The organism is Pedobacter sp. GW822-FHT03F06 (assembly GCF_058801365.1).
Map to the genome: position 1 here is coordinate 20,952 of NZ_JBXANE010000001.1, position 115,343 is coordinate 136,294.

General features: G+C 39.1%; 73 protein-coding genes, 1 tRNA gene and 1 riboswitch (1 of these 75 only partly in view). Of the genes, 17 read left to right on the top strand and 57 right to left on the bottom strand.

The genetic code is table 11. From position 1 onward, the window contains the following. Positions 1–321: 321 nt before the first annotated feature. Genes AC1RJ8_RS00075 through AC1RJ8_RS00085 form a run of 3 tightly spaced genes read right to left on the bottom strand, consistent with a single transcriptional unit; the run spans position 322 to position 6,828 of the window. Positions 322–2,958 carry a glycoside hydrolase family 2 TIM barrel-domain containing protein gene (locus tag AC1RJ8_RS00075; protein ID WP_492952363.1) on the bottom strand — a complete coding sequence of 879 codons (2,637 nt, stop codon included), beginning with the start codon at positions 2,956–2,958 and terminating at the stop codon, positions 322–324. Between the two features lies 1 nt (position 2,959). Then, positions 2,960–4,072 carry a glycoside hydrolase family protein gene (locus AC1RJ8_RS00080; RefSeq protein WP_492952362.1) on the bottom strand — a complete coding sequence of 371 codons (1,113 nt, stop codon included), beginning with the start codon at positions 4,070–4,072 and terminating at the stop codon, positions 2,960–2,962. Next, positions 4,069–6,828, bottom strand: a complete 2,760-nt coding sequence (locus tag AC1RJ8_RS00085; RefSeq protein WP_492952361.1) for a family 78 glycoside hydrolase catalytic domain — start codon at positions 6,826–6,828, stop codon at positions 4,069–4,071. The genes AC1RJ8_RS00080 and AC1RJ8_RS00085 overlap by 4 nt, the downstream gene beginning before the upstream one ends. A 276-nt stretch (positions 6,829–7,104) precedes the next feature. On the opposite strand from AC1RJ8_RS00085, the gene AC1RJ8_RS00090 reads away from it, so the two are divergent. Next, positions 7,105–7,878 (top strand): IclR family transcriptional regulator, encoded by a 774-nt coding sequence (locus tag AC1RJ8_RS00090; protein ID WP_492952360.1) that lies wholly within the window; start codon positions 7,105–7,107, stop codon positions 7,876–7,878. A gap of 322 nt (positions 7,879–8,200) precedes the next feature. Here the strand turns inward: AC1RJ8_RS00090 and AC1RJ8_RS00095 are convergent, their stop codons facing one another. The 24 genes from AC1RJ8_RS00095 to AC1RJ8_RS00210 form a co-directional block, all read right to left on the bottom strand. Then, the gene (locus AC1RJ8_RS00095; RefSeq protein ID WP_492952359.1) at positions 8,201–10,366 is read right to left on the bottom strand and encodes an alpha-L-rhamnosidase-related protein; all 2,166 of its coding nucleotides are present in this window, start codon (positions 10,364–10,366) and stop codon (positions 8,201–8,203) included. Between the two features lie 142 nt (positions 10,367–10,508). Further along, entirely contained in the window at positions 10,509–12,098 is a 1,590-nt protein-coding gene (locus tag AC1RJ8_RS00100; RefSeq protein ID WP_492952358.1) for a sodium:solute symporter family transporter, read from the bottom strand. 158 nt (positions 12,099–12,256) lie between these two features. Further along, positions 12,257–13,342, bottom strand: coding sequence for a Gfo/Idh/MocA family protein (locus AC1RJ8_RS00105; protein WP_492952357.1), 1,086 nt, complete (start codon positions 13,340–13,342; stop codon positions 12,257–12,259). Positions 13,343–13,410: 68 nt separating this feature from the next. Then, on the bottom strand, positions 13,411–16,029 hold the full coding sequence (locus AC1RJ8_RS00110) for an L-rhamnose mutarotase (protein WP_492952356.1): 2,619 nt from the start codon (positions 16,027–16,029) through the stop codon (positions 13,411–13,413). Between the two features lie 10 nt (positions 16,030–16,039). Then, positions 16,040–16,936, bottom strand: a complete 897-nt coding sequence (locus AC1RJ8_RS00115) for a sugar phosphate isomerase/epimerase family protein (RefSeq protein WP_492952355.1) — start codon at positions 16,934–16,936, stop codon at positions 16,040–16,042. A 5-nt stretch (positions 16,937–16,941) separates the two neighbouring features. Continuing rightward, positions 16,942–18,402: an acetylxylan esterase gene (locus AC1RJ8_RS00120; RefSeq protein ID WP_492952354.1), complete on the bottom strand. Its 1,461-nt coding sequence runs from the start codon at positions 18,400–18,402 to the stop codon at positions 16,942–16,944. A 166-nt stretch (positions 18,403–18,568) separates the two neighbouring features. Then, complete coding sequence (locus AC1RJ8_RS00125) at positions 18,569–19,705, bottom strand: sialidase family protein (protein WP_492952353.1); 1,137 nt, start codon at positions 19,703–19,705, stop codon at positions 18,569–18,571. Positions 19,706–19,798: 93 nt separating this feature from the next. Then, positions 19,799–20,464: a DUF3826 domain-containing protein gene (locus AC1RJ8_RS00130; protein ID WP_492952352.1), complete on the bottom strand. Its 666-nt coding sequence runs from the start codon at positions 20,462–20,464 to the stop codon at positions 19,799–19,801. 101 nt (positions 20,465–20,565) lie between these two features. Beyond that, a complete protein-coding gene (locus tag AC1RJ8_RS00135; RefSeq protein ID WP_492952351.1) occupies positions 20,566–23,304 on the bottom strand; it encodes an alpha-L-rhamnosidase in 2,739 nt (912 codons plus the stop codon). Between the two features lie 96 nt (positions 23,305–23,400). Further along, entirely contained in the window at positions 23,401–26,214 is a 2,814-nt protein-coding gene (locus AC1RJ8_RS00140) for a glycoside hydrolase family 2 protein (RefSeq protein ID WP_492952350.1), read from the bottom strand. Further along, positions 26,214–27,632 carry a sialate O-acetylesterase gene (locus AC1RJ8_RS00145; protein WP_493008018.1) on the bottom strand — a complete coding sequence of 473 codons (1,419 nt, stop codon included), beginning with the start codon at positions 27,630–27,632 and terminating at the stop codon, positions 26,214–26,216. Before AC1RJ8_RS00145 ends, AC1RJ8_RS00140 begins: the two co-directional genes overlap by 1 nt. A gap of 173 nt (positions 27,633–27,805) precedes the next feature. Then, positions 27,806–29,638: a six-hairpin glycosidase gene (locus tag AC1RJ8_RS00150; RefSeq protein WP_492952348.1), complete on the bottom strand. Its 1,833-nt coding sequence runs from the start codon at positions 29,636–29,638 to the stop codon at positions 27,806–27,808. 128 nt (positions 29,639–29,766) lie between these two features. Continuing rightward, the gene (locus AC1RJ8_RS00155) at positions 29,767–30,693 is read right to left on the bottom strand and encodes a glycoside hydrolase family 43 protein (protein ID WP_492952347.1); all 927 of its coding nucleotides are present in this window, start codon (positions 30,691–30,693) and stop codon (positions 29,767–29,769) included. A gap of 210 nt (positions 30,694–30,903) precedes the next feature. Further along, positions 30,904–32,304, bottom strand: a complete 1,401-nt coding sequence (locus AC1RJ8_RS00160; protein WP_492952346.1) for a glycoside hydrolase family 140 protein — start codon at positions 32,302–32,304, stop codon at positions 30,904–30,906. 2 nt (positions 32,305–32,306) lie between these two features. After that, positions 32,307–35,468: a DUF6298 domain-containing protein gene (locus AC1RJ8_RS00165; RefSeq protein WP_492952345.1), complete on the bottom strand. Its 3,162-nt coding sequence runs from the start codon at positions 35,466–35,468 to the stop codon at positions 32,307–32,309. 148 nt (positions 35,469–35,616) lie between these two features. Continuing rightward, the gene (locus tag AC1RJ8_RS00170; RefSeq protein WP_492952344.1) at positions 35,617–37,257 is read right to left on the bottom strand and encodes a pectate lyase family protein; all 1,641 of its coding nucleotides are present in this window, start codon (positions 37,255–37,257) and stop codon (positions 35,617–35,619) included. A 1-nt stretch (position 37,258) separates the two neighbouring features. Then, positions 37,259–38,914, bottom strand: a complete 1,656-nt coding sequence (locus AC1RJ8_RS00175; protein ID WP_492952343.1) for a pectate lyase family protein — start codon at positions 38,912–38,914, stop codon at positions 37,259–37,261. A gap of 392 nt (positions 38,915–39,306) precedes the next feature. Next, positions 39,307–41,130 (bottom strand): RagB/SusD family nutrient uptake outer membrane protein, encoded by a 1,824-nt coding sequence (locus AC1RJ8_RS00180; RefSeq protein ID WP_492952342.1) that lies wholly within the window; start codon positions 41,128–41,130, stop codon positions 39,307–39,309. Between the two features lie 11 nt (positions 41,131–41,141). Beyond that, positions 41,142–44,390 carry a SusC/RagA family TonB-linked outer membrane protein gene (locus AC1RJ8_RS00185; RefSeq protein ID WP_492952341.1) on the bottom strand — a complete coding sequence of 1,083 codons (3,249 nt, stop codon included), beginning with the start codon at positions 44,388–44,390 and terminating at the stop codon, positions 41,142–41,144. Positions 44,391–45,088: 698 nt separating this feature from the next. After that, positions 45,089–46,078 (bottom strand): hypothetical protein, encoded by a 990-nt coding sequence (locus AC1RJ8_RS00190; protein ID WP_492952340.1) that lies wholly within the window; start codon positions 46,076–46,078, stop codon positions 45,089–45,091. A 47-nt stretch (positions 46,079–46,125) separates the two neighbouring features. Further along, a complete protein-coding gene (locus AC1RJ8_RS00195) occupies positions 46,126–48,021 on the bottom strand; it encodes a RagB/SusD family nutrient uptake outer membrane protein (RefSeq protein WP_492952339.1) in 1,896 nt (631 codons plus the stop codon). An 11-nt stretch (positions 48,022–48,032) separates the two neighbouring features. Then, on the bottom strand, positions 48,033–51,194 hold the full coding sequence (locus AC1RJ8_RS00200) for a SusC/RagA family TonB-linked outer membrane protein (RefSeq protein WP_492952338.1): 3,162 nt from the start codon (positions 51,192–51,194) through the stop codon (positions 48,033–48,035). A gap of 501 nt (positions 51,195–51,695) precedes the next feature. Beyond that, positions 51,696–52,364: a DUF3826 domain-containing protein gene (locus tag AC1RJ8_RS00205; RefSeq protein ID WP_492952337.1), complete on the bottom strand. Its 669-nt coding sequence runs from the start codon at positions 52,362–52,364 to the stop codon at positions 51,696–51,698. A gap of 10 nt (positions 52,365–52,374) precedes the next feature. Continuing rightward, entirely contained in the window at positions 52,375–54,009 is a 1,635-nt protein-coding gene (locus AC1RJ8_RS00210) for a fucose isomerase (RefSeq protein WP_492952336.1), read from the bottom strand. Between the two features lie 223 nt (positions 54,010–54,232). Between AC1RJ8_RS00210 and AC1RJ8_RS00215 the strand changes: the two genes are divergently transcribed. Then, positions 54,233–55,102 carry an AraC family transcriptional regulator gene (locus tag AC1RJ8_RS00215; protein ID WP_492952335.1) on the top strand — a complete coding sequence of 290 codons (870 nt, stop codon included), beginning with the start codon at positions 54,233–54,235 and terminating at the stop codon, positions 55,100–55,102. Positions 55,103–55,315: 213 nt separating this feature from the next. Here the strand turns inward: AC1RJ8_RS00215 and AC1RJ8_RS00220 are convergent, their stop codons facing one another. The 7 genes from AC1RJ8_RS00220 to AC1RJ8_RS00250 form a co-directional block, all read right to left on the bottom strand. After that, positions 55,316–56,248 (bottom strand): dihydrodipicolinate synthase family protein, encoded by a 933-nt coding sequence (locus AC1RJ8_RS00220; protein WP_492952334.1) that lies wholly within the window; start codon positions 56,246–56,248, stop codon positions 55,316–55,318. A gap of 57 nt (positions 56,249–56,305) precedes the next feature. Next, the gene (locus tag AC1RJ8_RS00225; protein WP_492952333.1) at positions 56,306–57,874 is read right to left on the bottom strand and encodes a sodium:solute symporter family protein; all 1,569 of its coding nucleotides are present in this window, start codon (positions 57,872–57,874) and stop codon (positions 56,306–56,308) included. Positions 57,875–57,972: 98 nt separating this feature from the next. Beyond that, the gene (locus AC1RJ8_RS00230) at positions 57,973–61,446 is read right to left on the bottom strand and encodes a malectin domain-containing carbohydrate-binding protein (RefSeq protein WP_493008019.1); all 3,474 of its coding nucleotides are present in this window, start codon (positions 61,444–61,446) and stop codon (positions 57,973–57,975) included. Between the two features lie 150 nt (positions 61,447–61,596). After that, entirely contained in the window at positions 61,597–64,413 is a 2,817-nt protein-coding gene (locus AC1RJ8_RS00235; RefSeq protein WP_492952331.1) for a glycoside hydrolase family 95 protein, read from the bottom strand. 1 nt (position 64,414) lies between these two features. Beyond that, on the bottom strand, positions 64,415–66,001 hold the full coding sequence (locus AC1RJ8_RS00240) for a glycoside hydrolase family 28 protein (RefSeq protein WP_492952330.1): 1,587 nt from the start codon (positions 65,999–66,001) through the stop codon (positions 64,415–64,417). Between the two features lie 234 nt (positions 66,002–66,235). Then, entirely contained in the window at positions 66,236–67,789 is a 1,554-nt protein-coding gene (locus AC1RJ8_RS00245) for an MGH1-like glycoside hydrolase domain-containing protein (RefSeq protein ID WP_492952329.1), read from the bottom strand. Then, positions 67,789–70,524: an alpha-d-galacturonidase gene (locus AC1RJ8_RS00250; RefSeq protein ID WP_492952328.1), complete on the bottom strand. Its 2,736-nt coding sequence runs from the start codon at positions 70,522–70,524 to the stop codon at positions 67,789–67,791. The genes AC1RJ8_RS00245 and AC1RJ8_RS00250 overlap by 1 nt, the downstream gene beginning before the upstream one ends. Positions 70,525–70,793: 269 nt before the next feature. Between AC1RJ8_RS00250 and AC1RJ8_RS00255 the strand changes: the two genes are divergently transcribed. The 5 genes from AC1RJ8_RS00255 to AC1RJ8_RS00275 all read left to right on the top strand — a co-directional run bounded on the left by AC1RJ8_RS00255 (position 70,794) and on the right by AC1RJ8_RS00275 (position 75,170). Further along, complete coding sequence (locus tag AC1RJ8_RS00255) at positions 70,794–71,558, top strand: SDR family NAD(P)-dependent oxidoreductase (RefSeq protein ID WP_492952327.1); 765 nt, start codon at positions 70,794–70,796, stop codon at positions 71,556–71,558. A gap of 33 nt (positions 71,559–71,591) precedes the next feature. Then, on the top strand, positions 71,592–72,446 hold the full coding sequence (locus tag AC1RJ8_RS00260; RefSeq protein WP_492952326.1) for a fumarylacetoacetate hydrolase family protein: 855 nt from the start codon (positions 71,592–71,594) through the stop codon (positions 72,444–72,446). 1 nt (position 72,447) lies between these two features. Beyond that, positions 72,448–72,777, top strand: a complete 330-nt coding sequence (locus AC1RJ8_RS00265; protein ID WP_492952325.1) for an L-rhamnose mutarotase — start codon at positions 72,448–72,450, stop codon at positions 72,775–72,777. Between the two features lie 9 nt (positions 72,778–72,786). Continuing rightward, complete coding sequence (locus AC1RJ8_RS00270) at positions 72,787–73,608, top strand: amidohydrolase family protein (RefSeq protein WP_492952324.1); 822 nt, start codon at positions 72,787–72,789, stop codon at positions 73,606–73,608. 392 nt (positions 73,609–74,000) lie between these two features. Beyond that, positions 74,001–75,170, top strand: coding sequence for an alpha-hydroxy acid oxidase (locus AC1RJ8_RS00275; protein ID WP_492952323.1), 1,170 nt, complete (start codon positions 74,001–74,003; stop codon positions 75,168–75,170). Between the two features lie 100 nt (positions 75,171–75,270). Here the strand turns inward: AC1RJ8_RS00275 and AC1RJ8_RS00280 are convergent, their stop codons facing one another. After that, on the bottom strand, positions 75,271–76,422 hold the full coding sequence (locus AC1RJ8_RS00280; RefSeq protein WP_492952322.1) for an aldose epimerase family protein: 1,152 nt from the start codon (positions 76,420–76,422) through the stop codon (positions 75,271–75,273). A 191-nt stretch (positions 76,423–76,613) separates the two neighbouring features. On the opposite strand from AC1RJ8_RS00280, the gene AC1RJ8_RS00285 reads away from it, so the two are divergent. The 3 genes from AC1RJ8_RS00285 (at position 76,614) to AC1RJ8_RS00295 (ending at position 78,249) form a co-directional block, all read left to right on the top strand. Beyond that, positions 76,614–77,285: an HAD family hydrolase gene (locus AC1RJ8_RS00285; RefSeq protein WP_492952321.1), complete on the top strand. Its 672-nt coding sequence runs from the start codon at positions 76,614–76,616 to the stop codon at positions 77,283–77,285. 1 nt (position 77,286) lies between these two features. After that, positions 77,287–77,985 carry an NUDIX hydrolase gene (locus AC1RJ8_RS00290; protein ID WP_477584590.1) on the top strand — a complete coding sequence of 233 codons (699 nt, stop codon included), beginning with the start codon at positions 77,287–77,289 and terminating at the stop codon, positions 77,983–77,985. 191 nt (positions 77,986–78,176) lie between these two features. After that, positions 78,177–78,249: transfer RNA gene (locus tag AC1RJ8_RS00295), tRNA-Lys, on the top strand. Between the two features lie 33 nt (positions 78,250–78,282). Here AC1RJ8_RS00295 and AC1RJ8_RS00300 read toward each other — a convergent pair. The 8 genes from AC1RJ8_RS00300 to AC1RJ8_RS00335 form a co-directional block, all read right to left on the bottom strand. Continuing rightward, positions 78,283–78,528: a hypothetical protein gene (locus tag AC1RJ8_RS00300; protein WP_492952320.1), complete on the bottom strand. Its 246-nt coding sequence runs from the start codon at positions 78,526–78,528 to the stop codon at positions 78,283–78,285. Positions 78,529–78,715: 187 nt separating this feature from the next. Continuing rightward, complete coding sequence (locus AC1RJ8_RS00305) at positions 78,716–79,252, bottom strand: DUF3347 domain-containing protein (protein WP_492952319.1); 537 nt, start codon at positions 79,250–79,252, stop codon at positions 78,716–78,718. A gap of 3 nt (positions 79,253–79,255) precedes the next feature. Then, positions 79,256–81,706, bottom strand: coding sequence for a zinc-dependent metalloprotease (locus AC1RJ8_RS00310; protein ID WP_492952318.1), 2,451 nt, complete (start codon positions 81,704–81,706; stop codon positions 79,256–79,258). Position 81,707: 1 nt separating this feature from the next. Next, on the bottom strand, positions 81,708–83,135 hold the full coding sequence (locus AC1RJ8_RS00315) for a RagB/SusD family nutrient uptake outer membrane protein (protein ID WP_492952317.1): 1,428 nt from the start codon (positions 83,133–83,135) through the stop codon (positions 81,708–81,710). A gap of 4 nt (positions 83,136–83,139) precedes the next feature. Beyond that, positions 83,140–86,757: a SusC/RagA family TonB-linked outer membrane protein gene (locus tag AC1RJ8_RS00320; RefSeq protein WP_492952316.1), complete on the bottom strand. Its 3,618-nt coding sequence runs from the start codon at positions 86,755–86,757 to the stop codon at positions 83,140–83,142. A 43-nt stretch (positions 86,758–86,800) separates the two neighbouring features. After that, positions 86,801–87,946, bottom strand: a complete 1,146-nt coding sequence (locus AC1RJ8_RS00325) for a FecR family protein (RefSeq protein WP_492952315.1) — start codon at positions 87,944–87,946, stop codon at positions 86,801–86,803. Between the two features lie 74 nt (positions 87,947–88,020). Beyond that, positions 88,021–88,623, bottom strand: a complete 603-nt coding sequence (locus AC1RJ8_RS00330; protein ID WP_492952314.1) for an RNA polymerase sigma factor — start codon at positions 88,621–88,623, stop codon at positions 88,021–88,023. A 665-nt stretch (positions 88,624–89,288) separates the two neighbouring features. After that, positions 89,289–91,442, bottom strand: a complete 2,154-nt coding sequence (locus tag AC1RJ8_RS00335; RefSeq protein ID WP_492952313.1) for a GH92 family glycosyl hydrolase — start codon at positions 91,440–91,442, stop codon at positions 89,289–89,291. 222 nt (positions 91,443–91,664) lie between these two features. On the opposite strand from AC1RJ8_RS00335, the gene AC1RJ8_RS00340 reads away from it, so the two are divergent. Both AC1RJ8_RS00340 and AC1RJ8_RS00345 read left to right on the top strand, forming a co-directional pair. Next, the gene (locus AC1RJ8_RS00340) at positions 91,665–93,932 is read left to right on the top strand and encodes a glycoside hydrolase family 95 protein (protein WP_492952312.1); all 2,268 of its coding nucleotides are present in this window, start codon (positions 91,665–91,667) and stop codon (positions 93,930–93,932) included. A gap of 146 nt (positions 93,933–94,078) precedes the next feature. Then, a complete protein-coding gene (locus AC1RJ8_RS00345; protein ID WP_492952311.1) occupies positions 94,079–94,432 on the top strand; it encodes a nuclear transport factor 2 family protein in 354 nt (117 codons plus the stop codon). Positions 94,433–94,709: 277 nt separating this feature from the next. Here AC1RJ8_RS00345 and AC1RJ8_RS00350 read toward each other — a convergent pair whose 3' ends face one another. From AC1RJ8_RS00350 to AC1RJ8_RS00360, 3 genes are all read right to left on the bottom strand, one after another. Continuing rightward, positions 94,710–94,904 carry a hypothetical protein gene (locus AC1RJ8_RS00350; RefSeq protein WP_492952310.1) on the bottom strand — a complete coding sequence of 65 codons (195 nt, stop codon included), beginning with the start codon at positions 94,902–94,904 and terminating at the stop codon, positions 94,710–94,712. After that, entirely contained in the window at positions 94,905–96,086 is a 1,182-nt protein-coding gene (locus AC1RJ8_RS00355) for a GAF domain-containing sensor histidine kinase (protein WP_492952309.1), read from the bottom strand. A 286-nt stretch (positions 96,087–96,372) separates the two neighbouring features. Beyond that, the gene (locus AC1RJ8_RS00360) at positions 96,373–97,797 is read right to left on the bottom strand and encodes a glycoside hydrolase family 125 protein (RefSeq protein WP_492952308.1); all 1,425 of its coding nucleotides are present in this window, start codon (positions 97,795–97,797) and stop codon (positions 96,373–96,375) included. Between the two features lie 286 nt (positions 97,798–98,083). Between AC1RJ8_RS00360 and AC1RJ8_RS00365 the strand changes: the two genes are divergently transcribed. Beyond that, the gene (locus AC1RJ8_RS00365) at positions 98,084–99,271 is read left to right on the top strand and encodes an acetyltransferase domain-containing protein (RefSeq protein WP_492952307.1); all 1,188 of its coding nucleotides are present in this window, start codon (positions 98,084–98,086) and stop codon (positions 99,269–99,271) included. Between the two features lie 365 nt (positions 99,272–99,636). Here AC1RJ8_RS00365 and AC1RJ8_RS00370 read toward each other — a convergent pair whose 3' ends face one another. From AC1RJ8_RS00370 to AC1RJ8_RS00390, 5 genes are all read right to left on the bottom strand, one after another. Then, positions 99,637–100,242 carry a thioredoxin family protein gene (locus tag AC1RJ8_RS00370; protein ID WP_492952306.1) on the bottom strand — a complete coding sequence of 202 codons (606 nt, stop codon included), beginning with the start codon at positions 100,240–100,242 and terminating at the stop codon, positions 99,637–99,639. A 6-nt stretch (positions 100,243–100,248) separates the two neighbouring features. After that, on the bottom strand, positions 100,249–100,716 hold the full coding sequence (locus AC1RJ8_RS00375; RefSeq protein ID WP_492952305.1) for a TlpA family protein disulfide reductase: 468 nt from the start codon (positions 100,714–100,716) through the stop codon (positions 100,249–100,251). 317 nt (positions 100,717–101,033) lie between these two features. Further along, a complete protein-coding gene (locus AC1RJ8_RS00380) occupies positions 101,034–101,561 on the bottom strand; it encodes a C40 family peptidase (protein WP_492952304.1) in 528 nt (175 codons plus the stop codon). Between the two features lie 72 nt (positions 101,562–101,633). Beyond that, on the bottom strand, positions 101,634–104,246 hold the full coding sequence (gene mutS, locus AC1RJ8_RS00385) for a DNA mismatch repair protein MutS (RefSeq protein WP_036669212.1): 2,613 nt from the start codon (positions 104,244–104,246) through the stop codon (positions 101,634–101,636). Positions 104,247–104,586: 340 nt separating this feature from the next. Continuing rightward, positions 104,587–104,709: a hypothetical protein gene (locus AC1RJ8_RS00390; protein WP_493008020.1), complete on the bottom strand. Its 123-nt coding sequence runs from the start codon at positions 104,707–104,709 to the stop codon at positions 104,587–104,589. A 682-nt stretch (positions 104,710–105,391) separates the two neighbouring features. On the opposite strand from AC1RJ8_RS00390, the gene AC1RJ8_RS00395 reads away from it, so the two are divergent. Continuing rightward, the gene (locus tag AC1RJ8_RS00395; RefSeq protein ID WP_492952303.1) at positions 105,392–105,706 is read left to right on the top strand and encodes an HPF/RaiA family ribosome-associated protein; all 315 of its coding nucleotides are present in this window, start codon (positions 105,392–105,394) and stop codon (positions 105,704–105,706) included. 160 nt (positions 105,707–105,866) lie between these two features. Here the strand turns inward: AC1RJ8_RS00395 and AC1RJ8_RS00400 are convergent, their stop codons facing one another. From AC1RJ8_RS00400 to AC1RJ8_RS00420, 5 genes are all read right to left on the bottom strand, one after another. Further along, entirely contained in the window at positions 105,867–106,430 is a 564-nt protein-coding gene (locus AC1RJ8_RS00400; RefSeq protein WP_492952302.1) for a hypothetical protein, read from the bottom strand. 14 nt (positions 106,431–106,444) lie between these two features. After that, positions 106,445–107,173: a menaquinone biosynthetic enzyme MqnA/MqnD family protein gene (locus AC1RJ8_RS00405; protein ID WP_492952301.1), complete on the bottom strand. Its 729-nt coding sequence runs from the start codon at positions 107,171–107,173 to the stop codon at positions 106,445–106,447. A 137-nt stretch (positions 107,174–107,310) separates the two neighbouring features. Beyond that, positions 107,311–107,937 (bottom strand): histidine phosphatase family protein, encoded by a 627-nt coding sequence (locus AC1RJ8_RS00410; RefSeq protein ID WP_492952300.1) that lies wholly within the window; start codon positions 107,935–107,937, stop codon positions 107,311–107,313. 97 nt (positions 107,938–108,034) lie between these two features. Further along, entirely contained in the window at positions 108,035–109,228 is a 1,194-nt protein-coding gene (gene mqnE / locus AC1RJ8_RS00415; protein WP_492952299.1) for an aminofutalosine synthase MqnE, read from the bottom strand. Between the two features lie 439 nt (positions 109,229–109,667). Continuing rightward, positions 109,668–110,162, bottom strand: coding sequence for a hypothetical protein (locus AC1RJ8_RS00420; protein ID WP_276904671.1), 495 nt, complete (start codon positions 110,160–110,162; stop codon positions 109,668–109,670). A gap of 122 nt (positions 110,163–110,284) precedes the next feature. Between AC1RJ8_RS00420 and AC1RJ8_RS00425 the strand changes: the two genes are divergently transcribed. Next, a complete protein-coding gene (locus AC1RJ8_RS00425) occupies positions 110,285–111,400 on the top strand; it encodes a trans-sulfuration enzyme family protein (RefSeq protein ID WP_492952298.1) in 1,116 nt (371 codons plus the stop codon). A 139-nt stretch (positions 111,401–111,539) separates the two neighbouring features. On the opposite strand, the gene AC1RJ8_RS00430 is transcribed toward AC1RJ8_RS00425, so the two are convergent. Then, the gene (locus AC1RJ8_RS00430) at positions 111,540–112,553 is read right to left on the bottom strand and encodes a hypothetical protein (protein WP_492952297.1); all 1,014 of its coding nucleotides are present in this window, start codon (positions 112,551–112,553) and stop codon (positions 111,540–111,542) included. A 213-nt stretch (positions 112,554–112,766) separates the two neighbouring features. Further along, positions 112,767–112,877: riboswitch (SAM riboswitch) on the top strand. 267 nt (positions 112,878–113,144) lie between these two features. Here AC1RJ8_RS00430 and AC1RJ8_RS00435 point away from each other — a divergent pair. Both AC1RJ8_RS00435 and AC1RJ8_RS00440 read left to right on the top strand, forming a co-directional pair. Further along, the gene (locus AC1RJ8_RS00435; RefSeq protein WP_492952296.1) at positions 113,145–114,476 is read left to right on the top strand and encodes an O-acetylhomoserine aminocarboxypropyltransferase/cysteine synthase family protein; all 1,332 of its coding nucleotides are present in this window, start codon (positions 113,145–113,147) and stop codon (positions 114,474–114,476) included. A gap of 49 nt (positions 114,477–114,525) precedes the next feature. Further along, positions 114,526–115,343, top strand: partial view of a homoserine O-acetyltransferase family protein gene (locus tag AC1RJ8_RS00440; protein ID WP_492952295.1) — the 5' portion only. The gene runs 280 nt beyond the window's last position; the window shows 818 of its 1,098 coding nt (coding positions 1–818); the start codon lies at positions 114,526–114,528; its stop codon lies beyond the right edge, outside the window.

The following is a 115,343-nucleotide window of genomic DNA, read 5'->3' on the forward strand; positions in this document are numbered from 1 at the left end:
GAACTATGGTTTCAGGTTATTCCTTTTAAATTAATTATCTTCTCCACTTTATTTTTATCTAATGGTTGGTGTCTCCACCGACCATGTTATTGTTTTAATTTTTTCTGTTGGTGAGACACCAACCGTTAAGTTTTAAATTTGTGGTTCGTGGTGACACGAACCACGGCCAAGCGAAAGAACTATGGTTTCAGGTTATTCCTTTTAAATTAATTATCTTCTCCACTTTATTTTTATCTAATGGTTGGTGTCTCCACAGACCATGTTCTTATTTTACTTATTTCGGTTGGTGAGACACCAACCGATAGATTCATTTCTGTTATTTTATTTACCTGTTTTTATAATTATTGATGAGGATGTTAAACCTGCTGATGCAGCTGTTAATTTTATGGTTCCGGATTTTTCTGTTGATTGAAGAATGGCTAAACATAAACCATGGAAAGCTTTGCGGTAATTGGCCTTGAAAGGCTCCAGGCTGGCCTGAAACCCATTATCAACACCAGCAATAAAACCAGCACCTTCAACTTTAAAATCAACCAGATTATCCGCATCAGGCACTACGTTACCAGCAGCGTCTAAAACGCAAACGGTTATAAATGATAAATCCTTACCATCCGATTTAATATTTTTTCTATCCGCGATTAATTCAATTTTTGCCGGATCTCCCGCGGTTTTCACTTCACGTGCTAAAACATCTTTGCCGTTTTTGCGGGATACTGCTTTTAAAGTTCCAGGCTCAAAAGGCACATTCCAGTGCACATGTAAATCATCGCCTTGTTTTGATTTTTTTCCTAGTGATTTTCCGTTCAGGTACAATTCTACCTCATCGGCATTGTTGTAATAAGCCCAGACTTCAACCGATTTTCCTTGTTTCCAGTTCCAATGAGGCAGAAGGTGTAACACAGGTTTGTCTGTCCACTCGCTTTGGTACATGTAATATGAATCTTTCGGGAAACCTGCCAAATCGACGATACCGAAATATGAACTTCTTGCTGGCCATGGGTATGGTAGTGGCTCACCCAGGTAATCGAAACCTGTCCACACAAATAAGCCAGACACATGGTCGTATTTTTTAGCTGCTGCCCAGGTTTCTTCGTGTGTAGAACCCCAATAGGCTGAAACATTGTCGTAAGCGGATGCCGACCATTCGCTGTTACCTTCGGTAAACTTTGTTTTTCCGTCTTTAGGCCAACGGCGGATGGTATCGGCTGTATCGTAAAAACCTCTGGTTTCTAGCGCAGAAGTAGTTTCTGTTGCTAAAAATTTGACTCCAGGGTAGTTTGTAGGGAAATCTTTATACAGTTTGTGGTTGTAGTTTAATCCATAAATATCAAGCGCATTGGCCTGGTAGATAAAATTCTTTTCGGCTTTTGTTTCCGTTAAAGCTGAGATTACCAGCCGGGTTTTATCTAAGTTTTTAACGATACCAACCAATTCTTTTGTAATCGCGATGCCCGTACTATCAAACTGTTCGCGGATTTCGTTACCGATACTCCATAGAATTATGGATGGGTGGTTACGGTCGCGTTTAATCATATCTTCCAGATCTTTTTTATGCCACGCTGGAAAATCGAGGTGGTAATCGTTTTTGGTTTTCTTTTTCACCCACATATCGAAAGCCTCATCCATAACCAGAAAACCCATTTTATCGCATAAATCTAAAAACTCAGGCGCAGGTGGATTATGCGCTGTACGGATAGCGTTCACCCCCATTGCTTTCATTATTTCCAGCTGGCGTTCCATAGCCCTCACATTTACGGCAGCACCCAGGGCACCTAAATCGTGATGCAAACAAACACCTAAAATTTTCATTGGTTTTCCGTTTAACGAAAAGCCTTTAACTGCATCGAAATTGAACTCACGAAGCCCAAAAGGTGTAGTATATTGATCAATAATCTTCCCATCAGCTTGTGCAATTTCTACCACCAACCTGTACATTATAGGATGATCAACAGACCACAGTTTAGGATTAGCTATTCCAAGACCATTAATCATTATTGTTGTAGAAGTTTCACTTGTATTGAGCGGCCATTCCTTTTTTTGCAGTTGGATATTTTTATCGTCCAAAATGGTCGTTAGTATTTTATAAGCACCTTTTGTGTTGAATTTATTTTCAATTTCGATTTCAGCATTTACGGATGCGATACTTTCACCGGGTTTCAATTTTCTGCTTTCATTGCTTTGACCTTTATCGCCGCTGATTAGGAAAGCTTTCACAAAAGTGCCATTGCGTTTAACTGAAACAGCAGCAGCTGATGTTAACCATACATTTCTATAAATCCCAGAACCCGAATACCAGCGCGAATCGGGCTGTGCTGAATTATCCACTTTAACCGCAATGCTATTTTTTCCAGCTTTTAAGCATTTGCTGATCTCATAAGAAAAAGAGCTGTAACCGTAAGGCCTTTTGCCCAAGTATTGGCCATTGATCCAGACTTCACTATTTTTATATACGCCATCGAATTCGATAGTGATTAATCTATCTTTAAAATTGGCAGGGGCAATAAACTCTTTTCTGTACCAGCCAATACCTGTGGGTAAGCCACCGCCCTCAGGTTTGGCAGGGGTTTTCTCGTCGAATTTGCCTTCGATGCTCCAATCGTGCGGTAAAGTGAGTTTTCTCCACTTCAGATCATTGTAGGTTGGAGATTTCGCATTTGGCTCGTCCCCTAAAAAGAATTTCCAATCTTTGTTAAAACTGGTTCTGGTGCGCGATTGTGCGAATGCAGTTCCACTTAATAAGATCAATGCCAATATTAATCTGAAAATGAAATTGACTTTGAGGTTCGTGGAGACACGAACCTTGGCAGTTGAAGCAATTTTACTACTATGGGTTGGCCGTTCTTTCGCATTAGGATTGCTTTCCCGAAAAGTCGGGACAGGCAGTGCCTCGTAATCACGGGATGCCCACAAACCGAATGTCGGAAAAATTACAACTTTAAAATTATGTAGCCTCTTCATGTTAATTCTTTGTTTCGCTTACAAAATTCAATTTACTCTTACCTAAATCTTTCGATGTAGCCACGGCAATTCCACGCTGATCCTGTTTGTTAACCGCACAATAAAAATGGTACACCGTGCCTTTGTATTTCAGTACGAAAGATTTATGCGCGTATAATTCATCGTATTTTTCTGACGACTCAATCAGGTTATCTCCAGTCCAATCTGTCCAGTTTACCAGGTCGTTTGAGGCAGCAAAGCGGTTAAATGAACCTTTTCTTTCTTGCCAGAAAGCACCGAAGTAAAACATTACCCAGGTTCCATTAATGTTTTGAATTACAGCATCTCCTGTAATGCCAACAGGATGATGAACAACAGGGTTTTTATTAAAGCGCTGCCAATGAACCATATCATCAGAAACCGCCATGCCGATCCGTTCGTACCAGCGTGTTTTTTTATTGTTTGCCAAAGAATCGCCTACAGCATTGTAGTACATTACAAACCGATGTCCCGTTAATTTTTGTTTATCTTCAATTACCGTACTTTTAAAAAGTTTGTTCCGGTTTTCCCACCAACGCACATCTGCATCGCCCGAAGTCAAAACAGGTTTATCTAACCTATTCCATTCTTGCACAATAGATGGATGTTTTATGGTGTATGCTATGCCAATTGATAAAGGCTCCACTTCGTAACCTTTTTCCTTACCACCGAAATACGACATCCAATATTTGCCATCAAATTGATTTAAAGTATAGCTTCCGCCCCATTTGGTATCCAATAAAGCATTATAACCTGCCTTTTGGTTATCGTCCCAATGGCCGGCATCTCCAAACGACATCAGTTTGCCCTGATTTTCCCAGTGCAATAAATCTTTACTTTTGGCCAGCCAGGTTTCATAACCACGACCACTAAAAATCAGATAGGTCATATACCAAAACTTTCCCTTGCGGAAAACTGTTGGGCAATCCATTTTATGGTCTTTATCCCCAGGAACCATTACCAGGCCGTATTTATAAGGAGTTTTCACTTCCTGATAAATCTTTTCCATGCTTTCTGCTGAAACAGGATTAGCGCTTTGGGCATTCAATTTAAATGCACTAACAAAAAGAAACAATGCGAGGATTATCTTTTTCATTTGTACATTAAATTAAATTTATAATAACCTGACCCTACGGTAACCTTGGTTTTGCCATTTTCTGTTCCTGTATCTGTAAACTTCGAATTGTATGCTTCGGAGATTTCATATTTCGGCAAAACCGGAAAGTAAATTGTCGCTTTTGTATTTACCGGAATATTCACCTCCAGTGTAAAAGTTCGGTCTGTTTTTGCCCATTTGCAAGAAATTTTACCATAAGGAGAATTGTAATGCACATCAGCCGATGTTAAATCGCCAACCACTTCTGGCTCGATTTTAATATGCTTAAAGGCAACAGAATTTTCTTCCTGTCGAATACCGCCAATGCCACTGTACAGCCATTCCATTAAGTGCCCCAGCATAAAATGATTGTTGGATACCGTTGGCAAGGCCGCCCACGATTCGGTTAAGGCTGTTGCGCCTTTGGCCAGCTGCATCCCGTATCCTGGAACATCTGAGCGACTGTTCATATCAAAAATCACATCTGATTTACCGGCGTCTTCTAAAACACGTAACACATAGCGATAACCAATATCGCCTGCTGTTAAACTATTTTTACGATCTCTGATATCTTTGACTAAATTCGCGATCACAGCATTTTTATCCTTTTCTTCAACCAGTTCCATATAAACTGCCATTGCATTTGCAGTTTGCGATCCTGTTGCATACTGTTTACTTTTTGCATCAAAGAATTTATGGTTGAAAGCATTTTTCACTTCAATGGCAAGTTTCGCATAGGCTATTGCATCAGCCTTTTTGCCCAGCAGCGTAGCCATTTTTTCTAAGATTTTTAAATCATAATAATAAATGGCTGTGCCCGTAACGCCCATTGGGGTTAACTGAGAAACGCCGGGCGGTTTTGGACCCAAATCATACCAATCGCCTAAACCCTGCGATAAAATGTGGTTGTTTGCTTTGGTGCCCAAATAAGTGATGTAATGCTGCATCATCGGGTAATAATCAACCATAGCTTGTTTATCGCCATACCACTGATATAAATACCATGGTATTAAAATGCCACTGCTGCCCCACTCTGGAGAATCGCGGAACATATCGCCACCCCATTCAAATTTTACATACTCAGGCGCAATTTCAGGGATCAAGCCACTTGCCAATTGCGAGTTTCTCATGTCTTGCAGGGCTTTTTTAAACAAAGGTGCAGCATTGTAATTATACCGTACAGAACTACCCATTAAATGCAATTCCTCTAACCAACCCAATTTTTCACGGTGTGGACAATCGGTAAAAACACTTACCATGTTACTTTTAATCGCCCAATCGATCAGGCTGAAAGTTTTATTGAACAACTCGTTCGAGGATGAAAACTTACCTACCTGCTCAGCGCTATTTCGGATATGCAAAGCTTTTAAAGCTTCTACCACTGATTTGTTAGATGGATTTTCTTTACCGCCTGGAACAGTTCCTTTAACCTGCAGGTAACGGAAGCCTGTATAAAAGAATTTAGGACGCCAGGTTTCCAAACCATCGCCTTTTAAAATGTAGGTAAAATAAGATGGACTGCCGATATTTTTTTGTGTTACCGAACCATCAGCTTTTAATAATTCGGCTGGGGTAATACGGATAGTATCTCCTTTTTTTCCTCGGACTTTCAATTCGATAATTGCAGAAGCATTCTGCCCCATATCATAAACCCATTCGCCATTGGCAAGCGGATTAATATTTTGAGGTGAAAAGTTTTCGAAAATCTTTACAGGTTCTTCTTGCTGCGCATGTAACTCCGGACCATTAACCAATAACGATGATTTCCATTTGCTATCATTAAAACCCGCTAAATCCCAACCTTTTTGCTCGAGGTTGGCATTGTAATCTTCTCCACCGTAAATGCTTGAAAAAGTTATGGGCGATGGCGCGGTTTTCCAACTTTGGTTGCTGATGACATTAGCCGAAGTTCCATCTGTATATTCAATCAACAACCTGCAGATCATTTTCGGATAACCATAGGCTACTTTTAATTTTCTATACCGTTCTTTAACAGGAGGAATATAATAAAAACCATTGCCCAGCATCACTCCGATTGCATTTTCACCTTTCCTTAACTGTTTGGTTAAATCATATGTCAGGTACAAAGCCGCTTTATCATACTTCGTCCAACCGGGTGCTAAAAAGTCATCACCAACTTTCGCGCCGTTTAAACTCATTTCAAAATGGCCTAAACCAGAAATAAAAGCCGTTGCTTTTTTTACTGTTTTCGTTATTGTAAAACCTTTACGGAACATCGGCAAGATATTATTGCCGATGTATTTGTCTTTTTTACCATCCGTTGGCAGACTATTTACGTTAGAATCAGCCAGTTTTTCGTAGGCAATCCATTTTGCACCTTTCCAATCAGCTGTGCTGAGCAAACCCATTTGCCAAAAGGCCGGAGCGCTCCATGCGGATTCATGTCCGGAATTGTCCCAAACACGGACTTTCCAATAATAGGTTTTGCTTGATAATAACTGTTTACCTTTATATTTAATCTGTAACGATTGGCCAGACTTTACTTTTTTAGTGTCCCAAACGTCTCCAATATTTTTATTTAAATTGCTTAAACTGCTGGAAACTACGATTTGATAACCTGTTTGCATGATATTGTGCCTAGCTGACTGCAGTTTCCAGCTCAAATGTGGCGAAAGAACATCGATGCCGATAGGATTGTTCCGATACGTACAATCCAATTGAGCAACCTTAATATCTTGCGCAAAAAGCGGAATGCCTAACAGATAAAGCCAAGAAAATATTACAAGTTTGCTCATTCACTATTGCACACCGTTTCGGATGTTTTGGTTAGGTTTATAAATGGTCATCAGGGATAAAATCTGTTCAGAAATAAATTCTAAATTCTTTTGAATTAAGCTTTATAAATTTCTTAACTTTAAAATACTATCCCTAATTCAAATATAAATGTTTTTTTTAAATATGAAAACATATATTCGTATTTAAATTATACAAAATCTTCTCTTGGATAAATAAGAAAGCATTTTGTATGTTTGAAATTGTAAAAAATACGATACAGCCAAATTTAAACCCGTATGAACGAAAAAGAATCAAAGTACCAAGCCCCTGCTTTGGATAAAGGACTTGATATATTGGAGTATTTATCAGCACAATCTATCCCATTGTCTCAAACTGAAATTGCTATTGGTATTGAGAAAACGCCCAACGAAATTTACAGGATGTTGATGAGTTTGGAAAGTCGTGGCTATATTTTACGTGATGAAGTTTCGGGCAAGTATAGGCTGTCGTTAAAGCTTTTTTACCTCTCGCACAGGCACTCACCTATTGATGAACTGCGTAAAGCTGCTCAGTTTCCATTAGAAGAACTGGCGAACAGTATCCGTCAATCTTGCCACTTGAGTATTTTGTATATGAACCAGGTAATGGTGATTATTCATGCCAAAAGCCCGGGACCAATTGCGCTTTCTATTGAAGAAGGAAATTTGTTTCCTTTGCCACTAACCGCATCGGGTAAGGTTTTATTGGCTTATATGCCCGAGGCAGAGCGCATAACGACATTAAAAAATAATGCAATTTTTAAGAAATATGCCAAACCACAGCAAGAGGATTTTTTAAGTTCTTTAACTGATATTCAGCAAACAGGTTCTTATTTTAAAAATAGTGATGCTGTTTCTGGAGTAACCGATATTTCTTTACCTATCGGTATCGAAAATAACAACGGCATTATCGCCTGTTTAACCATTTCGATGTTAAATGCACTAAATGTAGATCAAACTATCGCAAATGATGTAATCCTCGCTGAGGCATACAAATGTGTTAAAAAGATAGAGCAGCGGATTGGGGTTTAACCCCCAACCCCCTAGAGGGGGCTTTGACTTTCTGATAGTTAATATAACATCAAACTGCAATTGCCAACTGATTTGGGCGTTACCCTAATCCCGATGAATCGGGAAAGGGCCGGCTCCGCCTCGCTCTGTTGCTTGCGCTCGTTTCCCAACGAGTGCATAAATAGATAAACGAATTTATCGTTTGTAAACGACAAACTCTTCAACGCTTATAAGCTCATCGTCATTGCGAGGAAGAATGACGAAGCAATCTTAAAGCGGTCGCTATAACCCATAGTAGTAAGATTGCTTCGTCGGCTGAAAAAGCCTTCTCGCAATGACGAAACTAACCAGAATACTTCACGCTATAATCCCTGCCACTTTCAATTATAATTTCATACAAACCTTTCGATACTTCTTTCACTTCAGCACCTTTTATAACTGGTTTGATTTTGCTTTTTACCTTTAGTTTTCCTATGCCTGTTGGAGAAGAAACTTTGATTTCTTTTTTGCTGCAATACACTGATATATCGCCATTGGCTGTTGGTACTTTACCTTCCATCCATTCCAAACCACCTAAATTGGGTTCAATGGTGTAAGTTTCATAACCTGGTGTGGTAGGTTGTACGCCTAAATAATATTTTCCCAATAAATAAATCGGGCTGGCTCCCCAGGCGTGGCAAAGGCTTTTTCCAAAGGGCCTGCCGTACATAGCCAAATGTTCGGTTCCTTTTTTATCCGGGTTGTATTCCTCCCAAAAAGAGGTTGCGCCTAATTTTAACATGCCGCCCCAATAATTTTTCATTTCCTTTAATACATATGGTTGTTCGCCCATGGCACATAATGCTTCAAGCTCATAAAAACGCATATAAGGAGTAGTAATTTTGGCTACTTTATCGTTTAAGAGTACATTTTCTTTAACGGCTAATTTTTGTTCCGGGCTAAAATAATCGAAGAAAATGCCGAACATGTTGGCATAGCGTGTTACATTATCTGTTTGTTTATCATCAATTCTGCTATGCACCAATGCCTTTTTTTGCTGATTCCAGTAAAGTTCAAAAATCTTAGCTTTTAGTACTTTTGCTTGCTGATCATATTTTACAGCACCCGCTGTATCATTGGCTAATTTGGCACATAAAGCCATTGTTTCTAAACTTCTGGCATATAACAACTGTTCGAAACTTACTTCACCATCTTTACTCAGTTTATCTGCCCAATCGATAAAAATCCAGTCGCCAGGCATCCATTCCAATAATCCATTTTTATTCTTTCTTCCATCAATATAAGTCATTAACGACTGCATTCGCGGGTAAATATCCTGTACAAACTTCTGGTCGCCGGTAAATTTATAGTAATCATAAATGCCTAAAAACCAATAAAAAGAGTAATCCATAATGGTATTGATGTGCGCCGTTACGGGATCTTTGCCACGTTGAGCAAGCAATGTCCGTTTTACGGTGGACGCATCAAAAAACGAATAGTAGTTCATCAAATAACTTTGATAAGCATCGCCACTCCACACCCAGCGATCGCGTTTTATGCCATCGATAAAGAACTCGCGGGTATTTAAATGGAAGGTATATTTGGCTACATCGTAGATTTTGTTTAGTTCTGAGTCTGATGATTTAAAACTTCCACGTTCCGTTACAGGAGCATATTCGTATAACATGGAAACAGAATCAGCAGATACCGAACCTTCAGATTGATAATTAACATACCTGAAGGCTTTTGAAAGCGGCATAATGGAATCTTTTTTTTGCAACAGGTTAATATCGAGATAATCTAAGGTTTCACATTTATCGGTTGATAAGGCCTCTTCTTTCGATTCTCCATAATAAATACTCAGCCTTCCTTTTCCTTTTAAACCGTGTACTTTTATAAAACCAAAAGTTTCTTTTCCGAAATCGGAAACGGCACCATTGTTTACTTTTTCTGTTTTAACAGCTGATTGTGCTACAACGGGCAATTTAAACTGTGATGGCAATTTAGTTGGATCGGTTAAATTCCATGAGCCTGCAGAAACAAAGGTAGTTCCCGATTTATCGGAGGTTTTTCCACTCGCATCGATCCATTCTTTATCTTCGAAAGTAGTCAGCCAGGTTTCATCAGAAACTACCGTTTTACCCTGAACAAAAATTGTTGGAACATTAGCCTGGTTGTACACCTTCAAACTTAATTTGTGTTTTCCTGCTGGAATTCGAATGCTTTTTGGAAAGCCTGCAATGGCCTGACCATCGATTTTAACGTTGTAAGTACCTTCTACAAACAACTTAACCTCTTCAGATTGAGCAAGGTTAAATTCTTTGTGAAAATCGACCAGAACATAATGACTGTCCATTTTCCAGAATACAGGAAAAAAGGAGCCTCTTTCGGTTCTGCGGTTTTGCATTACATTGCTCATGTAAATATCTAAATCGCCCGGGTACCAGATCCAGGATGCCTTTTGCGCGAAAAGTTGTGCCGCCGAGCAGGTGAAAATGGTGAGGAGGATAAGTTTTTTTAAGTTTTTCATATTGCTTAGTTTTTGTATTTATCGTCATTTCGACTGTAGTGTTCCCAAGGAACTCCTTCGAAGGAGAAATCTTTTAAGAATTATAACTTCATAGATTTCTCCATTCCGTTACACTTCAGTCGAAATGACGATCTTTCTAATTTTAATGCCCGTTAAAGAAAAGGTAAAGTGTAACCATTACGATTGCAAGCGCTATCCACGAAATCCAAACTGCTCTTGCTGGCTTTTCTATATTGGCCTCGTGTTCTTCATTAACCTTGTAAATACTTGGCGATCTATCCAGTAAAGAAATCAAAATCGCGATGATCATTAATCCTGCGAAAATGAAAAATGAGAGCATCAGATAATGTGGCCAGAAAGTGTATTTATCTGACGGCAAAATCCAGAGATAAGTAACCCCAACACCCAAGCTTAAAATTGAGCCGATTGAAAGTGTAAAATTCACTGCTTTCCTTGTGGTTCTTTTCCAGAAAACAGTAAGTAAAAACACGACTGATAACGGCGGCGCAATAAAGCCCAAAACCGATTGAAAAACATCGAATAAATTCAATCCTTTGATGTTATCGATGGCCAAAACCACTATAACCGCAAAAATACATCCTGCAACAACTGCCCATCGGCCAATGCGGATGATCTGTTTATTACTCGCCTGTGGGTTAATTTTCTTTACATAAATATCCATCGTAAAAACGGTACTTAATGAGTTTAAAGAAGATCCGATGGTACCCACCAAAACCGCAATCAGTACAACGATTACCAGGCCATTCATACCAGGAGGGAATAAATTGGTTACCATGGTCATATACGCTTCGTTCGGATCTTTTAAACCAGGAAAAAGCACATAACATAATATTCCTGTTCCAATAAATAATGGTAGGGAAAGGATTTTTAACCAGCCAATAAAACTCACCCCCAACTGCCCTTGTTTTAAGTTCTTAGCACCTAAAACCGATTGAACCATCGATTGATCGGTACAGAAAAAGGCTACAGCTGCAACCGGATAACCCAATAAAATGGCATACCATGGATATTTTGGATCGCTGGCAGGTTGGATTAAATTCCAGAAATGATGTGGTGTTTTTTGATATAAAGCAGAAAGCCCACCAACTTTATTCAGTCCCAAAAGCATGAGCGATAATGAAACGGCAATCAATAAGATCATCTGGAAAACATTTACTTTGGCAATGGCTTTTAAACCGCCGAAAAAGGTAAACAGTCCAGCAAAAGCAACCAATACAGTAACCGATTGCCACATGGGGATGCCTAAAATCTGGCGGACCAAAAAACCTCCTGCAAATAAACCGAGCGATAACCACGAAATTAAAATCTTAACCAGCGCATACCAGGCAAGGATGTTTTGTGTAGAATCGCCATAACGGTTGCCCATAAACTCGGGCATGGTACTCACTTTGGCAGCAAGGTATTTCGGGGCGAAAACAATGGCCAGTAAGAATAAAAAGATAAAGGCATACCAATCGAAATTAACGGCTACGATACCAGTACTATAGCCAATACTTGCAAAAGCCAATAACATCGACGGACCAACATTGGTGCCCCACATGTTGAAACCGATGCTGCTCCAGTTTAATGATTTATTGGCCAGGAATAGGGTTTCATCTTTGCTTTTCTTTTTCGAAAAACTGGCCCGATAACCAATGATGACCAGGATAATGAGGTATGCGATGACAATGATGTAATCTAAATTAGTTAAACGTTCTACAATGTTTCCCATTGGTTTATTTGGTTAGTTTGGCTGTATTATTTAACAGTTTTTAGCCACAGATGAACACGGATAAATACAGATTTTCATGATTTTGTCACTAGTGGTTCGTGGAGACACGAACCATGGCGCATTATGTTCCGTGTTTTCTGTGTCTCCGTGGCAAACAATTACAATCCTATCGATTCTCTTGTAATGTGATTAGCTTTCAAAATTTCATCAACTTTTACCGGCAATCCAGTTTCCAGAGATTGATCCATCGCCTGCAATAATGCAACGGTTCCGATGCCTTCTTTTAAATCAGGGTATGCGGTAAAATTATTGTTGATGCTATCAGCAAAATATTCCAAATAATTCTGGTATTCTCCGGCGTGATGGCTTTGTCCTTCAAAACGGAAATAGTGCTTTAAAGTAGAATCGCCCCAGGTAATAATCTTTTCTTCGCCGGTTTTGGTTGTAACCGAATAACGCAGTTCGTGGTAATCGGCCTGACTTGCGCCTTCTGTTCCACGGAGAATACAAGTCATACCACTATCGCGACTTGCGGGTTGTGTTGGGCCGGTATAAGCACCGCTAACCCTCGCAATTCTGCCGTCCTTAGCCTTGAAAATAAAATGCATGGTATCCTGATTTTTCAGTCCGGCTTTTAAACCATTGCTGCTCAACATACCATAACCCATAACTTCTTCAATATCGGGCATGTACCACCTGATAAAATCAACAGGATGGCTTAAGCCGCCATACAGCCATTTAAATGATTGTTTTAACGACCATCCCTTTTCCAAAAACCAGCGATGATCGGCATGGTAGTGACTTTCGATAGTGATCAGTTCACCGATTAAACCTGCATCAAAATCTTTCTTCTGACGCATTGCCGGCTCAAAAAAACGAGAACTTTGCCCTACAAAAATCTTTTTTCTTGATTTCCTGGACAGTTCCAGCAACTCATTGGCCTGAGCTAAATCATCAATAAATGGTTTGGTACACACCACATGTTTACCATGTTCAAGCGCCAATTTAATGTGCTCAAAATGTAGATGATCCGGTGTGTAAATCGCGATCATATCGATTTTATCACTGGTCAACATATCTTCGTAATTGGTTGTCCAGTTTTGAAAATCAAATTCTAAAGCCCGTTCTTCGCAAAGTTTTTTGTTGGCATCGCAAATCTGAATCAGTTTAAATTTTCTACTTGCCAATGATGCAGAAATGGTGCTTCTGCCCTCTCCTAAACCTAAAATCCCTAATCTTAACATGATATTATTTTTATAAGCGTTATTGTTTTCCTCCCCCTGCCCCCCTCCAAAGGGGGACAATAAGTCCTCTATTCTATTGGTTTAAAAAATACCCAAACTTCTTCGGGTTTTGTTCCTTCAATTCCCTCCTGGTATTTTTTCATTATTGCATTCCATTCGTCCACTTTTGGATTGTTCTCAGTGGTTTTTGGATTCAATTCATCTAAACTTTTTCCTTTTGGAATACTAATGATCAGCATTAACTGTCTATCGTTTTTAAAGATGGCCAATCGCTGAAACTCGGCTTTACAGAACCCTTTCGATATTTCCGGCCATTTTTCGAACTGTGTTTTGTGGTAAGCCAGGTATTCTTTCTGGCGTTTTTCATCCTTCACCAAATTGGCTGATAAAATGATATTGTCCCATTCTGCTACGGCTTTATCGCCACAATTCTTTTCTCTGTTGAAGTCGTAAAACAGATTGTCGTACAGTTTAATTTCTGCCGCATCTAAACGTTTTAAAGTTTGTTGCAAACTTTCTACTTTTAAACTTGAAGTATAAATAACCAATCGATTTTTCCATTTATAAATTGAACCTGGCACGAGGTTATTTTCTTTTGCAAAAGTTTTTAAGGCATTGTTGCCCGGCAGATTACCCGTCTTAAAAACCAATTCGAATACAACAGATTGATCAACAGCCTGATTGATGCCTCTTTTCGAATAATTGGCTTTTTCTTTTAATAAATATTGAAAAGGCTTTTCTAAACCTGCACTTTGTTTGATATGATCGGAAACTTTTGGTCCGTTGCTTTCCCATAAATTGTTTGGTCCGTTGGCATTTTGAAGGTACTTTTCAGTTGGGGTCCAGTTGTTTTTGATGGTAAAATACGAAGAACCTTCATCTGTATAGAGATAAAACCAATGATCAGGCAGGTGCGAATATGGTGCTTTATAAATGCTATCGACTACATTGTTGGTAATGAATGATCCCGGCTGAGCAGATAAGGTATAAATTCCAGCCACATCATACATATGTTTTCCGTAGTGATGGATCTTATTGCCACTGATGGTATTGTTTTCCATCGCGTTTTTCGCTTTTGTCCAGCCCCAACCCACGCTGATGCCCGAATAAGACACCTCGCTAATTTCATTATGCAGAATTTTAATCCCTTTAACATAACCTGCACCTATACCCACTGCGCCCCAATCTTCATTGGTTACATCGCTAATGAGGTTGTTTTCGATGGTGTCGTTGGTCGAAATCTCCCTTTGATCTGTGGGATTATATGGTAGGTGTACTTCGGTCGCTTCATCAGAGAAAGTTCCGATTAAAATAGCTGAACCACCAATATCCTTAAATAAATTGCCTTTAATTTCGTTCTCAGCAGTCCCTTTTTTATAATCCAGCCCTGTTGATGCCAGGTGCTCGAACCGGCAAGATTCGAAAGCTGTGTGATTGGCATAACTTACTTCAATTGCAGCCGCGGGGCGGCCCACCCAAGCCTGATTTTCTAGCGTAGGTTTGTCTGGTGTCCCTGCTTTTTCAAGTTTATAGGCATCAAGCATGTACATGCCCGCCTGATGGGGTACATGGCCTTGTTTTGATGGCCTTAACCATGTAGAATGCTCAAATGAAATATTCTTGAAACTCACATAGGAAACCGGTTGATCAATTGTTCCCTCTATTTTAACCAGGTTTTCTAAAGCCGGAGCAATCACTTCAGCATTTAGCATATTTTCTGATGTTTTTGGCCAATAATAAAGCTTGTGGTTCTGTAAATCTTCAAACCATTCTCCAGGTTCGTTCAGGAATTGAATGGCATTTGTAAGGTAAAAAGCAGAATTCCCTGTTTTGTCTGAAATCCATGGTGCCGGCCATGGATGCTCGGATTGGATCCTGCTTTCGGGCTGCATAAAAGAAAGTTCTGCAGCATTACCTACAATTTTAACAGATTTTACACGAAGATTTGCAATGGCCCACCATTGATGAATCAGCATTTCTATTCCTTTAATATTGGCTAAATTGATGTTTTTTTGAAGTGGAATTTTACAGGTTTGTTTTTCGCTATCCCATGATAAAATCCTCTCCATTTCATCACCATTGTAGTTTTTTGCACGAACGGCCTTATTGCCATTTACCCATAACTGCCTGAAATGCAGATTTCTTCCGTCTAGATTTGGAATATCAGCTACCCAAACCTTGCCGATAGATTCTTTTGGCAGACCAGCAATTGTTTGATTTAACTTTTTCCAGTTTTTGATTTGAACGCCTCCACTTAAAATAACTTTTTCATTAAGTGCGGAAATAATTGTTGTCGGACTATCTTTTGTACCAGAATCTTCAGGTCGAAGAACTACGGCTTCGTGCAATTGATAAAAACCTTTGCTGATAATAATCCTGATTCCGCCTTTAACTGAAATATCATTTAAACGCCTCAATTCGCGGGCTTTTCTGATGGCTGAGTGCAGCGTGGCTAATGGTTTTTCCTTTGTGCCTAAATTAGCATCAGAACCATTTATAGATATGTAAATATCTGCTGCATTAACTTTATAACACAATAATGATAAAAAAATCAGCAGACTAATGAATGGTTTAATTTGTTTGGTTCGTGGAGACACGAACCAAGGCATGGGGACATCGTCACAGTACGTGTCTCCACGTACCAATAGATTGTAAAAACCATAAAATTTTATCAAAAAGTATTTCATTGTATTTATACTATTTCGGTTGAAAAACAGATTTTAGGTAGCTGGTATTGGCGCTGAAATTATATTTTACATTCGTTGGCTGTTTGGCATCCCGGCTTCTTTCTACAACCAGCCAGCCACTCCAGCCCATATCATCTAAAGTTTCTTTAACTCTATTCAAATCAATTTTAGGATCGTTCTGTAACCAAACGCCATCCTCGTTTGTGGCATGGATTTGAACAATATTCTTTTTGCCTAAAATTCTCAGCTCTTCATGTAAATCTCTTCCATTTTTGATGGCATTCGAGAAATTGAAGTAACTTTTAACATGCTTGCAATCAATATCTTTTAAGAGTTGTAATTCGCCTTTTGCATCTAAAGCACTTTCAATTCCGATGGTAATTCCCGCTTTTGAGGCCATTTTTCCGGCAATTTTTAATCTTTCTACAATAGGTTCGCGCAGTTCGGGGTTTTTAACTAAATCGCCCTGAATACCCAATGGCAGAAATATCACTTTAATATGCATCGCTTTAGCAGTATCTAAACAATCCCGGATCATTTTCTGATAAGTGGGTCGCTTGGCAAATGATTGCGCATAAAACCCGGTCATGGCCAATGAGCAGAACTCCAAATTCAGTTCTTTTGCTTTATCCAAATATTCCTGCCTGATTTTTGGGTCTGCTAGTTTATTTTCAAATGTTTCCCGATCGCCCAAACCACCCATGTCTATTTCCAGTCCGTCAGCACCAATTTCCTTCGCGAGTGGCAAAGCACTGATTTTCTGACGTTTTAAGATCATTAAATCAATCACGGCAATCTTATACCTATTCTTTTTCTCTGCTGCCAAAAGCAATTGATTGGGAATCATTAAAGCACCTGTTAACAATGCCACATGACCAATAAAAGACCTTCTGTTCTGATATTCCATATCTATTATTTGCTTGTGCTTAAGGGAAATAATTTTTCCAGATTTTCAAATCCCATCATTGCATTTTTAGGTAATCTTTCGCCTTTATCGCCAAAAACATAGAGGGCGTTTTCCTTTTCGATGGTTACTTTACTCTCGTCGTATTTACCTGTTTTGGCTTTAACTGCAGTATCATTTAGTTTGAAGTTTTTGATCAGGAAATCGTAAAGTGCAATACGTTTATTAATGCCAAAATCATGTTTTTCATCAGGAAGGTGAACATTTTCGACCTTATCTTTCACACCATAATAACTGTACATTTTTTGGAGATAAGGAAAATCGTGTTCGGGTGTGTGTGCCGTCCAGTCGCTACCATCTGACACCAATAACTGGGGACGAGGTGCTGCCATTGCAGCCAGTTCTACATTATCAGTTCCGCCGCCACATTGATGGATTGGCATTCCGCTTTCGCAAGGACATCCACCATAAAAGTAAGATGACATCGCTACTACTGGCGCACTTAGCTTAATCCTGTCATCCATGGCGGTCATTAAAATGGAATGACTTCCTGCACCCGAACCTCCACTGATGCCAATTCTGGCTGTGTCGGTTTCTTTTAACGCACTGAAGTAGTCTAAAATCCTGATTCCTCCCAAAGCCTGAACGGTTTGCGCCAAGCTTTTACGGTGATCTTCATATTTAAACTGGAGCATCGATTCGCCCCAGGCAAATAAGTCGTAGCTAAAAGCCATGGCACCCATTCTGGCAATCATTGCACAGCGGATCTGGCAATCAGGTCGGTAACGCTGCTTTTCCCAGTGCCCGTCTGGACTTAAAACCAATGGGATTTTTCCTTTAAAATTTAAGGGTTTATATAGTGAGCCATTAATCCAAACCCCAGGTAAAATTTCCAATGCAATGTTTTCTACCGAATAACCATCAAAAATTCTTTTCGCCGTGATAATCGGTTTTGAATTTGGTTTGGGGGGCAATGGCGATAACAATAAGGCTTGGTATAACTCGGGCTTTATTTGTGCCTTACGTTTTTCCCAACTGGCCTGATCGTGGTATTTTGTTGCCAAGCTATCCAGATAGGCCCACCCATCCTCAACTTCCCAACGGTAATATTCGTATTCTTTCAATTTGTAAACACCTGGTTTTTCTTTGTTTACTTTCATATCCAAAGGGGCAAGCACATTCGCAATTGTTTCATCAATGTTTGCACGGAAACGCCATTCTGCATAGTTTACCCATTTATCTTTTACCTGTGGTTCGGAGTATTTGATTTGAACTTTAAAGCGTGTTTGAATCTCTTTAAGCACATCTACCAATGGCTTTTTATAGAAGTTATCGGTGTTTTGGATTTGGGCGGATGTGGCTAAAGAAATGGAGAAAAGCAGCATTAATGCTAAACTTATCTTTCTTCCAATCGATCGGTCGTCACCCTGAACTTGTTTCAGGGTCTTAATAGCAAGGCGGCTTAACATGAAAGATGCTGAAATAAATTCAGCATGATGAGCGCAAAATCCATGACAAATAAATAGTTCATCGGCCGAAGCAATCTTTCTTGACAGGATAGATTGCCCCGCCGTGCCTCCTCGCAATGACGATTGCCAAAATCTCGAAATGACGTATCTAGTTAAATCTATCATCTTAACCCTCCTCATTTTTAGTTTCGCCAATTACCGGAGCTGTATAACCTTTCAGTTTCGGCCAAATACCATTTTTGATTTTCTTCAATTTTAGCTTCGAAGGATCAACCACAACATGTTTAATTTTCTCTCTTCTCCATGTATAAATGAAATGTAACATGCCATCAGAAGTTTGAATCACCGCGGGGTAAGAATACTGGCTGATGGGCGAATCTTCCAGAATCAATGCGGCTGACCATTTCTTTCCGTCTTTTGAAACCGAAACATTTAATGGGGTACGTGGTCCTTTGGCTAAATCGCCCGGAGGCAAAACATGATTGTAAACCAATACATGGCGGCCATCTTTCATGGTTACTGCATCTGTACCGGAGTTGTTATTGGGTAATGATGTTTTGGTTAATGCCGACCAGGTTTCGCCGTTATCTTCAGACCAGGATGTTACAATGGCTCGATTTGCTGTTCTGGCCAAAAGCTGCAATTTTCCATTTTCATGTTGTAAAATGCTTGGTTGAATGGCTTTGATTCCGTTTTCTGCCAATGGGCCTACGGTTCTCCAGGTTTTACCATTATCTTTGGTCACCTCGAAGTGAATTTTCCAACCGTCGCCTTCTTTGCTTGATGGTGCAAAAAGGTTTCCATTGCTTAACAAAACAGGTTTATTTTTTACAGGACCAATATAACCATCGGGCAACTTTGTAGCATCCGACCAGGTTTTACCGCCATCTTTTGAGGTTCTCATCATGCCCCACCATTCTGATGGTTTTGGCCCGATTTTATAAAACAACAGTAAATCTCCACCAGGAACCTGATATAAAACGGGATTCCATGTAGGTAATCTTTTACCATCAGGTTGGATACCGTTAGCAGCCGAAACCGGTGCCAGCCATTTGCCATCCACAAAACGACTGATGTAGATTTCTACATCGGGATTCCGTTCTTTTGTGCCACCAAAAAATGAAGCGACTAAACCCGTTGGCGTTTCTGCGATTGTTGCAGAGTGGCAAGATGGGAATGGAGCTTTATCGTAAAGAAATTCTTGCTTTACGATTCCCGTTTGCCATTTTTCTACCTGGGCCTGAGCAGTAATTGCTACCGCGAAAACAAGTCCTATTGTGAAGTATATTTTTTTTGATATCATAATTCTTTCTCTTCGAGGTTGATTACACAGATGATTTGATTTCACCGATTTGATTTTTACATCCAAAACTGAAAACTTCAAACGGTGAACTGCCTACTGCTTTTGTTTTGCTGCTTTCTCTTCTTTTATTTTTTTGGTATACGCACTATAAAGCGCTCTCCAGCTGCGACCGTTATTATTCAGCATCTGCTCTGATTTCGTTTTGTAAATTTCGAAAATGGCCGAAATCTGTTTCATGTTTTTATAATTAACAGCCTGTTCCCTGGCCTGTTTCAAAAAAGCTAAAATCTTCAATTCCTCGTCAGCAGTTAAATCCGGAACAATTGCTTTGTAACCTTTCATCGTGAATTCAACCTTTCCGATGGTGTATTTGTCTAAAATGGTTTCTACCTGCTCTGGTGTTAAGTTCTTTTTTAACCCATCCATAAGCGATTGATGAACCGTTGGCGGCATAGCAGAATCAGCAATAATCTGTTTGTCTAAATCACTTAGTTTATTGCCGGTAACCGGGTTTATTCCATCAGGAACGGTTGATGATGGATGATCGTTATGCCAATCTTTAATGGTAGTTAAATGAACTGCAATTACATTTTCGACAGCAGACTTTTTTGCTGCGTCGGTTAAATTTAGTGCTGAGGTCCATTCTTTGGCCTTTGTCAGGATTTCTTCTGCTACAACAATATCTTTGGTTTGACCGAATGCATTTACTGAAGTGATCAGTAAGGTTATCAGCATAAATGTTTTAAAAAACTTTCTCATAATTGTATTTTAATTATTGTTTCGGTTCGTGAAGACACAAACCGAGGCTTATATACAGTAATCCTTTCTCGCCATGGTTCGTGTCACCACGAACCATGATTTTATTTCCGCTCCACTACAAAAGCATAATCGCCAGAACCCAGCTCATAAACGGCACTGTTATGCTCCATTTTAATAAATTTTATATCTTTTATTGATTTCAATTTTTCTGCAACTTCATTTTTATTATTTGCAGGAATGTAAACCAACGCCGTTGTATTTGCTGGTATGGTAATGTTCCAGTTAAATTGATTAGCTGTTTTGCTATAGTTGCTTTTGATTAATCCATAAACCGAATTGTAACTGGCATTTACCGAGTTTAAAGTATTGATCATTTCGGGTTTCATAATGATTTTTTTAAAAGCAGCCGCTTCAGATTTTATACCAGCCAGATTCTCATAATACCAGATAAGCAGATCGCCGAGCATCATCACATGGTTCTGCGAATTCATTTTCGGATCGGCCGTATTGCCATTCCACAGTTCCCATATCGTTGTTGCACCATTATCAACCATATAACCCCAGCTCGGATAAGTTTTTTGCGTAGCCACCGTATAAGCTAAATCTGGTCGGCCATAATCGTTTAAACAGCGCATTAACCACTGAATACCCACTAAACCATTGCTTAAATGGCCTTTATTGGTCACTTCAACAGTATAAGTAATATTCTTGAAAACCTGATCTATTTTGTTCTGTGGAACCATTCCGAAATAAAGTGGAATAATGTTATCAGTTAGTGCATTAGAGGCATAATAACCTTTATCGTTATAATATTTCTGATCAAAAGCTTCCTTGATTTTATTTCCCAAAAGCTCATATGCTTTTACATCTTCATCGCTGCCACTTACCTTAGCAAATTGTATCATCAACTGTGTAAAGTGATAATAATAAGCCGTTGAGATTAATTCAGAAGGATACTTTTTGTCCGCACTTTTACCACGGCCAAACTCGATGGTAATGGGCGGCATACACCAATCGCCGTAACTATCTTTAGTTAAAATATAATCTTTCATATAGCGGTCTTGCATATAAGCCAACCACTTTTTCATTGCGGGATAATTATCCCGAACGGCAGAAACATCGCCAGTTTGTTTGTACAGCATTTCGGTCACCAAAAGCATTGCCCCCGGCCAGGTCATGTTATCGCTGTAGTACCGCCAAAAGGCAGGTGCCACATCAGGAATAGCGCCATCCTCTTTCTGCGAATTTCTGATGTCCTGCAACCATTTGGTATAAAAGCGTCCGTTATCAAAAAGAAAACTTTCTCCGTAAGCCACAGCGCCCCTATCTCCTAACCATGGCATCCGCTCGTTGCGTTGAGGGCAATCAACCGGAATCCCCTTGTAACTTCCGGCAATCCCCCACCAGGCATTTTTGAAGAGCTGATTGGTTAAAGCATCTGAAGTTTCGAACGTTCCGACCGTTTTAATGTTATCGTAGATCATTTTGCCAACAAAATCATTCACTGATGGTTGGTAAGTATACCCTGAAAGTTCTACATACCTAAATCCGCGGTAAGCAAAAGTGGGTTCCCATGTTTCTAATTCGCCTCCTTTTAATGTGTATAAATCGGTACATTTCGCATTGCGAAGGTTAGCCGTAAAAAGTTCACCATTATTTTGAAGTGATTCTGCAAAACGCATTTTGATTTGTTTGCCCTTTACACCTTTTACCTTGATCTGCAGCCAACCCACCATGTTTTGACCCATATCTAAAATATACCGGCCACCCGAAAGTTTAGTGATTGAAACGGGTTTAAGCGTATTCATCACCTTCATGTTTTCATTCATCTGGGCTTCAATGGTTCCTGTTGGTTCTTGTACAAATTCCGCTTTTGTCCACTTGCTATCGTCAAAACCTACCTTATTCCAGCCTGCTGATTCCTTTGTTGCATCGTATTCTTCGCCATCATATTCGTTATTGGTTCTGATAGGCCCATCTGCTGTGCCTTTCCAGCTATCGTCGGTATCAATATTTGCTGTTGTTCCATCGGCGTAAACGATGTTGATGTTCATCAGCATTTTCGGAAAACCAAACGTTTTAATTTTATAAGGTTTTTCATTTTGGCGCATGGCGAAGAAACGCCCGTTTCCGAGTATCGTGCCAACCGCATTTTTACCATGCTGAAGGTAACTGGTTACATCGTAAGTGTTAGATTTTACGTTTTTAGTATAATCTGTTGGTGATGGAGATAAAACATCATTTCCAACTTTTTTTCCGTTGATAAACAACTCGTATAAACCTAAACCAACGATTGATGCCGTAGCAGATTTGATTTCTTTCGTACTTTGAAACTCTTTTCTGAAATACCTGGCTGATAAACGCGAATCGGTTTTGATATTGTCCCATGCAAATGCCCTGTCGAAACCTATCCAGCCTTTTGGCCAATCTTTGTAGTACAGCAAACCCATAGAAAAATAGTTGTTAGCCGACCATTCGCTTTGACCCACATTAGTCCACACTTTTACTTTCCAATAGGCTTTCATCCGGCTTTTAAGCCCTTTTCCGTTGTAGGCTATATGAATAGATTCTGGTGAGTTAATCTTTCCTGAATCCCATAAATCGCCCTCATTAGCATTCAATTGCTCAGGCGAAGAAGACACCAAAATCTGGTAAGCCGTTTGCATTACATTTCTTTCACCTGAGCTGATACGCCATGCCAATCGCGGTTTCAAAACATCAATACCCAAAGGATTCTCGAGCATTTCGCAGGTGGTATTTTGCAACGATACCTGTGCTATCACTTTTGAAAAGGATAGAAACCAAATGCTGATGATCGCGATGTAGATTTTAATGTTCATTATATTTTCTTTAAAGATCAATTCGTCATTGCGAAGCTGGACTTGCGCGAGCTGAAGCAATCTTTTTTGCTAAGGTTATTGTTCTCTATAATTCCTTTATTGAGATTGCTTCGTCGTGCCTCCTCGCAATGACGATGTATTGGTTGAAAAATCAAAATACAAGGTCATATTTAATGCCCTGCTTGGGGCTTTATCAAAATCGTAATAAATATTCTTCATTCCCATTGGTCCTGTTGTTTCTGGTTTTTGGGTTTTGGTGCCAATTGCCGAAATTGCATTCATAAATGAAATTTCACCATTAGGAAATGTCGGACTCATGTTGTCATATTCTGTATCTTTCGATTTTTTCGGTGTAAATAGTCTTAAAAACACATCTTCTCTATCTGTAACTACCTTAAACGATTGCTGTTTGCCAAGAAACTCGCACCAATACATGTTTGAATAATAACCTTTAAATTCAGGGTATTGCCAGGGCGCCTCTCCTGTTGCCGAATTGTTATAATCCTTTTTCCAAATGCCAAATTGGGTACCTTTCATCCTGTTTTTCCAAATGCGGTATGGTCCGTTGCCTTTATATTCAACTGCTTTAATTTCTGATTCAGGATAGGAAAAGTTCAATCCAACGAAAGTGGTAAAGTAATCTGATGGAAAATATTCCACTTCCATTTTTAGCCAGCCTGAAGGATAAATTGTCCATTGTAAAGTATTCCAGCTTTCTTTTTTATCAAATTTTGATGAAATAATTAAATTCTCTCCATCCATTTTTTGAGTAAAACCCTTAAAGTTATTTACACCCTCTTGCAAAATCGGACCGTTCGAAAACGGAATGATACCTTTGGCATTTTTTGCCTGCTGCAACAAACCTGATGTTTTATCGAAAGTTAAATTTATGCCATTAGCAGATACCTGATAAACTTTCGCATCTTCTTTAATATTTACCTTTGAAGAACCTCTTTTTACAACAATTTTCTCTGCATCCTCTTTAGGCAGTGTTATCGGGAAACTCCAGGTAAACAATTCCTTACCATCAGGTGCATTTGCAGTAAGGTAAAGTGCATCAAAGCTCCTCCAGTCGCCTGGAAGACTGATCTTTAACTTTCCTTTTTCGAAAGGTTTAATATTTGGAGCGTCTGCTTTACCCGATTTGAATGTTGCATCCGTTCCCACCTTTAATTTCTTCAATTTCCAATTGAAAGTACATTGATTGAGATTGGTAAATGCATAACGGTTTTCTAGCAAGAATGAACCATCAAAACCACTTGTCATTTCTCTTTTCTCAACAAAAACAGGGCTCCAGACTTCTTTAATGGTGAAGAAACTACCTTCTTTTTCGTGATAAGGTCCGACAATTCCGTCAGGGCCATGATTTCCATCGGTATCTAATTCGCCGTTTCTATCTGTACGCACCACAGCCTGATCGGCAAAATCCCAAAGGAAACCACCAGCCGAAAGCGGATTGTTCCACATCACATTCCAATAATCTTCGATGCCTGCACCGTGACCGCCATCCCACATGCCATGAAGAAATTCAGTTGGCATTAGAATATTGTGTCCGTGATCGTAATTGCCGATTCCATAATTAAATTCGCGGTAATGGGTGGTTTCGAAACCTCCAAAAACCTCCCAAGGATGGATTAACGGGCGTTTTTGTATATCTTCTTCAGCAAAAAGATGATCAAGTTCGCGGTTATGTCCGCCTTCATTACCATTTGCCCAAAATATAATCGATGGATGATTTTCATCATTCAACATCATTTCTTTCATCAATTTTGTTCCCGTAGGCTTATCATATGTGCCATGCCAGCCGGCCAGTTCATCCATAACGAATAAGCCGAGCGAATCGCAAACATCAAGAAAATGGCCGTCTGGTGGATAATGCGACATCCGAACGGCATTCATGTTCATTTCTTTCATTAACAGCACATCGGCAATGCTGATTTTTTTACTGGTAGTACGGCCTGATGATGGATAAAAAGAGTGACGATTTACACCTTTGAATTTCATTTTCACTCCGTTTACATATACACCATCACGTTCTTTTACTTCAATTGTCCTAAAACCAATCTTTTTAGAAAGCTGATGGATCTCTTTACCATTTTTAACTAAAGTGAATGTTGCAGTGTAAAGATTTGGAAATTCTGAAGACCATAATGCTGGATTGGAAAACTGATGGTGCATCTGTATGCTTTTACTTCCTTTTTTTATTGAAGTCGTAAATCTTTCACCGAATCTTTTTCCATCCTTTCCTAAAAGTTCCACTTCAAGCTTATCCGCATCACCTGTATAATTCAATTGAGTATTTAAATGGCCATCAGCTTTAGCATCTATCTGAATTCGATCGATATGAGTTAAAGGCAAAGATTCAAGATAAACTGGTCTGAAAATACCACCAAAAATCCAGAAATCGGCATTCCGTTCAGCCTCGTTAACAGATTGATTAGCTGAATGTTTAGATACCTTTACTTCAAGCAAATTATCGCTACCAAGTTTTACCAATTTAGAAATGTCGTATCTAAATACATAAAATGAACCCTTATGTGTTTCTCCGGCCAATTTGCCATTGATTTTAACTTCAGTATCAGTCATTGAGCCTTCAAAAACAATATTGATCTTTCGGTCTTTCCAATCTGCAGGAACCTTAAAAGTATATTTATAAAGTCCTTGTTCTTTCCCTTTGTTTTCCTCTTTGTTGAAACCGTAATTATATTTCCCAAAGCCTTGTAATTCCCAATTAGACGGCACCGGAATAGTTGTCCATTTGCCCGAATTTGCGCCAGCTGTACAGAAGAAATCCCAGTTAACAGTATCGTCGTTCCCAGTTCCCGACAGGTATAATTTCTCCGTTTGCTGTGCTCTTAGGGAGCAAAACGTGGTTATTAAACACAAGAAAAGTATAAATCTGCGTTTCATTAATTGGTTTTAAATGATTTGATTAATGGATTATCGGTTCTAAAAGGCAATGCTGGCAAACCGTAACAGTTAAAATTTCCTGTTGGATTTTCTGTCCAGTTATAGCGAACCACAGTTGGTTCGGCAATTTCGTTTGAAGAAACCACCACTTTATCGTCTTTTACAATAGCTTCAGCATTTACGAATTTACCGTCTTTCCCCGCGATTGCAAATCCTAAAATAGGTTTATTGTTTAATTCCAGGTATGTAAAATGGAGCAATGCTTTTCCTTTTTTAAAGGATGCAGACTGGTAAATCGGCCCAGAAAAAGGTATATCTTTGTTGTATGTTTTTGCTAGTGCCAAAAGCGATAATCTTCTACCTACTTCCCACTTATAAGTTGGATGTAAATCTCCCCCATTATCGTTCAAATCTGATGTAGAAATCATCCCCGTATTGGGCAAACGCAATAGCTGTTGTTGCGCCTCCCAAAAAGTTGGTTCCGTTTCGGCAGTTAATACAACCTTATCGCTTTTTTGTTTACTATAATCGAATGGTGCAATCTGAACATAATAAAACGGCAGATCCTTTTCTTTCCAGGCTTTTCTCCAGCTATTGATCAATACTTTCATTTTATAAGCGTAGCTGATTTTCTCGTTCAAAAAACAGTTTGTTTCGCCCTGATACCAAAGAAAACCGCGGATTTTAAATTGAGTTAAAGGTTCGATCATGGTCGGATAAAATTTACCCGGATCGTTACCCACTTTTTGGTTTTTGAAGTAATCCTCTTCTGCAAATGCATTTTCTGAAATCCACGGTTCAATGGCGCTGCCCGGAATGGCCGAAGAGATCATGCCGACAGGAATACCTAATTTTTCCTGAATTTCTTTTGCAAAGAAATAACCTACTGCCGAGAAAGCACGTAAAGCGGAATCTTGTGCTACAGACCAGCTTTTATGGATCGAATCGGCTTTGATCAAAGTTTTGCGGTTAACCAGGAAAATTCTGATCTGATTATTGTGTGCTTTTGCAACCTCATCAGATGGAAAACCCAAGTTTTCATTTTTCGGTTTCGGAATTTTGGCCAGTTTGCGCATCGCATATTCCATATTCGATTGACCTGAACATACCCAAACCTCGCCTACCAGGATATTGGTAAGTTCGATTTTATTTGAGCCATTAATAGACATCGTTTGGGGCTTTGAAGATGTTTTGAGTGGAGCTAAAACAATAAGCCAGTTTCCATTTTTATCGGTTATTGTTTGTTTTCTCTGACCTGCAAACGTTACTTCAACTTTTTCACCAACTGAAGCAAAGCCCCAAATATTGATGGGTTTATCCCGTTGCAAAACCATATTGCTCGATAAGATTTGAGGCAAAAGGATTTTTGCATTGGCGGAGAAGGAACATAACGATAAGAAAATAATTACTATCGTCATTTCGAGCGAAGTGCAGCGCAGTCGAGAAATCTGTTTAACTTGGCTCAAAGATTCCTCCACTGCGGTCGGAATGACGCACAGGAAAGATTGCTTCGTCGTGCCTCCTCGCAATGATGCCATAAAAGGAAACGAGGGAAAAACTGAAAACTTCAAACTGAAAACTGCCAACTGTCTCAAAATCCCTCCGTTTTTAAATACTTAATCGAATAAACCGCTTCCTTTTTCTCTGATTCTCCAGCATTTTTTAGATCATAGGTTTGATCGGCAGGTGTATCTACATCAGGAAAACGGCGCACATCGCCGGTGCGGAAAACAATTCTGGAAACATCGGCAACCGGTTGAAAGGCCAAACTGGTTAATGCATCTTTTCCGTTGACAGTAATGGTGTAAAATCGGGTAAATGCATCTAATTTTAGTTTGATGTCGTAATTTTTCCCTGCCTCATATTTCATGAAGTTTTTATACCGTGCACCAGCTTTTGCACTTAATGTACCAGCGGTATCAAAAGTTAACCGAACGGTAGCAGCTCCTTTAGCATCCTGCAATTCGATTTCCAGTAAACCAAAATCACTTTGCTTTGGCGTAACCGAAAACGAAGTAATGATTTTTCTGGATGCCGGAAACAATCTTTCGGCTTTCGCATAGTCGAATGGATCTTTATCTTTCAATACCAAAGTTCCATTGTTAACCGTTACTGGCGCCCAAAGCGGACTATAGATATTCCACATTTCGAGTGCCTTATCAGTCGGCATTTTACTAAAATCGTCATTTACATGTTGGGTTGCTTTATCATTAACGGGTACCGGAACCGAAGAAACCCAGATGTCTTCTTTATTCATGCTGTAGGTTACCCATAATTTTCCGTCGGCAGGTTTTCCGTTCCCTTCTTCAATACCACGAACATACTGCGGACCGTAAGATTTGTAATTGCCTCCGTAACGCATTGGTGTAATTTCTCCATTTACCAATAAAAGATTGGTATAATCTAGTCCGTTTTTGCTTGTTGAAATGGCTAAAGGCCAGCGGTATTCAGATGGATTATAAACCGTCGCGTAGTTACCGTCAGCAGTTTTTTGACCCCATATTTTGGCATTGCTGTTTACAAAACCTGGTGCACGCGACGCGTTTTCAGGCCAACTTTTACCGTTATCATTGCTGATTGCTGTTAAGGCATTTTTCCATAAACCCACTACTCTTCCATCAGGCAAGTGATAATAACTGAAGGCTTTATACTGTTTCTGTAAAGTAATCAAAGGATCCTTTCTATCTGCCTCTTCATTCCATTGTTGCGTCATTAATTTATTAGTTAATAACTCATTACAGGCTTCAATAAAAGCTTTACTTTTGCTTCTGGTGTACAAAGGATATTTGGTGTTTTTCTCCGAGTAACCTGGATTGTAATGGATGAAATAAATTGGACCGTATTTTCCATCTGTCTGAATTTCTCTTACAGCCCTGCCAATTCCATGGCCATCGTTCGGATCATCTTTAGCGTCAAAACTGATCGCGTAAAAACCCAAAACCAGGAATACATTCTTAGTGGAAACATAAAAGCCCATGCGTTGATGCATTACTGCGTCTAAATCTTTGGCAACATCGGTTCTACCCTCTTTTGTGGTTCCATCAGGAATGCGGTAGATTGGAAATACCACTTCTGGTTTCGTCCAGTTGTAGCCATCTTTTGAAGACTGTAATAATGTTTGCCCTGGCGGGATGCTCTCGCCCACTTTATCGCTTAAATATTCGATATAAAATTTATTGTTCCAATAAGCCAGCATCGGCGCATGGTTGTAAGTCCAGCCAAAGTTTTCGGCCAGTTCAGGGTGTTCCCTGTTCGCACGAAAAGTTTGGATACTGTGTACACCCATCACTGGCGAAAGCTGCCCATGATGATAATCTGCGTTAACTAAGGTTTTACCGGTATAGCGCACTGTATCCTGCGCCTGCGAGCTTTGTACTGCAAGTGCTAATGTTAGGCTTAAACAAAGTATTTTAAATATTTTCATGTTTTTAGTTCATTTCGTCATTGCGAGTTTCCGATTTTTCATCGGAACGAAGCAATCTTTTTTGCTTGATAGATTGCTTCACGCTCTTGCTTGTTCCCTTGCTTAAGTTCGCAATGACGGCTCATTTATTATTTCAATAAATTCTTAATCACTCTTCTTTTCACTTTTATAATTGTTCCGTGTTTATGTCCTTCAGGGATTGAAACTTCAGCAGTTACATCTTTAAAAGTCTTAAAATCGGCTGTATTATAAGCCGAATAAATCTTTTGTCCATAAGCATCAAAATAAATCAACCAATTCTTTCCAACTTTTACAACCGTTGGTCCTTCCGTTAATTTCGGACTAAAAGTCTCCGAAACATTTTCATAGGGGCCTAAAGCATCTTTTGCAAAAGCAACTTTTAAATTCCTGTTCGGGCGGGTATTATCTTTTAAAACCAGCACATAATCTTTGGTCGTCCGTTTCACAATAACCGCATCGATTACACTAAAACCAGGATCGAGAAATAGTTTTGGTTTTGAGAAACTCTCAAAATCTTTGGTTGTAATACTATACATCCGGTGGTTATTCTCCTCTTCTTCTATTCCTTTAGCAAAGCGATATGGTATGGTTGAGGCCCAGATGATTACATATTCTTTTTTCTCGTTATCGTAAAAGATTTCCGGTGCCCACACATTTACGGTTTTTGGCTCACTTTCCATTACCGGAAGAAACTTTTGCTCACTCCAGTTAATCAGGTTTTTAGAACTTGCGTAACCGAAACCCCTATCGCCTTTCCAGCTACAGGTCCAAACCAAATGGAAGGTTCCATCCGGGCCTTGAACGATTGATGGATCGCGTAAAACCTTCTGCGTTCCAACCTCAGGCTTCAAGAAGGTTTTATTCAAATCCGTCCAATGGTAAGCATCATAACTGTACAAAAGCCTCAATCCTTCATTTGCAGGCTCATGGAAGGAGGTAAATAAATAGGCTTGTTTTGAACAGGAACTTAATCCGCACAGCAGCAGGCCAATTATAGCTAAGCGAAATGATGATATGGAATTGGGTTTAAACACAGTTATCTTTAATTATTTCTTTTTTTGCAATTGTCAGTCTGAGTGTAGTCGAAGACCCAAGTTGTATTACCTAAAAAGATTGCCCTTCGACTACGCTCAGGATGACATCTTTTTAACTCTCGCAATAGATTTCTCCATTCCGTTGCACTCCAGTCGAAATGACGATCTTGTGCAGGCTCAACGCCATGCGCCTTTCGCTAATCGTTTCTACTATAGCTCATCCAGCACTAACACCCAATCATTACCATTTGCAGGCTCACCTGGTGGGTTAAACTCTTTTATTCCTTTATTTTCAAATTCTCCAATTGGGATGATTTTCCCTGTTCTTGGATCAAACCATGATGCTTTTACTTTGTCGCCGTCAATTTTACCTAGCTGCACACTGAAATTGCGCCCTGTATAAGTGTAAAGCAGTGCAAATTCTTCACCTCTTGTGGCAAGAATCCGCTCGTATTTTTCGCCGTTTTTACCTGCTACCAAAGTCTGATCAGGCACACGATCGAAATAAGAATGAGAAAGCATTAAATCTTTCAAATACTGCATCTGTTTAGCGCCTGGGGCATTAATTGCAGTGATCCACTGGTCTCTCGGACCATAAGCAGGTTTTAAATCTGTTTTTTTGTACATCTGCATCACCGAATTATGGCCATAGGTATAGCCAAAAGCACCAGCGAAAACCGACCAGTAACCATATCTCCTCACATCACTGTCTGTCCAGCGTGGTTGAGTGGTATCGTGTAAACCCTGAGGAATATCTTCGTACGAAGGCTCACCATCAATGGTTGGTTTGGTAGGTTTTAATTTATAATCGGCCTCGATATATTTCCAGTTATCCTCGCCATAATGCAATTTTTCATTTTTAGAGGTATCCTGATCATAACGGCGATGGCCAGATTGAACCATATCAAAATCGCACCATTTTGCATTTTGAAACCATTGTGAAGAAGCTGTTCTTCCCCTGGGGTGGAAAGTAATTAAATGATTCGGATCGTTTGCCCTTAAAGTTTCGCCAATGGTCTTCCAAACATCGGCACCATCACTACCTTTAATATCACCACCGTTGAGCCAAATGATGTTCCACTTATCTTTATAACGTTTTGCCAGGAACTCAGTATAAGCCTTTGCTTGCGTTTTGTTCACTTTTTTATTTTTGACATTGGTACCCCAAACCGGAACCAGGGCCATATAGAGGCCTTTTTCTGCTGCCTGATCAACGATATAATCTACGTGGTCCCAATAATCATAAGCCAAAGAATCTTTTGAGTTATTGCCTGGCGTAAGCATCGGCTTTGATACATCTGCATGTACAACTGAGGAATCGAGATATACATTTCTCGATGGCACATCATGTAATAACATCACCTGAATTACATTAAAACCCTTCTGTTTGCGGTCTTCGAGGTAAGTATTTGCTTCTTCTCTTGTTAACCTGCCAAACAACAACCAGCCGGTATCGCCAAGCCAGAAAAATGGTTTACCATCGCCGGTGGTTAAATATCTGCCATTCTCAGAAACCAGGAGACTTTTATCGCCAAAATATGGTTTTTTCTTACAGCCAAAAGCTGCGCAAGAAAGCATAACAAGCAGAAATATTTTAGATTTAATATTCATGTTTAAATTTTATTGATGATGATGACTTCGTCGCCTGATCCGACCTTCTCTAATGTAGCAACAGCGCCGGCATTAATTTTCTCTTCTTTAAGTAGTTTCCCTGTTCTCGTGTTCAGCACTTTTACGTTGAATTTTCCAGATACTTTGCTCAGATCAAGATTGATGGCATTTGCAGAAGCGTTATACAAAATATAAGCTTTGCCCGGGTTTACTAAACCATATTGTTTTGCAGATTTATCTGCAGGTAAAAAGGGTTTCATCGAAGATGCCGCGGTTAAAATTGAAGCATCAATTCCATCGACATTGGAGAGCGAACCGCCTGCCATTAAAATTGCCCAACCGAAACTGTCAAAGCTATCGCCCGAATAAATCACCGCTTTTTCAGGGAATTTGTTTTTATACTCAGATACCGCGTGGTAAACTTCTTCGAAAGAGGTTTTTTTAGGTTTTAGCAAACGTGCATGCTGACGGGGAGCCAAACTTAATCCTCCTTGCGGTGCATAAGCGCTCCCATCGGCCTGGTAATGCCAATAACGGATGTCGATCAGGTCAACCACTCCGGCGCGCTTTGGATCAGCCAAAATTGAATCCTGAACATCTTTAGTTACACTTAAGCCGATAATTGGGTGTTTACCTGTTTCTTTTTTCCATTCGTTAATGGTATCGATCCAGAACTGAACAAAGTGTAATGGGCCAGTAAATTCGGCCCCAATTAATTGGATAACGCCTGTGTTTCCATCAAAATTCTCTAAACATTTTCTGATGTAAGCTTTATGGATCGCCCTGCGGTGCTCGTTGCTGATATCGTAAAACTGCTCGGCCATAAAAATGCGTTTGTCACCAGCATATGGTACAGGTTCAGGGAAACCCGTGTTGTTGATATTGTTTGCGGTACGCCAGGGGAAATCGGCATAATGTGCACCGGCTTCAATAATGTTATGTTGAAAATAGTTCTCGTGGATTAAAACCAGGCCTTTCTGATCAGCCAGATTAGCAAATTGCTTTAACCTGTCCCAATACCAAAGGTTGTATTTGGTAATATCATATTTGCTCAAACCGTCCCAGGCTTTATCCTGTCCGCTACGGGCAAAAGGCAATTCGTAAAAAGGTGCCCAAACCTCGCCATCCATACGGCGGATGCGCTCGTGGTCGTCTCTTCTTCTATCGTACCAAAGGCCGTAATTATGATCGAGCACTTTAACAGCGCCGTTTTTCATCGCATCTGTGATTGAATCTAAATCATCTGTTAAACCATTTCCTGAACGTCCGGGTACGAAACGCGTAATATGAAACTTGGTGTTTTTTAATCCATAAGGACGGGCGCTTCCGTTCCACCAAGGCACATCCTGACGATCGCCCAGAACGATTTCGCTGCCACGGACCAACCAGCCATTTTTGATGCCCATCGCACCCGCAAGAACAGGTTGAATAACTTGATCTAAGCCAATTTTATCTATGCTCTTTGCCGAACCGGCATCCGTCGGGATTTTATTCCTGTCAGGTGCTGCATCAATATATTCTGAAACGGTTAAAGCAGGTTTGTAGGCCAATTTTGTTAATTTTAATGCCACATCTACAGGTGGACTGCTTGATGCTTCTGTTTCAACAGGTAGCACAAAATTCCTGCTATCCGCCTCACTTCCCAATCTATCTTTTAGTTGGGCATAATATAAACTTCGCGGCTGGATCTGTTCGTTCGACATATCCCAATAGCCATTTCCGGCAAATTGAGACCAGGTTCCAAAAGCCCAGTTTTGAGCTGTTGGCGGCTGAAAATTATCAACTCTTGCAGCACTACACTGCCAAAAAACACTATTTGCAGCACTCCAGCCAGCTCCTTGCCCATCCTGTCCACGGTTTAAATAACTTAAAGCTTGTCCGTCGATGTTAACGATATCGAATAAAACGCCCGATGCCCAGCTATCAATCGCGCCGCTAAAACTGAAAGGCAAATAAGACTGACACTGTACAAAAACATTGGGGCCTGGAGCGCAAAAGCCAACCGCAAAATCATGGTAACCATATTCTGAGTATAACCTTTGGAAAAGCGTTTGCTGACCAGTAGTTAAAAAGGTAAAACGGCGCTCACCACCGATCTCGGAAATTGGCGCTAACGATTTACAATCTTCAACAGTAATCCTTTTTGAAGTTTCCAAAACATTTACTGCAGAACCTGCAAAATGCTCAAAAACCACCTGACGGACCCAGGCATCTTGTACATTTTCTAAACAGATTGCTGTCCAACGGTGGTATTCGTCTTTACTATTTTCTTTATGATAATCGGATTCAATTTTCAGGTTTTCAATCCCTGTTTGTGCAATTCTTCCCTCCCATTTATATTTTGAAATTGTTGCGCCACCATATTTAGCGTCTAAAGCTGTTGTAATTGGGGCATCGAAAGTTATGGTATTGCCGTTTATGGCGATAATTTTTCTATCCCAATGAATATCCCTACTTCCTGGTTTCCAGCCTAAAGCACTTTCGCCACCACCAAATTCAACCGTTTTGAGGGTTTCGATCCATTCTTTGGTTGAAGGTCTGTTAATGATGATCTGATCACCTACTTTAAATCCGCTGGCATTAGACAGCGTAATTTTATTTGCATTAACGGGTACATAAGTATCAGTAACCACAATTGCCTGTTCTTCTATCCTGTTTTTTTGACCTAAAATCCTGATTACACCGATCCGGTCTAAGCCAGTTGCAAAAATCTTTGTGCCGTTTTCGCCCATTCCACTTCCACGGAGCACCACTCCAGATGCCGACAACCTTAATGTTCCGGCAACTTCGTAAGTTCCCTTTTCTAATAAAACGGCGCCACGTAATCCATCTTTACCCATCGGTAATTTCGAAACATAATTAATGGCAGATTGAATTCTTAAAGTAGCATCGCCTTTTGAAACAGGAACTATTACCTTTATTGGTGCATTAGGAATGGCTTTTTCGCCTGCCATGTAACCAGCGTAAGAAAAATCGGGAATCCGGTTTTCATCAATATCCGGTGTATAAGCCATTTTACCATCCTTCCCTTTAAAGATAGGTTTTGGTGGCTCCACCGGCTTTATTTTTTGGGCAAATGAAAAGTTTGTCGCCAAAAGCGCCATTACCAAAATCGATAAGGTTTTTAGTTGTATAACTTTTAATATGTGGTTAGTTTTTGGCATTAATGTTATTTTCTTTGTCAACAATCTATGAACGGTCGTCACCCTGAATTCATTTCAGGGTCCTTATAGCATGAAAGATGCTGAAATAAATTCAGCATGACGATTTTGGATAGAAGATACTCAGTCTTTCAACTTTAGTCTTTTTTCTTTAACCTTTAGCAGGTCTCACTTTAATGATATCTACCAAACTATTCAAATAAACTTCGATATTGGCATAACCTGATTTCGCAATTTTTGATGCATCCTTAGCGTCTTTCGGGTTTAGTCCGTTTTTGGTTTCCCAACTATCAGGGATTCCATCATGATCGGTGTCTACATAAGGTTTTCCTTTATATTCAGGATAACCGCCTACTTGTGCGATATCTGAAATAATTCCTTTTTTATAAGAATCGGCAGGTAAACGGCGTTTTACATAACTTTGTTGAGCTGGTAATTTCCCATCTTCAACATGATCAATTTTACCAGTTGAAACCTGTTTAATGATACGTTGGTCTACCGCATCGCGAACGGGTAAAGATGCACCAGCATTGGCCAAAACATAATCATAAGCTTTTTTGGTATCGATGATTGAAATTTTAGCCATTGGCAAAGGTTTATCTACTTTCATCGAATCTAATAGTTTTTGTTTATCTCTTTTGCTTTCAGGCTGAACACCACCATCCCAATTATTTTTGGTTACCTTTTCGTTTCCTTCTATAATATTTCCGGTTACATAAGCCCTACCAAATTCGCTCGAGAACTTTTTATCCCTACCCGATTCAGGTTTTAAGATACGATAAGAAATCGGTTCGCCCGCAGGTGTAATGGGGCCTGGTTTATAATAATTGTTGATGAAACTATAAAATGAAGCATTATCGCCACCATCGGCACTCCTGTTCCACCAGTTAAAGATCACATTATTGGCAAAACCAAAATCGCCATACATCCCAACAGATGGATTCCTGCTGATATTTGATGCCCAAAGGTTACGCATAAAAGTACTGTTCAAACCACCAATTGTACTTCCGAAAGCATGGTTATAGGTATCTAAAGCCTCAGAAAAGATCGAATTCTGAATGGTAACGTTTACTGTAGGTAATTTTACAGGTTTAGAACCATCTTTTGGATCGTAAACATGGCGGTAAATCGACATATTTTCATCCAGTCCCCAACTTGCTGAAACGTGATCGATAATAATGTTTCCGACAGGATTTCCGCCAATGGCATCATCTCTACGGGTAACATCGGTTGCGCCACGACGGAAACGCATATAACGGATCACCACATCATGGGTATTAATCCAAACCGATTCGCCAGCTACACAGATTCCATCACCAGGCGCACTTTGACCGGCAATGGTAATATAAGGTGCACGGATAATCAGTGGTGTTTTTAATTTGATGATACCCGAAACGTTAAAAACAATGATTCGGGCACCGCCTTGCTCACAAGCCTCGCGTAAAGTTCCGCTGCCCGAATCTTCAAGACTGGTTACGACGTAAACTTTTCCTCCGCGGCCGCCAAAAGAATAAGCACCACCACCTTCAGCACCAGGAAAGGCCACTGTTTTAGCTTGCGGTAAATCGCCTGGTTTTGCTGCCCATGGAATATAAGGTTTACCATGTTTTGCTTCTTCATCTACAATGTGTTTTACTTTTAAAAATTGCAGTTCAGATTTTTCTTCAATGCTTTTTAAAAGCGAATCGGCTTTCTTTTCCATAGCCTCTGGGATTACCGGATATTGTGCAAAAGCTACATTTCCAATGCCACAAAGCACTATTATGCTAAAAATTGAATTCCAGGTACGCATATTAGTTAGGCTTAACAATAGAAAGTGGAACCACACTATTTAAATATACTTCGATGTTTGCATAACCACTTTTAGTGATTTTTGAAGCATCAGATGCATCCTTGGGGTTTAAGCCATTTTTAAGCTCGTAAGCATCAGGCATGCCATCATCATCACTGTCTTTATATGGTGTACCTTTATATGCAGGATAACCGCCAACCTGTGAAACTTCGGTAATGATGCCTTGCTTGTAAGAATCGCCAGGTAATCTGCGGTGTTCGAATTGAAATGCAGATGGTTTCGCATCAGGGTGAACTTCAATTTTACCTGTGGCAACCTGTTTAATTACTCGGGTATCAACCGGATCTCTCTTTGGTAAAGTTGCACCAGCATTTGCCAGTACATATTCTTTGGCTTTTAAAGTAGGGATAATGCTAATCTTAGGCATTGGAAAGGGATTCTTAGCTTTCATTGCAGCGAAATATTTACTTGCTTCTTCGAAAGACATTAAATTTCCTTTTTTATCTTCTAATTGAACCCCTCCATCCCAGTTATTTTTGGTTACTTTCTCATTACCGTCGATGATATTTCCAGCTACATAAGCCCTACCAAAAACAACATAGGGTAATTTACTACGTCCAGATTCTGGTTTTAAAATGCGGTAACTGATTGGGTCTTTTAGTTCGGTAACCGGACCTGGTTTATAAAAGTTATTGATGATATTGTATTGAGCAGTATAATCTCCTCCATCTGTAGAGCGGTTGTTCCAGTTAAAAACCACGTTGTTGGCGAAGTTAAATATGCCGTTCCAGCCAATTGATGGGTTACGAGCGCCATTATCTGCCCAAAGGTTACGAACAAAAGCACAGTTTTCTCCACCTAAGGTGCTGCCAAAAGCATGGTTCCAATAATCTAATGCCTCTGAGAAAATAGAGTTTTGTATCGTGATGTTAACCGTTCCCAATTTTTCTTCTGTTTTACCTGTACTGTCGTTGTACATGTGGCGGTACATCGACATGTTTTCATCTAATCCCCAGCTTGCCGAAACGTGATCGATCATAATGTTGCCTACCGGATTACCTCCAATGGCATCATCTCTGCGGCCCACAAAGGTTTCTCCCCTTCTAAAACGCATAAAACGTATAATCACATCATGTGTATTTAACCAAACCGATTCGCCTGCCACGCATACACCATCACCAGGTGCGGTTTGACCAGCAATAGTGATATAAGGTGCACGGATAATAAGTGGTGTTTTTAATCTGATAATTCCTGAAACATTGAATACCACGATCCTCGCACCACCCTGCTCACAGGCATCACGCAAAGAACCCGGACCGCTATCGTTTAAGTTTTTAACTACAATAACTCTACCGCCATGACCACCAAAACTATAGGCGCCACCACCTTCTGCACCTGGAAAAGCCAATAAATCTGATTGTGGCAAATCATTTGGTCTACCTGCCCAAGGAATATATGGTTTGCCCTGAGCTGCCTCTTTTGCAATAATAGGCTTTGCTTTCTCCCAGGCAATATCAGATTGATGATAGGCTTCTTTCATCATCGAATCAGATGATTTTTTAATATTGGCAGGAATATTTGGATATTGGGCAAACGTATAATTTGCGGAGAGTATTAATGCTGTTGTTAGCAACAGATTTAAAATGTTCTTTTTCATTTGTGTTGTTCGTTGGGAAGAGAAAGAAATTACGATTTTTTTAATTAACAGAAAAAATCTAATCGCTGATATCGAAAATCGTGGCTCATTTCTTGGTCTATCCTTGTAAGTAATTTTGGTTAGAAAGTATATTATCTTTCAAATTTGCATGCAAAAAGCAGCTGTTTAATGTATAATTTTGGCTATCTATTGTATAATCTTATCAATTGGCAAAAATGCCTGTAACAAATTAAATTCATTCTCGCAGCCATGTTACAAGATAGGAATAAAATTCATATATAAATGTAACATTCTTAAATAAAAAAAAGGAAACAAATTAATGTTCCCTTTTTTCAAAACCAAATATAAAAAAACCAGGGCGGTGAGCAAACCGCCCCAAGATCTTAGCCCATTTATTTTAATGGATCGAACGCTCCACCCCAAGTGTTATTTTGGACAAGATTAATATTGTTATTTAATGACACTGTCGGAATACCAAAAAAGTAAACTCCAGGCTGATAAGCAATATTATAAGTATCAAGCTGCTTGGTTGTTACGGTAAAACTATTTGCATATAGTGCATCCAGATTGGTATTGGCAGAAACATCTCTTGTTCCTAGAATATAATCTGTTTTTGTGCCCGTATTTTTAAGCGTTATGGTAACACCTAATCTTCTCTTTCCGTTTAAAGTGCTTTCTAATAGTTTTCTGCGTCTTAAATCCCAAAAGCGCTTACCTTCAAATGCAAGCTCAATTTGTCTTTCTTTCATTATCGCTGCAACTAACTGGTTTCCGCTCAAACCAGCTGTTAAACCATACAATCCATCGGCTCCTGCTTCTATGCCAGCCCTTTTTCTAATATTAATTAAATTGTTATAAGCTTCCTGACTTTGGCCGGTTTCGGCCGCACATTCTGCCAGATTTAACATTACTTCAGCATATCTGATCTCTATCCAATCGGTACCGGCATTTTGAAAAGTAGCCAATGTTAAAGATGGGTCTATTCCTTTTCTTAAATATAAGCCCGAAGAAGTGGCGCCCGACGGCTCAGTAGTGGCCAGAACATTTTTATCATTTGTATAATAATAAGTCCACAATCTATAAGATGAATTCCCCGATAGAGGCCAATTACATCCGTTATAGGCAATTGTTTGATCAAATCTTGGATCCCTGTCTTTATAAAACGTGCCCAGACTATAAGTATATTTTGATGCGCCTATATCCTTTCCATCTTTCATCGGAAAAGCCAAAGCCATATCCCAGGTGGGTAAATTAGAGCCGCCGGTACTACCAATATATTTCGGAACTGTTGCATTGGGATAGGTATTATTATTCTGTCCGATATCGGTTGTTCCTGTATTATAAAGTGTTGCAAACACGGCTTCCGGATTGCGCGGTGTGCTTCCTCCTGCACTTCCTTCGGTTGTCCACATGCTTGCGTCAAATTTAGTGTACAGGCCAAAACCATTGGTAGATAGGGTTGCTATTGCCTGTGTATTTGCCGTGTAAGCATCCTGCCATCTTGAAGAAAGATTACTTGGATTAAATTCGGGAGAGGCAAAAGTTAATAGTACACGCCCTTTAAAGGCTTGAGCAGCACCTTTAGTAATCCGGCCATAATCATCATTTTTAGGCCATTTCACCGGAATATATTTAATACAAGAATCCAAATCCCTAACAATTTGAGCAAAAGTTTCGGAAGTAGTGTTACGAGGTAAAAGTGCTGCTTTTTTAGCATCTTCGCCTACCGCATCCAGTGGTACCAATACCACGGGTACGCCACCGTATAGTTTTACAAGTTCAAAATACCTGAAAGCTCTCCAAAAATAAGCCTGTGCATTAAATCTCTTTTTCATTGCCGGATCTAATGTACCTGCATTAACATCTCTGATGAACATGTTGATGGTTCTAATCTTCACGTAGTTTCCAGCAGTATTCGTATTGCCTAAATCGGTTACAGACTCAATAGTCGCTGTACCTTTAACAAAAACATTATCTCCATATTGCTCTTCTGAAAGCGAACTAACTGAAGCACTTAAGCCGCCAACGTTGCCAAACCAGGCCGGTTGATTCTGGCTATAGATATAATCGATGCTTAATTTTGTTGTGGTAGAATCGTTATAAACCTGATCGGCAGTAAAACTACCTAAATCCTGTTTTTCGAGCACTTTTTTACAACTGCTAAACATTAATGATGTAGTACAAGCTGCTAAAATTATGATATAAATCTTTTTCATGATAATTAAAATTAAAGGCCCACGTTTAAACCGAACGAATAAGTTTTAAGCGATGGGTATGTACCTACTGGACTCGCGAAATCTCTATAATTCCCTGGGAATGGGTTTATAAACTGAACTGGGTTTGTAGCCTGGGCGAACACCCTTAAACTTGATATGCCTACTTTTTCTATCCATTTTGTTGGGACAGCATAACTTAAATTTGCATTTGTAATGGCAAATTGGGTTGCTGGTACCAACCAAAAATCGGTACTTTCATAAATGCTTGAAAAATATGGGTTAGGATAAGCGGCGTTCGTATTTGTTGGCGTCCAGTGATCTGCCCAGTATGATGCCCTGTTAGCATATACTGATGGACTTGTACCACTAGGTTTTAATCCGCCGATACTGGTGTAACCACCCCAAGAAATCCCCATTACTACATTTAAGCTTAAACCACTATAGCCAGCACTAAAGTTTAGCCCCAAGTTATTATGGTTATTCTGTCTTTTGGTAACAAATTGTCTGTCTTTGGTATCAATAACACCATCACCGTTTACATCTTCAAAGTTGATCATACCAGGCTGCAGAATATCGTTTAAGATTTTAACCTTTTTTGGATCGTTTTGCACTGCCGATCCATTGATTCTTTGTGCAATAATTGCATCAGCTTCTGCCTGTGTTCTGATAATACCAAGAGATTTATAACCGATATATCCTCTATCGCTAGAATAGCCCGTATTATCGTCAATGGTACCCAATTGTGCACTAGAAACATCGTATTTGATATTTTTGTTATCGAACCAGGTATAAAATGGAGTAAAACTATAGTTAAATTTACCAACCTGGTCTTTATAGCCTACGCTAATCTCGTAGCCGAACATATTGGCTTCAGCAAAATTTTCGGTAGGTACCGCTGCACCAATGGTTGCAGGTACTGAAGATGTTAATGTAGATAAAAGATTGTATCCACGTGTCCAGAAATATTCTCCGGAGATGGATAATTTATTCTTAAGCAGGCCCATATCAAAACCATAATTCGTTTTTAAGTAACTGTCCCACACTACATCTCCATTTGGGATGGCAATATTGGTTTTGATCGCGATACTTCGATCAATTTCGTTAAACACGGCGCCACCACTGCTTCCTGTGCCTAAATTGTACGACGCCAGGTATTGATAAGCTTTTGTTGCATCTGTTCCAGTTAAACCCACCGATGCCCGCAATTTGAACAGGTTTATGGCCGGAAATTTATCTTTAAAGAATTTTTCTTGAGAAACTACCCATCCAACAGATGCCGCTGGAAAACCGCCCCAGTTTTTGCCAGGAGCAAATCTTGAACTACCATCTCTACGATATACCAACTGTAATAGGTATTTATTATCGTAATCGTAATTAATGCGGGAAATTAAAGACTGAAATCCTGTTTCACTCACCTGTCCGGATTGATTGGAAGTTTGTGTTCCAACGGTAAAGTTTTGATAAGGAAGTCCGCCTGCCACAATTCCTTCGGCCTGTGCTGCAACGCCTTCTGACGAAAGTTCCCTTTGCTCTACGAGTGCAATGGCTGATATATTGTGTTTACCAAAAGATCTGTTGTAATTAAAGCCAGCATTTAATTGGTAGCTATCGGCAAATACGGGATTAAGCCTAATCCTATCACCGTTCTTTATTGGGAAAACGCCTTGGAGTACTCCACCGGGAATATGATTGTTGGCACCTGTACCTAAATATTTATAATAGTTGAATGTAGTTCCGTACTGTTTACCATTAGAACTGTTGATGTTCTTATTTATTGTAGCAGTAGCGGTTAATCCTTTAACACCAGGAATTTCGTAAGTAACCTTACCAAGCATATTCATCACATACGATTTTGAACTGGTAAAATTATCTGAATTTTGTACCAAGAAAAAGTTGATGTTTTCTAAACCACCAGTATTACTTGCACCTAAAATTACAGGATTTCCGTTGATAAAATATTCAGACCAGGGATTAACATTCTGTAAAGTTGCTACGTCATTATCCAAACTTTCGGAAGTGCTATTAAGCTTGTAATAGTAACTCCGTGATGATGAAACATCGGTGCTGATTGAAGCCGAAACGTTTAACCTTTTCGAAAGTTTGGCATCAATACTTGCCCTTAAACCATATTTACTGGAATTAACCCCTTTAAAATTAGAGTTTTGAGTGATGTAATCTCCACCTAAAAAATAAGTTACCTTATCGCTACCACCACTAATATTTAAGGCCTGGCGGTAAATGTTAGAGGTTTGAAAGGCTTCTGCTAACCAGTTATGGTTGTTTGCAGAGAAATAATCCAATTCATCGGGAGTATAATAAAGTGGCTGGCGGGTAGTTTCTGCTACATTGTTTACTACTTTAAAACCATCAGCATTGATAAAGTTATTTACTACCGTTCCTGCAGATGTTTGCTGGTAAACCTGAGCGTTCAGATAATCGTTAACAAAATTACCTAACTGTATACCCGACATCATGTTGGGTAGTTTTGTTGCATCGTTAAAACCTACTGAACTGCTGAAATTGATTCGCGGAGCACCTGCCCTACCTTTTTTGGTACGAACAATTACAACACCATTAGCGCCAGAAACACCATAAATCGCGGCTTCTGCATCTTTCAAAATCGATACACTCTCCACCACATTTTGATCCAATAAATCAAAGTCGGCCTGGGTTCTAATCACATCATCAATTACGAATATCGGATTAGTGCCTTGCTGGCTATCTTTAGAGTATACAACAGGGTTACGCACAGTTATGGTAGTGCCCTGTCCTGGTCTTTGTGCACCGCCGGAAACAGCGAAACCAGGTGCAGAACCACGCAATGAAGCACTTAAAGATAACGCAGGGACATCTTCAATACTTTTCATATTAACGGTAGAAACTGCTCCTGTTAACGTAACTTTCTTTTGTGTACCGTAGCCCACTACCACAACATCATCTAAATTTTGGTTATCAGAAACCAGTTTTACGTTGATTGTTGTTTGTGTGCCTACAGGTATGGTTTGTCGGGTATAGCCGATGTACGAAAAAACCAGTACATCACTGTTTGATTTTACCTGGATGGTGTAAACACCATCAGCATTGGTACTCACATTACTTGGAATACCTTTTAAACTTACGTTTACCCCCGGGATTCCCTGCCCATCTGCCTGATCGACAACTTTACCCGTAATCTTTCGCTCCTGTGCAAAAAGAATTGTACTTGCCAGTAGCATCATTAGCAAGGACAAAGAAATTTTGCGTAAAAATTTTAAGTTCATCTTATTATTTGGTTAGTTTTTAATTCTATCTAAGCAGTGTTATAACTGCTTTTTTAACAATATAATTTATTCTATACTTAAAGATCTGCACATCCCTAATCAAAGGTTTTATGGTGCTAAATTTTTAACTTTATAAGTGGAGCGGGTTAATGAGTTAGATTTTTTATCGCTGAATATTATTTCTTTTGGAACGATAAATTGGAATAGGCCTTGTAACCTATCCTTGAAAAAAATGAAAATAATTTTATGTGATTTGGCTCATTCTTTATTTTGATCTCGATAATTATTTTGGTTAGAAAGTATATTATATTCCAAAATTGCACGCAAAAAACTACTATTTTATGTATAATTTTCTCCAGCTATTGTAGAATATTGTCATTTAGCAAAAATCCATGTAACAAATTAAATTGATTAATGTAAACTGAGATACAAGGTAAGAATAAATTTCATATATAAATTTAGTATTTAAATAAAAATATAATAAATATCGATTCGGATATATTTTAAACTTAAAAACGTTGATTAGACGATTATTTTAAAGCTTTGGTAAGAAAATATTTACAAAAGAAAATAGGGCATTTATAACACATCTGAATTTAATCCAAAAAAAATCTTAAAAAAAAAGAGAGCAATCGCTGCTCTCCTTTTCAAACCAAATATATAAAATTGTGGCGGTGCTAAACCACCGAGAAAGGCATTTATCGTTGTACTTTTATGCTGACATTAATAAAAGGCCTTTTCTGCAAGTCGGAAGTAACGACATTAACATATAACATACCATATTTACCCTCTGGAGTAAGGAAAAACACAGCATTACCTGGTGCTAAACCATTAGCCGGAAGCACTTGAGTAGTTTCGTTAAAAGTAATTGCCCTTGCTTTAGCCAAAGTTTCTATAGCAGAGCCGGAAATTGCGGTAGTCAGAAATGCATTAGCTTGTCCGGTAACAGGCTGACTAAATTTAGTCGTTCTTTTTGGACTAAAGCCACTAATATCGTAAACGGTTAATGGATTAGTAGCCACACTTAGTGAATACAAATTAACTACCCAGGTAGGCGTCTGAACTGTAGAATTTGAACCTGGTTTTCTATATATACCAAAATCTATCTTTCCGGCATTAGCTGATGCATTGGTATAACTAAAACCTGTAGCATCATTAAGTGATAAAAAGCTTGGTAAAGATTTCGCAACCGTATCTGGTAAATAAATATCTCTGTTGGCGTAAATCATAAAACTTGGATTTACATCAACTGTTACTTTTTTGTATCCGTCGCCAATATATACGCCCTTTTCATTTAACGCGCAAATACGAAAACTTTGTTTACCATCACGAAGTGCAGCAGCAGGAAAGAGTGTATTATTTGGAAGTTTAATAACGGCTGAAAAACTTCTGCGTTTGGTAGGATCGGTAATGGCAACCGTATAACGTGTAGCCTGAACCGTACCTGAAGAAACTTCAAACACGTAGGAATACATATCCTCTTTAGCCGAGTTTATAGTAAAATCAATCCATACCTCTTCTTTGTCGTTAATTACTTTGTAATCGGTCACGCAACGAGGGTCGCTATTGTTGAAAGTTACGGTAACATCATCGAACATGTTAAAGATGTTCGCCGATTCCTTTTTACAAGAAGCGAAAAGAATCAAGCATAACCCGATGAGTAACTTATTAATATATCTAGTTTTCATTATTTTAATTTTTAGTCAGATCAACTGAAACATTTATGCTTTAAATACTAATCAAGTGGGTCAAAAGTACCACCAGCCCATCCGATGGTTGGAAGAATTTTATTACCGAAACTCACAAAATCGTTATGGAAGGTGTAGAAGTAATGAAATTCAGGTACATTATACGGCAAATACGTTGTATTTGTGATGACAACATTTTTAAAATACTTGGTATAAGTTGCTTTATCATTAATGTTTAAAGTTTCTCTAAATGCGGTTGTACCTCCGGGAACTGTTGGATCTTCTAATACTTTTTTATCTTTCTGGTCCGATCCTGATGGAGGATTCACTAACTGGACTTCCAATTTAGACATGTTCCCGGTTAACAGATGCATGGTGCGGGATCTTCTCAAATCTGAATTACGTTTGTTCTCGAAAGCGAATTCAATCTGTCTTTCGTTAAGAATTAAGTTACGCAATTGAGGCGTACTTCCGGCCAATGCAAGTCCGTAATCAGAATCACCTGCCACTACTCCTGCTCTTATACGAATTTGTCTCACTAAATCTTTTGCACCTGCGGTATTTCCGGTTTCATTTAAACAATCGGCATAATTCAACATTACCTCTGCAAACCTAAGCTCAATCCAATCCATACCACTTCCGCCACCAACAGAACTATTGTAAGCAGAAGCACTTGCAGTTAAACCAGGTGTAGAGAAACGCTTTACATATACCGCAACTCCACTGCTCTCCCCAACGGCAAGGTTGTAAGTCCACTGTTTTCTATTCGCGTTTCCGCTTAAAGGATATACCGATCCGTTTGTAGCAAAGGTGGCTTCAAATCTCGGATCTCTATTTTGCCAGAACATGGTTGCATCATAAGGAAAAGCTGTTGAGGTATTTAATGGTTTTCCATCTTTCATTGGGTAGGCATCCAACATTTTTGTAGTCGGCATAAAATAAGTATTTGGAAAGCCGGTACTTCCACCTTCAGATGTTGGTCTAACCCGCTGTTCAGTTCCATTCCCCCTGTTAGGTACCGTATTTGAATAAGTTCTAACGAGAATGGCTTCAGTGTTGGCTGTACCTTCTACACGGAAAATATCTAAATAATTTGGCATTAATTTTTTTCCTGCCGAAACGCACATATCATAAGCTTCTTTATTAGCAGCTAAAGCATCAGTCCATCTCGATGCCTGATAAGGATGTTTTGCATCATTTAGCGGATTAAATTGAGGACTAGCCCAATAGAATAACACTTTTGCTTTTAAACAGGTGGCAATCAGTTTAGTGATTTTACCTCTTCCGTCAGCGTCGCCTGGCGCAAAACCATCTAACAGGATAATGGCATTATTTAGATCGCTTAGTATTGCCGCAAAACACTCTTTAGCCGGCCTTCTACCTTCATCATAAATGCTGTCAGCTCCCTGTGGTGTTAATGGAAGTGGAACGCCACCATAAACTTTAACCAATTCGAAATAGGTTATCGCTCTTAGCGCATAATATTGCCCAAGCAATTCATTTTTCTTTTGGGTTAGCATTGTACTGTTCGGAAGATTGGCAATGGCATCATTACATCTCGCAATATCCCAATATTTATTCTGGCCTGGGTTACCGCCATAGTTGTTACCAGAATACCTTACGTCGTTATTGCCCAGGATACCCTGTAGGCCAAGCGCCATTTTTGCATTAGCATCTCCATCAGGGAAATAGTTCTCATCACTGGCATAGTGAACACCATAACGATCTGGAGTGAGTTGCAAGGGAAATTGATACATGGCTACATCATACACCCTGTTAAGATGTAGTTGTACAGAACCCTCATTATCCCATATGGCCTGATCGATACCGCCTGTATCTGGTAATAAGAAAAACTCATCTTTATTTACACAAGCGGGCAAAAGTGCAGCTAAAGTTAAAATAGCTACTGCTTTTTTTATATTGTTTTTTATCTGATTAATCATTGCTCAAAAAATTATAGGTTAACACTTAATCCTAAAGATATAGTCCTCAACATTGGATAATCCCATGCACTTGAAGTGTATGGATCTTTATAAGGCAGCGGATTTACAATGGTCCAAAGATTATTTCCGGTTAGTAGAATACGGGCTCCACCGATCCCTAATTTATTTGCAAAAGCAGTAGGTGCTTTATAACTCAAAGTCATGGTATTGATCCGGATCATCGTTCCATCAACTGCCCAAAAATCAGAGTTTATTCCTAACGAAGGATCGTCAAATCTAGGGTATTTACCTTCCATTGGATTTTCTAATGTCCAGCGATCTGTCCAGATAGACAAGGTATTTCTAGTTTTTGACGGTGCTGTTCTTGCCCTGCTATCATAGAAAATTTTACCACCAAATCGGGCATTTATATTCGTGTTTAAACTGAAGTTTTTGTAGGTCAGGTTTAGCGAGATACCAGAAGAAAAGAATGCATTAGTATTGTTATACAAAGGCGCTAAATCGCTGTCGGAGATTACACCATCAGCATTGGTATCTTCATAATACAACCAGCCGGCCTGTGGGATTTTATCGTAAATCCTATAATTAGGGTATTTCGCCATCCAGGCATCAACTTCTCCCTGAGTTCTGAACATGCCCAGGTTGGTTAAACCATAATTGCTGGTATTGTACTTGCGTGGGTCTGTACCGAACAATTGTAAGTTAGGAAAAGTATTGTTGATTAAGTTACCTGGCGTATAGAGGATCCTGTCTGTAACCGAGTTACCATAAGAGAAGTTCATGCTCGCACTAAGATTCCAGTCTGTTGCAAGTTTTGCTTTATAGCCAATGCTAAATTCAGAACCCCAGTTATAAAGCTGTCTGTAGTTTAATACTGGAGCCTGTGTACCAAAATATTGTGGATATTGATTATTTGCACCCAGTTCGAAACCGTCATAAGTATAGTTTTGGAAGGCTTCAATACTAATATCTAATTTATTGTTAAACATTGAAGTTTCTAAGCCAACGTTAATGGTTCTTTTCTTCTCCCAGGTAATTTCGGGATTAGCCAAACGGGAACGGTTCAAACTATTCCCATTTGAAGTTCCATAGATATATCCATTGGTTACGTCAATCTGGAATCTATCCTGCCATAAACGAATGCCAACCCTGTCATCACCCGTAATACCAACATTTGCTTTTAATTTCAGAAAATTAATGAAGCTAAGTGCACTACTGTTTTTAAAGAACTTTTCCTGACTCACTACCCATCCAATTCCAATATTTGGCGATACGCCCCAACGATTCCCTAAAGCGAAGTTAGATGATGCATCAATACGGGCAATACCCTCAATCAGGTATCTCTTATCAAAATCATAACTAAAGCGCGCAAAACCAGAACGTTTGGAAACCGCTGTTTGATCTAAGTTTGATGCAACTAAAGTATTGATATCGTAAGCAAAAAATTGATCTACACCCGGTATTAACTGATTGGTATAACGAACGGTTGAATTTTGTGTATTACCCTCACTTTGCTCGGCACCAGCTAAGACACTAAAAGTGTGTTTCGCAATGGTTTTGTTGTATTGCAGTGTTAGAAAAAACTGATAGCTATTGTTATCAGTCAAACCAGGTGTGAAAGTAGAATTTGCTGCACTTGTTGGTTGAAAAGTAGGTGAAGTAGCAGTAGTTAATTGATTGGTGAACAATTCCTGGTTATTACCTCTTTTTACAAAATTGTACAGCGTGAACGGTGGTACATATTGTGTATTTTTCGAAGATCCACTTGATTGCGAAACCTGCCCGCGAATAACAAGTCCTTTCAGGAAGGTTGGTTCGTAAGTTAATGAGGCGTTAATACGGTATGACTTATTTGAACCATTATTATAATAACCAGATTCAGAAATGGCTAACGGATTTATATTGGCAGAATTTACGCCGTTAACATTATAGTTAACAAATTTTCCGTCGATACTAATTGGAACCCATCTTGGAACGGTTATCAGTCGTTCAAAAAAGGCGGCATCATTATCCTGGGCATTATGGTGCAGTTCTTTCGTGCCATAATCAACGTTAAAATTCACATCTGCTTTTAAGCCGTTCGCCAAGGTGGCAACCACACCACTTCTGAATGAATATTTGTTAAATTTCATTCCAGCATAATTTCCATTTTCCCCCTGGTAACTTCCTCCTGCGAAAAAGGTAATTTTATCACTGCCACCAGAAATACCGATATTATGTCTTTGTGTGGTAGCAGCCTGCCATACTTCATCGTACCAGCTTTTATAATCCAGCGTTTTGATATACTCTAAATCTTCCGGAGCGAAGTAATCTGATGCAGGAGCACCCTGAGAACGGAAGGTATCATTTAATAATAATGCATGCTCATATCCAGATAACATTTTTGGCACCTTAATCGCATCTGAAATACCCAGATAACCATTATAGGTGATGCTTGGCTTGCCGATTCTACCTTTTTTTGTTGTAACCAGAATAACCCCTTTAGCACCGGCAGCACCATAAATTGCAGCAGAAGCATCCTTTAAGAAGGTTAAATTCTCAATCATAGAAGCATCTATATTATCGAAAGCTTCTCTTGTTACCGTAATATTATCTACAACATAAAGCGGTTCATCTGTGGTACCCGCCGCGGCAGTGGTCGTGGTAGAATTTCTAATGTTTAAAGTAATTGGCGAACCTGGTCGACCTGATGATTGACTCACACCAACACCAGCTACCCTATTCCGCAATGCACCTGCTAAGTTAGGTGCAGGAACATCCTGAATTTCAGCCCCACTAATGGTTGCTACCGCACCAAGGATTTCTGATTTTTTCTTGGTTCCATAACCGATAACAACAACCGCTTCGTTATCTAAACTTTGACTGTCTTCGACAAAGCTTACAGTTAAAGTTGTTTTGCCCGCTAGCGGAATGACTTGTCTAACATAGCCAACATAAGAAAAAACCAAAGCATCACTTGCAGGATCAGCTATCAGCGCAAATTCTCCTTTGTCGTTGGTGCTTACATTATTGGTTTTGCCACGTATCCCAACAGTTACACCGGGAACGGGCTGCCCATCTTTTTTGTCGACCACTTTACCGGTAATTTGCTTTTGTTGGGCAAAGGCAGCGGTACATGTGATTAGCATGAGCACTAAAACCCATGAGGTTTTTCGTAAAAATTTTGAGTTCATATTCGTTATTTGGTTAGTTTTTTACTAATACAGCTAATCTGATATCAATCAGGCCTTGTGCACGATTAATTTCATTTAGCATATATAAGCTGTAATGGCAATTGCTTTATACAGTTTATTGTTTCCGGTTAAGGATGGGTTTGTTTTTTTGTCTGCTTTTTACAGCTTGCTAGTTAGGCAAAAGAATTAGATAGCGTTAACTTAAAAATCTATCTCACCTTAATTGTCTTTGTGGCGACTCATATTTCTTTTTTTTGGTTAAAAATTATTGGTTAGAAAGTACATTTTAACTTTGCAATAGTGAAATAAAATCCATTTTTTAAGCTAAATTCAAACAGTTATTGTATAATCTTATCAAGATAAAAATAACCTTCTCGGTATAAGCTATTTAGTAATTTTATTCATACTACAATATAAGTATAAATTCATATATAAATGAAATATTCTTGAATAAAAAAATAAAAAAAATAATGAAGCATTACAAGGGCTCCATTAATTGTTCTAATTTGTTTGTGCTTTTGCTTTTCTGCGCTTCTCCCACTCTACTCCTTCTTTCTTCAGATCGTACCCGGCAGCTGATAAATAATTGTTAATACGACCCTTATATTTACCAAACCAGGCATGTTTTTTATCTGATGACTCTGCATCCATCGCATGTTCACGTGCTTCTGTAAGCCAAGCCAAAATTTGTTTTTTCTGCTCATCTGTCAACGTTAAAATCTGTTCTTGATAGGCCTTATAAGTAATTGGCAATACATTATAAGTCATACCGTTTTTAACCAGTTCAACCTGCTCATTAGTTAGTTGCGCAGAAAGTTTGCTGATGTATTTTTTATGGAGTTTAGCCAATGACGCTTCTACCACACGGCTATCTTTAGCAAGAGCCGAATCGCGTTCCGCTTTATTGTCTTTGTTTTTTTCTTTAATTGCCTTAACACGAATGTCGCGTGCTGCATAGATATCGTTTAAATTACTATATTGATCTCTGATGATCGCCGTTACTTTTTCTGTTTTTTTTGCCTCGGTAATTCCAAGATTAGCAACAATTTTAGCCGAACGCTCGGTAATCATTTTCACATAGGCTTCTTTATCGTTCACAGGATTGTTCTGGGCAAAAATTGCTGTAATGCTCGAGAAGGTTAACAATAAGGCTAAAACTGATGATTTCATTTCTTTATATTTAAATTGTATTTATTTTTTTTAGGTTCACATCTCCGCAAAAATGCACTTTTAAGCCGAGTTCATCCATTGCAGCTGCTTTAATGCGGCAAGCTTCGTGCGCCCCAGCTTCATAATTGGTATAAACCACCTGAATATGGTTGGCTTTATGCCTGGCCATGAGCTGATCGCGGCTTACACCTTTTAAAATGGCATGCATAATTGGCCATTCGGGTGTTGTTCCATTCCAGCGTCTTTTGGTTTCTTCCTCAGGCAAAGCTACTACTTCCCCAACGCCTAAATCGCAATGTAATTCATTATCCATTACATAAACACGGCTCCAAACAATGAAACCTGGCTTACTGATACCTTTTAACGATCCACCGCCTAAGCGGAAATACATAGCGGGCTGCCTATCGCTGCTTGCCCCGGCATAGCCGCCAATAAAATGTGCAGGTGGTGCTGCTCCAGAGATCAAAAACAGCCAAACAAAACCGTCTACGCTATCATTTTTGTAATATTCGCCCCAACGGATATCGTGAAGGGTGTTTTCTCCCGTCATTCCTAATTCTTTCCAAAGATTGTAGGTTACCAGGGCATCTAAACCGGCACATTCATCTACCTCGTTAAAATGTGGTAAAGCACGTTTTGGGTAAAGTTCTCTACCATCTACAGAAAATACTGGCGGACGGTCTTCATTATTTAATAAACCCTCTACTAAATCGCTGGCGACAGTTAAATCTTTTAATCCCTGCTGATATTGGATCCCGATGGTATCGCAACTAAAATTATCAGCTATCCTTAAGGCCGCAATATACATTTTACATTGTTCAAGGGTTTGTTCTTTTGTTAGCTGGGTTTCCTCATCAGTTCCCCAGTTAAAGCTCATTCCTTTTTGTAAAAGCCAGTTTAAAACAGCCTCAGCTTCGGCTTGCTTAACCTGTAGCATACCTGCATATAATGCCGATTGACTTAGGCGCTCTTTAAAGAAACCGGTTTTGTGTAACAGTTCGTCGGGAATGATAGCATTGTACATACCCATGCAGCCCTCATCAAACACACCCATGATCACTTTTCGCTCTTTTAAACTTTTGGCAAAAATTCTTCCTTTCTTGTCGTCGCTTAAGGGGATCTTACTCAAGGCAAAACTTTTAACATGACTTTGGTCGTAACTGATCTTGCCGGTTGATAACCATTCTTGCAGGCCATCGGTAAAAAACTCATCCGTAAAATTTTCGCTCCATAAACTGCTATATGTAATTGCCGCTTTGGTTAAGCAACCGTTCAAATTTAACATGCCTACCAAACCAGGCCATTGTCCGCTCCAGTTGGCTACGGTTAGTATTGGTCCGCGATGTGTGGTGAGCCCTGCAAGTACATGATGTGAGTATTGCCAAACACTTTCTGCAACGATTATGGGTTGGTTGGGATCGATATTTCTAAAGATATCCATACCCATTCTTTGCGAATCGATAAAGCCGTGTTTTTTTGTAGAATTGTAAGGATGGGCACGTTTTACTTTCCAGCCAAATTGTTCGATGGTTAAAGTTAGTTTTCGCTCCATTTCAACTTGGGCAGCCCAGCAATTTTGATTTGCTGAAAGCCGTAAATCGCCACTTGAAACCAGTAGAATTTCGCCTTGTTTACCTTGTCTCATAATTTATTAATGAACAAATAATTTATATAAAAATAATTTGTCTGCTTATATTTGGGTTATGCCTTTACGGCTATATACAAAACTCAACAATGAAAAACACTATTTTCTGATAGTTTTTATCAAATTAATATAGGATGTTATCATTAAACTCGTTAACTTTAGACCGCTGTGGCATAATTTGTTGAATATTGTAATGCAGTCCTAACCAAATATTTATTTTTACATGAAACCTCATTTTCATAAAGTTCCAATTACCTTACAAAGTTCATTTAGCATCCGTCATGATATCAAACCTGATTTTGGAAATATCTGGCATTACCATCCTGAACTGGAATTACATTATGTAATCAAAGGAGAAGGCGTTCGTTTTATTGGCGACAACATCAGTAATTTTGCACCAGATGAGATGGTGCTTTTAGGCGAAAACCTGCCGCATACCTGGCGTTGTAAAGATGAATATTTTCAGAACAATCCAGATCTTACCACTGAAGCCATGGTAATTCATTTCCTGCCCGATTGTTTGGGTAAATATATGCTTACTTTACCTGAAGCTTACCTGATTCCCAAATTATTCGAAAAAGCAAAAAGCGGAATGGTAATTAAGGGGAAAGCTAAAGATAAACTGGTTGATTTAATGCGGGCTGCCGTTGATGCGACCAATTTGGACCGAATTATTATCCTCTTATCTATCTTAAAAACTTTGGCCGAGACGGATGAATTTTCAACGATTGTAACGAGCAAAAACACATTTTATCAAAGTAACGAGTCTGAAACACTCCGCATCAATAAAATATGTAATTATACTCTGAGTAATTATAAAAAGGATATTACATTGGAAGAGGTAGCTTCATTAAGTAATTTAAGCGTAACTTCTTTCTGCAGGTATTTTAAACTGATGACGAAGAAGACCTTTTATGATTTTCTGATCGAAATAAGGGTGAGCCACGCCTGCCGTTTTTTAATTGAAAACAAGCTACCTACCGAAATGATCTGTTTTGATTGTGGTTTTAATAATGTATCTAATTTCTACCGGCACTTTAAAAAGGTTACGGGGATGACTCCTTTAGACTATAAAAGGAAGTATTTGAATTAGATTTTCATAGTGATCGTCATGCTGAATTTATTTCAGCATCTATACTGCAATACATTATCAGATCCTCAAAAATTACTGGCAAAATAGATCCTGAAACAAGTTCAGGATGACGAAATGAACATAATTTATCGTCATCTCGACTGTAGCGCAGCGAAATGGAGAGATCTATTTACAAAGATTTCTCCACTTCGGTCGAAATGACGATTACGCCACTTATATAAATACCTTAATATTTAAATTATTGCGCAGCGAAGTATAATCATCAAACAATGTTTCTACTTCTTTTACTATACTTGGCGTAAATGAGCCAACATTTCTGCGGGTAAAAGTCGAGATATTAAGCCCTCGCTTTTGCAGGAAGTATTTCGACACCACTGGATAAACGTTATGCATTACGTCCATGTTATCGATTAAAAACTGTTGTACCACCTGTACTTCATCTTTAAAAGCGCCATCATTGTAATGGTCGCAGAGCCATACAATCAATTCTGGAAAATAGTTCCCTTGAATGCACGATAAGCCTGAAGCCCCGGCTTTTAGCGACTCCACCGCATGTACAATATATGCATCGTATAATCCAAAAGTCTTGCCTGCTGTCAGTTTCAGTTTTTCTTTAATCTGACCAAGGTCCAGGCAGGTATCTTTATGGTAAATTACTCTTCCGGTTGATACAAAATCGGCCAATTGTTGCGGTTTCAATACTCTTTTATAAGGTACAGGGCATTCGTAAAAACCTAAGGGAATTTTATCTGTTTGGTCTAAAAGATCGAATACCCGATCGTTAAAAACCTCGTCTGGTTCATTTTCGCCAGCTAACAAACTGGTAATGGCAATCACTGCCTCTACCCCAGTATCGCTCACTTCTTTTACAAAATCGGCCTGTTCGGCAATAGCGCCACCAAAAGTTCCTGTAGCTACCACTGGTACGGCGCCGTTAACAACTTTAATCACATGTTTTATTGCCTGAATTCGCTCCTTGCCACTCAATTCGAACATTTCGCTCGATAAGCAGTTGGCAAATAAACCTGATGATCCGGCCTGTAAATAAATCTCAGTAAGCTGTGTAAGTGCCGGATAATCTATATTTCCATTGCTTAAAAAAGGTGTGAGCATTACCGGGATGAACCCTTTTTGTGAGTTTTCCATTATATTCTGATATGGTAAATTGTTCTATATAATTGCCTGATAAAACCAGAATGGTTTTTAATTGGCTGTTTTAGTTTTTCTATTTTTAATTTTCGTCAGGAAAAGCCCTGCTAAAAAAATGGTCAAAGTACCGATTACGATAATCATGTTTTTATGCAAAGGATTTCTAAAAACTTCATATTCTGGAGGAAGAAGTGAAGAAAATGTCATCCATATGATTACGGCAATGCCGATTATTGTTGCTGTTATGGCTTCATGGTTTTTAGTTTGCCTACTGATAATACCCAAAAGGAATAGCCCGAGCATTCCTGCCGCAAAAATCCCTGATAGTTCCCACCAAACATCTAAAATACTTTTTACGCCAATCATGGCAATGCCGGCAATCATGCCCAATAAGCCAAAGCCAATGGTAGCCAAATGTAATAGTGATAAATTTTGTTTCTCCGTTACATCAGGTTTAAAATATCGCTTATAAATATCAACTGAAAACACTGTTGCTGAGGCATTCATGCCAGAGCTTATGGTGCTCATTGCTGCCGATAAAATGGCCGATACAATTAAACCAACCAAACCTATGGGGATTTTAGTCACCATAAAATGTGGCATAATTTTATCACCATAATCAGATGGCAGTAATGCATGCTGTACCTTCAACACCTCTGCTGCCGAAGCACCTAAGGGTAAACGCTCTATGGCTACCTGGTGTTTTATCGACTGCACCAATTCTGGATTGATTTCATAATACGCATACAAGCAAGATCCTATAATAAAAAAGAGTAATGATGCCGGGATATACAACCAAACACATAACCATATCGATTTCGAAGCTGCTTTACTTGACGATGCCGTATGATAACGCTGGATGTAATTTTGGTCCATTCCGAAGTTATTCAGATTGATAAAAAAACCATACAGCAGTACCACCCAGAACGACGAACCAATAAAATCAGGCTTAAAACTGCCCAAACTAAATTTATTGGCCGATTGTCCGATCTCTACAATCTTCGAAACCCCTCCTGGCATATTCGAAATGATTAAATACAGAATAAGCAAAGCGCCAAAAGTCTTCACCACTGCTTGTACCACTTCTGTCCATATTACTGCCTCAATTCCTCCTAAAACAGTATAAACAATGATACAAATGCCCATTACGATCATAATCATCTGCATGGAATAACCAGTAAGTGCCTGTAGGCTCAGTGCAATCCCGAAAAATATCGATCCCATTCTGGCCAACTGGGTCAATAGGAAACAAACTACTGCGTATACCCTTGCCCATGCGCCAAAACGTTTTTCCAAATGGGTATAGGCCGATATTTCGCCAGTATTCCTATAAAACGGAACAAAGTATTTTGAAGCGATCCAAGCGGCCAAGGGCATCGAAATACTGAATACAAATGCGTTCCAATTGCTCCCGAAAGCCTTACCAGGTACGCCTAAAAAAGTATTGCTACTTAAAAATGTTGCATAAATAGATAAACCTATCGCCCATCCGGGGATCAGGCCCGAAGCTTTTGTAAATTGCTCGGAGTTTTTATTTTTCCTCGAAAAATAAACCCCAACTAATATCATTCCAACAAGATAAATGAAGATGATTGCAAGATCGACTAAAGGAAGTCCTTTCATTATTTGTTGGCTCGTTTATTAATTTGGTTAAAACAAATATGCATGACTAAATATCAGTATTAATATAAGATTTTGGCCACATATTGTACCATCTTATCTTATTGAACATCTAAAGCATCAACTGCCAGTCCTTTGCTTTCTGTGGCAATCAATTTGAGTTTATAAGTGCCGGCATTAATCATGCTCCCGGTGTTAGTGCTCAGGTAATTCCATTTACCTGCTTTGGTTGGTGCAAATTCAACCGTTTCTGTTTTCATTAATGTTCCATCTGCCGATAAAAATTCCAGCTTGGCTTTCAAAAGCTGCTCTGATGGATTATGGTATTTTAGGGTTAAGGAGTAGGTATCGGCAACACCAACTGATAACTGCCAGGTTAAGCTCCCTTGACTCGCCGCATTAAAAATTACACGCTGTTTATCCATTAAAATTGCTTTCACAACATCTTTACCTTCTAAAATACCATCAGTAGCTTTATAAGTGGTAGTGGTTTTTAAATCGTAAGCGGGTTGTAAATGCGTAATGGGCAATACAAAAATAGTTGCCACCCTATTATCAAAAATGATTCTTTCGTTGGGAATAAGTCTTTTGCGATAAAGATCAAACGTTTCATTATTGCTGTTGCTCAGGGTGGTTCTAGTATTTTCAAATCCCTGCGGAATACTACTGTTTTTATTTAGTGCAATAAAGGTATCAACACTATCAGTAGCCGTAAATTCGATACTTTCCTGTCCTCGTGAAGCTTTTAACCATTCTGCACCATATAAATTTGAAGGTAAATGGGTAAATGCTGATTTCTCTCCTTTAAACTGTTCTTGTCCAATATCCAGCCAGCTGTTTAATTCAGCATTTTTTATTTTTGTTAAAAGTGAATTGCTTACTGGCGCGGGTTTAATCTTTTGATTTAAACTGGCTATGGCAATGCCCGAAATCACGGCCTGCCCCACTTTCACCACAGGGAAGTTAATGTCTAAAAAGCCTCCTTTGATTGAAGTTTTAACTGTTTTTTTCAATAAAGTATTACTACCCGCCTCTTTCCAGATATCTAAATCTTTAATAACCGTTTTTCGATTAAATGCCACGTCAAATAAACGCATGGCCTTGGCATCAAAACCTCCGCCAATACCCAGCCATGGTTCTATAAAATAAAGTTCGACCAGATATTCGCCGTCAGGTAGTGGAAAATGATATTTCAATTGATCTCTGCCAAATCTGAAAGTCTGAAAAAGCTTCCAATCTTTAGTACCTTCAATGGGTTGAAAGGTACGGCGTTGACTGGCAAAAAAGGCTGGAATACCCGTAAAACCAGCCGTCCAGGAGGTTGAACCAAAACTATTCAACGAAGTTAAGTTCCGATCAGCAGACCATTTACTCCCGTTAGTATCTGTATAATCGCCACCACCGCAGTTTACACGGTACACATAATTATAATCCTGAGATGGTACTGTTAATTTTTCGTCCTTAATTAAAATGTTGAAATTTGGGCTTTGAGGCAGATTTTGCAATACCACTTGATCTTTAGCTACAGCTTTTCCGTTCACATAGCCCACTGCATATAATACATTATACCGGATATCAGTCTTGTTCCATTGGAAATGTGTGCCTATTGTACCACGTTTCCTTTTGCCTAAAGATTGGCTGTTTACATCGTTAAACAGTTCTACTTCATCGCAGTTAGAATAAACCACAATACTGTCTTTTATCCCTGGTTTGTTCCAGCGGTTTGGCCAGGTATGCGAAACAATATATACCATAGGCTCAGTTTGATTTGGGGCATAATTTGCCCTGAACATGTAAAAAACATCCGTGGGTTCTTCCCAAGGCGTAAACATGCCTTTATAGTTTACCGGGCCAACCCGATCTAAATCTCTTAATCCTTCGCCACCTTGTACCCTGCCTGGGTTATCGTGTGAGCTGTAGAGCCAGAAAAAATGACCAGCGGTTTTATCTTTCACCGATTCGGCCAGGCGAACTTTTGTTTCCATCAGATCGGTCATTTTATTTTCGGTATAACCTTTACCATTGTCATCTGTATCATGAAGATCAATAGTTCGCCAGGCACCGTATTCGCCAACCAAAACCTGCCTTTGAAGATCTTCTCCATAAGTTAACGGATTACCACCATAAGTGCCAGTCCAGTTTTGAGGAACATCCCAATCAGTGCCTTTCCCACCGTTGCAGGTGGTTACCTTTCTTTGTGATGAAGCTGTAGGATCTAATTTCCGAATCAGCTCAGTACATTCCTTCGCGAAATCTTCTGGTAAAGTACTTTCGTTTTCCAATCCCCATAAAACAACTGCCGGACTGTTCCTGCGTTCTTTTACCCAGTCTGTTAAGAGGTCTTTAAAATTTTTCCTGAATTCTGGTGTGTCATACCAGATGTGAGCGGCCATTTGTGTCCAGCATAAAATCCCTTCTTTATCCCAATAATCTGAGTACAATAAATTGTGTGGTTGATGTGCATCACGGAAGGCATTAAAACCTGCAGCTTTAATTTGTCGAACCCTAGAGCTGATCTGCTCGTTGCTAAAAGCATGGCTCTGCCCAATTAAATGCTCATATTCTGCAATTCCATTAATAAAAACCGGTTTACCATTCAATAAAAACTGTTTCTGGTTCGCTTGTTCACCAATAGGCCAACTGATCCAACGGATGCCATAGGGCGTTTTCAGTTCATCTACAATTTTTCCGTTTTCGATGATGGTGGTTTGTAAAGTATAGCGATATGGATTTTCTAAAGACCAAAGTTTAGGGTTAATGATTTTATCGGTCTGCTGATCAATCTGAATTTCTTTACCACCGGGAAGAATTATTGTTTTCGTTAATTCTTTAACCTGCTTTCCATTTTGATCTAGTAATCTGTTGATTATGGATATCTTTTTAGGCTTTAAACTATAGTTTTTAACTGTAGTACTCAGATTCAGAATAGCCGCCTTTTCTGAGATTTTATTGTCGTTCCAGATGTGGATACCAAACGGTTCAACACGGATATCATTAGTCACAATTAAATGTACCGGACGGAAAATGCCCATGGGCTGTGAACCTTCTGAAAAACCACGTTCGGTAGAGCAGCCACCATCAACCCAGGGTAAATCCTGGATATTTGCAGGATGATCGGCTCTTACCGCCAGCACATTGTCCTCGTTATTTAGTTTGATGGCTGAGGTCACATCCAAAGTAAACGTTGTTCGCCCACCAGCGTGGTACCCCACTTTTTTACCGTTTAACCAAACTGTTGCATACGAACCCACACCTTCGAAATACAGAAAAAACCGTTTTCCAGCCTTAATCGCGTTGGTTTTAAATGTTTTGCGGTACCAGGCATAACCATGTTTATTGCCATGAAGTTTGCGTTGATAGCCTTCGTACTGATCCCAGTTATGTGGAACATTTACATTTTTCCAATTTAAGGTTTTGTAGCTGGCTAACTGAAAACCATCAAAAGCATTTTTGTTTTTTTCGTCGGCAATACTGAGCCAATTGGAATTTAATAAAATGTCTTTCCTGGTTTGGTTTTGTGCATAGAGTGAACTCGCTCCATAAAAATTGATGAAGAATAACAGCAGTAAAAGCAACTGTTTAAATTGAATTTTTTTTGGTTCTTGGGGAAACGAACCAAGGCTCATGCAGCAAAAAACATTAAAAAAATCAACTTTAAATAAGTCTCTTCTAAGGGAGATTGCTTCGTCGTTCCTCCTCGCAATGACGATTTTGTTGTTCATATTTTACTGCGATTTCAGGTCTCCATTTAAATTATAGCTTTCACCAGCTTTAGTTTCGAACGTAACGTTGTTGTTTTTGTAACGGATTTTACATGGCCCACCTGTTTTGGATTTTATGGTAATTGAGGTCAATAAACCCTTATTCCATGTTAAATCCAGTTCAAATCCACCACGTGCCTGTAAACCTTTAATTTCTCCGTTCGGAATAGCTGCTGGCAAAGCCGGTAAGATATCCAGATAGCCCTGATGACTTTGCACAATCATTTCGGCGATTCCGGCTGCACCTCCAAAGTTTCCGTCTATTTGGAAAGGCGGATGTGCATCGAAAAGGTTCACATAAGAACCTGCACCATTATTGGCTGGCTTCATTAGCATTTTAACCAGTTTCATGGCATGATCGCCATCTTTAAACCTTGCCCAGAAATTAATCTTCCAGGCTAAACTCCAGCCTGTAGCGTCATCTCCACGGTACAATAAAGATTGTTTTGCTGCTTGCATCATCTTCTCGTTACCATCCCAGGTAATATCATTTCCAGGATATACACCCCATAAATGAGAAACATGGCGATGTTTATTGGTCGTATCATCCTTATCTTCCAGCCATTCCTGGAGTTGCCCGTACTTCCCAATTTGATTTGGCGCAATCTGTGCGATCTTCTCTGTTAGGGATTTCCTAAAATTTTCATCTATATTCAATACCTCGGCAGCGGCGATACAGTTCCTGAACAGCGATCTGATAATCTGGTGATCCATTGTTGGGCCAGCAACTAAACCGCCATTTTCGGGCGAATTGGAAGGTGTGCTAATTAACCAGCCTGTTTTAGGATCCTTAATTAAAAAATCTTCATAAAATAAAGCAGCTTGTTTCATTAGAGGGTAAGCCTCACTTTCCAGGAATTTGCGGTCTTTACTGAATTTATAATGCGCCCATAAATGCTCACTTAACCAAGCACCTCCACTTACCCAAATACCATGGTTGGAGGCATTAATCGGTGCTGTACCGTTCCATAAATCGGTATTGTGGTGTAAAACCCAACCACGGGCATTGTAATATGCTTTTGCTGTTTCGGCTCCGGTTTTCGCCAGTCCTTTGATTTTGTTGAAAAGCGGCTCGTTTAAGGCTGATAAATTAAGAATTTCAGTCGGCCAGTAGTTCATTTCGAGGTTAATATTGGTGGTGTACTTGCTTCCCCATGGTGGCGTAAGCAAATCGTTCCAAATCCCTTGAAGATTGGCTGGCTGAGTACCAGGTCTGGAGCTGGAAATCAATAAATATCTTCCATACTGCATATATAAAGCCGCAAAAGCAGGATCATTTGCAGTTGCAAACTTCGATAATCTTTCATCTGTGGGAAGGTGCTCATTATCCGATCGCCCAAAATCAACACTAAAATTGTTGTAATAGCTTTGATATTCTTTAATGTGCTGCTGTTTGATTTCGGTATACGTTTTACCTTTTAAACTATTTAGTGCTTTAATGTTGGCCGCTGCCGCATTCCCGGAAACATCCTGCGCATTGATAAAATTGGTTCCGCCTGTCAAATAAAGTGTCACCTCGTCTGCCTGACTGATGCTGATTTTACCATTAATCACTTTCACAGACCCGTTTTTGATTAAAGCTGTTAATCGGCTTTCTCCCTTAATCGCACCATCTTTTACCTGAATGGATAAAGCAATTACATTATTCGCTAAAGCTTTTATGGATGATTTTCGGTGAGGGCTTGAAAGCGCCGCATCAAAGGTAATGGATGCTTTTTTATCGGCCGTTAAATGGATTACAATGGCCTGGTTTGGCTGACTTGCAAAATACTCACGCTGATAATTTACACCGTTTAGCGTATAAGTTGTTTTTGCAACGGCGGTACTGATGTCTAAAGACCGTTTATAATTAGAAACCATAGATTTGGTCTGCTTGAAATATAGATTCAAATCACCAAAAGGTTGATAACTGCCCTGGTATTGCGGAATAGCTGGCGGATCTTCATCCTGGATCTTATATTTCCACTCCTTAACCAGCGAAATGCCATGTTCCATGCTTTCGCCAACAGGATAAATGCCAATCTTTTTTGTGGTGTCTTTATAACCAGCCAATCCGCCTTTATCGAAGTAATTGAGTACCTGAATGGCAATTACATTTTTACCTTTTTTAATCAGCTTTGCAGGAATAGTATATTTTCTTGGCTCCGCATTATCGGTGCTGCCAACCAATTGACCGTTTATATAAGTGAAATCCTGATCGCGGATGCGGTTAAGATCGAGAACAAGATCTTTTCCTACCCAATTTTCGGGCACGTCAAAAGTGGTTCTGAACCAAACCGCGCCATCCAGATTGGCCAATCCTACAGCTTCCCAACCCTCGTAGGAAGGTACTTTAATCATTTTCCAATGCTGATCATCAAAATTTGCGAATGCAGGATTACCTTGAATGCCCTTGCCAGCTTTCATTTCATTTACCCAAATTCTTCTGTCGCCCGAACTACTTTGCAAGCCCATAAAATGTTCCTGTGCTAAAGCTTCAGCGGCTGCCTGCTTTCCTTCAAAAAGTAATTTCCTGATCTCGGGCAGATATTGGTAAGCGCCTTTTCGGTTATAATCTCTTGGTTTGCCCGTCCAAACGCTTTCTTCATTAAACTGGATATGATCTACAGCCGTTCCAGCGAAAATCATGGCACCCAATCTGCCGTTTCCGATTGGCAAGGCATCAGTCCACTTTTCGGCAGCCTTATTGTACCATAAAGTATGGTTGTTTTCTTGTGCAAAGCTGCTAAAATGAGCTGTCAATATTAAAAATGATGTACTTAATAAAAGTTTAAACCTCATATTATTGTCCTTTATCGCCCGAAATAATTTCGATGTTACTGTTTACTTCTTTTTCTTTTTTAACTGCTTCTTTCACTCGTCTAAAATTATTATTTCCTAAGAATATATTTTTAGTCTCGGCCCCGTTTAATTTCAAATAAGTAACAGTTTCTTTCGTTGGGAAAGCATTATACAGGAACAGATCAGATACATTAGTGACATCGATTACTGCCGCATTGGCATGAGGTTTATTACTTTTTAAACAATCAACGATTAAATTATTCACCTTTAATGCCTTTATCGATGCGCCTAATTCTGTATTCACCGTTACATTATGAAACTCAATATTACTGGAATTTTGAATAGAAAAGCCAGTTTTGGCATCCATATTAATATCATTGAAAGTAATATTATCGATAGGCATTTCTTCTAACCCATTTAAATAAGCCGCCTGGTTAACCTGGCCTGTGATATTACTGAAATGAATATTCCTAAAAATCGGTGTTCGATCAGAAACGGGTTCTACATTCGTCTTCGCATATTGCATATCAAGTACAATCGCCTGATCTTTAATGTTTTTCATGATGATGTTGCTCACCCTAATGTCTTCAACCACACCGCCCCTGCCACGGGCTGTTTTAATGCGGATCCCCCTATCTGTTCCGTCGAAGACACAGTTCGAGATGGCTATTTTACGTACATCGCCCGACATTTCACTGCCGATTACCACGCCTCCATGACCTGATAACATGGTACAATTGGTAATCACATAATTTTCTGCCGGAACGGCCATTTTTCGTCCAGGGGCATCTTTCCCCGATTTGATGGTAATACAGTCATCTCCCACACTAATGTGGCAATCTGAAATGTGCACATTTTTACAAGATTCAGGATTAATGCCGTCTGTATTTGGCGAATGGGGATTATTGATGGTAACGGCATGAACCTTAACATTTTCACAGAACTCGGGATTTACGGTCCAAAAAGGCGAATTGCGGATAGTTATCCCATCGATCAGTACATTTTTACAGAACATCGGTTGTATAAATGGCGGGCGAAGAAAACCGCGTTTCATCTGCTTAGGATCATCTGGCAAAATAATATCCTGGTTTAAACCGTCAAAAGTAGTTTGCCATTTAGAACGTGCTTGCCCCTCTTTGTAACCTTCTACAAAATCCCACCATTTTTTGCCGTGTCCATCAATAATTCCCCTACCAATAATCGAAATATTTTCTACTTTATAAGCATAAAACAAAGGTGAAAAACTGGTTACATCTACCCCTTCGTAACGGCTTTTTACCATCGGTAAATAATCGTCAAAATTATCGCTAAAATGTAATTCGGCACCGGCATCAATTAATATGGTGATATTGCTTTTTAAATGGATAGCGCCGGTTAGGTATTTTCCGGCGGGGAAATAAACTGTTCCGCCACCAGCTTTTGATGCCGCTTCTATCGCATTTTTTATTGCTGTTGTGGCCAGTTTACTGCTGTCGTTTTTTGCACCGTATTTAATTACGTTGTAATAAGACTGGGCTTTTGCAGTTAAACCGATACCAAAGGCAAGAATAAAAATTAAAGCTTTAATAATATTGATGGAATGTTTCATTTGGTTATATTTTATTGTTTTTTCGTCATTGCGAGGCACGAAGCAATCTTACTACTATCGCTAGGCACAATACTAACGCTTTAGGATTGCTTCGTGCCTCGCAACGAGGATCAGTTTAGTCCATTTTAAGCCCACATCGTCCTCGTTTGTAACGAGGATGCGTGAGAATGGCGATTTCATCGCCTCTTGATCAATTTTATTTCGGTTTGTGAAGACACAGACCAAAGTATTTCATTAATTCATCTGTACCTTTAAAGGCTTTAAATCCTTCCCTTTGTAAATTTCTTTACCATCTGCAAACACCAACAATCCTTTGCCTTTATTATATTTTTTTCCGGTTTTATCCCACAAAATAGTCAATGTTTTATGGTGATACGAAACTTGATCTAATATGAACCAATCCCACTGATTTTTAGGTATTAATGGAAATATCTCAAGCACATTATCCTGACGTGGCTTTATGCCAACCAGATCATTGATGATAAGATCATTAAAGGTAGAATGATTGTAAAAACTGCTTCTTGGATTGTCGCCTTTTAACCATTCCCCTGTTTTCTCATCCTGATACTCACCGATGTAAGGTTTACCGTTTTTAGTATGAGAAGCAGCATATTGATGCAACTCCCGGTAAAAGACTTTGGCATTCATTTTACCGTGTTTTTTATAATTGGTTAACAGATTGGCCAATCCTTTTAAAGTTTGCGAGCTGGCAAAAGGCCAAAGCGCTCCATCCCATTCACAGCTATGTCCGGTTCCCCTTGTTCTAAATGTTGGGTTTCTTCTTTCGGCTGTTGTTAAGCCCCAAGGGGCTTTAAATCCCGCAGTATCGAGTAACTGATCCCAGGCTTTTGCATAATTTGACTGATCATCTGGCAGGTTAAATTCCCATGGAGTAAAACCGATGGCCTCTCTAACATCAGATGAGCCTCCTTTGGCCTTTCTTGTTTCGAAAAATGAAGAAGAAACATTCCACAAACTATCCTGAACTAGTTTTTTGAGTACAATTGCTTTGTTTTTATACTTACTCACAAGTGCTCCATCGCCTAAAAGTGTGGCGATTTTATCCAAAGCCATGGCATTGCCATACATATAACTATTTATGGTTGGGCGTTGGTTCTGGTCTTTACGTGAACCACTGATCGATTCTTCCATGCCATCTTTAACATCATGTTGCCAGAAAAGACCGTTTTTAAGCTGCCTTTCGGCTTCCCACTTGCCATAATCTTTATCCAACGCAGGCAGAATTTCTTTCAAAAATCCCTGATCGGGCTGAACCAGGTAATTCTGATAAACTGCATCATCTACCCAACTGCTAAATTGATGGAAACGTTGTTTCGTTTGGCCAACATCGGCATGGTAAAGCCAAAATTTGATATAATCTTTTAAGTAGCTATTGTCTTTTAACCACCTGCCTTCGTAAATATGATGACCTAATGCACAGCTAATAGAATTATACTTCCCAGCATGTTTAACTGGTTCGATAAATTCGGTAAAAATGAATCCTTCAGGAGTTTTAACCAAATGTTTGCGGTAAGTCCACCAGCGGTAATAATAGTTTTGTTCCAATACCGAATCGGGGCATTCGAATAATGGCGCCTGTTCAGCTAACCACGTAAAGGCTTCGGCATTGGGCACATAGTTTTTCACGGCTTCTGTGTCGATCGAATTGAAATAGGTAACATATTTTTTCAATTTTTCAGTTCCCAGGATTGATTTCTGCTGCGCAAAGCCAGTAATTGTCAATACCGACAATGCTACTGTTGCAATTAAATTTCTTGTATTCATCATTATTCAAATAACCAATCGATGTCTTTTCCTCTGCCATCCAAACCTGCATTAAAAATCCGCAGTTCCTGTTTATCATCAATAAACCCTAAAACCAGGCAGACTCCTTTGCCTAAGTTTAATGCGTGCGTACCTGCTGGGAAAGAATAAGCATGAACATTTACGGGTGGAAAACCATAAGGCACTAACGCATTCGATATCTTGATTTCAGACTGACCATAGTTATTGGCACTCGCATCTGTTTCCAGTTGAGGAGGAGCAAGATATTGAGGATCTTTCTGATTAAAAAAGCCTATCAGTAATTTTACAGGTGCTTTGGTGCTGAATTTAATTTCGGTTCCAATTTTAATCTGCTTTTCTTTTGCCAGTTTAATTCCCTTTAAACCCACCAACTGCGCGGCAACTTCTTTAATCTTAATTGCAGTATCTGCAAAAAGCGGTGCATCTTTGGCTATCACATAACTTTCTGTTTCGTTTAAAACTTTAACATCAGCAGCTTTATAAGGCACTATTGCAGCAACTGTTCCCTGTTTTATTGATTTCAGAGAATCGATACTTCTTTTAAAATGATCAAGTTCTTTATTAAAAACCAGCAACATTTCTTTCCAGTGAATAAAAGTTTTATCTACGCCACGCATCGGGATTTTGCGCTGCTTGGTTTGCATGCTATTGGCGTACAGGTAACTGTGCTCAGTCAATTTAACCAGTCTAGCATAATGATCTACGCTTTTTTGGAGAAAAGGTAATGCCTGTTCCAAGTCAGCTACCTGGTTTGAATTTTTATATCGCAGTATCCACAGGGCTGCCTTAACTTTTTCAGCATAAAAATTAGCCATTTCATCATAACAATAGATATCATTTCTAAGTCGCTTAAACTCTGCAGTATCTTTTGTTATGCCGGGTGCAGCTTCATTAATAGATTGAATGGCTTTTTTACCATGTTCAACCACTTCGCTTGCCACCTGAACCGGGGTTTCTCCAATGTGACCTTGTTTCTTCCACTCTTTTTCTGCGTATTCGATAATCATTTCGCCTTCTGGCGCTTCCGATTCGTACATTAAGGTAAACAAGCCATAACGGAACGGATTAATGAGTTGAGTCATCAACATGCCCAGCGTTAAGGTTTGTCGGTTACCATCCGTAATGCCGTATCTACGCAAAAGTTTGGGTGATATCTCACCCGATTCTTCGTAAGCATTCAGAATGGCTTTACCTGCGCTTAAAGTAGCACCATATTTATCGGCTAATTCTTTGCCCCAATAGTTAATTTCTCCACTACGGTCTCTTTGCGAATTCCACGAATATCTTGCCCATTCTTTGTACCAGATCCAATCACGGTCTACCTCCAGTAGTCTGCCTTTTACCTCATCGGCTGAATAAGGCCAATCCCAATAACTCGCTTGAGGATATAAATGCAAACCTTTTGCACCATAAATCTTGTTCATCGCCTGAACTGATTTCTGGATAAAGTCTGCCGAACCGTAACGAAACGGCTCTAGATTAGCTAAAATATGGACATTTGAAATGTTAATGGTACCAGTAGCGGCTAATTTCCTGTTTAAATCGGCCCAGGCGCCACGTGGCGTATAAGTAGTTAAAGCCTCGCCATTAAACTTATTTTCGGTATACAGGTTTTTATAAAAGGGCAGCGCTGCTTTCATCACACTTGGTGCGTCAGTATCATGTGCACGCAATACAATCGGAGGTTCGTCCTTAATGCCCGCGGCTTTTAATCCATCTTTAACACCTGGGATAATCGTTTTGGTAAACCAATCAATGTCATCCTGCCCCACACCTTCCATTGCTTCGCCCAAAGCCACCATTAAGCCTACATTGGGATATTTTTCTACAAATGAGGCGATCGATTTACGGGTATAATCAGCAATTAAAGGAATAATCGGACGGTTTCTGTCTTGTGTTTTTAAGCCGTGTTTATCGGCAAATGGTTTTGGAATAATAATATTGTAAAACATCTGGATTACCCAGATGCCGCGTTTATCAGCTTCCTTAGTCAAAAACTGGAAGATTTCTTCATTCTTTTTTAAAGTCGCATCATCCACCTCTACTGCATAAGGATAATCTTTTAAGCGCAGCAGCGATGAAAAAGGATGTCCGTTCCATAAATAAAGTGAATTATAGCGGTTTTCGACCATCATATCCAGGTATTTGATCCATAATGCCTTATCGTAAAGCCAGGGAAAAGTTTCCGGGGTGTAAGGATACTCATAAACATCGTGGCCAGGCAGATAATCTGGTTTTTGCAGACCAATACAAGTACCTCTTAATACCATTTCAGGCTGGTCGGAAAGCGCAAGCTGGGCAGGTAATTTACCACTACCCTTGATTTGATCTGCGAGTTCTATGCAGCCATATAAGGCACCCGATGCATCGTTGCCGATTATATAAAGCGCCCCGTTTTTTCCGGTATAAATATGAAAGCCCTCTTTTTGGGTCGTTGAAATCTTATTTTTAATCGCTACTGGAAGATTATTGATAAAAAGTTTATCCGAAAATACACCAATCGCAATTGCGTTATAAGTAGTGCTAAGTTTGTCTTTTTGTTCAATTTTTGTTGAGTAATTCAGCTTAGCTAAGGCTTTTGATAACTTTTCGGCACCAAAACGCACACGAACATGATTTTCCGTAGAAATTACAATTGTTTTCGGCACCCGAACACTGGCCTTAGAAAATGATATCGATAGAAAATAACAGGAAATAAAAATCAGAAAATTTCTCATTCAAATTGGCTCTAATAACAAAACCTATTTTCTAGGTTTTTGTGTAATATTTGGTTAATATTTATTTTTAAATATAAATGTAATATTCAAATATAAGTAATAATACCGAATGGCTTTGTAAAATTTATGCAAGGTAAGGCCATTGGAATATCCAGAATGGCGTATGACAATATCTGTTAATATTTAGACAAGAAGATAAAATTTTTAATCAACAATATTTATTTTATTTGTATTCGTATTCTAATCAATTATAATTTATAATCATATACATGTTTTCACTAAAAAACAAAAAAGCCGTAGTTACAGGCGGGGGAAGCGGCATAGGAAAAGCTATTGCTACCATTTTAGCTAAACAGGGTGCTGAGGTACACATCATCGAATTGGGAACAGAACACGCCCAGGATACTTTAGATGAAATTAAAACAAATGGTGGATCAGCATTCAGTTATGGATGTGACGTTTCAGACCATAAAGCGGTTCACGAAGTTTTTAAACAGATCGGAAATATCAATATCCTGATCAATAACGCGGGCATTGCACATATTGGCAAAGCCGATACTACAGATGAAGCTGATTTTGACCGTGTAATGCGCGTAAACGTGAAAGGCGTTTATAACTGTTTGCATGCAGCTATCCCACAGATCCGTTTATCTGGTGGTGGCGTGATTATTAATATGGCCTCAATTGCGGCGCTAATTGGTCTTCCAGATCGTTTCGTTTATAGTGCTGCAAAAGGTGCTGTAAAAGCAATCACCATGAGTGTAGCGAAAGATTATATTGGCGAAAACATCAGGTGTAATTCAATTTCGCCAGCAAGGGTTCATACCCCATTTGTTGATGGCTTTTTAGAGAAAAACTATCCGGATAATATCCCAGAAATGTTCGAAAAACTTTCTAAAACACAACCAATTGGCAGAATGGCCAAACCAGAAGAAGTTGGTGCCCTGGCTTTATACCTATGTAGCGATGAAGCTTCATTTATTACAGGTTGCGATTACCCAATTGACGGTGGATTTACTACCTTAAACAATTAATAAATATTTTCAAATACAATAAAGAATTTTATAATGAAATTAATACGATTTGGCGAAGCCGGAGCTGAAAAACCTGGGGTAATTATAAACGATAATTATTTTGATGTTTCTGCATTGGTTAAAGATTATAATGAAGAATTTTTTGGTGGCGATGGCTTAAAGAAATTAAAGGCTGCAATTGCATCGGCTGATTTGCCACAGGTTGATAAAAGTGTACGCCTTGGTCCTGCCCTGGCCCGTCCTTCTAAAATTATCTGTGTGGGCCTAAACTATAAAGACCATGCTGCAGAAACCAACGCGCCTATCCCATCAGAGCCAATTTTGTTTTTCAAAGCTACTTCCGCTATTGTTGGACCAAACGATGACCTGATCATTCCAAAAAACAGTAAAAAAACCGACTGGGAAGTGGAATTGGCGATTGTGATCGGCAAAAAAGCAAGTTATGTTGCTGAAGAAAATGCTTTGGACCATATCGCTGGTTATGTTTTGCATAACGATTATAGTGAGCGCGAGTTCCAGATCGAAAGAAACGGACAATGGGTAAAAGGAAAAAGCTGCGATACCTTCGCACCTATCGGGCCATTTATCGCTACTCAGGATGAAATTGCCGATGTGCACAATCTTCGTCTTTGGTTAACGGTGAACGGAAAAACCTTGCAGGATGGCAATACCTCAAATCTGATTTTTAATGTTCCGTTTATGATTTCATACATCAGCCAGTTTATGACACTTTTACCAGGCGATGTAATTACAACTGGAACACCTGCTGGCGTAGGCTTAGGTCAAAAACCTGAACCTTGGTATTTAAAAGCTGGTGATGTGGTAGAATTGGGTATCGATGGCTTAGGCTCGAGCAAACAAACGGTTAAAGCCTACAGTGGGAACTAATATGAAAAGATACTGCTTGACACTCGATCTTGTAAATGATGAAAAGCTGATAGAAGCGTATAAGCAGTATCATCAGTCGGTTTGGCCTGAAATTAAAGAAAGTATTACTTCTTCTGGAATTGATAATCTGGAAATCTATTTATTAGGAAACAGGCTGTTTATGATTATGGAAGTGAATGACAGCTTTTCTTTTGAGGAAAAATCGAAAGCCGATTTAGCCAATCCAAAAGTGCAGGAATGGGAAAATTTGATGTGGAAATTCCAGCAGGCACTACCCGGTTCTAAACCTGGAGAAAAATGGATGCTAATGGATCAGATTTTTAAACTTTAAATGCTTTTTATGATTGATACACACGTACATTTTTGGAATTTCGATCCGGTTAGAGATAGCTGGATAAATGAAGATATGTTTGCCATCCGTAATGATTTTTCTCCGAAAGATCTTAAAGCGGTTTATCACGATCTTCAAATTACAGGATGTATTGCTGTACAGGCCAGCCAATCGGAAGAAGAAAACCAGTTTTTGTTATCGCTGGCAGAACAAAATGAAATTGTAAAGGGTATTGTAGGATGGGTAGATTTACTCGATCCAAATTTAGACGAACGTTTAACTTACTGGAGCAATTTCAAGAAGATTAAGGGCTGGCGACATGTTTTACAAGCTGAAAACAGTGATTTCATCCTGAACAAAAAGTTTATTGCCGGTATTAATCTTCTAAAAAAATACAGTTACACTTACGATTTATTGTGCTATCACAATCAATTAACTGATATTATCAAAATGGTTGATCAAATCCCTGATCAACCATTTGTATTGGACCATTGTGGCAAACCAGATGTAAAAAGCAAGGATTTGAAATCATGGGCGGCAAATATTAAAACCTTGGCTTCAAACCCAAATGTAAGCTGCAAAGTTTCTGGCTTATTGGCTGAAGCAGACTGGAAAAACTGGACAGAAAAAGAACTTTTTAATTGCTTCGATGTCGTATTTGAACATTTTGGTGCTGAAAGAGTGATGTATGGCAGCGATTGGCCGGTAATGCTGCTCAGCAGACCTTATCAGGATTGGTTTGATTTAGTTGCAAAGTACACAGAGCGATTCTCTGCAGAAGAACGTAAACTGATTTTTAGCGATAATGCTAAGATTTTTTATGGAGTTTAGTTTTATGAAACGGCCGTCATCTCGACTGGAACGCAGTGGAATGGAGAGATCTATTATGCATGAAAGATTCTGAAATAATTCAGGCTGATGATGTGCTGGAATGATCATCTCGACTCGACCATAACAAAATGGCGAAATCTTTGAATCTGTCATGTCAGTTTAAACAGATTTCTCGACTTTGCTGCACTCCGCTCGAAATGACGGATTAAGTTTATAGCTAACGCTCGTTTAAAACGATCATGTAATAGCATCTCGTATTTTACAATATAATTGTAAGTATACCTAACATAAAACGATAATTACAAAACAGCAGATAGAGCAGGATGGAAAATATAATATAAAATATTAGTTTTCGCTTTCTAAAATAGATCTGACCATTACAATATTTAAATATGAGTAAAAAGATTACATTTCCTTATAATTCTCAATTCCCTTCTGTAGCCGACTTAAGAAAAAAGGCAAAATCAAGGATTCCTAAATTTGCTTTTGACTACCTGGAGGGCGGTTGTAATGAGGGGCTTAATTTATCGCGAAACGAGAGCGATTTCGACAATATTTACCTTAAACCGAATTATTTACGTGTTGGTGGAGACATCGACATGTCGGTTGAATTATTTGGCCGTCGTTACAGTGCTCCGTTTGGGGTATCTCCGATTGGTTTGCAAGGTTTGATGTGGCCTAATGCACCCGAAATTTTAGCCAGGGCTGCCGCCAAAGCCGATATTCCTTATACATTAAGTACCGTATCCACCAGTAGTATCGAACGAATTGCCGAAGTATCTGAAGGAAAAGCATGGTTTCAATTGTACCACCCTACCGAGAATAGCCTGAGAGATGATATCTTAAAGCGCTTAAAAGCAGTCGAATGCCAGGTATTAGTGGTTCTGGTAGATGTGCCTGCATTTGGTTTGCGATATAAAGAAATTAAGAGTGGATTATCTATCCCTCCAAAAATGTCAATCAATAATATCTTGCAGGCTTTTGCCCGTCCGCTATGGGGAATTAAAACCCTACAGCATGGAATTCCATCATTTGCTACCTTAAAGCCTTATATGGAAAAAGGAATGGACATGTCGCAACTGGGACAGTTCATGAACAAAACATTTACCGGTAAGGTTGATATTGAAAAGGTTGCTGCCATTCGTGATCTTTGGAAAGGACCTTTAGTACTGAAGGGAATCGCAACTGATGAAGATATGCAGGCTGCTATCCAGATCGGTGCCGATGGTGTGATTGTTTCCAATCATGGCGGCAGACAAATTGACGCAGGCGAATCCTCAATCAATTCACTGATCAAATTGGCGAACAATCCACTATACAAATCGAAATTGAAGATCATGTTAGATGGTGGTATCCGTTCTGGCGTCGATTTAGCAAGAGCACATGCCGTTGGCTCTGAATTCAACTTTATGGGCCGGCCTTTTATGTATGGAGTTGGCGCTTTAGGTAATGAAGGAGGTGATCATACCATCAATATGTTCAAAACTCATTTATACCAGATCATGCAACAATTAACCATTGAGAAAATTACACAATTTCCCGATAGGTTATTAAACCCTTAAAGCCGAATTTGCAGGTAAAACAAACAAAAAAGCAAGACTTTTAGTCTTGCTTTTTTGTTTGAAATTTGATCATGATCTTAGTCAATTTTCTGAAGTATTGTTATTTCAAAAACTTGTATGTTGTACTTGTTTTATAAGTTTCACCTGGTTTAAGCACTGTCGAAGCAAAATTTGCATGGTTCGGCGCATCAGGAAAATGTTGTGTTTCTAAACAAAAAGCTGAACGGTGAGGATATGATTTTCCACGCTTACCGTCTTTATCAGCACCTGTTAAGAAGTTGCCGCTATAAAACTGCAGGCCTGGTTCAACCGTATAAACTTCCATCGTTATTCCTGTAACTACACTTTTAACGGTTGCAATAGCTGTTTTGCCATCATGATGGGTCAATACAAAATTATGATCGTAACCTTTGCCGAACTTTAACTGCTGATCATTTTCTTCAATCGATTTTCCGATGGTTTTCGCTTTGTTGAAATCGAAAGCTGTTCCAGCTACAGGCTGCAATTTACCTGTCGGGATAAGCGTAGAATCTACTGGTGTGTAGGCATTTGCATCAATCGTCAGTTCATGATCCAAAATCGTATTGTTTCCCTCACCATTTAGGTTAAAATATGCATGATTGGTTAAATTTACAACAGTAGTTTTATCAGTAGTAGCTAAATACTCAATCTGTAAAGCATTGTCATCAGTTAAAGTATAAGTTACCTTCACATCTAATTTCCCTGGATAACCTGCTTCACCATCATTTGAAACATAATTCAGCTCCAATTTTTGGCTATCTAATTGTTTAGCATCCCAAACTTTCGAGAAAAAGCCATCCGTACCACCATGTAAGGTATTAACGCCATCGTTAAGCTGTAAGGCATATTCTTTCCCATCCAGGGTAAATTTACCTTTACCAATGCGGTTTCCATATCTTCCAATTAAGGCACCAAAAAACGGCTCGCCTTTTTTGCGGTACGCACCTACGCTATCATAACCTAAAACCACATCAGTTAACTTATTATTTTTATCGGGTACCAAAAGCGATACTACCCTACCCCCGTAATTGGTAATAGAAACCGAAGCACCTTGTTTGTTTTTTAAAGTATAGAGCTTCACACTTTTCCCATCTATGGTAGTAGTATATTTTAATGAATCAGTTTGCTCAGTTGTTTGCGTTCCTTTATCTGATTTTTGGTTACAAGAAGTAAAAGCAACAGCTAAACACAATGTAGCGAAGGGCAAAGCCTTAAGAAATATTTTTTTCATGGATTAAAAATTTGAGGAAGCAGACCTGTAATTGCATGCAAAATCAGACACGGCTTCATATGATTTATTTTTGGTTAAGGCTAATGTAGGAAAAAATTATTAACGTCAAAGTAACGATTATACTTATTATTTTTTCATAATATCGGTGCGGATTCTCAACAGTAAAAAAAATCACATAATTTAGCAGCCATATGCATAATTTAAATTTCAAGCCAAAGGCTTTTCTTTTTGATTTGAACGGCACGATGATTAACGATATGGAATACCATACCTTAGCCTGGTACAGCATCATCACAGAAGATTTGGGTGCCAAACTTGATTATGAAAACGTAAAAAAGGAAATGTATGGCAAAAACCACGAAGTTTTAGAACGCATTTTCGGAAAAGATAAATTTAACACTGAAGAAATAGAACGCCTTTCTATTGATAAAGAAAAGCGTTATCAGGAAGGTTACATGCCGCATTTAGCGCTGATTGAAGGATTGGATCATTTTTTGGAACGCACAAAAGAGGCTAACATTCCAATGGCGATCGGATCTGCTGCAATACCTTTTAATATAGATTTTGTAGTAGATGGATTGAATATCCGTCGCTATTTGGATGCAATAGTTAGTGCAGATGATGTAAAAACAAGCAAGCCGGATCCCGAAACTTTTCTAAAGGCAGCGGCAGCATTAAATGTTACACCGGCAGATTGCCTGGTTTTCGAAGATGCACCAAAGGGTGTAGAATCGGCTTTAAATGCAGGTATGTCTTGCATTGTACTAACCACAACACATACTATCGAAGAATTTGAAGGTTATCCGAATATCTTGGGTTATATTACAGATTATAACGATGCTAAATTAAATACGCTATTTTAACATGGGAAAATATTTAAATCAAAAACCTGTTCTTGTTGCAGTAGACTGCATTATTTTTGGTTATGACGGCGATCAGCTAAAACTTTTGGTAATAAAAAGGGCAATAGAGCCTGTAAAAGATAAGTGGAGTTTGATGGGTGGTTTTATCGGTGAACATGAAGATCTTGATGGTGCCGCCAAAAGAATTTTATTGGAATTAACAGGATTGCACGATGTTTACCTGGAGCAACTCCATGCTTATGGTAGTCCGGATCGGGATCCCATCGAACGTACGGTTTCGGTAGTCTACTTTGCACTGATCGATATCAATAAATACAGTAAACAGATTAATGACCAGTACCATGCCGAGTGGTTTAAGCTAAAAGAAGTTCCGGAATTAATTTTCGACCACGATATAATGGTTAAGGCCGCTATGGATAAAATCCGTTATCAGGCAGCCCTCCATCCTATTTTATTTGAGCTTTTACCAAAACGGTTTACTATACCGCAATTGCAGGCTTTATATGAGCAGGTTTACGATTCGCCTATAGATAACCGGAACTTTATCCGTAAGATTACAGCCAGTGGATTGTTAATTAAACAAGCCGACAAGGACAAATCAAGTTCGCGCCGTGGGGCCTTTTATTTTAAACTGGATAAAAACAAACACAAGGCACAGTTTCAGTCTTTTCTTAATTTTATCCCAAAAGCGAGTGAATAGGCAAAGGTTTGAGAAAATGTTACCCATTTAAAAATAAATTTTAAAATTCTTTTTGGGCTTACAAAATTTAAAATCAACCAGTTAGAAGCGCCAATTTTCATGAACTAAAAAAACAATAAAAACATTTTCGAAAAATGTTTGCAAGAAAAGGATAAATCCCTATATTTGCACCTCCTTAAACAAAAGGAAATGATTCCGTAGCTCAGCTGGTAGAGCATTACACTTTTAATGTAGTGGTCCTGGGTTCGAATCCCAGCGGGATCACAGAAAGCCTCACAGAAATGTGAGGCTTTTTTGTTATAATACTACCGAAGCCTGGTTTGAAATTCTATTGAAAGAAATTTGTATAGGCTTGAGAAAGGGAAATCCCAATCGGATTACACTTTCAAAAATTTCTTTCGCTAATGTATGAGCTGCAAGCCTTTCGCTAAAGTAATCAGGCACCTCAATTGTTTTTGATTTTTCACTTACTACCTTTGCTTTTTTTATTCCATTTTTATTTAAAACCATTGCCTCCTGTATATAGACAATCAGTATTTTCATAAATCAAAATTTACGTAAACAATGAAACGTTTAAAGTATGATTTTTTCTTTTACAAATTAAAAATTCGATCAATCTTTATCGTTAATGCTTATATAATTTGATGTTAAACACAAAAAGCGGTTTCTATCCAGATAACCGCCTTTTGTTCATTAACTATAACTATTTATTCACGGGTGTGTAGCCATTTTAAATACCGGCTTTAACTTCGCCACAGGTAAGCATGTTTTTAGGATAATATGGATTCTCGATCGCTTTATCGTTACTGATCCATGTAGTTCCCGTCATTGGGCATACCTGTTTATAAAGTGTAGTTTTTTCTGGTTTAAACCTTTCAATAATCGACCACATCTTAACCGATAATTTATCCATTTCTTTTCGTTGCATATTGATAGATTTGGTACCAGCAATTTCTAAAGCGAGTTTTTTAATTTCTTCCCTCGTTGTAGTTGCTTCATTCATCTGCGCTAACGAAAGCTTTTTAAACTTAAACTGGTCCATTAGCGACGCAAATGCTGTGGCATACTTTATAGCCTGAACCGAGTCAGATTTAATTAGGCTATTTTTTACCCCTAAATAATTGAAGATGATGGCTTCTTTTAGTGCTTCTCTTTTCTCTGCCAGCTGGGCTGTACCTACTTCTTGCAGCGATGTTTTTATCTGGGCACTTAAATTAAAACTTAAGGTATTTAAAGCCAATAAGGCGGTCAATATATAATTCTTCATTGTTTATGGATTTAAGGTGGTTTTTTTAAGGATTTTATCGATTTCGGTTCTGATATCTTTTAAGTGCAGTGCATTGATACCGCTGGTTTGGGGAAGGATTTCGTCAACTTTTTTTCTTATCGCCTGTATATGCGCAATAGCTTCCAGTCTCACATCACTGCGTTGAGCACTATTCATCGCTTTCCCATCGGCCATATCTTTTGGATTGATTAACATACTTACTTTCTCCAGGTAAGAACGCTGTAAACTTCTCAGGTAAGCGTCTTTTAAGGGATCAAGCGAGGGTTTCTTCCACACAGTAGGTAAAACATCGTTTAAGAACTCACTCACCGGATATGGATCAGTAGAACTTAAAGCTTTTTGACTCAGGTTGAACAGCAAGCCCGGACTTAAAAACATATTCAAAATCTGCGTTTGCTGATCAGAAATTTCGTCCATGGGTTTTACATCAATATACTGCGAAATTTCTTTCGGATAAATCCATAGCGGCGCATCAAAAAGCTGACGCTCAACATAGCCAACCACACTTTTAACCTTTTGTTTAGGAATTTCGGCATAAACTACTCCTTTTTCTTCTACACTGCGCTTGGTAACATACCTATTGCCAATATTTTTCATTACATGGTATAGGTATCTGCTATATTGTCTAACTACAGCTTTATGCAATTGCGACAGATTATCATATTGGTCGCCGGGTTCGTTTGTCCATGTAACAAGGTTGGCCACTACCCTTTTCAGATTTTTAATTCCATAGTCGCTGGCTACAGCAGCATCGTCTCCTAAATCTTCTGCCTGGCTTCTTGGATCTTCGTCTTTACCTTCTCCACCGAACCACAATCGAGGATTTTTGGTCAAGGTATCGGTAGTCATTTTATTTAAGATCTTTTCTTCCGCATATTCATCTTTTTCTCCATCGAAATAACGGTACCCCCAGTTAATGGCCCATTCATCATAGGCGCCAATCCGTGCGTAAATTCCTTTAGGAGAAATATGATCTTCTGGTTGGGCCACATAATTAAAACGCGCATAATCCATAATCGAAATGGTATGTCCGTTTTTCTCTACCCAGGCTTTATCCCTTAATTTTTCAACCGGTGTTTGGCTGCTTGCACCCATATTATGCTTTAAACCAAGTGTATGCCCCAGCTCATGTGAAGAAACAAAACGGATCAGCTGTCCCATTAATTCATCATCAAATTGCATTTTGCGTGCCTTTGGATCTAGCGGGCCGGCTTGCACCATATACCAATCATGCACTAGTTTCATTACATTATGGTACCAGCCTACGTGGCTTTCCATAATTTCGCCACTACGTGGGTCGCTGATGCGAGGGCCATAAGCATTTGGCGTTTCAGAGGCATAATATCTGATCACCGAGAAACGGGCATCTTCAAGGCTCATGGTGGTATCTGCTTCAGGCCATTCTTTACCCATGATTGCATTTTTGAAACCTGCCTGCTCAAAGGCTTTTTGCCAATCGTTTATTCCCTGAATAAGATATGAACGCCATTTTTTTGGTGTGGCCGGGTCGATATAATACACAATCTGTTTTTTCGGCTCAACCAATATCCCTCTTTTGTATTTCGCTAAATCTTCTTTTTTAGGCTCTAAACGGTAACGCTGTATCAAATATTTGGTTTGCGTTCTTTGCTGACCTTCATCAAATAAGATATACTTGTTATTAAAATAGCCTACCCTTTCATCAGCAATGCGCTTTCTCATCGGCACTTTTGGCAATAAGAGCAATGAGGTATTTAGTCTCAAAGTTATTGCACCAGTTAAAGCTCCTGCCGGAACACCTAAACCAGAACTCGAATAGGTTTTGGTTGTTTTAACTTCAACATTAAGCGGGTAACAGTTTATTCTTTCGATAAATGAACGATCATCAGCCAGGCTGCCCAGTTTTTTTTCGCTTTTTTCTTCTGATGCAATTGAAACAACCGGAACATCTTTTTTAAAGAAATCGGTTACCTCAATTACGTAGCTTCCCGTAATCGGGTTACGAGCTTTAATGTCGAAACTCGCAATAATCGGGCTTTCCTGCGATTGCATTACGGCCTGATAGATGGCTTCTGAAGCATTTTTAGTTTCCTGGCGATAAACAACCCCTTTTAAAAAGAGGTTGTTATTATTTCCTTTTTGAAAATAAAGGGTCTGTTCGTTCACCTTTTCGCCACCAAAGCTTCCAAATCCTTGTGGTGTGGCTACATAACGCGTAACTGCAAGTAGGTAACGCCCAAGTAAACTGTCAGGTACCTCGAAAAACCATTTCTGATCTACCTGCCTGAGGTTAAAAAGTCCATTCTGACCAATTGCATTCGTGGGAATGATTTTTTGATAATCAAATGGTCCCTTCTTAGCTGCACTATCAGCTTTAACTATTGGCGTTTTTTGTCCGAAAGCGGTTAAAGAGAAGATGAGCGCCACTGGAAATATAATATGTTTAATATTCATGTTAAAACGGTAGCTTTTCGTCGGTATTTAAAGTAAGGTTAGGGTTTTTCTTAAGTACGTTAAGCGGAAACGGGATAATATATAACCTCGAAGTTGGCAAAAGCGTATAGGTTTGCTGTGGAACGGTTTTGTTTACGACCGGGTATTTACGAACTACTGTTTTTGCGTATTCCGGCTCAGTATTTAATCGCTTTAAATCCATAAACCTGTTAAAACCAAGGAACAATTCTTTTCTGCGTTCATTGATGATAACATCCATGGTTTCCTTTCTGGTTACCGGAACCGGAAGTGTGATTGTACCCGAAATGATGCGTTTTTCTCGGAGTTTGTTTACTACCGCCATTGCACCTGCTAAATCACCTTCCCTGGCCAAACACTCCGCCTGCATTAAGTATACTTCTGTTGTTTTTAAACCTACAGTAGGATAAAAAAACTTGGTATAGGGAACATTATAGTAAGCCGCATTCGAACCAATATCCAAAAAACTCGCACTGGTGGTATTAAAGAACATGTTAAAACGGGCATCATTATTACCGAACAATTCCCGTAGCTCTGGACTAATTAACCAGGTATAACCAAAATTGGTTTCATTATACCCTTGTACATACATATAACTTAATACTTCAGGGTTGTTAGGTGCAATGATAGGAAGTACGTTCGGCCCGCCCTGCACAGTAGTGTAGTTTACTAAGTCAAAGATCTTGTTATTATAGGAAAGTGATTTTTCGCAAGCTTGTTTAGCCTGCGTTATTTCCTTTTTAAACAAATGTACCTTCGCTTTTAACGCCCATGCAAATGCCAGTGAAGGATGATAAGGATCAGCTGGTTTCTCCTGCAGAAATGGAAGTGCCTCATCTAAATCTTTTTGAATAAAATCATAAACCTGGGCCACAGTCGATTTTACAGGCTGTGCCTCCAGATCATATTTATCCATAATGCAGATTCCGCCATCTGTAGCTGCTGTAGCTGCATTATAGGCCTTGGCATATACATTTACCAAAAGGAAATGATCAAAGGCTCTTAGAACCTTAGCTTCTGCCTTAGCCAGCGCTTTTACATTGTCATCACCCTTACTGCCATCAACCAAAGAAATAATGGTGTTCCAGCGGTTAATGTATACATAAGCGCGCTCGTAAAAATTAGAGCTGGTAATCATTGAAACACGGTCTATGTTTTCGTTAAAACTAAAATGCACCGTATTGATGTTCGGCGTTACGCCAATGAAGTTCGATTCTTTAATCCACATATCATCAACCAGATATTGAAAATTGGTCATGATGTATGCCCTGTTTGGATAGGAAACCAGTTCGTAATAATCTTGTGCATTTTCAACAAGGAGCGAACCTGTTGGCGTTAGATCGGTATATTTCTTACATCCCCCTAATAAAATAAGGGCAAAGAATGCTATAAATATGATATTTCTTTTCATTTTGTTAAAAAGTTAGGTTTAGGCCAAATACAAAAGATTTAGGATTTTCTATGGTTCTGGTACCTGTAATCCCTGAATATGATTCAGGATCGATATCATCTCCGGCGGCACTGGCATACCACAGATTGTTTACCTGTGCGGTAAATCTGGCAGATGGAAGTTTAAATTTACCGATCATGCCTTTAGGCAGATTGTAGGATAAAGAAACATTCCTCAATTTGATATAATCGCCCTTAACTACATTTACATCTGCAGCTTGCCACATCGTATTAATGGTACTTGCACTGTTGATTAATGCCTCTGGATAATCGACCAATAAACGCGGTACATCAGGTACATTTCCATTTTTGAAACGCTGACTAATGTTCTCGTCGGTTACATCATATACGCTGATATTTGTTACATCTCTTCTGATCACGTTTCCACCAGAAAACACCAATAGCGCACCTAGTTCGAAGTTTTTATAAGTAATCCTTTGAGAAAATGATCCTGTATAGGTTGGAGTTAAACTACCCATATTTACCAAACTAGCAAAATTATTAAAGCTTTTGATGCTTGATAAGATAGGGTTTCCGCTGGCATCAAAATCGATACTTGCCTTACGGTTCTCATCTAAAAAGTACGGATAACCATTTACCATGCCCCCGTAACGGTAAGCATATAAAGTATTGTATGCAGAACCTTCTATATAATAAAATGATGGCGACGATACATAGTTAGCAGCAGTAGAAAGTGCACTATTTACCTTTCCAATCCGGTTTCTGTTAAAGCCAAGTATAAAGGTCGAGCTTAAAGTTAAGTCGCCTGATCTCAACCAATCGCCACCTAAGGTAAATTCGATACCACGGTTAATCAATGTGCCGTTATTGATCATTCTCGAAGCCACACCAACAGTAGGATCTAATTCGGCAGTCACAATTAAATCAGTACTCTTTTTATAGTACACATCAATACTTCCCCGTAAACGGTTTGAAAGAAAGGCGTAATCTAGGCCACCATTATACGTTTCTGTTTTTTCCCATCGCAATTTCGGATTGGGCAAAGCGATTACATCAATATACTGTAATGATGGAAACAGGTTATCGCTTCTTCTCCTGGCCGTTAAATATTTAGAACTTTCCGAATTTTGGTTTCCATTTACACCATAAGTGGCACGCAGCTTCAATAAGCTGATCCATTTTTGTTCCTGGATAAATTCCTCGTTACTGGCATTCCAACTAGCGCCCACAGACCAAAGTGGTCGGTTTTTATACTCTGGATCTACACCAAAAAAATCAGCCTGGTCTACCCTCACACTACCTGTAACATTATATTTATTTAAATAAGTATAGCCTGCATTAGCGTAAGTAGAAAGATTTCGGTGTTTAACTTCGGTCTGTGTTCTGCCTAAAACTGATAATGTTCTGGTACCACCATAGATATAGCTCGGCAAACCCGTTTGACTGATGGATTGGGTATTGATCAATGTAGAGGTGAGTGTAATCGGATCATAACCGTATCTCAGGTCTTCGATGCCTCTGGGCGAAAAAGTTTGGCGCATCTCAAAACCAGCAATGGCTGATATGGCATGTTTTCCCTTATCAAAGGAACGGTCGAAACTCAATTGGTTTCTGAAAGTATAACTATTGCTACCACGCTCAGATTGGCCATATCTACCTCCGGCAGGAAGCCCATAAGTATATACATTAGATGCAGGTGTGTAGCCAATAAGCGAGTTATAGGCAGCGCGCATTTTATATGAATTTACATCATAGTATTGATCTGATTTGATCGACGTGTTTTCGAACTGAAGCTGACTGGAAAGGTTAAGTCCTTCCATTAGTTTTGCCTGAATATTTGCAAAACCCCTTAACGCAATATTGGTAGAATTTATCTGCCCTTCATCCAACGACTCTAAAATATTAAAGCGGTAAGAGCGGAACTGTGCGTTATTTTTCAAAGCCGCAACCATCGCACCATTAACATTTCCACCAGCAATGCCATCCGGCAAATTCACATAATCGGCATATACCAGACTTCCATCTGGGTTAACAATGGAAGCATAGCGGGGCTGGATACCTTGATAGGCATCATAAGAGGCATCAGTAGTAACTGACTTGGTATAAGTGCCATTAAAACCAAATGTTGTGGTTAGCCATTTACTTACATTGTAAGTGTTTTTAAAATAAATGTTCAGCTTTTGATCATGATTATTAATTACCTTTTGGGCCGAATTATCGATGTTTACAGATGCATATGTATTTGATTTTGCGCTGGCAGAACTCAAAGAAAGATTATAACGCTGGCGGAATGCATTTTGCCAAACATGATCACGATACTGCGCGTAATAATCAGCATTTCTCCAGTTGGCCAGCTGTTCGTTAACTTGATCTACTGTTACTTTGCCTGCATCGCGATCGCGGTACAATTGGTAAAGTGGACTATAGTACTTCGGCGTTCCATTTGCAACGGTACCATAAGCAGCGAACATTGATTCGGTTGTGGTATAACGGGCACGCTCTTTATTGTACACATCAATTTCTAAATCTAAAATATCAGCTGTAGATGCATAATGCATGGAGTTAAAACTAGGCTTCGCATCCAGGAAGAAATCGGTATTTAAAGAGATTTTAACCGGGCTATTTCCTTTTTTCGTGGTTAATATGATTACGCCATTGGCCGATCTGGAACCATAAATAGAAGAAGCCGCTGCATCTTTTAAAACTGTTACCGATTCAATATCATAGGGATTTATATTTTCTAAAGGGGTTTCAGAAGGTAATCCGTCAATCACAATTAAAGGGTCTGTTCTAACGCCGGTTTGTGTAATCGAAAATGTACCTCTTCCACGTATAATCTGTTTATCTGCACCCAAACCATAGGGATTCTTATCGTACGCCAAACCAGCTACACGGCCTTCTAAAGCACCTAAGATATCCGAATTAATTTGCTCATTCAGCTTTCTACCATCAACCACAGCAAATGCACCTGTACTTCTTTCGAGTGGTAGCGACTGAAAACCATTTACCACAACCTCTGCCAGTAAAGATGCATTGGCACTTAACTTAACGGTTACCACCTTTAAAGCCGCACGCCGATCAAACCGTTGCGTAGCAGAAAGATAACCTACATAATTGACCTCTAACGTATTGTGCTGATCGCTTAAATTAAGGTTAAAATGGCCGTTACCGTCTGAGAGCACATATTTATTGGTATTTTTGATCTTGACCGATGCACCGGGCAATGGCGAACCCAAGCTATCCGTAACCATACCATGCAGGATATATTCATCCTCAATATTATCTTTTATTTCTTTTATGATGATGGTGCGGTTATTACTAATTTCGTAGCTAAATACCTGTCCTTTAACCACCGCATCCATAATTGTTTTAATATCAGCAGTGTTTAGTGTAAAGTTAATGGGTATAGCTTTTTTAACCAGTGCTGCATCGTACACAAATTCGTATTTAGTTTTTGCAGAAATCTGCGAGATAACGGTATTTAAGGGCGCTTGTGTAAAGGTATACTGGTTATTTTGTGCTTTTGACTCTATTGATAACAGTACGAGCAGGCAAAAAACGCTTGGCCAGTTCAGTAAATACCTACATCCAGATCGGACGAGGCGAAAGTAATGGTTTGTCATAAAAATTTAGTTGGTTGGTTAATTGATCGACGACGGAACAAACTTATTCTTTAAGCATGATTTTATTCTCTTTGATTTTGAACCTGTAATCGGTGGCCATAGAAATCGCATCAAGTACCTCATCAATATCCGCCTTCCGGGATATTTTCAGGTACAGGTTTTTTTGCGGAATAGATTTCACATCTACTTCCACATTGTACCACCTGGCCAGTTTTTGCATCACGATTGATAAGGGCATATCATTAAATAAAAACGCTCCTTTTGTCCAGGTGTTAAAATCCTCTGCAGAAACAGCTTGGAGATCTAACTTACCCTGATGCGCATTAACCTGCTGATTAGGTTTTAACATCACCCGATCGCCGTTCGCATTCGAAAACTGGATACTTCCCTCTAACAGTGTGGTTTGCGTACCTTCATCTTCAGGATAACTACTCACATTAAACTGCGTACCCAATACCTTGATCTCATTGCCGGCTACATTTACAATAAATGGTTTCAATGGATTTTTGGCAACCTTAAAGAAAGCCTCTCCCTCCACATACACTTTTCTTTCTGATCCGCGGAAATCAGTTGGAAAGCTAAGTTTCGATCCGGCATTTAACATTACCATAGAGCCGTCGCTCAAAATAACCCGATACTCGCCGCCATTTGGAGTAGAAACCACATTTAGTTTCGAGGCCTCAGCAGAATCGGCATTAATGGCCATAAAAACCATTGTTCCGTCTGTCTTGGTACGCACCGTAACACCAGTACTCCGATAAATGACCCTGGCCATTTTTCCATCTAATGCAGTTCTTTTTCCGTTCAAGGTGAGTACCGCCTGAGCTGAGCCTGGAACAACCTTATTGCCATTATTCAAAAACCTCGCAATAAGCAATGTAACGGAAACCACCACCAATAATGTAGCGGCTATTCTCCTAAAATTGCTTGATTTTACGAATTTTAAAATCCGGTTTTCGGGTTTTAAAAACAGTTTAGCTGATAAGGCAGCATGGATAATGGCCAACCGGTCTTCATCAGCATCATTAAAAACATCAGTATGATGCTCAAACTCAGATTGGATTAAATTTTCCAGTTCCTGTTGGTCTACATCTCCTAGATACCCAAACAACTGTTCAAGCTCTGCGGCGTTGCTTTTGTTGGCAATAAATCTTTCGAATAATTCTGGGCTTAAAGGTTTTTTTTCCATCGTTGTCAATCTATAATATGCACGAGATGGACAAACACACTATCGCACTTTAATTTTTTTTTGAAAATATTTTTTCAGCCTTTCAAATAGGCTGCAATGCAGAAAACAATAAACTCTTGAGCGTGAAAAAAGACGTAACGTTTGATGTATTTTGTAGCACTAACCAATTGGTTGCTTACTGTAGAAGGACTCAACGATAATATTTCGGCTGCTTCCTGATAGGTTTTTCCCTCTATTTTGCAAAGCCTGAAAATTTCTTTTCGCTGCGCTGGAAGTTTTTCAATGGCCTCGTTAAGTAATTCTACTCTTTCCTTATTGAATATATAATCTTCGGTCTGATCGTAAAACTCAGCAAAAGTTTCTAACAAATGCCGCTGCATCTTAACATCTAGTGCAAGTTTGCGGAAATAGCCGTAAACGGTATTTTGAGCAACTTTGAATATCCAGCCTTTAAATGATTTTTGCAGATCTATTTCAGCGCGGTTGATCCAAACTTTCAGAAAAACATCCTGTAAAAGTTCATCAACAACTTCGTTAAGCTTAACCATCCGTTGCAATTTCGGCAAAAGCATTTTGCTATACCTGGCATAAATAAAATCAAAAGCATATTGATGGCCATCTTTTAGGGCTTCCAAATACTTTAACTCTTCTTTATCTTGCAGATTATCAGGGAACATTTCCTCAAATCTACAAAATAGAGCTTAGTAATGATCAATTCGCTAATAATTTTAACATTATATAATGAATTATATTATTAATAAGACAGGAAAACATATGTTTTAATAATCTTTTTCGCGTACACTGCTATAAAATGCATTTTTTGCACTCTATTCAATATAGCGTTGCCCGTATAAAGGGAAAAGTCTAGCGAAAGCTTTAAGATTAGCTACACTGATCAACTATTGCCTCAACCTGCATGGGAATAACGATTGATCTTAATTGAAATAATGCGAATGACTTCTCTGCTTCCTGCTATCCGGTATTATAGATTTTCTCACGTTTTTGCAAGAAAGGGTGAAAGTTCGCATTGGCAGTAATTAGCCTGTACCAATTTTACATCGATAGCCGGGCAAACTCAGAAATAATGTCATTAAGTTAAGCCTGGTTACTGACAAACATAATTAACCACAGATAAAAAGGATGCAAACAGATATAAATATCTGTGTTTATCTATGTCCATCTGTGGTTAAAAACTCTTAACTTAATAACATGGAGCTCAAGCAAGGCAAAATATCTGCAAAAAAGCGGAACTCAGCAGATCTTTTAAGCTTCCTGTTTGTGCGCGCTATAGAATATGTATCAACCTACGAGGAAGTCAAGTTTTAAACTGGACTTCCTTAAATTATTTCGTTACAATCTCCACTTTACCCCCATTTATAAATAAATTGTGAGAAATAAAATATCCATTATTTGCTTTCCCGTTAACTTTAATGTCGGTAATGCCCCTTCCCTTTCCAGGTTTGCTTATCGTTAACAATTTCCCTGTACTGGTTTTCCATTTAACCTCATCAAAAAGCGGAGCAGTAACCAAGTATTCGGCATCCGTGGCCGAGAATGGATACAGACCTAAAGCGCTGAACACATACCAGGCCGACATTTCACCAGCATCATCCATTCCCGAAAGTGCCAAACCATCGGCCCCAATACCATAGAGCTCGTTTAAGATTTTATCAATAATTTTCTGTGATTTTTCTGGTTTCCCGATAAAGGTATAAGCAAAAGGCGCTTCATGATCGGGCTGGTTACCCTGGCAGTATTGACCAATCATGGTTTCTACATTCCTTGCAATATATTTTGGGTTCCAGGGCAGAGTAAATAAAGAATCTAACTTGGATTCGAACCCTTTTGCGCCGCCGTACAGTTCGATTAAACCTTTCATGTCGTGTGGGGCGTAAAACGAAACCTGCCAGGCATTGGCCTCTCTGTACATATATTCGTAATAAGGGTATTGTGGATTAAACGGTTTGATCCAATCGCCATTCTCTAATCTGCCCCTCATAAAACGCGTGCCCGGATCGAACATGTTTTTATAGTTTTTCGATCTGGCCATTAAGGTGCGGTAATTGCTGCTATCGCCCAGTTTTTTGGCGATCTGGGCCAGCGAATAATCATCGTAAGCGTATTCCAATGTTTTGGAAACCCCTGCCTTAGCTTTGGTTTCGACATGTGGGTTTTTAACATCTGGATCTGAGATATAGCCCTTCTCGATATATTCTTTCACAAATGGGCGGGCACCACCATCTACATTGGCATTACGCAATAAAATCTGATAAGTACCCTTAATATCGAAATCATCAATTCCCCTCAAGTAAGCGCCTGCAATAGAAGATGCGCCATGGTCGCCATGAAAAAACGTCGGGATGAAACCGGTTTTGTCGCCAACCTCTTTCATCGATTTAATTACATCCAGGGTAACTTTAGGTGTAATTAAGCCAAGCAGTACATCCTTATTGCGATAAGTATCCCAAAGGGAAGGTTCGGTATAATAATTGAAATTACCCTTTATTACAGTGTGCTTAGCATCTTTAAATTCCCCGTTTACATCACTCCGCAAAGCCGGCCATAAAAAAGAACGGTACAAACAAGAATATAACATTTGCTTCTGTTTTTCGGTACCACCCTTTACCTGGATGGCAGATAAAAGCGTTTCCCATTTTGCTGTCGCTTCATTGCGGATCTCCTGAAAAGTCTTGTTGCCAATCTCTTTTTCCAGGTTTTCTTTGGCATTGGCCGTACTTACAAACGATAAGCCGATTTTAAGTTCTACAGGCGCTGTACCACCATCAGCCAAGTGCACAATCGCATAACCTGAGCGTTTACCTACATCAGTCTGATCCAATTTTTCTATCTTGCCATTTACCGTTGCGTAGAAATATACATTTTCACCACCTTGGAAGCCCTGTATGGCAGACATTCCAACCTGTTCGATATTCCAGGTAGAAACCCTGCTATTGGCCTTTCCCATGTCGAAAAGAATCTGCCTGTTACTGCCATTTTTATATTCATATTGATGAAATCCACACCTCAAGGTTGAAGTAAGCTTTACATTTATCTTATAATCATTAAGATAAACCTGGTAAAAACCTGGTGCCGAACTTTCATTTTTGTGCGAAAATTTCGATCCGAATTTACCCTTAGCATCAGATAACGGTAAAATAGGAATGTTGCACAGGTTCCAGTGCCCTTTATTGGTGTGTGCAAAGCCATAAATAGTATCATCTTCATATTCGTAACCAGCACCAGATCCAAATTCGGTAATCGGACTTAACTGCACCATCGCATTCGGCAACGCGCTGCCTGGAAAAGTTAAACCCGCCCACGATCGCCAGCCCTGTGGCAACTCGTAACCTAAAATTTTAGGATCGGTTAATGGCGCTGTGCCGATAAAAGTATTTACATATCTGGTAAAAGATGTTTTGGGTTGACTTTGAGCAGTAGATATGCGCGTAAGGCTTAAAAACAAGATTAAAGTTAGCAATTTGGTTAGCGATTTCATTTTAGATAAAACGTTTTAGTATGTCATATCAAATATATAAAATCTATTAAAATCAAATCTAAAATATCATAATAGTTACCAGCTAAAATTTCGCTAATGCAAATATCAGATGCTTAAATAACTGAATAGTATGCCAATAATCGATATGTATTCATTAACGAGCAGGCCATACAATAGTTTGATAATCTATATATTTGAATACACACTAATCAAATAACCAACATGTTTTTTAACTGCAAGCAAGCTATTCTCTGCACGCTAATCTCATTTTTAGCCTTTAGTTTTTACACACCTGTTTTCGCTCAAAAGAAAGAAAAACCATCTTTATTGCTTTGGGACGATAAACCTGCAAAAAACTGGATGACAGAAGCCTACCCTATTGGTAATGGTCGCATTGGTGGTATGATTTTCGGTGGTGTTAATCAGGAACATATTCAGTTTAACGATAATACACTCTGGACAGGCGATGAAAATGATCGGGGCATGTACCAGGCTTTTGGCGATATATTTATTGATTTCGATAATAAAGAACAAAATTTCAGCAATTATACACGGAAATTAAATTTAACGGATGCTGTCCATTCCATCAATTACACTCAAAATGGGACCAGCTATAAACGTGAATATTTTTGCAGTTTTCCGGATAAAGTAATGGTTTTAAGGTTAACTGCTGATCAGAAAAAATCATATTCGGGTACGGTTAGACTTAAAAACGCACATCAGGGCAATATCACGGTAAACGGAAATACCATCCAGTTTGCAGGTAAATTACCTAACGGAATGCCTTATCAGGCTACTGCTTTCGTTAAAATCGAAAATGGGAGCAGTCACGCAGTTAAAGACGATGATGGTGAAAAATTAAAAATCGATAATGCCGATGCCATAACCATCCTTTTTACCGCTGCTACTAATTACAGTAATAAACGCAGTGAAAACTGGAAGGGAGAAGAACCTGCTTCCAAGATAGACCGCATACTGAAACAAGCAAGTACAAAATCATATTCAAGTCTTTTAAAAGCACACGTTCAGGATTACCAGCAATTATTTAACCGTTTGGCAATTAATTTAGGTCAGAATGATATTAAAAACAACAGTTTACCAACTTATCAAAGACTTATCAATTATAAAAAAACTTCTGACCATGGATTAGAAGCCTTAATTTTTCAATACGGAAGATACCTGTTGATCAGTTCATCACGACCAGGAGGTTTACCGGCCAACCTGCAAGGCCTCTGGAATGAAAGTAATACTCCGCCCTGGGGAAGCGATTATCACTCCAACATCAATATCCAGATGAATTATTGGCTGGCTGAGCCGACTAATCTTTCTGAATGCCAGATCCCATACCTGGATTACATTAACAGCATGCGCGAAGTGAGCGCCATAGCCACCCATAAACAATATCCGAATACCCGCGGCTGGACCGTAAAAACAGAAAATAATATTTTCGGGGGAATGAGTTTTTTGTGGAACACGCCTGGAAGTGCCTGGTATGCACAAGCACTATGGGAGCACTATGCTTTTACAAAAGACAAAGATTATCTAAAGAATTTTGCTTACCCGATTATCAAAGAAATCTCTGAATTTTGGGATGACCACTTAAAAAGAAGACCAGATGGTACCTTGGTATCGCCGTTGGGCTGGTCGCCGGAGCATGGGCCAACTGAAGATGGCGTAACGCACGATCAGCAAATTGTAAACGATCTATTTACCAATTATATAGAAGCAGCCGAAATTTTAGGCATTGATGGTGATTACAAAAAACACATTGCTGATCTTAAAGCACACTTATTAAAACCTAAAATTGGCAAATGGGGCCAATTACAAGAATGGGAAACCGACCGGGATGACCCTAAAGATCAACATAGACACATTTCTCATCTGTTTGGCCTGCATCCAGGGAGAGAAATCAGTACCATTAAAACACCAGAACTTGCCAAAGCCGCAAGGGTAACTTTAACTGCCCGTGGCGATGAATCAACAGGATGGTCTATGGCTTGGAAGATTAACTTTTGGGCCAGACTACAGGATGGCAATCATGCCTACAAGATATTACAGAACTTCATTACGCCAGTAGGTGGCTCGGGTACCGATTACAATAAAGGTGGCGGGATTTACACCAATCTTTTCTGTGCACATCCACCCTTCCAGATTGATGGGAATTTTGGTTATACAGCCGGCGTTTCAGAAATGCTTTTGCAGAGCCAGGCTGGTGAATTGCAGTTTTTACCTGCCCTGCCCGATCAATGGTCAACAGGTAGTATCCAGGGTTTAAGAGCCCGGGGCAACTTCGAAATTACCGATCTGCAATGGAAAGATGGTAAAGTTATAAGACTGTCGATCAAATCGTTATCGGGCGAAGATTGTACGGTGAGATCTCCTAATGCGTTAAAACCTAAGCTTAAAGGTATCGATGAAGAAAAATCAGGAAATGACTTTAAATACCGTTTTAAAACGCAGGTTGGGAAAATATATAGTTTTGAAAGCTAGTATGGTCGTCATTGCGAGAAGGCTTTTTCAGCCGACTAAGCAATGACGATCCTTTTTATTTAAATCTTTCATTTATTCCTCATCAAGTCATTCCTTTTTCAAACATTTCACCGCTAACGTTCGTTTAATCGTAAATAGATTTTGTTATGAGCACCTCCGATAAACTACTAACCGAACATAACGCTAAAGTTGTTGTACTTGATTTTATCAATGCCTTAAACACCGAAAATTTTGAAATGGCCAGAGCACAACTGCATGATGATATGACTTTTAAAGGTGTTATGGGCGAGAGAAACGGAGCCGATGTTTATATCGACGACATGAAGAAAATGAAATTCAAATATGATGTTATAAAGGTATTTGTAGATAATCAGGATGTTTGTTTGTGGTATGATATAAACATGGGTGAAAAAACAATCTTTTCAAGCGGATGGTACAAGCTGGAAGACGAGAAGATTGAGTCGTTTCAGGTTATATTCGATCCGAGGCCTATTTTATAAGATTAACTTATCTATATATCTGTAATCCAGAGGGATATTTATTTTATAAAATCAATATGACCGTATCGTCATTTCTACCGCAGTGGAGAACCTGAAAGCGCTGCGAAGCTAAATCTGTTTAGGTAGATCTCTCCATTTCACTGCGTTTCAGTCGAGATGACGATCATTCTCTTAGCATATGTTAATAGTAGCTGAGCCTCAGGATTTTTAACGGTTTTAATTTTCTATTATGTTTCATCTAATAACAATCGATCAAAATGACCGATTGTTATAAGCATTAGCAAACCTGTTTGAGTTTTTTAATGATAATGTGGCTACCTTCCAACTGAAAAAGAAACATTAAAAATTCATCGGTTTCACTGATCTCGATATTTTTTATGGTACCAGATTGGGTATTCCCGTCTGTAATCTCATCTCCTACTTTTAATTCTAAAAGTGTAGACGTTGGCAGGTCATTACTGATTATTTTCATTTATAAAGGTAAATGTAGGGTGAAATATGTTTTTACGGGTGTAGAAGAAACCTTAAGTGTGCCGCTATGGGCATTGGCAATTTCTGATGCTATATATAAACCCAGCCCCAGGCCTTTTTGATTGGGTTCTACCTCACCTCTGGAAAAAGGCTGAAACAACCGATCCATTGCGGCAGCCGGAATTTGCTTACCTTCATTGGCTACACAAAGATTAAACTCTTTTTCGGTACTGAAACCAGCGATTTCAACGGTAGAATCTGATGGAGAATAATTTAAAGCATTTGCCAATAAATTAGAAAAAAGCTGTGCCAGTCGCTTCCCGTCTGCATGAACAGGGTAATCAAAATTAAAACTCACCTTAATATCTCTTAATGGCCAAATGGCCTGCAATTCTTCTACCACCTGGAGCAGCAACTTCTCCAAATTTTCGTCTGCTGTTCTGTTGAGTTTAATTCCCCCGCCTAAACTACCGCTGGCAAAATCGAGCATATTTTCAATTAAACCATTCATTCTAAATGACGAGTCTTTAATGATTTTAGTAATACGGCCACTGCGTTCATCTAAATTCAAACGCGATAGAAGCTGTGCACTATTAGAAATTGCATTTAGTGGATTTCGTAAATCGTGACCCAGAATAGCAATAAACTGATCTCTTAAAACAGCTATTTCCTGTTCTTTTTTTAACTCCTGCTCCTTTTTAGCGAGTTCTTCCAGTGCATCTAAATGAAAGGCTATTAAATCGGCAAACATGGTAAACATACCTGTTACTGTTGGATTTTTCAGCTTGGCAGGTTTAGGATCAATGGCGCAAAGCGTACCGAAAAACTCACCATTTTTTAACGTAATGGGCACTGAAATATAACTCTGAAAACCATACATTAACGGTGTATGGTGCTGTACAAAATCGGGATCTTCAGCCACATGATCAATGATAACAGCCTGTTTATGCTGCCTAATCTCGTTACAGATGGTTGTTTCCAGTTTAAGTTCACCACCCACAGCTAATCCGAAATTTATCTCATCATGAATAGCACAGGCAGTCCATGTATCTGATGTTACCCTGGCCACTGCCGAAAACCCCATACCTGTGGTTCTGCAAACAATTTCCAAGATATGCGCAACAGCAGGAATCTGATTTATGGATTCAATATCTTCAAGGATGGTTTTACTAAAATTTTGCAATGCTAAAGGGAATAATTTGAAGCAATTTACAAATATTTATATAGGCAAAGGATAGTATTTAAAGTTCTAACATAGCTTTTACACACATTGATCAATTTATTCCTGAATTGCGTATAAATCCCCGGTAATTACCATCAAATTGTGCAAGATAACGTAAACAGGTAGCGCGCAGCAAAATCGCGGTACGCCTTATCCGGAGATGAAAGATAAAACACAACCGTATTGATTGAGAATTGAACTGAGGTCAAAATCAGTCAGGAAAACCCAATCAATACGGCCGTTTATATTAAGCTTTTAATAAAGCTGGTTTTTCGTGGTAGGTTCTCCAAAGTAATTCACCAAATAAGGTGTTAGACCAAGCAAACCAGGCCCTTGTAAAGTTTGCAGGGTTATCTTTATTGAAAGACTCGTGCATAAAACCTTTACCAGCATGTGTTTTGCGCAACATTTCGATACAGGCTTTAATCTCGGCGTCATCTTTTGATGTTAAAGCACGCATGGTAATACTCATTGGCCAGATCATATCCTGACCAGCGTGCGGCCCACCGATTCCCTCAGCAGCTGTACCTTTAAAGAAATAGGGATTATCTTTAGAAAGCGCGAATTTTCTTGTGTTCTGATAAATCGGATCTTCAATTTTCATTGCACCTAAATAAGGTAAGCCCAACAAACTTGGCACATTAGAATCGTCCATCAGATACGAACTTCCAAAACCATCTACCTCAAAGGCATAAATTTTGCCATATTTTGGATGATTAACGATAGCGTGTTTTTGTAGCGCTGCACTCACTTCATCAGCCAGGTTTAACAAACTGCTTTCCAAAGCCTGGTCGTGCTGTAAAGCTTTAATCATTTCTGCTGCCTGCTTTAAACTCGATACCGCAAAAAAGTTAGAAGGAACCAGGAATGGGAAAATGGTGGCATCATCACTCGGGCGGAATGCAGAACAGATTAATCCAACCGGATTTACCGGAAAACCATAACCTGCCATCGGTAAAGAATCGGTAGGTTGGGTAGTTTCGCGCTGAAAATGATATGGTCCTTTATCCGTTTTTCGCTGTTGTTCTTTAAATGTTTTTAAAGTAGCTTCAATTCCTTTTTTCCAATCGGCATCAAAAGGTGTTTTATCGCCTGTTTTTTTCCAGTAATGGTAAGCCAGGCGGATTGGATAACATAAAGAATCTATTTCCCATTTACGCTCGTGTACACCAGGCTGCATGGCAGTTTTATCGGTTTTCCATTCCCCTACCTTAGTGGCATCGCCATAAAAAGCATTTGCATAAGGATCTTTTAAAACACATTTTGTTTGATGGATAATTACGCCCGCTATTAATTTTTTAAGTGGTTCATCTTCGTTTACGAACTGAAGATATGGCCAAACCTGTGCTGAGCTATCGCGCAACCACATCGCATCAATATCACCGGTAATTACATAAGTATCTGGTCTACCATCTTTTTCTGAATGATAAACCGTAGTATCTAAAGTATTGGGGAAACAGTTTTCGAACAGCCAGGCCAATTCGGGGTTTTTAACGTTTGCCTGGAAAGTTTTAATTGCAGCATCTACCGCTTTACTTTGAAAGTGTCTTTTTGCGGCGGCTACACGTACAACAGGGAATTCAGGTGCAAGATTGGCGGCAAAAGAAAATTTCGATGCGACAACTCCTGCCCCTAACAGGCCTGTGTTTTGTATAAATGTTCTTCTTTTCATTATGATGTATTATGATATTTTGGTTTAATTTCTACTAAACGAAATCTATACATTATCGATTATGATAAATAGTAGTGGTAAGATTTTATTCGGTTAGCGCTTAACAAATATTATTATAATTTTTCGAACATCAAAATCATTATAGTCAATTAAACTATTCCTAAATCGATTTTCTTATACATCATATTGAAATAGATTCAGATAACATCTTGAGGGACTAAAGGTAATAATTATGTCTGTAAAAATAATTTTGAATGAGTATATTTAAATAACCAAACCTATGCTTATGAATGCAGATAACATTACCTTATCTAAACGCATTTTATCTATTGATATACTTCGCGGGTTAGTGATGATCATTATGGCGCTGGACCATACGAGAGATTTCTTTCATATTGGTGCCATGACCAGCGATCCGCTGAATCCGGAAACCACTACAGGAATGTTATTTTTTACCCGTTGGATTACGCATTTCTGTGCACCAACCTTTGTTTTCTTATCAGGATTATCGGCTTATTTATCGGCACAGAACAAAACAGCAGCTCAGGCGAGTTCGTTTTTGTTAAAACGGGGTTTATGGTTAATACTGATAGAAATTGTGGTGATCACATTCGGGTTAACCTTTAATCCAACCTATAATTTCATTATTCTTCAAGTGATCTGGGCTATAGGAACCAGTATGATATTCCTCGGATTGGCCAGTCGCATTTCTTATAAAACTGTGCTCATAATTGGCCTGATATTGGTTTTTGGGCATAACCTTTTCAATTTATTTCCTGCTCCGGCCGATTCAAATGGTGGCTTGATCTTGAAAATATTCTTCACCGCATCAGGAACCGTTGTGCCGCTTTCCGCCAATCATTTTGTCGGAGTATTTTATGCCATCCTCCCTTGGACGGGTGTGATGTTTGTGGGCTATGGCGTTGGCGCCTGGTATAAAAAAGGCTACGCTGCCGAGCGCCGACAGCGCAATTTATTAATTGTGGGTTTGCTCACTATTTTTGTCTTTATCTCCCTAAGGTTGGTCAATATATATGGCGATCCCCTTCCGCGAAAAGAATATCACGATTTCTTTAAAAACGTGCTTACTTTTTTTAATGTAAACAAATATCCACCATCTTTACAGTATATCGCGATGACTTTAGGACCGGCCATGTTATTTTTGGCTTTTACTGAAAACCTGAGCAACCGGTTTACCTGGATAACTTCTGTATATGGTGCTGTGCCTTTCTTTTATTATGTACTGCACTTTTATCTGTTGCACACCCTGTTAATTGTGGTGTTTTTTGCCACAGGGCATAATACCAAAGAAATTGTACAGGTTCCATTTTTATTCAGACCTGCCGCCTTTGGCTTTGGCTTACCAATAGTGTATTTAATCTGGTTTTGTGTAGTAGCCGCTTTATATCTCCCCTGCAGGTGGTTTAAACGATATAAAGAAACACACCGGCAATGGTGGTTAAGGTATATTTAAAACAAAAAGGGGGTTCTAAAGGCAATTTCACCTCAGAAGTTGTCATGTTGTCCAAAGGACTCCTACGGAGAGCCTCCCGATGAAAATCGGGACAAGTCGTCGAAATATCTCAAGCCGTATTTAAACAAGCCCTTCGACAGGTTACCAATGACAGATTCTAAAAATTGGCGTCATCTCGATCGAAGCAAATGCGGAGTGGAGAGATCTTTGGACTATGTTAAAAGATCTCTCCTCCAAAGGAGTTCCTTTGGAACACTGCGGTCGAGATGACGATTTATCTTACCAGTCACCCAACTCCTTTGTTTTTTGTCAAAAAACTGACCTGTCACGATAACAAATCTATATTTATGATACAACTTCTTTGTTTAGCCTTTTTTCCATTTTATACCACAGCCAACAGCTTTCGTTGATGCAATTGCGGGCTTTTTACCGATGGATAATTCGTTAACTGCATTTTTAACATACTCTACTTTTGTGCTGTTTGCTTCTTCCGGATCGTTATCTATGGCTCCAATGTACTCAACCACGTTTCCCTTGCCGGTTTTGTTCAGTACAAAAACATGTGGTGTTCTGGTTGCACCAAACTGTTTGGTTACCACATGATCGGGATCTAACAGATAAGGGAAGTTGAATTTCTTTTCTGAGGCCAGCGCCTGCATTTTTTGGAAACTTTCGTCAGGAACGGCCCCAGCATCGTTTGGATTAATAGCTACAACTGGATAACCTTTTGCAGCATAAGTTGCATTTAATGCCGAAATACGCTCCTGATAAGCTTTTGCCACCGGACAGGTATTACAGGTAAAAACCACAATGTAGCCCTTTGCATCCTTGTAATCGGCCAAAGCAACCATTTTGTTATTTACGTTTTTCAGCGAGAAATCTTTTACTACATCACCCACTTTATAACCTTCAGTCTGGGCGAATGCGAATCCTGAGATCAGCATAAAAGCCATTAAAATCAATCTTTTCATAACGATCTATTTTAAGTTTAACAAAGTATTTTTCAGTTCAGTTTCTGTAAATTCTTTCTCATAAAAACGTCTGGCTTTCTTGTTTACAAACAATGTAGCAGGAATAGCACCCGACCATTTTTTGTCGATCCTTTCGATATACGCTTGCTGATCGGATTCATTTAAAAGAAATACCTCGGCGTTAATTTTATTGTTCAACACAAACGGAATCACTTCCTTTTGCAGTTTTGACTTAAAATCCAAACTCACCAAAAGCACCTTAACAGGCTTTTTTAAATTGGCTAAACGTAATTTCTCGAAATTCGGCAACTCAGCCACACATGGCGAACACCAGGTGGCCCAGAAATTGATTACATAAGTAGTATCTTTTCCATTGGCAATGCGTTTATCCAACTCATCCAATTTGAGCAATCTTACCTGCGCTGTAGCGCAATAAGTAATTAAAGATAAGCAGATTATGAAAAATATACGCATAAAAGAATAACGAAAATTAATGGGGATTGTTTTATTGTTATTCTGAGCAAAGCGAGAGTCTGCGAGACAAGCATGAATACAAATTTAGTCTATTACCCCTTGAAAAGCAAGGTTCAGTTTTCTTAGGTTCCGAAAGCCCTGCCATCCGCTTTACTTCGTTTCACTTCGTGTTCGCTACTGTCAGGTTTAGCTAACCTAAAACTGTGCTTTTTTTTATAAAAAGCCACTATGCAAATAGCTTAAAACTTTGATTATTGCTAATTTACTTTATAAAATTTGGTTTAGCTTACCGTTGGTTTCAACCAACGGGCAAAAAACTAATTCACCGATCCCGATTTAACCAATACACGCTGATAGGCAGGTAAAGTTAAATCATCAACAATTACGCCCCGGGTAGTGCTTGCATGCACGAAAAAACCATTGTTGAGGTATACCCCTACGTGATCTACATCATTGCCGCCAAAAGAGAAAAACACCAGATCTCCTTCCTTTAAATTATCTATATTTTTACGCTTCACCACATTGGCTTGCTCGCGCGAAATACGTGGAAGTGTAACTCCATAAATTTCTTTCTCCAATAAAAAAGCAAAACCAGAACAATCAATACCGCCTTTATCTAAACCTCCAAAACGGTATTTTACACCTGTCCAGTCGGTAATGAAACGATAAAGTGGTTTGCTTTTTAAATTTGCCATGGCATCAGCGGCTTTAGAAGCTTTAGTATCACTTTTAACCGTGTACTTTCGGGTACCGCATGACGAAAGAAAAAATATAATGGCTATTAAAAAGAATATATTCCTTTTGAGGTGGAAGGTAAAAGGCATAAGGTTTAAGGTAAGCTGCATAAATATTGTATTAATGTATTAGAGATTAAAGATGCTTTGTCCTTAAACCTTACACCTAAACCTCTAACCTTCTTAATTCTTAATCAATCGTTGTATTTCGTCCAGTTTCAATAAAGCTTCAACAGGCGTTAATGCGTTTACATCCAAGTTATTCAATGTATCACGGATTTTCACCAGAACAGGATCGTCGATGGCGAACATCTGTAACTGATAAGCCTGGTTCTGTACTTTTTTAATACTGTCTTTTATACTTTGTCCTTCTGTACGGTCTATTTCCAGTTTTTTTAGTATCTCATTTGCGCGACCAATTAATTTTGTTGGCATACCGGCCATTTTCGCCACATGTATACCGAAACTATGTTCGCTACCACCAGGAACAAGTTTCCGTAAAAAGATTACCTTATTGGTCATTTCTTTTACCGATACATTAAAGTTTTTAATGCGCGGCATGGTATTGGCCAGTTCATTTAACTCATGGTAGTGGGTGGCAAATAAGGTTTTTGGTCTGGCAGTTGGATGCTGATGCAAAAACTCGGCAATGGCCCAGGCAATTGAAATACCATCGTAGGTACTCGTTCCGCGGCCAATCTCATCGAGTAAGATTAAACTGTCGTCAGAAATGTTGTTCAGGATACTGGCCGTTTCATTCATTTCGACCATGAATGTACTTTCTCCTGATGAAATATTATCAGATGCCCCTACCCGGGTAAAAATCTTATCTACAATACCTACTTCTGCGTCCTTAGCAGGAACGAAAGAACCCATTTGCGCCATCAGTACAATCAGCGCAGTTTGCCTTAAAATGGCCGACTTACCCGCCATGTTGGGTCCGGTAATCATAATAATCTGCTGACTTTCGGTATCGAGGTAAACATCATTGGTAATGTATTCTTCTCCAACAGGCAGTTGTTTCTCAATTACTGGGTGGCGGCCACCTTTAATATCAAGCACTTTATTTTCGGTAACTTTTGGCTTGTTATAATGGTTTTTGGCCGCTAACTGTGCGAAACACAATAAACAATCAAGCTGCGCAATTAAAAACGAATCGAGTTGGATTGGTTTGATGTAACTGGCAGTTTCGTACATCAATTCGTTGTACAAACGGATTTCGATCGCCTGGATCTTCTCTTCCGCACCCAAAATCTGGTCTTCGTATTCTTTAAGTTCTGGTGTAATGTAACGTTCGGCATTTACAAGCGTTTGTTTACGGATCCAGCCCGCTGGTACCTTATCTTTATGGGTATGGGTAACTTCTAGATAATAACCAAAAACATTATTAAAGGCAATTTTTAATGATGGTATTCCTGTTGCCTCTGCTTCGCGTTTTTGTATCTGAACCAGATAATCCTTACCGCCAAAAGCTATTTTACGCAAGCGGTCTAAATCTTCGTCAATTCCGTCGGCAATTACATTTCCTTTAATCAGCAAAGCTGGTGGTTCGGGTTGCAATTCCCTTTCAATTCTCTCTCTAATAGCCAAACATGGATTTAACTGATCTGCTATTTTAATCAGGAAAGGGTTTTTAGAATCGGCAGCCAGTTTTTTAACCGCCTCGATATGGTAAAGTGCGCGTTTTAAAGCAACCAATTCCCTTGGGCCAACACGCTGCAGGCCTACTTTAGAAATAAGTCGTTCTAAATCGCCAATCTGTTTAATGTTATTTAGAAATTCGCCTTGTAGTTCTTCATGTTTTACAAAATACTCCACCATTCCAAGTCGCTCCTGGATTGGTTTCAATTCTTTTAATGGCATAATGATCCACTTCTGCAACAAACGTGCGCCCATTGGGGTACAGGTATGGTCCAAAATATCGAACAAGGTTACGGCGTTGTCGTTAGGTGAATTCACCAATTCGAGGTTACGGATGGTGAAACGGTCTAACCACATATAACGGTCTTCTTCAATACGGCCAATCGAACTGATATGTTGTAGGTTGCGGTGCTCGGTTTCGCCCAGGTAGTGTAGAATAACACCAGCAGCAACAATTCCGCTCTGTAAACGCTCTACACCGAAACCCTTTAACGAGGAAACCTCAAAGTGTTTCATCAGGGTTTCGTTTCCGAAATCAGTGGTAAAAGGCCATTCGTCTAAACCAAAAGTGTAAAAACGGTCGCCGAAGTGCTCGGTAAATGCCTGTCGTTTCGATTTCTGAAAAATAACTTCTGTTGGCTTAAAGCCTTGTAAAAGTTTATCAATATAATCGCTGTTACCCTGTGCAATTAGAAATTCACCTGTCGATATATCTAAGAATGAAACACCCAGTTGTGTTTTATCAAAGAAAACACAGGCAAGGAAATTGTTCGATTTTTGGTTTACAATATTATCACCGTAAGCTACTCCAGGCGTAACCAACTCTGTTACACCACGTTTAACAATGGTTTTTGTGGTTTTAGGATCTTCCAGCTGATCGCAAATGGCTACGCGTTGTCCTGCCCGCACCAATTTGGATAAATAATTATCCAATGAGTGATGCGGAAAACCAGCCAGTTCTAAAGCACCGCCATTAGGGCCAGTACCTCTTCTGGTTAATACGATGCCTAATATCTGTGCCGTTTTAATGGCATCTTCGCCAAAGGTTTCATAAAAATCGCCAACCCTAAATAGTAAAAGTGCGCCCGGATACTTCGCTTTAATTGCGTTGTATTGCTGCATTAACGGGGTTTCTTTATTCGTGTCTTTAGCCAAAACTGAAATTAATTTACAAAAGCCATAAAGATAACACGAATAAGCATTTTACAGCTGTTTTGTTGAAAAGTTAAAAGATTGTTAGTTTGTTTAAGCGCTTGAATGTTTAAATCTGCTATTTGAATGGCATCCCAGTTAACCGGTTTATAAAATTTAAACAGTTAACCATCATTTGGAAATGAAGGGTTCTGTGCTTTTCGGTTGGTGTGGTCCTGTTATCCGCTTTACTTCGTTACACTCGTGCCCGCTCCTACCAGGTTTAGGTACGAGGGGCTGTTTTAACCCAGTTGCACATAGTTTTCTTTCTTCAACAGTTAACCGGTTTATACAATTTAAACAGTTAACCACTATTTGGAAATGAAGGGTTCTGTGCATTTCTGATGCTACTGCTCTGCTTTCCGTTTGTAATCCCTCTTTTCAATCCTATTGTTTGTACGCATCTTTTTAAGAATAGTTTAGGCATTTTGCTAACCAACTTTAATAAAGCACGGATTTTAACCAAGGACGCTGTCAATCCCAGGAGCCAGGGAAATCAAAAAAACAGTTGCAGTTCGGGTAAATTGGCACTAACAAACCTAAAACGCAGTGGTTTTGTGTTCATAACGATAATTTAATTTTAAAAAATATTGAACACAAAACGAAGTGCCACTGTTTTTTTGATGCGCATGGGATGGTGCAAAAGGCTCATTGCCGGATTGACGAAGCGCTTTGGGTACTTTGGCGCTCCAAAGTACCATGCCACCGCGGCATAGAGCGGCAGAAAAATATTATAATTAATTGTGCCCACACAATAGTCTTTTAATCGGGAGTTACCGCTTCAATCAGGTTTAGGTACGAGGGGCTGTTTTAACCCAGTTGCACATAGTTTTCTTTCTTCAACAGTTAACCGGTTTATACAATTTAAACAGTTAACCATTATTTGGAAATGAAGGGTTCTGTGCTTTTCGGTTGGTGTAGTCCTGTTATCCGCTTTATCCCGATGAAAAAATCGGGATGCTCGCTCCTACCAGGTTTAGGTACAAGGGTCTGTTTTAACCCAGTTGCACAATCATCAGCTAAATTCTATAGTTAATCTAAACTAACAATTTAAACAATTCACCTACTTGTATGTTAATCCTAATATATATTAACCTAATATTATAATTATGACGATCCAATTGAATACCGACAAAAACTTAACCATACACCAGGAATACGATGAAAAAATTCAAACACAGTTAAATGAAGGTTTGAGCAGATATAGCGATCTGATTACGCGCTTAGAAGTTCATTTATCTGATGAAAATGGCAGTAAAGATGGCTTAGACGATAAAAGATGTTTGTTGGAGGCCAGAATTACGGGAAAAGATCCTATAGCCGTTACCAATATGGGCCATACCTACGATTTGGCTATTACAGGTGCATTAACCAAGCTGAAGAGTACACTCGAAAAAGTGGCTGGAAAGATGAAAGCGCATTAAATCCTTTCGTCACCCTGAACCGAGCCCTAGCGAGCTCACCAAAGGTAATTTAGTTCAGGGTCTATCAAACAAAATACTTTTATAATAAAAAAAGCAATCTAGTCAGATTGCTTTTTTATTGTTATAACATTTTCCTTTTGTCTCTATTGTTAAAAAGAGTTTAACATTTGCCTTTTAGAAATTCAAATTTAGTACCTGCTACAGCGTTCCTAAACATGTCATCATTTTCCCTGTCAACCGTGCTTACATGAATATTACCTTCTTTGCAAATTGAACCAAGCATACTTTGAGATTCATTCGTAAAATAAACATATTGAAGAATACCATTTGTACTTACCAAATACGAAAGGTGTTTAACAAACTGAACCATATTCTGTTTGTTTACTATTAAGCCTCCTTTAAAATCCTTACCTATACCTTCATTTTTGAGAAATTTCATCCCCTTTTTAAAGTTTTTGTATTTTCCTTCTCGAAATCTCCATGCTAACTTCTCATCTCCCAAGAATGTAAAACAATCCGATTTTACCCCCTCTAAAAGATGATTAAGTTCTTCTCCTAATGCCTTAACATGTTTTTTATTAGTTTTTGATGTGATAGTTAGAATATAATTGGCGAAGGTTTCTGGATAGAAATAATCGTAGTCTTCAATTTCCTCATTATAATTTCTTTGCGGAAATATCGGATATGCTGCAAGGCATTTCTTCCTTTTGATTTGTTCAATCACCTTGTAGCTTATCTTTAATGTAATTGCTCAATATATCCCAAAAACAGCTTTAAAGCTTTCTTTCTATCAACAGTAACCTCAAATTGAAGTTTGTGGTACAGGTAATCTTCCAGGTCGAAATTCGACACTTCAGGTAATTCCTGCAAAACTTCTTTTCTATGCGCTAAACCAAATTTTAAAGCGGCATTAAATTCAGCCTTAAATTCTTGTGAGATTTCTTTATTGGCCACCCAGGCAGCGTACATAAATGGTAATCCGGTAAAGTTTTTCCACTCTTCACCCATATCGTAAGCGTAAGCAAAATCTTCTTTTTTTCCAAAGGTTCTATCGCCGATTAAAACAAAAGCATCAGTTTTTACAGCAGGGTCTGTAGTAAACTCCACCTCTTTTTTCCAATAGAATTTTAGCAATACTTTGGCCAGATTGTTCGATGTACGCGAGTGGGTATCTAGTCTTACCGTTTTAATTTCCTGTGCGGGAACTTCACTAAAAATGAATACGGAATTTACAGCTCCATCGCTTCCAATGCAATAATCGGCTACAATATTCGCATTGGGAACCAAGGGTATAGCTGCTACAGGCATTAAACCGATATCAACCTGACCGCTAATTACTTTAGCTGCGCAATCTGAAGGAATATCTAAACTTAGATCAATTTTATTTATAATGTTAGAATGTTCTAATCCGTATATAAAAGCTTTGGTATTGGTATAGGCAACAGCCGATATTTTAATCTTATTCAAGGTGTTATGTTAAATCTTTTATTATCACTCGCCATGGTTCGTGTCCTCACGAACCGTTATATAAATCCCTTTTATCGTGTCAACAGATCCTGAAACAAATCCAATAGCTATCGGATCAGGATGACGAACTGATAAAGTTATTCAGCCACTAAACCGTCTAAATGAACGGCACTGTTAAATTCAAGAACAGTAAATTTTCCATCTTCGAAACCCATCTTATAAAGCACCGTATTTTGATGTGGAAATTCAGTCATTTCGCTCAGCGGTTTGCCTAACAATAAACACAAGAAAACGCGCATCGCTCTACCGTGCATGCAGAGTAAAACGGTTTTTTCTTCAGGCCTGGTCATCAAGACTTCCATAGGCTGTTTTAAACGTTCGTAAACGTCCTGAACGCTCTCGCCCCCCTCGAAATGTGCTGTATAATCACCATCCTGCCAGCTCTGCAGCATATCACGGAAAGCATCACGTGCATCTTCTGTATTGGGTTGTCCTTCCCAAACGCCCCAGGCCAGTTCGTCTAAACCAGAAAGTTTTTCCCATGGTAATCCGGAATCAATAAACTTCTGAACAGTTTGCCAGGTACGTTTTAAATCCGACGTGTAAATCTTATCAAAAGGGACGTTTTTATAAGTTTGGTAAAAAGCTTCTGCCTGTGCCCTACCTAAATCATTTAAGTCAGAATTTATACCTCTGCCCTGTACTATGCCTTGTCTGTTAAGTTCCGTTTCGCCGTGGCGTATGATGTATATTTCTTTGACCATTAAAATGGGATTTTTAGGGTTATAAGATTGCAGGACTAACGTTATTTATTTTTTTGATTTTGTGAACGGATCTTAAAATCTTATCATCATAACAATCCTAATTCACTACCGGTAGCTTATAATATTGAGGTTTCTTTTCTTCTTCGAAAATTACGTGTTCGAAATCGGTAACCACATTATATAAAGTATCGCGTTCTATTGCTTTTCTGCCCACTTGTTTAATCAGATTCACCAGTTCTTTGGTGCTCATTGCAGGTGTTTGTTCCTCGGCACCGGCCATCGAGTATATTTTGGTGGTATCATCCAACGTACCGTCAATGTCGTCCACACCATAATTCAAGGATAACTGAGCGGTTTCGCGGCTGATCATGGCCCAGTAGGCTTTAATATGATCGAAGTTGTCCATATAAATACGGGCGATGGCGTAATTCCTTAAGTCTTCAATTACTGAAGATTCTGGCACATTACTCATCTGATTATGTTGATTTCTGAACTTTAGCGGAATAAAAGTCTGGAAACCACCTGTGCGATCCTGCAATTCACGTAATTTCTCCATATGATCTACCCGGTGCCAATATTTTTCAATATGACCATAAAGCATGGTGGCATTACTGCGCATACCTAATTTGTGCCATTCTTCGTGTATATCTAACCATTGCTGACCGGTACATTTATCTTTAGCAATCTGTTCTCTAATTTCAGGGTGAAAAATCTCCGCCCCTCCACCAGGTATCGATTCTAATCCGGCTTCTTTCATCAAACGCATACCTGTTGCATAATCGATTTTGGCTTTCTTAAAAATATAATGATACTCCACAGGCGTTAATGCTTTCACATGCAAATCAGGGCGATGCTGTTTAATTGCTGTAAATAAAGCAGAATAAAAGGCGACATCGTATTGAGGAAGTACCCCGCCTACAATATGCACTTCGGTTACAGGTTCGCCATCATATTTTTTAACGATATCGAGCATCTGCTCCATCGTTAAGGCCCAGCCTTCTTCTTTTTGTTTGATTAAACGCGAATACGAGCAAAATTTGCAGTCGTAAACGCAAAGATTGGTCGGTTCTAAATGGAAGTTTCGGTTGAAATAAGTTTTATCACCGTGTTTCTGTTCGCGGATAAAATTTGCCAGGACACCCAGATAACCCAGTTCTGCATGTTCGTACAAATTAACGCCTTCATCGAAGGTAATCCGTTCTCCGTGAAGGACTTTGTGTGCTATGTTTTGTAATTCAGTTGATAAATTGGTATCAGCTAATATTTTTTCAACTTGCTCAGTTGTATTCATTCCTGATTTATTTTGAACAAAAATACAATAATGAGGCGATTTGAAAATCATTTTCTTGTAACAAACCGCGATTTTTGAATGTTGTCCTTGATTATTAACCACAGATGAACACTGACAAACACAGATTTTGATTGCTTTTTAACGTGAGCTTAGCTGTAGGCGTTAATATTAGCCACGGAAACACGGAAGTCACGGAAAAATAACTGTCAAACTCCAGTATAAATTGATGTTTCCCCGCTTGACGGCCAGGTATATAAGACAAAACCTGATTCTAATTTATATCTGTGTTAATCTGTGGTTAAAAACCTACTATAAAACAGTCTAAGAGACTCCGTGTAAATCCGTGTTTCCGTGGCAATCCTAAAAGACGATAAACAAAAAAAGCACCTCTTTTCAGAAGCGCTTTATATGTTTTTCACAGGTTGATATTTTTAGCTAACTATCTTGCTGCAGGTACAAAGGTTAAAACGATGTTAGCCGTTTTGCCACCAAATTCGATTGGCGATTTCAAGATCATTTGTGTACTAGAAAGATCAGTTAATACTAAACGGTAACCTTCTGTTACGTTTTTAGCTTTATCACCTTCAAATATTTTCTTAAACTGGAAGGTCTGATCTTTAGGTGCTGCCGACCAGAAGATAGTCTGCATTACCGAACCACAAGTACTTGATGCTGGTAAAGTGTACGAACCATTACCGCTATTGGTTAAATTCCATGTACTTCCCTGAAAACATTTGTAAGATTTCTCTCCAAATAAACCTTGAACTGCGCCATCAGGTAATCCTTCTAAAGCTACATTACTCACTACCCATTCGCGAACAACTGTACCTCTGCTACCTGTTACACCTGCAGTTACTCTTTTCGCAGTATTACAACTTTGTAACATTACTAAAGTAGAACATGCTATTGCGATAGCTATAAATAATCTTTTCATTTTTGTTTAATTTAATTTCGTCAAACTTGTTACATAAATCTTGCCAAAACCATTACGAACCTTAAATTAGCGCTGAATTATTAAATTGCATCCCGATATTACTTCGATCAAAATCAATTATCATGAAACCCGAAACCCTTGCTATTCACGCTTCTAATCTTGTAAAAAGCATTACTGGCGATGTTACCTTACCTATTAATCTATCGACAACTTTTTTTCGCGACGAAGATGGAGGCTATCCCGGAGGGCACATGTATAGCAGGGTAAGCAATCCAAACCGGTCTGCTTTAGAAAACACTGTAGCGAAATTAGAATATGGTGAAGATGCGGCCGCTTTTTCTTCAGGCAATACCTGTGGTATGGTTTTGTTCCAGTCCTTAAAACCTGGCAGCCATATTATTGCACCTGATGATATGTACTGGGGTATTAAAAAACAGTTACTCACTATTTTTAACGACAGTTTGGAATTTGATTTTATTGATCAGACCGATTTAAATCTGATACAATCGAGCATCAAACCTAACACCAAATTGATCTGGATTGAAACGCCATCTAACCCATTATTAAAGGTTACCGATATCGAAGAGATTGCCAAAATAGCTAAAGCTAAAAACATTACGATGGCCTGCGACAGTACCTTTGCTTCACCTATTTTACAAAATCCGATTTTACTGGGTGCCGATATTGTAATGCATAGCAGTACCAAATACCTGGGTGGCCATAGCGATGTACTTGGCGGGATTTTAGTAACAGCCAAAAAAGATGCGTTATGGGAGAAAATCAAAAACATTCAGCAAACTGGTGGTGCGGTTCCTTCTCCCTTCGATTGTTTTCTACTCACCAGAAGCATTAAAACACTGGCTTACCGCATGAAAGGCCACTGCGAAAACGGAAAAATTATCGCTGACTATTTAAACGGACATCCAAATGTTGAAGCTGTTTTTTATCCAGGATTAAAAAGTCACCCACAGCATGAAATTGCAAAGAAACAAATGAAAGATTTTGGTGGGATGATGTCGTTCCTGGTTAAGGGAGATGTTGAAGCAGCCCACAGAGTGGCAAATAAGGTTCAGTTATTCGCGCAGGCGACCAGTTTGGGCGGTGTAGAGAGTTTAATTGAGCACCGTTATTCGGTGGAAGGCCCTGATAGCAAAACGCCAAAAAATTTACTCCGTATTTCTGTAGGCCTGGAGCATGTAGATGATATTATCGCCGATTTAGCGCAGGCGCTGGGGTAAAAAGAAAATTTTCGTCATTGCGAGAAGGCTTTTTCAGCCGACGAAGCAATCTTTATGAGAACGCTAGTAGCGATCGTTTTAAGATTGCTTCCCCGAAAGGTTGGGATCCTCTTCGCAATGACGATTTATTTGTTTGAACCTATTTAGGGTTACAAATTGTGCTTAGTTTTAGCGAATAATTTGCCTCAAGCGGCTCATTTGTCTGTGCCAAACGTTGCGATCCCGTATTAGCAGGGCAGGCAATGTCACCTGCAGCATCGTATATTAATTTTGTACCGCCGGCCAATAATTCTTTTGGTACGTAAATCTGCACCTTGGTAATCGAATAACCAGAAGGAAAATAACGCACATAATAACCATCAGGGTGTTTGGTCCAGATACCACTTGGTACATCGCTTCTTGGTGGTGCCATCCCCGCTATAATAGCGTATTTTTCCATGTCGGCATAAGTGTAATTTCCAGACGACACTAATTGACGGATATTGTTTTCTGCCTCAAAAACAGCCCGCACTCCTGATGGTAACTGATCTTTAGCCTTCTCCATTACATCGAAAGGTAAAACACCCAAAGCACCGCCTTCTAATTGTGTAAGTTGTTTTGGCGTTAATAATTTAATGGCAGTTACTTTAACCTGTCCGTTAAAATCGGCAAATTTTGTTCTGGCTATGATTGTCCAAAGTAAAGCCTGGATATCATGCTGATCTACATCAGGATGCTTTTCTGCACTTTTGAGTATAGAAACCACAATTTCTTCCTTGGGGCCTAAAACCGGAGCATACATATAACCATCACCTTTTGACGGCGCGAAAGTTCCTGCTTTTAAACAATAACTTTTATTGGTCATTTCGTAAAGCCCCTCGCAAAGCACGAAACCACCCTCTGGATTTTTAGGCAGTAAGTACAAGGGCTGGGCTTTTAAATTTAATGAATTAATAAAATCAGGCAGCTTTTCGCCTTCTCTATTTACGTCTTCAAAATTAGTGGTAATGGCAGCAGGTTGTTTCAAAAACTTGTCTACGCCTAAAGCTTTAGCGCCCTGGGCGGTGCCCACTTTTAATAATTTATCTTTTAAGCCTCCAAACTGAGCGTTTACGCTGTTTAAACAGACTACAGTAAATAGCATTCCTAAACATAGGGATTTTGTATTTTTCATGATGATTAGATTTAGATAGGTAACACAAACTTAGAATTTTAAGCGTTAATTTTATATTAAAAGTTTAAACCACCTTATCAGAATAAAAAATACATTACTCATTTACAGATGATTGACATAAATTCGGAATTTTATTTTGTGGATTAAAATTAAATTCAGACATTTGGAATATTATTTGGCGGAAAGCTAAATAAAAGTCAATCTTCACGGGTTGATTTATAAAGAAGTGGCGAGAGACTGGCTCGATGACCCACTGGCAACCCTCAGAAAGAGAAGGTGCCAATTCCTGACCGGATAACATGGTGTTATTTGGAGATATAAATTAGAACTGATGAAAACATTAAATCTTCAATCGCTAAGCGAGCCCAGCGCAAACCAAAAAAATGTAGAACAAGTTTCTATTTCTTTTATTTGTTGCAATATGCGTGCGGTTACTTATATGTGCTGTTGCATAAAGTAATTTAAAAATCTTCCTTTTTTGTTTCTTTCAAACTGGAAGGTCCTGAGAAATCGGGATACGCCCTGCTAGGTTTTAGGATTAGCCTAAAGCACTACATGTATCATCTTATTCAACAATAAAAAACAGAAATCATGTCAACATCATATAAATTCGAAACTTTACAATTACACGCTGGACAAGAAATAGATCCAACAACAGGCTCAAGGGCTGTTCCTATTTACCAAACCACTTCTTATGGTTTTAAAAATGCAGAACATGGCGCCAATTTATTTGCGTTAAAGGAGTTTGGTAATATCTACACCAGGATTATGAATCCTACCAATGATGTTTTCGAAAAACGTATTGCCGCTTTAGAAGGTGGTGTGGCAGCTTTAGCGGTAGCATCTGGACAAGCAGCACAGTTTATTGCACTAAATAATATACTGGAGGCAGGCGATAGCATCGTTTCTTCAACCCATATTTACGGAGGAACCTATAATCAATTCAAAGTAGCTTTTAAGCGCCTGGGTATTCATGTCGATTTTGCCAACCCAGATGTACCCGAAGAATTTGAAAGCAAAATAACCGATAAAACAAAAGCAATCTTTTTAGAAACCATTGGCAACCCTGCATTTAGTGTGCCTGATTTCGAAAAAATTGCAGCCATTGCCAAAAAATACGATATCCCTTTAGTGGTTGACAATACTTTTGGTGCAGGAGGTTATTTGTTTAAGCCCTTAGAACATGGCGCCAACATTGTTGTAGAATCTGCAACGAAATGGATTGGTGGTCATGGAACCAGTATTGGCGGCGTTATCGTCGACGGCGGAAATTACAACTGGGGCAACGGTAAGTTTCCTCAATTCTCTGAGCCATCAGAAGGTTACCATGGTTTGGTTTTTAGCGATGTTTTTGGTATCGGCGGACCATTTGGCAATATCCAATTTATCATCCGTGCCCGCGTAGAAGGATTAAGAGATCTGGGACCTGCCCTATCGCCTTTCAATTCTTTTCTTTTGTTACAAGGCTTAGAAACCTTATCACTTCGTGTTCAGCGCCATGTAGATAATGCATTAGAATTAGCGACCTGGTTAGAAAACCATCCATTAGTTAAAGAAGTACAATATCCTGGCTTAGCCAGTAATAAATATAACAACCTGGCTAAAAAATATTTAAGCAATGGTTTTGGCGCAGTTTTATCTTTCGAGTTAGCTGGAAGCAAAGAAAATGCTACACAGGTAATTGATAACTTAAAACTGGTGTCGCATCTTGCCAATGTGGGTGATGCAAAAACGCTGATTATTCAGCCTTCGGCCACAACACACCAACAGTTAAGCGAAACAGAACAATTAGCTGCAGGTGTAAAACCAAATGCACTGAGGGTTTCAGTAGGCATTGAGCATATTGACGATATTAAGGCCGATTTCGAACAGGCATTTGCAACAATTAAAGCTACAGTTCCGGCAGAGAATTTACAAGCCTAAACCCCAAACCCTTTAAGAGGCTTTTTAAAAACGACAACAACATTACAAAATGCATAACAGTAAAAACGACAATGTAAAATCCACTTCGGGGAATTTTGCGTCAACATATAGCTATAACAAACAGTTCAAATTAGAGAACGGAAAAAAAATCCGTAACCTGCAAGTTGCTTATCAAACTTATGGCAAATTAAATGCAAATAAAGATAATGTAATTTGGGTTTGCCATGCACTTACCGCCAATGCAGATGTTTTTGAATGGTGGGAAGGTTTGTTCGGTGAAAATGCTTTGTTCAACCCGGAAGAGCATTATATCGTTTGTGCTAACGTTTTAGGCTCACATTACGGCAGTACAAACCCATTAAGTACCAATCCGGTAACAGGTTTACCTTATTACCTTTCTTTTCCACAGTTTACCATCCGCGATTTAGTATCAGCACACCAGTTATTGGCTTCGCATTTAGGTATCGATTATATTAAACTATTAATCGGAGGTTCTTTAGGCGGACAACAAGCTGTTGAGTGGAGCATTTCGGAGCCAAATAAAATCGAAAACCTGATTCTGATTGCCACTAATGCAGCGCATTCTCCTTGGGGAATAGCTTTTAACGAAAGTCAGCGTTTGGCCATTACCACCGATAGAACTTTTTATGCCAACCAGCCTAACGGTGGTAGCAAAGGTTTAAAAACCGCTCGTAGCATTGCACTTTTAAGTTATAGAACCTACAGCGCTTACGGCAGCACACAGGTAGAAAGCGTAAACGATAAAACAGACAATTTCAGGTCGTCTTCTTATCAGAATTATCAGGGAGAAAAACTGATCAACCGTTTTAACGCCTACAGTTATTATTATTTAACCAAAGCAATGGA

What these genes read in the sequence shown, in the direction of transcription:
- AC1RJ8_RS00185 (WP_492952341.1), bottom strand. Translation starts at nt 44,390, where the DNA reads ATGAACTTAAAATTTTTACGCAAAATTTCTTTGTCCTTGCTAATGATG.
- AC1RJ8_RS00150 (WP_492952348.1), bottom strand. Translation starts at nt 29,638, where the DNA reads ATGAAAATATTTAAAATACTTTGTTTAAGCCTAACATTAGCACTTGCA.
- AC1RJ8_RS00215 (WP_492952335.1), top strand. Translation starts at nt 54,233, where the DNA reads ATGAAACCTCATTTTCATAAAGTTCCAATTACCTTACAAAGTTCATTT.
- AC1RJ8_RS00335 (WP_492952313.1), bottom strand. Translation starts at nt 91,442, where the DNA reads ATGAAATCGCTAACCAAATTGCTAACTTTAATCTTGTTTTTAAGCCTT.
- AC1RJ8_RS00075 (WP_492952363.1), bottom strand. Translation starts at nt 2,958, where the DNA reads ATGAAGAGGCTACATAATTTTAAAGTTGTAATTTTTCCGACATTCGGT.
- AC1RJ8_RS00290 (WP_477584590.1), top strand. Translation starts at nt 77,287, where the DNA reads ATGGGAAAATATTTAAATCAAAAACCTGTTCTTGTTGCAGTAGACTGC.
- mqnE (WP_492952299.1), bottom strand. Translation starts at nt 109,228, where the DNA reads ATGAATACAACTGAGCAAGTTGAAAAAATATTAGCTGATACCAATTTA.
- AC1RJ8_RS00435 (WP_492952296.1), top strand. Translation starts at nt 113,145, where the DNA reads ATGTCAACATCATATAAATTCGAAACTTTACAATTACACGCTGGACAA.
- AC1RJ8_RS00095 (WP_492952359.1), bottom strand. Translation starts at nt 10,366, where the DNA reads ATGAAAAACTTAAAAAAACTTATCCTCCTCACCATTTTCACCTGCTCG.
- AC1RJ8_RS00080 (WP_492952362.1), bottom strand. Translation starts at nt 4,072, where the DNA reads ATGAAAAAGATAATCCTCGCATTGTTTCTTTTTGTTAGTGCATTTAAA.
- AC1RJ8_RS00090 (WP_492952360.1), top strand. Translation starts at nt 7,105, where the DNA reads ATGAACGAAAAAGAATCAAAGTACCAAGCCCCTGCTTTGGATAAAGGA.
- AC1RJ8_RS00360 (WP_492952308.1), bottom strand. Translation starts at nt 97,797, where the DNA reads ATGAAAAGAAGAACATTTATACAAAACACAGGCCTGTTAGGGGCAGGA.
- AC1RJ8_RS00235 (WP_492952331.1), bottom strand. Translation starts at nt 64,413, where the DNA reads ATGAGGTTTAAACTTTTATTAAGTACATCATTTTTAATATTGACAGCT.
- AC1RJ8_RS00195 (WP_492952339.1), bottom strand. Translation starts at nt 48,021, where the DNA reads ATGATTAATCAGATAAAAAACAATATAAAAAAAGCAGTAGCTATTTTA.
- AC1RJ8_RS00320 (WP_492952316.1), bottom strand. Translation starts at nt 86,757, where the DNA reads ATGACAAACCATTACTTTCGCCTCGTCCGATCTGGATGTAGGTATTTA.
- AC1RJ8_RS00340 (WP_492952312.1), top strand. Translation starts at nt 91,665, where the DNA reads ATGTTTTTTAACTGCAAGCAAGCTATTCTCTGCACGCTAATCTCATTT.
- AC1RJ8_RS00140 (WP_492952350.1), bottom strand. Translation starts at nt 26,214, where the DNA reads ATGAAACGCAGATTTATACTTTTCTTGTGTTTAATAACCACGTTTTGC.
- AC1RJ8_RS00145 (WP_493008018.1), bottom strand. Translation starts at nt 27,632, where the DNA reads ATGACGATAGTAATTATTTTCTTATCGTTATGTTCCTTCTCCGCCAAT.
- AC1RJ8_RS00205 (WP_492952337.1), bottom strand. Translation starts at nt 52,364, where the DNA reads ATGAAATCATCAGTTTTAGCCTTATTGTTAACCTTCTCGAGCATTACA.
- AC1RJ8_RS00245 (WP_492952329.1), bottom strand. Translation starts at nt 67,789, where the DNA reads ATGATGAATACAAGAAATTTAATTGCAACAGTAGCATTGTCGGTATTG.
- AC1RJ8_RS00410 (WP_492952300.1), bottom strand. Translation starts at nt 107,937, where the DNA reads ATGGTCAAAGAAATATACATCATACGCCACGGCGAAACGGAACTTAAC.
- AC1RJ8_RS00285 (WP_492952321.1), top strand. Translation starts at nt 76,614, where the DNA reads ATGCATAATTTAAATTTCAAGCCAAAGGCTTTTCTTTTTGATTTGAAC.
- AC1RJ8_RS00265 (WP_492952325.1), top strand. Translation starts at nt 72,448, where the DNA reads ATGAAAAGATACTGCTTGACACTCGATCTTGTAAATGATGAAAAGCTG.
- AC1RJ8_RS00220 (WP_492952334.1), bottom strand. Translation starts at nt 56,248, where the DNA reads ATGGAAAACTCACAAAAAGGGTTCATCCCGGTAATGCTCACACCTTTT.
- AC1RJ8_RS00275 (WP_492952323.1), top strand. Translation starts at nt 74,001, where the DNA reads ATGAGTAAAAAGATTACATTTCCTTATAATTCTCAATTCCCTTCTGTA.
- AC1RJ8_RS00160 (WP_492952346.1), bottom strand. Translation starts at nt 32,304, where the DNA reads ATGAATATTAAATCTAAAATATTTCTGCTTGTTATGCTTTCTTGCGCA.
- AC1RJ8_RS00175 (WP_492952343.1), bottom strand. Translation starts at nt 38,914, where the DNA reads ATGAAAAAGAACATTTTAAATCTGTTGCTAACAACAGCATTAATACTC.
- AC1RJ8_RS00345 (WP_492952311.1), top strand. Translation starts at nt 94,079, where the DNA reads ATGAGCACCTCCGATAAACTACTAACCGAACATAACGCTAAAGTTGTT.
- AC1RJ8_RS00370 (WP_492952306.1), bottom strand. Translation starts at nt 100,242, where the DNA reads ATGAAAAGATTGATTTTAATGGCTTTTATGCTGATCTCAGGATTCGCA.
- AC1RJ8_RS00325 (WP_492952315.1), bottom strand. Translation starts at nt 87,946, where the DNA reads ATGGAAAAAAAACCTTTAAGCCCAGAATTATTCGAAAGATTTATTGCC.
- AC1RJ8_RS00105 (WP_492952357.1), bottom strand. Translation starts at nt 13,342, where the DNA reads ATGTTAAGATTAGGGATTTTAGGTTTAGGAGAGGGCAGAAGCACCATT.
- AC1RJ8_RS00170 (WP_492952344.1), bottom strand. Translation starts at nt 37,257, where the DNA reads ATGCGTACCTGGAATTCAATTTTTAGCATAATAGTGCTTTGTGGCATT.
- AC1RJ8_RS00380 (WP_492952304.1), bottom strand. Translation starts at nt 101,561, where the DNA reads ATGCAGCTTACCTTAAACCTTATGCCTTTTACCTTCCACCTCAAAAGG.
- AC1RJ8_RS00365 (WP_492952307.1), top strand. Translation starts at nt 98,084, where the DNA reads ATGAATGCAGATAACATTACCTTATCTAAACGCATTTTATCTATTGAT.
- AC1RJ8_RS00190 (WP_492952340.1), bottom strand. Translation starts at nt 46,078, where the DNA reads ATGAAAACTAGATATATTAATAAGTTACTCATCGGGTTATGCTTGATT.
- AC1RJ8_RS00255 (WP_492952327.1), top strand. Translation starts at nt 70,794, where the DNA reads ATGTTTTCACTAAAAAACAAAAAAGCCGTAGTTACAGGCGGGGGAAGC.
- AC1RJ8_RS00270 (WP_492952324.1), top strand. Translation starts at nt 72,787, where the DNA reads ATGATTGATACACACGTACATTTTTGGAATTTCGATCCGGTTAGAGAT.
- AC1RJ8_RS00310 (WP_492952318.1), bottom strand. Translation starts at nt 81,706, where the DNA reads ATGAATATTAAACATATTATATTTCCAGTGGCGCTCATCTTCTCTTTA.
- AC1RJ8_RS00125 (WP_492952353.1), bottom strand. Translation starts at nt 19,705, where the DNA reads ATGATATCAAAAAAAATATACTTCACAATAGGACTTGTTTTCGCGGTA.
- AC1RJ8_RS00420 (WP_276904671.1), bottom strand. Translation starts at nt 110,162, where the DNA reads ATGAAAAGATTATTTATAGCTATCGCAATAGCATGTTCTACTTTAGTA.
- AC1RJ8_RS00115 (WP_492952355.1), bottom strand. Translation starts at nt 16,936, where the DNA reads ATGGAATATCAGAACAGAAGGTCTTTTATTGGTCATGTGGCATTGTTA.
- AC1RJ8_RS00225 (WP_492952333.1), bottom strand. Translation starts at nt 57,874, where the DNA reads ATGAAAGGACTTCCTTTAGTCGATCTTGCAATCATCTTCATTTATCTT.
- AC1RJ8_RS00135 (WP_492952351.1), bottom strand. Translation starts at nt 23,304, where the DNA reads ATGAACATTAAAATCTACATCGCGATCATCAGCATTTGGTTTCTATCC.
- AC1RJ8_RS00395 (WP_492952303.1), top strand. Translation starts at nt 105,392, where the DNA reads ATGACGATCCAATTGAATACCGACAAAAACTTAACCATACACCAGGAA.
- AC1RJ8_RS00240 (WP_492952330.1), bottom strand. Translation starts at nt 66,001, where the DNA reads ATGAAACATTCCATCAATATTATTAAAGCTTTAATTTTTATTCTTGCC.
- AC1RJ8_RS00430 (WP_492952297.1), bottom strand. Translation starts at nt 112,553, where the DNA reads ATGAAAAATACAAAATCCCTATGTTTAGGAATGCTATTTACTGTAGTC.
- AC1RJ8_RS00425 (WP_492952298.1), top strand. Translation starts at nt 110,285, where the DNA reads ATGAAACCCGAAACCCTTGCTATTCACGCTTCTAATCTTGTAAAAAGC.
- AC1RJ8_RS00330 (WP_492952314.1), bottom strand. Translation starts at nt 88,623, where the DNA reads ATGTTCCCTGATAATCTGCAAGATAAAGAAGAGTTAAAGTATTTGGAA.
- AC1RJ8_RS00375 (WP_492952305.1), bottom strand. Translation starts at nt 100,716, where the DNA reads ATGCGTATATTTTTCATAATCTGCTTATCTTTAATTACTTATTGCGCT.
- AC1RJ8_RS00180 (WP_492952342.1), bottom strand. Translation starts at nt 41,130, where the DNA reads ATGAAAAAGATTTATATCATAATTTTAGCAGCTTGTACTACATCATTA.
- AC1RJ8_RS00260 (WP_492952326.1), top strand. Translation starts at nt 71,592, where the DNA reads ATGAAATTAATACGATTTGGCGAAGCCGGAGCTGAAAAACCTGGGGTA.
- AC1RJ8_RS00300 (WP_492952320.1), bottom strand. Translation starts at nt 78,528, where the DNA reads ATGAAAATACTGATTGTCTATATACAGGAGGCAATGGTTTTAAATAAA.
- AC1RJ8_RS00130 (WP_492952352.1), bottom strand. Translation starts at nt 20,464, where the DNA reads ATGAGAAAGTTTTTTAAAACATTTATGCTGATAACCTTACTGATCACT.
- AC1RJ8_RS00210 (WP_492952336.1), bottom strand. Translation starts at nt 54,009, where the DNA reads ATGAGACAAGGTAAACAAGGCGAAATTCTACTGGTTTCAAGTGGCGAT.
- AC1RJ8_RS00280 (WP_492952322.1), bottom strand. Translation starts at nt 76,422, where the DNA reads ATGAAAAAAATATTTCTTAAGGCTTTGCCCTTCGCTACATTGTGTTTA.
- AC1RJ8_RS00085 (WP_492952361.1), bottom strand. Translation starts at nt 6,828, where the DNA reads ATGAGCAAACTTGTAATATTTTCTTGGCTTTATCTGTTAGGCATTCCG.
- AC1RJ8_RS00200 (WP_492952338.1), bottom strand. Translation starts at nt 51,194, where the DNA reads ATGAACTCAAAATTTTTACGAAAAACCTCATGGGTTTTAGTGCTCATG.
- AC1RJ8_RS00100 (WP_492952358.1), bottom strand. Translation starts at nt 12,098, where the DNA reads ATGGGAAACATTGTAGAACGTTTAACTAATTTAGATTACATCATTGTC.
- AC1RJ8_RS00390 (WP_493008020.1), bottom strand. Translation starts at nt 104,709, where the DNA reads ATGCCTAAACTATTCTTAAAAAGATGCGTACAAACAATAGGATTGAAA.
- AC1RJ8_RS00350 (WP_492952310.1), bottom strand. Translation starts at nt 94,904, where the DNA reads ATGAAAATAATCAGTAATGACCTGCCAACGTCTACACTTTTAGAATTA.
- AC1RJ8_RS00120 (WP_492952354.1), bottom strand. Translation starts at nt 18,402, where the DNA reads ATGTTAAGCCGCCTTGCTATTAAGACCCTGAAACAAGTTCAGGGTGAC.
- AC1RJ8_RS00315 (WP_492952317.1), bottom strand. Translation starts at nt 83,135, where the DNA reads ATGAAAAGAAATATCATATTTATAGCATTCTTTGCCCTTATTTTATTA.
- AC1RJ8_RS00305 (WP_492952319.1), bottom strand. Translation starts at nt 79,252, where the DNA reads ATGAAGAATTATATATTGACCGCCTTATTGGCTTTAAATACCTTAAGT.
- AC1RJ8_RS00110 (WP_492952356.1), bottom strand. Translation starts at nt 16,029, where the DNA reads ATGAAATACTTTTTGATAAAATTTTATGGTTTTTACAATCTATTGGTA.
- AC1RJ8_RS00250 (WP_492952328.1), bottom strand. Translation starts at nt 70,524, where the DNA reads ATGAGAAATTTTCTGATTTTTATTTCCTGTTATTTTCTATCGATATCA.
- AC1RJ8_RS00165 (WP_492952345.1), bottom strand. Translation starts at nt 35,468, where the DNA reads ATGCCAAAAACTAACCACATATTAAAAGTTATACAACTAAAAACCTTA.